A 115343-nucleotide genomic window follows, 5' to 3' on the forward strand; every position below is an offset into this window, starting at 1 on the left:
GCGACCGCCGATCTTGATGTCGCGCAGGAAGCTGTCTTCGAAGCTATATTGGGCATCCAGGTCGACTGCGTTCATCGTCCCGCGATTGAGCTCGTTGTGCGGCATCGCCGCCGCCCATTGATAATTGGCCGGATTGGTGAACTGGCCGGGCGCCAGCGTCGGCAGCGTCACGGTGGGGAAATCGCCCGACAGATCGAAGCCGAACGACGACGGAAATGGCACGTCGCGGAACACCGCGAGACGGTCCGCCTGCGACGTCGACAACACGTTCTGGAACGCGCCGGACAGCTTGAAGGGCCCCTGGTTCGGCTGCCAGCTGAACTCGCCCGAAATGTCGCGCGTCATCGTGTTCGAGCGCGTGCCTTCGGTGCCGCCGCCGCTGCCGATCGCGCTTCCGGTCGGGTCGAACGTATTCGGATCGCGCAGGAACAGCGAGTTCGTCGAGATCAGCCCGCCATTCGAGTCGAACTTGCTGCCCGTGCGATTGACGGTGAAGTTGGTCGAGGTCACCTGCGAGAAATGCGATTGATTCTTGTTCTTGTACCGTGACTGGAAGAAGACGCCGGACAGTTCGAGATCGGGGCTCGGCGCCCATTGCACCGCGGCGTAAATGCCGGTGCGGTCGCGCTTGAACTCCTCGTCGCCGATATCGAAACCGCCGGGGATGAACACGTCGCTCGTCTCGCCGGGCAAGCGCTGGCGGAAATAGGGCTCGGCGCGGAAGAAGTTGGACAGCGACGTCAGCCGGCTCGTCGCCACATCGACCAGCACCCCGATATCGCCGATCGCGGTGTTCCAATGGCCCGCGATCAGCCCGGACAGCGCATAGTCCTTGTCCTTGGCAAGATCGCCATAGCTGATTTCGGCGCTGCCGGCGGCGTGCCAGCCGATGCTATAGTCGAACGGCATCTTGGTCCGCAGGTCGATCTGGCCGCCGGTGCCGCCTTCGATCAGGTCGGCGGTCGAGGATTTGTAGACATCGACTGCCTGCATCAGCTCCGGGGTAACGTCGCCCCAGATCAGTGCGCGGCCGCCATTTGCGCTGAAGATCTCCCGGCCGTTGAGCCGCGACGCGACGCCGCTGAGGCCTCGCACCTGAATGCCCGACCCTTCGACCGAATAGTGATCCGGATCGTTGAGCGCGCCGAAGCGCACGATGCTGACACCGGAAACGCGCTGGAGGACTTCGGTGATCGAATTGTCCGGCAGCTTGCCGGCCTCGTCCGCGACGATCGAGTTGATGATGCTGTCGCTCTTGCGCTTCCGCTCGTCCGCGGCCTGGATGGCGGCGCGGCGACCGGTGACGGTGATTACCGCCTCGTCGTCCGCCTGATCCTGGCCGACTCCGACGCTCGCGTCGGTGCTCGCCGTCTGTCCAAATGCGGGCATCGCCAGCATGGCCGCGACGACTGTCGTCGAGACCCCCAGCCAGCGCGCAACTTTCCTATCGCGTAAAACCATAATCAAAGCCCCCTCTCCTCCCGCGACAACTCGGTTCAGCCGCGCGGCGTCGTCAACGCTGTCATCCACTTCTCGGCGGATGATCTTCATCAATAGAGCCACAGTTATGTACGTGAGTCCACGCACCAACAGCCGGATAACGCGTCGAAAAGCTTCGGTTGATCACCCCATTTAGCCACCTTAAATGTCATCAGACCGCTTGGTTAAGCCATTATCCGGTTCGCAACATATCTCCGTTCTGCGCACCCTCTCATAGTCTTTATGCGCCTCCACCAGCCCAATAGACTGTTCCACGTCGATACCGTCGCAGGCCTCGCTGCGCGCCACGCTCAATATGATCCCGTGCGTCGATCAATATGCCGCGTTTCAAGACGAGTCGCCGGCAACACCTGATGTCCGACAGCGGCTCATTTAGGACTGCGATGAAAAGGAGGGACTTCACGCGGCCGCCAATTTGGCGGATAGATGGCCGGCATGAACGCGGCCACCTTCAGATCGCCTCCCAGGATCGGCTTTCCGGTCACGGGGCTGCTGTCCGGGCTCTCCGCCCATGGGACCAGCATATGGCGCGCCCGCGCGAAATTCGCGCTGCTCATACTGCTCGCCTGGACCGCGGTCAGCATTTTCCAGGCGATCCCCGACATGGTCGACGGCTTCCTGCGGAGCGAATTGATCGCGAAGGTTCTCGACGCCTGGGCATGGGCGCTTCTCACCCCGCTGATCCTGCTGATCGACAGGCGGCTGACCGCGGCCTATCCCAATCTGCTGCGGATCGCCGCCGCACATTTGCTGCTGAGCGTGCCGTTCAGCCTGGCGCATATCTGCGTTATGGGCGCGATGTTCTTCCCGTTCCCCGAAGTGACCTGGAATCCGCTCAGAGTCCCGCAGTTCGCGATCTATTTCTACATGGGCGGCTGGGTGACCTATTGCGCCTTCGTCGGCGCGGTGCAGGCGTTCAATTTCCATCGCCGCTTGCTGACCAGCCAGGTCGAGTTGGAACGCGTCGAGAAGCGGCTGGTCAAATCGCGCCTCAACGCATTGCGGCTTCAGCTCGAGCCGCATTTCCTGTTCAATACCCTCAACGCGATCTCGGGCGAGCTCGGCGCAAATCCGAAACAGGCCCGGGAAATGATCGAGGATCTGGGCGCGTTGCTGCGCCGCTCGCTCGATTGCCAGGGCAGCACCGAGATTACCCTGGCCCAGGAGCTCGCGCTGCTCGATCATTATCTCGCGATCCAGCGCCTCCGCTTCGGCGAGCGGATCAGGATCCGCATCAAGGCCGATCCCGCCGCGCTGTCGGCGATGGTCCCGTCGATGCTGCTCCAGCCGCTCGTGGAAAACGCGATCCGCCATGGTCTTGAGGGCCGGGTCCACGGCGGAGAGGTGGTCATTTCCGCGCACCTCGCTGGCGATCACCTGCAGATCAAGGTCGATGACGACGGTGTCGGGCTGCCGCCGCACTGGCGGATGGAAACCGGCGCCGGGCTCGGGCTTCATGTGACTCATGAGCGCGTCCAGGCGCTGTGCGACGACGAGAAGCAGCGGGCGTTCACCCTCTCGCGGCGCAGGGGCGGTGGCACCAGGGTGGCGATCCGAATCCCGACCAATGCACGCGATGCCGAAGCCGGTGACAGCGCAGCCTGATCCGATCCGCGCGCTGGTGGTCGACGACGAGGCGCCGGCGCGGCGACGCATCACCGATCTGCTGGCCCGCGACGGCGATGTCGCGAAGATCCTCACCGCCGAGAATGGCGCCGACGCGATCGCGAAGATCCGCGAGGAGCGCCCCGATATCGTGTTCCTCGACATGCAGATGCCCGGCGTCAACGGGCTTGGGGTGATCGAGGCGATCGGTGCCGAGGCGATGCCGGTCACCATATTCGTCACTGCCTATGACCGTTTCGCCATCCAGGCGTTCGAGAGCAATGCGATCGATTATCTCCTCAAGCCGTTCAGCGACCAGCGCTTCGACACGACGATCGCGCGCGCGAAGGAACGGCTGAACGACCTGCGGCTTCGCAATGCCGACAGCGCGAACGCGCTTGGGCACGATCTGGTCAAGCTGGTCGCGCAACGCGCCAAGCCTGGCGCGATCTGGCACTGGATCGTGGTCAAGTCGCGAGACACCACGCGCCTGTTGATGACCGATCAGATCGACTGGATCGAAGCGGCGGGCGTGTACGTGAACGTACATTCGCAAGGCGAGGCATTTCTGTGCCGGGCAAGCCTGACCACGGTCGCAAGCCGCCTCGATCCGTTCCGCTTCGTTCGCATCCATCGCTCGAGCATCGTCAACATCCGGTCGATCGCCGCGCTCGAGCGACGATCCCATGGTGAGTTCGAAGTCCAGCTACAAAATGGGGACCGGCTGATGATGAGCCGCACCTATCGCAGCGAAGTCGAAGCGTTGCTCGGCCAGCCGCTTTGATCGGTTGCGCTGGTCTAATGACCGTGCGCGCATGCCAATTCCCGAACCCTGATTGGGCGCCGCCGACCTTGCCGGGCCGGCGGCCGGACGACATCCTAGAACTGGGTCCCCACATTGAAGGTGATCAGCTTGGCATCGTCGCCGTCGACGCTGATGATATCCTTGGCGACGTCGATGCGAAGCGGGCCGAACGGCGAGGTCCAGTTCACGCCGAAGCCGATGGAAATTCGCGGTTTCGCCGAGTCCCCGACAAAGCTCTCCAGAAACGGCGAGGTCTCGGTGTAATAGAGCGTGTTGAGCGACGTACCCACGCACGCCGCGCTCGCGCTCGCGGCGTAGCCGACCTTGCAGGTCGTGGTCTGGCCGGCATAATTCGCGTCGGTCGACGCGACGACATAATAGGGTTTGCCATTCGAATCATAGACATAGGTCTTCTTGGGCAACAGCGTCGGCGACCCGTCGGCGTTATAGAGCAGCTTGCCGGACGAGTCCTTGAGCTGTTCGAACTCGACGGTCTTGGACGGGCGGGTGATGTTGAAGACCGCACCGGCCTGGATGAAGATCGAGGGTCGCAGGCCCATTTCCCGGGCGCCGGCGCCAAGCGGAATTTCCAGCTCGGCCTTGGTCAGATAATAGGCCTTCCCCCCCAGCGCGTCGTCGGTGACCGAGTCCTTGTCGGTGTTCAGCAGCTGCGTGCCCGTAGTCGGATCTCCCGTGTAGCTGATCCGCTTGACGCGCGGCCCCACCCCGCGGATGTCGAAGCCGCGAAACTGCGGCTCGCCCAGGTAGAAGCGGTCGGTGATCCGGATGGGATCGACACCGGCGGTCGTCGACCCCTTCAAGCCGTGGATATAGCCGCCCTCCCCGGTCAGCGAGAAGATGAACCCCTTGCCGACATTCCAGTATTTGGCGCCATCGAAGCGCCCGCGCAGATAGCTGACGTCCCCGCCGAGCCCGGCAAAATCCGCGCTGAACGAAAGCCGATGGCCGCGGCTGGGCCGGATGCGGCTGTTGAGGCTGTCATAGATTAGCGACACCCCGACCAGCGAAGTGATGCGCGAGCCGATCGCCTGGCAATAATAGGTGCCGGCCTTTAGCGGGTCGCATTCGGTGTCCCCGTCGCCGTCGGTGTCCGAGTAGAACGTGCTTTTGTCGAGCGTCACGTCGTCCTTCATCAGCGTGTAGCGCGTGGACAATGTCCAATATTCGGTAAGCGGGAGGCCCGCGACGAGCTGGAAGCCCGTCGAGACCTGCTCATAGGTCGTGCTGCGATCGCTGCCGATATAGTTGAACGCGTTATAATCGCGGCGAAAGATCGTCGCGCCGAGCGCCACGTTGCTGTCGAACAGATAGGGCTCGGTAAAGCCCAGCTCGATCGACTTGGACGTGCTCGAATAATCGGCCGAGGCCGACACCGTCTGCCCCATGCCGCGGAAGTTGCGCTGGCGGATCGACGCCTGGAGGATGAAGCTCTCGAGGCTGGAGAAGCCGGCGGACAGCGTCAGCTCGCCATTGGCGCGTTCCTCGACGTTGGCCGCGAGCACGATGCGGTCGGGAGTCGACCCTTCCTTGCGCTCGATCTCGAACTTGTCCTCGAAATAGCCGAGCGAATTGATGCGGTCCTGCGAGCGCTTGACGAGGAAGGTATTGAACGCATCGCCCTCCGCGACGCGCATCTCGCGGCGGATGACCTTGTCCTGCGTCTGGCGGTTGCCGGTGATGTCGATCCGCTCGATATAGGTGCGGTTGGACTCGCCGATGTGGAAGTTCATCGTCATCGTCAGCGCGTCCTTGTCGCGCTGGAATTCGGGGCGGACGTCCGCGAACGCATAGCCGAAAGCGCCGGCAGTCTCGCTCAGCTGCTCGACGGTGTCCTCGACGGCTTTCGCGTTATACCATTGGCCTTCCTTGATCTGGAGCGCCGTGGCGAGCCGCTTGTCGTCAAAGTCGCGGATCGCGCTGTCGACCGTCACCGGCCCGAATTTATAGCGCGGACCTTCCTCGACGACATAGGTGATGATGAAGTCGCGCTTGTCCGGCGTCAGCTCGGCCATTGCCGAGATCACGCGGAAATCGGCATAGCCTTCGGTCAGGTAGAATTGGCGCAGCTTCTGCTGGTCATAGGCCAGCCGGTCCTGGTCGTACGACGTGTTCGAGCTGAAAAGCGCCGAGATGCGCGACTGCTTTGTCGCCATCGCGCCCTGCAGGACGCGGCTCCCGAACACCTTGTTGCCGATGATGTTGATCTGGCGGACCTTGGACTTGGGGCCCTCGTCGATCTCGAACACCACGTCGACGCGGTTCTGGTCGAGGCTCACCATCTTCGGCGCGACGGTGGCGGCGAAGCGACCCTGGCGGCGATACAGTTCGACGATGCGCGCGACATCGGCGCGGACCGCGGTTCGCGTGAAGAGCTGGCGCGGCCCCAGCTTCACTTCCTTGAGAATCTTGTCGCTCTTCAGGCGCTTATTGCCTTCGAACACGACGCGGTTGATCACCGGATTCTCGCGGATGCGGATCACCAGGTCGCCCGTCTCCAGGCCTTCGATCGCGACGTCGGCGAGCAGATCGGAGCCGAGCAGATCCTTGATCGCCTGGTCGACCGTCTCGGTAGTATAGGGCTCACCGGTGCGCAGCCGGGTATAGGACAGGATCGTCTCCGGCTCCAGGCGCTGGACGCCCTCGACCCGCAGGCTTTTCGTCACGCGCGGGACGGGTGCGGGTGGTGCCGGTGTGGGGTTCGACGCCTGCGGGTTCGGTGCCGCCGGCCCGCTCTGGGCGGATGCCGGCGCAGCCACGATCCCGGACAGCAACGCGCTTGCGCAGAACAACATGGCGCCACGCGGCCGAAGCCCGTGGCCGATGGGTCGTTTGGTCACCTATTACTCCACGCATGATAAGCGGCATCTACAGGTCTACGGCGAGGAGGTCGGGAACCACGGCCGCACGCTCCAGCCGATGGCTTCGGGGTTTCTGCCAAGTTTCCGGACGGGCGCCGGGGCGCGTTGCAGCCGCTTGGCGATAGCGGTGTCGGATCGGGCGTTCCCGCCTCGGGCAAGGCGGGACGCCCGATCCGCGCCGATCCGGGCGGCTTTGGGGTCCGCCCGCTCCGGCCTGCCTGGCCGCGCTCTTCCGGAAGAATACGCGGCCTGCAGCATTCAGGGTGTGCCTGGTTCGGGCACTGAAAGAGGTAACGAGGGACCGGAGCGCTTGAAGCGCCCCGCTGTCCAGGCGAGATCGCTACCGTGGAGGCTGCCGCGTTCCGCGATTGCGCCAGGGCTGTTCATCCAGCCCGCGCCACACAAGAGCAGCGGGCCCGCCGACGCCGAAATATGCACAAGAGATACTCCCGATCCACTTGTCACTCGTTCGGCGGGCCGCATTTCTCCGAGGTTTCTAGCTACTCGAAACGGGCAGTGAAACGCGTGCGACAAGGCCGCCCTCGCTGCGATTGCGGAGCGTGACTTCCCCGCCATGCGCCCGCGCGATCGCGCGCGCGCTGGCCAGTCCCAGGCCGACGCCGCCGCTTGCGCGATTCCGCGACTGCTCGATCCGAAAAAACGGCTCGAAGACCCGCTCGAGCAGCTCTTCGGGGACCCCCGGCCCCAGGTCGCGCACTTCCACCCAGGCGCGGCCGCCGCTCGTGCCGATCGCCACCGTCGCTTGCCCGCCATACAGAACGGCGTTGCGGATCAGATTGCCGAACAGCCGTTTCAGCTCCGCGCGATCCCCGTCGACGATCGCGGCGGCGCCCTCTTCGAGTCGCACGTCGTCGCCATTGTCGCTGAACGAGTCGGTCACGCTCTCCATCAGCGCGCGCAGGTCGAGGCGCTGCCGCTTGGGCGGAACGGTCAGGTCGCGAACGAGCGACAGCGTCGACGAGAGCATCGCCTCCATGTCCTTGATGTCGGTCTCCGTCGCAGCGCGCAAAGGCTCCGGCGCGTTCTCCATACGGAAGGCAATGCGCGCGAGCGGCGTACGGAGATCATGCGCGATCGCCGCCAGCAGCATCGAGCGATCTTCGATATAGCGCGAGACCCGCGCCTGCATCTGGTTGAGCGCGGATGCCGCCTCCTCGATCTCCGGCGGCCCGCGGACGGGCACGGGGGCAGAGCGCGGATCGCGGCCAAGGCGCTCGGCGGCCTCGGCGAACGCCGCGATCGGGCGCGTGATCCGCCGCGCCAGCCACCAGGCGAACGGTGCAATCGCCAGCAACGCGGCGAGCAGCCACGACAGGGCGCGCCAACGCCAGAACGTGGCGAAGCCGCGCGCCGGCCGCGCGGTCCGCCAGCTGCCGTCCGCAAGTTGCAGCGAGACCAAAAAATCGCCGAACAGCAATTCATCGCTCGGCCTCCCGAACCGCTCGCGCGGGAGGCCCCCAAAGGGTGGCGGGCCGCTCGACAAGCGCCCATCGGGGCCCACGCGCCGGGGAAAATGCGGTTCGAGGAACAACTGCAAGCGAAGCCGGGAGGCCGGAACGCCCAGCCGCTGGGTGAACAAGGCCCGCATCCGCGCCGAACTCTCGCTCTGCCGGGTGGCGAGGGTGGCGGGCGGCTCCGCGCTCAGGAGCAGGTTTCGGCTCGAGTCATGCCCCGTCTTCAACGCTGCGCTGACCTGATCGACGCTGAACAGGCGCGGGACAGGCGCGGGCAGGACGAACAGGAGCACGCCACTGATGAGCTGCGCTGCCGCGGCACTGGCCAGCATCACCAGGAATATCCGCAACAGCAGCGAAAACCGCTTTAAATTCGGCATCCGGATCAAGCGCGTTGCACCTGCGGCGAAAACAGATAGCCTTCATGCTTGACGGTGCGGATGACATCGTCGCCCGGCGCGCGCAGCTTGCGGCGAAGGCGGCTCACCTGGATGTCGATCGCACGCCCGAACGCCTCGCTATCGCGGCCCCGCGACAATTCGAGCAACGCATCGCGGCTGAGGACGCGCCGCGGATGCTGGACGAAGGCGCGCAGCACCGCGAACTCGCCATCGGTCAGGTCGATGAGCGTGGCATGGCCGTCCAGCAGTTCGTTCGACGACAGGTCGATCGTCCACTCCCCGAACGAATAGCGCTCCGGGCGCGTCACGGGCCGTTCCTGCCGGCGTAGAACGGCACGGACGTTCGCCAGGACCTCGCGCGGGGTACAGGTTTTGGTGAGGTAATAGTCGGCGCCGAATTCCAGCCCCGCGATACGATCCTGCTCTTCGCCAAGCGCGCTGAACAGCACCACGGGCGGGCCGCCGTCATCCACGAGGCGCCGGCACGCCGACAGCCCGTCCTCGCCCGGCATCATCACGTCCAGGATGATAAGGTCGACGGGCGTGCGGACCAGAGCCTGGTTCATCTCGATCGTATTCGCCGCAGTGCATACGTCATATCCATGGGCGCTCAGGCTGTTCGCCAGAAGCGTACGGATGCTGATGTCATCATCGACGACGAGAACCTTGCTCACGCTCGAGCCTCCATTGCTCCATGCCTCACCGCCCTCTTGCGCCTCCGCGACGATCGACTTCCTTCGCTGCCTCCCTCGTTCAATAACAGGCGAGTCATCGGGAGCTCCTGAGGGAGCAAGGGCGATCGTTACGGAGGCGGCGTCTGCTTCCCGTGTTTCCTGCAGATTTCACTTTCGCTCGGTCGCTGAAACCGCGGATGGCAGCCGTCCGGGCGCGCGGCGCCGACGGCGCCAGGCGGCTTGCTTCCTCCGGACTTCGAAGCGCCCGCTGGAAACCTCAGGGAAATACGGCCCCGCGAACGAGGACGCCCTCGGTCCATAGGGAGTTCAAGTGGCCATCTCCGAATCGGCAGATCCGCTGCCCTTGTCCGGCGTGGTCCGCCCATCCGGATCGGGCACAGGGGCCAGGATTCGGTCCGCCGGCCTCGGGCGGACCTCGCTTCACACAGACGCACCGCGCCGCCCCCTCACCTTGCAAGGATTCGTTACATGAAACTGCGCGTTCTGCTGCGTACGACCTGCTTCGGCTCGCTCGCGATGGCGGCCACCCCGGCATTTGCCCAAACTACCGTCAGCGCCGACAGCAGCACCGCGCTCGCGACGTCCAAAGCGGGTGACGTGACGATCAAGAACGATGTCGAGCTGAGCGTCGCGTCCGGCGCCGCGATCACCGTCGACAGCAACAACAAGGTGACCGTCAGCGAAGACGACGACGACGACAGCGACGACGAAGCCGGCCAGATCACCGCCGGCACGGGCGATGGCGCAACCGGCATCCTGATCAAGCCCGGCGTCGCCACCACCGTCACCAACGACGGCGTGATCACCGTGCTGGAAGATTACGACCCCGTCGATGACGACGCCAATGGCGTTGCCGACGGCGTGCTGGCCTCTGCCAGCAACCGCTACGGTATCTGGGCAGAGCCGGGCGGGACGGTGACGGGGACGATCACCAATACGGGATCGATCACCGTCGAAGGGCTGAATTCGGGCGGCATCGTCCTCGATTCGACGCTGGACGGCTCGCTTGTGCAACAGGGGACGATCTATGTGGCGGGCGACAACAGCGTCGGCATCCGCACCGCCGACGTAACCGGCGACATCATCCTGGAAGGGACGACCGTGGTCACCGGGGCCGGCGCGCGCGCGCTGAGCGTCGAAGGCGATGTCGGGGGGACGATCCGCATCCAGGGCACTGTCGGGCACCAGACGACCTTCACCTATGACGACGACGACAACACCATCGCGCTGTCGCGGTTCGACCTGCGGTCGGGCGCCGCGGCGGTAGCGATCGAGGCCAATGTCGCAGGCGGCATCATCGTCGCCGCGCCGCCGTCGGACGACAGCACCACGGACGACGACGAAGACGATGACGGCGTCGACGACAGCGACGAGGGCACGGGCGCCATAACGGCGTACGGCAACGGCCCGGGAATGCTCATCGCCAGCGACGAGGCGATCACGATCGGCGCGCTGCCGTCGGCGAACGGCAGCTATTCGCTGCTCGTGGAGGGCTCGATCAACGGGATCGCCAGCTATAGCCAGACCGACGCCTATGGGCTCGTCATCGGCGGCGCGGGGGGGACGGTAAGCCTTCCGGGCGGGATCGGCATCAGCGGCGCCGTGACCGCGACGACAAGCGATTCGGCGGCAACCGCGATCCTCATCAATTCCGACGCCGTCGTCAGCTCGCTCTACAACAGTGGAACGGTCAGCGCCCAGATCAATTCGACGGGCGAGGGTGAAGCCTATGGCATTCGCGACCTGTCGGGCACGCTGACGACGATCGAGAATACCGGCTTCATCAGCGCCGTCGGGTCGAACACCGATATCGTTCGCGCGATCGACCTGTCGAGCGCGACGGCGGACGTGACGATCACCCAGCACCTCAATGCGGAAGATGCCGAGACGCACGCCGACGCGGAGGAGGACCTGGACGAAGGCGAGACCGACGACACGGTCTATACTGCGATCACGGGCCATATCGAAACCGGGTCCGGCAACGACACGCTGTCCGTCTCGGCGGGGCAGATCCTCGGCAACACCTATTTCAACGACGGCAACGACACGCTGCTGCTGTCGGAACGCGCTTATTATTCGGGCAAGGTCTATTTCGGCAACGGGATCGGCACCGCGTCCCTGACCGACGATTCCTACTTCACGGGAACGATCGACTTTGGCGGCCAGGCCGGTTCGCTGACGATCTCCGACACCGCGACATTCTATGGAACCATCGGTAACGGCGCCGCCGCTTCCATCGTCGTCGAAGGCGGCGAGTTCGGCGTGTCCGGCGTCAAGAGCTTCGAAGTGGGATCGCTGACGGTGAAGCAGGGCGGCGTGCTGCGCGCCTATATCGACGGCGAAACGAAGACGAGTTCGCTGATTACCGCCGGCACCGCGACCTTCGAGAGCGGCGCGATCATAACCGCGACGGTCAGCTCGCTCGAAGATGCCGAGGGCAGCTACGTCATCCTGAGCGCGGACAGCCTGGTGGGCACCCCCACCTTCGACGATACGACCACCGAGATCCCGTTCATCTTCGATGGCTCGGTGAGCGTGGCGAACAACGAGTTGGTGCTGGACATCCGCCGCAAGCTCGCGTCCGAACTGGGCCTGCGCAGTTCCTCCGCCAGCGCCTATGACGCTATTCTGACGGCGGCGCTGGAAGACGATGTCCTTGAACAGAGCTTCCTCGACATGATGGATGGCGAGACCTTGCAGACCCAGGTCGCGCAGATGCTGCCCGACCATGCGGGGGGCCTGTTCGATTCGGTCACCCGCGCGACCCGGCTGGCGGCGCAGCATGTCATGGATCGGGACGCCATCTTCGACATCACCGAGCCCGGCCAGATGGTCGCCTGGGCAGAACCGGTCGTCTGGCGCAGCAACCGGCGCGCGACCGGAGTAAACGCCTATAAAACGAGCGGATGGGGGTTCTCGGGCGGCGCCGAGTGGCTGACCGACATTGGCTATGTCGGCGGTTCGGTCGCTTGGCTTGGGGGCAAGGTCACCAACAATGGCGGCAGCGGGGTTATCGATACCTCGCAATATGACATCGGCGCATTCTGGCGCAGCGCACGGTCGGGGCCGCTCTTCGGCTATGCCCGGGTGGGTGCCGCGCGCACCAACTTCTCGAGCGAGCGAACGGTCGACCTGACCGCCAGCGACACCGACTATAGCTATACCAGTTCGGCGGACTGGGGCGGGTGGCTCTTCTCCGGAATGGGCGGAGTCTCGTACGACATCACGCCGACCTCGCGGCTGAAGATCCGGCCCAAGCTGGGTGTGGAGTGGTTCCAGCTCCGCGAAAACTCGTACGACGAAAGCGGCGGCGGCGACGCGATCAACCTGTACGTGGCAAAGCGCACGAGCAGCTCGCTCAGCGCCTCCAGCACCGTCGCCTTCTCCTATGCACTCAAGCCCGCCTCGGACTCGGTTCCGCTGTCGATCGAACTGGAGGGCGGTCGCCGCTCGGTGCTTGCCGGAAAGCTCGGGGTGACCAAGGCCAATTTCCTCGACGGCGATACCTTCTCGATCACCCCCGAGGGTATCGACGATAGCTGGACGGCCGAGATCCGCCTTCTCGGAGGGGGCTTCGACCATACGTGGAAGATCGGCGCCGGAGCCGAAAAGACGCGGAACGGAAGCCTCAATTTCTCAACCCGCGCATCGTTCAGCATCGCGTTCTGACAGCCCGGCATGCCCGCGCCGCTCCGTCGGCGCGGGCAAGCCGGAACTTGCGGGGCAGACCCACGAGAACGAAGTCAGCACGACCAGCGACGATTCCGATACGGTGGCGAAGCTCTCGCGGTCGGAAAACCGATAAGCAGTTCGCGCGATCGATAGCGCGGCGGCGCTCAGCGCATCAGGCCGGCGGCACGCAGGGCATCCTCGATGACTTTGCCGACCCCCGCCGCCAACGGGCGTTGCCGCGCAGGACCGCGCTGCTCGGAGCGCACCTCGCCCGGATGCCGCGCGGGTGCCGGGGCGCTTGCCGGCGCCGCGGCAGCGCGCGTGCGACGCGGCTGGGTCAGCCCCCAGAAGCCAGCGATGTGCCGGGTGGAGGAGATCGCAGCCTCCAGCATGTGCGGGCCGCTCGCGCCATAGCCATCGTCGCCCCCGGCTGCCAGCGGCGTGCCGTGTCCCATTCCGGTGATGCGATATTCCTCGATCACCGCGCGTCCGCCCGCATCCCGCCACAGCCGGTGCGGATAGCCGTCGATCTCGTCGCTCTCGTCCGGACCGGCATCCACGCCATGGATCGCCTGCCATTGCTGGAGAACCGCGTCGCCATTGGCCGGGACGACGACATGGTCGGCCCCGCCATGCCACACCGACACGATCGGCCAGGGCCCACGGTGCGGCGACGCATTGCGGACCGCGGCGGCAAGCGCATCGCGCCCCGGCCCGCCCTGCCCGCGCATCCGCTCCAGCGCCTCGGGCACGTTGCGCGCGACACCGTACGGCAGGCCGGCGATGATCGCCCCGCCCGCAAACAGCTCGGGATAGACCGCCAGCAGCACCGATGTCATCGCGCCCCCGGCCGAGAGCCCGTTCACGAAAATGCGCGCGGGGTCGATGCCGTGGCCGCGCACCATCGCATCGATCATCTGGCGGATCGACAGCGGCTCGCCGGCATCGCGGCGGGTGTCGCCGGGCTCGAACCAGTTGAAGCACCGGTTCATGTTGTTGGCGCGCCGCTGCTCGGGAAAGAGCAGGACGAAACCATGGTCGTCGGCAAGCTGCGACCAGCCCGAGCCATGGTCATATCCCGCCGCGTTCTGGGTACAGCCATGCAGCACCACCACGAGCGGCGGATTGGCCACCACTGTCTCCGGCACGTAGAAATAGGCATCCAGCGCACCCGGATTCGATCCGAAATCGTGCAGCGGCGTCAGCCTGGCCGGCGACGCCTCGGACGCGGGATGCACACGGCCCTCGCGGAGCGCGCTCAGTCGTGCGAGCGTATCGGATAGCGGGCCCATGTCATACTCCTTCGGCCTGGGAGAAACCAAAGGCGGCCGCTCCGCCTCAAACGGTCCAGCCCATAGTTGGTTGCTGCAGTGCAGCATTTCAAGCTATAAGGTGCACGGCGTCTTAACCTGCAAGGGAGTCCGGCAACGCGATATGCGTGACCGTCATGCCGCGGCGGTCGGGGCAGCGGCGGGCCAGTCGCCGCCCTCGAGCGGCGCCAATGCCTCGAATGCGCCGCGCGCGATCGAAAGCGTGAGCCGGTCGCACCCAAAGGCGATCGCATCGCGCGGGACCGCGCGCAGGTCCTCGCGCACGCCGGCGACACCGCCGGTCGCCACGACGACATAGCTCACCCTGCCCGAGCCGCACTCGACCAGCGCCTCGACGGCCTTCCCGACTGCGCTGCCGTCCTCACCGACGACCGCCATCCCGGCGACGCCGGTGGCGGTGAACAGCGCCGGCACCGACGCGCGCCGGCTCCGCGCCTTGGCCGCCCGGCCACCGTCCTCATAGGTCGCCTGCCGCCCGAGCCAGCGCCAGATGCCGACCAGATTGACCAAAGTCAGGAAGGCGTTGGTCGCCAGCAAATTGGTCTGTCCCGACGACACGCCGACCACTATCCAGCATAGCGATCCGACCGTGAACACGACGAAGCCCCACCCGGTCACGCGCGCGCCCAGGTTCGCGGCGGTCATCATGGCGGCGATCATGGTCGCGGCCGGCGCGACCCATCCGGCGATTTCGTTCAGTTTCCGCTCCTCTCGAACGTCGTGGCCTACCCCTGCGAGCCGATGGCCGCCGCGTCCCAACGCGCAATCCTCCCGATCGGCGACCGGCCGTCGTAAAATTTCCTCGAAAGGGCAGCGACGCTGGCGGCACCAGTTGGGCAGCCTGGCCAGCGCCCCCTGACATTCGGCTACGGCCTGCAATGCGGCCCCCCGGCGCTGCGCATTTGGTTTTGCGCTTGGAATCAGTATCCGGGGCCCGGACAGTCCTTCCGTCGAGGACGCCATAACCGCATATTGCGGGCGCCGGCGCTATGGGTCGGGCAGGATTGCGCTTGGGGGACGAGGATTGGGCGACAAGAGGCAGGACGAACGCAGCGGACGCTCGCATGCGCGCGCGACGATCGCCGACGTTGCGAAGCTGGCCGGCGTTTCTTCGATGACGGTATCGAACGTGCTCAACCAACGCCCCAAGGCGGGTGCCAATGCGCGCGCGGCGGTGCTCGCGGCGGTCGAGCAGCTTGGCTATGTCCCCAATCGCGAAGCCAAGAGGCTGGCGGGTGCGCAGACGTTGCGCGTCGGCATCTTCTATACCGATGCCGCCACCGCCTTTGTCGGCACCGTGCTGGTGGGCGCACTCAACGCCTCGGTCGAGATGGGTGCCGAAATCGTCGTCGAGCGCGCCGATCCGGCAGACCCCGCCGCGCTGCGCGCGTCGCTGCAACGCCTTCAGCGGACCGGCGTCAACGGAATCCTCCTGCCCCCGCCGATCGCCGAACTCGTCGCCCGATCGGGCTGGTTGCGGGAGATCGATCTGCCCGCCGTCGCGGTCGGCCCCGGCGCCGCGCTCCCCGGCCTGCCCGCGGCGCGCTGCGACGAGCGCCAGGCGGCGTACGACATCACCCGCCTGTTGATCGCGCGCGGCCACCGCCGCATCGGCATCGTCGGCGGTCCGGAGGGGCACAGCGCCGCCGCGATGCGGCTCGAAGGCTATCGAGGCGCCATGGCCGACGCAGCGCTGCCGATCGATCCCGACAGAATCGAGCCCGGCGACTTCACGTTCCAGGGCGGCGCAGACGCTGCGGCGCGATTGCTCGGGCGATCCCCGCGCGTCGACGCGATCTTCGCCACCAACGATGCCTCGGCCTGCGGCGTGCTGGCGACCGCGCATCGGCTTGGCATCGCAGTGCCCGATGCGCTGTCGGTCGTCGGCTATGACGATACCCCCGTGGCGCGGCAGGTCTGGCCGGCGCTGACCACGGTGCGCCAGGACACGACGACGATGGGCAGGATCGCGATGACGCTGCTGGCCGATCTGATCGCCGCGCGCCGCGCCGGGCGCGAGCCGCCGGGCGACCAGCTGGTCCCCTATGCCGTGATCGAGCGGGGGTCGATCCGGTCGGAATGACCGAAGCCGCTTGACATCGAAGTCCGAGACAGCGTTGAAGTCCGAACCGGAGTTGTAGCGCTAAACCAATCGGAACCGAGATGAGTCTTCCCGCCCTTCTACGCATCGCAGCGCGGCCCGCCGCATGAGCGCGCATCCGGTCCCCGCCGATGCATGGCCCGCCCGCCGCACGGCCTGGACGGCGGCGATCATCCTGATGCTGGCCAACACGCTCGCCTTTGTCGACCGGCAGGCGCTCGCCTTGCTGGTCGAGCCGATCAAGCGCGATTTCGGCGTATCGGACACGAGCATGAGCCTGCTCTACGGGCTGAGCTTCACGCTGTTCTACGTGCTGCTGGGGATTCCGATCGCCCGGCTGGCGGACCGCGCGAACCGGCGCAACATCGTCGCGGCCTCGGTGCTCGCATGGAGTGCCGCCACGGCGCTGTGCGGCGCCGCGCGCAGCTTTCCGCTGCTGTTCGCCGCGCGGATCGGGGTGGGCGCGGGCGAGGCCGGGCTCGGCCCCGCAGCCTATTCGATCCTCTCGGATTATTTCGCACCCAAGCGGCTGGCCGCGGCGATCGGCGTCTATCAGATGGGCACCTATCTCGGCGGCGCGCTCGCCCTGGTGCTCGGCGGGCTGATGGCCGCTGCCATTCCGACCGATTCGGTCGTCACCGTGCCGCTGGTCGGCGCGGTGAAGGGCTGGCAGTTGGTGTTTCTCGCTCTGGGGATTCCCGGGCTGCTCCTCGGATTGCTGATGCTCACGATCCGCGAGCCGGTGCGCCGCGGGCTCGGCCAGCACGGCGCGCAGGTGGTGCCGCTCAGCCAGTTCTTCGCGCACGTCCTGGCCCGCCGCCGCGCCTATCTGGGTATCGGCATCGGCTTCGCGCTGATGATCCTGGTCGGCAACGGCACCGGCGCGTGGATCCCGGCCTTCTTCCAGCGCCGCTTCGAGTGGTCGACTGCGGAGATCGGCGTGCGATACGGCACCGTCGTGTTCCTGTTCGGCACGACGGGCGCGTTCGTCGGCGGGCATTTCGCGAGCTGGCTGTCGGCGCGGGGGCATCCGCGCGGCAATCTCGGTGCCGCGCTGCTGGGCTTTTCGGCGCTCATTCCGCTGACGATCGCCTTCCCGCTGGTGCCCAATCCCTGGGTCGCGCTCGCGCTGATCGCCGGGATGAATTTCTTCGCCGGGTTCAATTTCGGTGGCGGCCTCGCGGCGCTCCAGGAAATGACGCCCAACCGGATGCGCGCGCTGGTCGCCTCGGCTTATATGCTGCTGATCAACCTGATCGGCGGAACGCTCGGTCCGATGGCGGTGGCACTCCTTACCGATCGCTGGTTCGCCGATCCGCAACGGCTGCCCGAGGCGATTTCGATCACCTGCGCGATCGCGTCGCCGCTGGCGCTGCTATGCCTGATGATCGGAATGGCCGGGCACCGCGCGACGATGGCGACCGCGCCCGACACCGCGGCATGAGCGCGCCTGCCACCACGATGCCCGATCCGCTCGCGCTCGACGCCGCGGGCCGCGCCTGGGTCGATCGGACGCTCGCCGGCCTTTCGACCGAGGCTGCGATCGCGCAATTGTTCGTCCTGTCGAGCCGCGAGGACACGCTCGAGGAAGGCGCCGCGCTCGCCGCGCTGCGACCGGGCGGAATCCACCGCTTTCCCGCGCGCGACCTGGGCGAGGCAGTGGCCGCAACGCGCCGCATGATCGAGAGCGCCGACATCCCCGTCCTGCTCAGCGGCGACATCGAGGGCGGCACCGCGAGCTATCCCTTCACCACGGCGCTGCCCAACCAGATGGGCATCGCCGCCTGCGACGATCTCGCGCTTTCGGCGGCGGTCGCCGAAGTGATCGCGCGGGAGAGCCGCGCGCTGGGCTATGACTGGTCGTTCACGCCGGTGGTCGATCTCAACGTCGCGTTCCGCAATGCCGTGGTCGGGACGCGGTCCTATGGCTCCGACGTCGATCGCGTGCTGGCACAGGCGCGCACCTATGTCCGCGTGGTGCAGGCGCACGGCCTCGCCGCCACTGCGAAACACTGGCCCGGCGACGGGATCGACGACCGCGACCAGCATCTGACCACCACGGTCAATCCGATGTCGCCCGGTGCCTGGGCGGACAGTTTCGGGCGGATCTTCCGCCAGTTGATCGCCGACGGCGTGATGACGATCATGTCGGCGCACATAGCCCTGCCCGCTTATGCGGCGCAGGCCGGCGTCGAAGGGCGCGAACGCTTCGCGCCCGCCACGGTCTCGCATCTGCTCAACCAGCGGCTGTTGCGCGAGGAGCTTGGCTTTCGCGGCCTGATCGTCTCCGATGCGACGGTGATGGGCGGGCTGACCAGCTGGCTCGATCGTCGCGAGACCGTCCCGGCGGTGATCGCCGGCGGCTGCGACATGTTCCTGTTCAGCCGGGACGCCGCCTCCGACATGGCGCTGATGCTGGACGGCCTGCGCGAGGGGCGGCTGTCGGAAGCGCGGCTGGAGGAAGCGGTCCGGCGCGTGCTGTCGTTCAAGGCGGCGCTCGGGTTGCACCGGCGGACGCCGGACGAGCGGATCGGGTCGCTGGACGACGTCGCGGCGGCGCTGCGGACCGAGCGGCATCGCGAGATCGCCCGGGTCGCCTGCGGCCAAAGCGTGACGCGCGTGAAGGACACGCAGCACCTCCTTCCGCTCGATCCGGACCGCCATCGCCGCGTCGTCGTGATCGCCGATGCCGGCTGGACCTTCTTCGCCGGTGCCGTGGAACGGAGCTTCGATCCGTTCTTCGATGCGATGCGCGCGCACGGGTTCGACCTGCGGCATTTCGATCCGGAGGCGCCGCCGACCGCCGCCGATACCGATCTGCTGATCTATCTCGTCGGTCAGGAAGCGACGCCGAGCATCGGCCATATCCATCTCGATTTCGCCAGGATGCACGGCGGGATGCGGCGCGCGATGATGCAGTTCAACCGCGAGATTCCGACGCTGCTGCTGTCGTTCGGCCAGCCCTATTACCTCCGCGACGCCGCCAATTTCGCCACCCTGGTCAACGCCTATTCGTCGCTCGACACGGTCCAGCGCGAAGCCGTTGCGCGCCTGGTGGATGCAGCGCCGTTCGAGGGGGTCAGCCCGGTCGATGCCTTTTGCGGCGAGGAACAGCTGCGCTGGTAACCGGCGACGTGGCTCTCGGGCCGCACATTTTCAAAAGCGACCGACCGGCAGACGTGGCGCTTGACAGACCCCGCCTGCATGTTGTTTTGCGCTAAACCATAAGACGTATGGAGTGGATTAGTGATGGCCAGCCTAGTGACGAACCGCAGCACCGTGAACGATCGAACGGCGCTGCGCGCGGCCCGGAATTCCGTCGCCATACGGGCGCTGATCGCAGCGACGCTGTCGATCGCCCCCTTCGGCATCGGCGCGGCGCTGGCACAGGACGCGCCGCTGGCGCAGGACGTTCCGGCCGATGAGGTCGTCGATACCGGCGACATCGTCGTGACTGCGAACCGCACCGTATCGCTTGCTTCGAAGACGCCGATCGCGCTCAACGCCGTGAGCGGCGCCGATCTGACCAGCGCGGGCGTGACCAACCCCACGACGCTGTCCGAAATCATCCCCACCGTGACGATCGACCGCACCGATGGGCTGCGCATCACGATCCGCGGCGTATCGAGCAACGACAATACCGAAAAGGGCGATCCTTCGGCGGCGTTCCTGCTCGACGGCATCTACATCGCCCGGCCACAGGCGCAGGAGGTCTCGTTCTTCGACCTCGACCGAGTCGAAGTGCTGCGTGGTCCGCAGGGCACGCTCTATGGCCGCAACACGACCGCAGGCGTGGTCAATGTCATTTCGGCGCTGCCCAAGCATCGTTTCGAGGCGTCGATCGAGGGGAGCTATGGCAATTTCGACACGCGCCAGCTGACCGGCATGATCAACGTGCCGATCGGCGATCACGTCGCGGTGCGCGCCGCGGTCAATTATGATCGTCGCGACAGCTATATCCGCCGCGGCGATTCCCCGTACGATCTCAGCCCGTTCAAGGACAATCTGTCGGGCCGCCTCAGCGTCCTCGCCGATCTCGGCGAGCGCACCACAGTGCTGGTCCGCGGCGATTACAGCGCGATCAAGGGCCGGCCGACCAACGCGGTGTCCGCGTACAATTTCTTCGCGCCCTTCGCCGGGCCGGTCGACGGCCAGCGCGGCACCGACCCCGCCTATCGTCCGGAAGTCTCGTCCGACGACCGCCGCGTGCTCGGCTTTGCCGAGGGCAGCCAGAGCAGCCGCGACAACAGCAGCTGGGGCGTGATGACCGAAGTCAATCACGAACTGGGCGACCGGCTGACGCTGACCTATCTCGGCTCGTATCGCGAGTTCGAGCGCGACGAGCAGGCACCGGGGCTGACCGGGTTCGTGCCCGGCATCAATCTCTCGCTCTCCAACCCGGGATCGCTCGACGCCTCCTATTGGCAGACTTCGCACGAACTGCGCCTCGCTTATTCGGGCGACCGGTTGCAGGTTCAGGTCGGCGGCTATTTCTTCAAGGAGCATTCGGTTTCCGAAGTGCTCATCACCGGACTGCTCAGCCCAACCCCCGGAACGCCGGGCTATGTCTTCGGCTTCCTCCAGGACCCGACCACCGCGCGCTCGATCGCGGGCTTCGGTCAGGCGACCTACAGCCTGACCGATCGGCTGCGCGTGACCGGCGGGCTGCGCTACACCAGCGACGACAAATCGCGGCTCGGCGCGACGATCATCCACAGCACGGTCGGCGAGCCGCTCGTCTTCCCGCCGGACTCGCTCAACGACGCCAGCCGCAGCTTCAACAAGCTGACGTGGAAGAGCGGCGTCGAGTTCGACCTGAACAACCGCACCCTGCTATATGCCAGCATCTCGACCGGTTATAAGGCGGGCGGGTTCAACGACGGCTGTCTTGCCGGCGACGCCAACTGCACCGCGCCGATCCCCGCCGACGCGCTATTCTATAAGCCGGAGACGCTGACCGCCTATGAGGTCGGCTTCAAGACGCGCATGCTCGACAACGCGCTGCGGCTGAACGGCAGCTACTTCCATTACGATTACAACGACCTGCAGCTGAGCCAGGCCAGCAACATCTGCGGCGGCCCGTGCCAGATCACGACCAACGCCGCGACGGCGAAGATCGATGGCGTCGAGTTGGAGGCGGTCGTCGTCCCCAGCCCGCGCAACCGCTTCGGCGCGACCGTGGCATGGCTCAATGCGCGCTTCACCGATTACGAGATGGTGCCCGGCGTCAATTTTGCCGGCGCCAAGCTCGACCGCTCGCCCGAATGGGTCGCCGCGGTGGATTACAGCTACAGCCTGCCGCTCGACAACGGCAGCGACCTCACCGCGCAGGTGCGCAGCCGCATCAGCGATTCCTACGAGTTCCTGTCGAGCACGCTGCGGGCACAGTTCCACCAGCCGTCCTACACCCGCACCGATCTCAACCTGACCTACAACGCGCCCGACCGCCGCTGGTATCTCCAGGGGTTCGTCAAGAATCTGGAAGACACCATCGTGCTGTCCAGCGCGACGACCGTCGCGGCGTTTCCCGGTCTCGCGGGCGGCACCGTGACGTTCCAGGACCCGCGGACCTATGGCATGCGCGCCGGGTTCAAATTCTGATCGGGCACCCGTCGCCGTTCGGCGATTTGGTTAGGGGATACGCCATGACACGACGCAGGATGACACTCGCGGCGGCCGGACTGGCCGCCGTGATGGCCCCGATCGCCGCGGCGCAGGAGCGGGGCGATCCGGTCGTCGCGGTCGCAGGCGGCAGCCTGGCCGGCTCGCGCGCGGAGCAGGTGGAGGCGTTTCTCGGCATCCCCTATGCCGCGCCTCCCACGGGTCGCAATCGGTGGCGCAACCCACAGCGCGTCGCGCGCTGGACCGGCACGCGCGACGCGCGCCGTTTCGCCGCCGATTGCGCGCAACAGCTCTTCCCCGGCGATGCGGCGCCGCTCGGCACGCAGCCTTCGGAGGACTGTCTCTACCTCAATGTGTGGCGCCCGGCGGGCGCTGCGCCGCGCAAGAAGCTGCCGGTGATGGTCTGGCTCCACGGCGGCGGCTTCGTCAATGGCGGCAGCTCGGCGCCGGTCTATTCGGGCACAGCCTTTGCGCGCGACGGCGTGATCCTGGTCAGCCTCAATTATCGCCTCGGCCGCTTCGGCTTCTTCGCGCATCCGGCGCTCAAGGCGGAAGGCGGCGGGGGCAATTTCGCCTTTCGAGACCAGATCGCGGCGCTGCAATGGGTGAAGGCCAATATCGCCGCGTTCGGCGGCGACCCGGCCAATGTCACGCTGTTCGGCGAAAGCGCCGGCGGCATATCGGTCCATGTCCTGATGACCTCGCCGCTCGCGCGCGGGCTGTTCGCCAAGGCGATCGTGCAGTCGGGCGCAGGGCGCGGGCTGACCGATCCGACGCACATTCCGACCTTCGCCCAGGCACTCGACGCGGGGCGGGCGTTCAGCGCGCCGCTCGGGCGCACCGTGCGCGCGGCGCAGTTGCGCGCCCTGCCCGCCGATCGCGTGATCAAGGGGCTCAACATGGCGGCGATGGACGTCGCGGACTATGCCGGGCCGATGATCGACGGCCGCACCGTGGTCGAGGCACCGATCGACGCCTATCGCGCGGGCCGCGGCGCCGCCGTGCCGCTGCTCCTCGGCACCAATTCGATGGACGGCCTGCCGTTCGGGCCCGACAAGGACCGCCTGTTCGCGGCCTTCGGCGCGCAGGCGGCGACTGCGCGGCGCCTGTACGATCCACGGGGCGACCGCCCGTCCCCGGCGGTGGCGACCGACCTCTTCGCCGATCGCTACATGAACGAGCCGACCCGCGCCGTCGCGCGCATCCTCGCGCCGCGCCAGCCGGTCTGGCTGTATCGGTTCGACTATGTCGCCACCGCGATGCGCCACCAATGGGAGGGCGCGCCGCATGCGAGCGAGATACCCTATGTCTTCGACACGGTGCGGGTACGCTATGACCGGGCGACCGCGCCCGAAGATCTGGCAGTCGCCGCGCAGCTGCACCGCAGCTGGGTCGCGTTCGCCCGCGCCGGGCCCACGGCACTGGCGCAGCTCGGGTGGGATCGCCTGACGCCGGGATCGTCCGCGCTGAACCTCATTACGGCCCAGGGCCGGACCGTCGCCCCCGACCCGCTGAAAACCCGCCTGGATTTCATCGAGACGACGCGGAAATAGCCGGCGGTCGCGGTCCCTGTCGCCGCCAGAAGCGGAACAGCCCGCGCCGCCGCGCCGGCGTGTACGCAACCCGCCCGGGCACGCTAAGCAGGATTTCGGTGCCGCCCTCGGGCAACCGGCGCACGCCAAGCGTCCCGCGCAGCTTGCGCGCCCGTTCGCGCATCCCCGCCAGCCCGAAATGCCCCGCCGCGCCGCTCCGCGCGATCTCGGGGTCGATCCCCACCCCATTGTCGCGCAACCGAAGCGAGAAGTCGTCGCGATATCCGATCTCGATCGCCACCTGGGTGGCGCAGGCGTGGCGCCAGATGTTGAAGATCGCCTCCCCCGCGAGATACCGGACCTCGTCGAGAACCGGCGGCGCGATCGGGCGCGGGGTCCCCTCCGCGGTGATGGAGATGCAGACCGACGCGTCAAACCCTTGCCGCTGCACCAGATCGGCGAGGATGGCCGCAATGTCGGGCGCCTCCTGGAGCGAGCGCAGCGCCAGGACGCGGTCGCGCCCCTCGGCAATGGTCTGGTCCGCGCGATCGATCGCCGCTTCCAGCGCAGGGCGGGCGCGCTCGGCGATCGGCAGTTCGTCCACCACCAACTGGAAGCGCAATGTCAGCGCCTGCACCGACTGGAGCAGCGTGTCGTGCAGATCGCGCGCAATGCGCTCGCGCTCCTCGACCCGCGCGGCCAGCCGCGCGCGGATACGGTTGGCGACGGTGCGCAACCGCATCGAATAAGCGAGCCAGAGGAGCCCCAGCACGACCAGCCCGCACAGCAGCTTGAACGGCCAGCCCTGGACAAAGGTCGGCGGGATCTCGAACGCCAGCGTCGCGCCCTTGCTGTTCCAGACCCCGTCGCCGTTGGTCGCCATCACCTCGAACCGGTATTTGCCTGGGCCAAGATTGGTATAGGACGCCAGCCGCCGCGTGCCCGCGGACACCCAATCCTCGTCCACGCCCTCCAGCCGATAGCGGAATTCGACGCGATGCGGCGCGGCATAGCTCAGCGCCGCATAGCCGATCTCGAGCGCGCGGGTCCCCGCCGAAAGCGTCACGGTGCCGGGATCGCGATAGACCGTGCCCCCGCTGGCCAGCGATCGGATCACCAGCGGCGGCGGCGCAGCGTCGCGGGCGCCTTTCCCCGGATCGATATAGCCAAGGCCCTGACGGTCGGGGAGCCAGATCCGCCCCTCCGCGCCCACCGTCACCTGCGGGCCGGTAAAGGTCTGGTCCAGCGCGGGGATCACGCCGTCGCGCAGATCATAATAGGTCCGGGGCAAATGCGCGCTCGGGTCTTCGAACGCGCGATCGAGGTCGGCGGTGGAGACCCTGGATACCCATAATGCCCTGCGCAGCCAGGTGTCGCCGCTCGGCGTCTGGACCAGCCCGCGGAGCCGCGCGACCCAGGGGAAGCGCCGCGCATCGATCCGGTCGACGCGATTTCCGCGCACGCGCAAAAGCCCGTTATTGCCGCTGATGAAGATATCGCGGAGCCCGTTGGAGAGCTTCATGATGTCGCCAAGGTCGAACGGCGCGAGCGCGATCGTCGACGCACCCTCGGGGCGCAGCGTGACGAGGGCGTCCGACGTCACATAGGCGGCATCCCCCGCCGTGGTGAGGACGAGGTCGGGCCAGCGGACATCGGGCAGCGGCTGGCGCAGCCGGTGCCAGCCGCCGGCATCGCGCCACATCGCGCCACCCTGGTACAGGCTCGCCCAGAGGCGCCCCGAGCGATCCTCGACGCACGAGCCGGTCAGCCCTCCGCCCGCGGGGAGCGGAAGCGAGCGCTGCTTGCCGGCGCGGACATGCAGGATCTCAAAGTCCCGCACGGCCCAGAACCCGCCCTCCCGCGCCGGACAAATGCCGCCTACGCCGTGGTCGAGAAGCCGGCGCGGCGCGCCCCGGCCCAGCTGGAACACCCCGGCGGTCGTCACGACGAAGACCTGATCGCCCGCTCCCGCAATGGCGTATCCCTGACCAGCGTCACCCGGAATACTGCGCTCCCGAAGCGCGCGCGCGGGGCGGAAGCGGTTCAGTCCCGCGTCGCTGGCAAACCAGATATTGCCTTCGCGGTCGACGAAGGGCGTGTACACCCCGTCCGAGGTGAGCCCGTCCGCCGCGACAAACTGCTCCAGCCGGTCGGCAACGGTGCGCCGGGGCTTGTCGGCGTCCGGGATGTAGAAGATCCCGGTCGAGTTGGTGCCGCCCCAAAGTCCCCCTGCCGCATCGAACGCCAGATATGCCGCGTCGAGATTAGGCACTGCGGGAAAGACGATCGGCCGCTCGATCAGCCGCCCGTCCGCCCCCACGACCATGCGCGTCCCGCCCTTGTCGGCGATCCACATGCGCCCCTTTGGATCGATCCGGCACGTGACCATGCCATAGGTGCGAATCGGGCTGGGTCGGAGTTGTGCGGCGCCGGGTGGCAAGCTGAAAAACGAACTCCGGTCGTCGGCCCGAAGCGACGTCCATACGCTACCGTCCGCAGTCTCGCACACTTCGCCGGCAAAGCCCTCGGGCGCGCGCAGCCGCGCGTCGAGCGATTCCCATTTTCCGCCGAACCAGCGGTGGAATCGCGTGTCCCGATATCCCTCCCCGATCGCCCAGATCGCGCCGTCGCGCGTTTGCGCGACCACGCTGAGCGACATGGCTCGTCCGGGCGGCCCCACCGGGCGCAGACCACCGCCCCGATACGCCGCAATGCCGCCGCCCTGGGCATAGCTGACCCATAGCTCCCCCGATCGCGTGACGAACAGCGAACGCGGCGATGCGCGCTCCATCGGGGAGCCGACCGGCGGATCGATCCGTTCGAAGGCGACGCCGTCGAAGCGAAACAATCCTTCGGCGGAACTGATCCACAACCAGCCATCGGGCGTCTGGGCGAGCGATCCGACGCCTGTCGCCGGAACGCCGTCGTCCGTCGTCCAGCGGGTGTGCGTGAACTGGCTCAGCCCAAGCCGCGCATATTGGGCCGCGGCAGGCGGGATCGCCAGCGGGATCAGCCAGGCAAGCATCGCCGCGCAGGTGCGTCTGCGGCACGGTGCGCTCGACGTGCGGACACTGGCGCGCATGCAAATCCCCCCGATCGCGCCTCGCCCATTGCTCCTTCCCGAGCCGGTCCGCTCAGACGTGTCGGGGCCGCCGAATCGCGCGATACGCGGCACAGTGTGGCGGCACGCGCCCGCTGCGGCAACCCGCTCGCCCCGCCCCGCGCGCAGCCCTGTCGCCGGCTACCCCTGTCCCCGCGATCACCGCGCGAGCCGGTCGAGCCCGCCATAGACCGGCGTGCCCCGGAACAGCGTGACGAGCACCTTGGTCGCATGGATCTGCCGCGCCGGGATCTTGAACAAATCCTGGTCGACCACGATCAGGTCGGCGCTCTTGCCCGGCGCGATCGAGCCGGTCTCCGTGTCGAGATGGTTCACATAGGCGACGTCGAGCGTGTAGGCGCGCAATGCCTGTTCCAGCGTCACGGCCTCGTCCGGCCCCAGCGGCGCCAAATTCTCGCCCGGCGCGATGCGCGTGAGCGCGACTTCGATGCCCTCGAACGGATTGGCCGAGGCGACCGACCAGTCGGCGCCATAGGCAAGCCGCCCGCCCGACCGCAGGATGCTCCCCGCGGGATAGATAGTGGTCGAGCGCACCGGCCCGATCCGCTCCATCGTCAGCCGCATATAGGCCTCGTCGCACGCCCATAACGGCTGGAACACCGCCGTCACGCCAAGCTGGCCGAAACGCGGCTGGTCGGCGGGGTCGATGACGTTCATGTGCGAAATCATCGGTCGGGTGTCGGTTCGCCCATCGTGGCTGCGCGTGCGTGCGACGGCGTCGAGCGCCTCGCGCACCGCGGCATCGCCAATCGCATGGAAATGCGGCTGGAACCCCCGCGCGTCGAGCGCGGTCACTGCCTCCGCCAGCATGTCGAGCGATATCTGCGCCGCGCCCTTCTCCGTCGTCCCTTCATAGGGTGCCAGCATCGCCGCAGTCTGCTGCGGGATCACGCCGTCGATGAAGAACTTCACGCCCTTCGCGGTCAGCCCGCGCGCGCGTGCGTCATCGGACAGCTTCAGGATATCGGCCATCTGCTCGATCCCGCGCGCGTTGTTCCAGCGCAGGTCCATCACGGTGTGCATGGTCAGCGCGCCGCGGTCCTGCACGGCCTTATAGGCCTGGATCGCGCGGCTCGTCCCGCCCTTGTCCCATTCGACCGCGGCATCGTGCCACGACGTGATCCCATAGCTGTTGAACAGCCGCACGCTATAGGTGATCGCGCCCTGGAGATCGGCGTCGCTGGGCGGCGGCACCAGTGCGTCGACCAGTGCCATCGCCGATTCCTCGAGCCCGCCGACCGGCTCGCCGGTGGCGGGATCGCGGTCGATCGTCCCGTTCTTGGGATCGGGCGTGTCCTTTGTGATCTTCGCGAGTTCGAGCGCCTTCGAATTGACCCACAAAGTATGCCCGTCGGATTCGAAGATCAGCGCGCGGTCGCTGGAAATTTCGTCGAGGATCTCCTTGCGCGGGATGCCCTTGGGCGGGAACAGGCTCTGGTTGAAGCCCGAGCCGAAGACGGTGCCCGTGCCCGGCGTCCGCGCGACGCACTCGGCGATGATCCGGCGATAATCGTCGAGCGTCTTGCCCGCGCTGAGCGAACAGCGGGCATGGCTCATCCCGCCAAAGATCGGATGGGCATGCGCATCGCCGAACGCGGGCAGCAACAGCCGCCCGTGAAGATCGACGACCCTGGTCTTCGCCCCCTTGCGCGCGGCGATCTCGGCGCGGGTGCCCACCGCGAGGATGCGGCCGTCGCGGATCGCCACCGCCTCGGCCCAGGGTGCCCCCGCCTCGACCGTGTAGATGCGCCCATTGGTCAGGATCAGGTCGGCCGCCGGGGCCTCCTGCGGCGGCGCGCTGTTCGCGCTGACCGCGAGCAGCAGCGCGGCGGTCGCGCCGCGAAGCGGCCGGGGGCGGAAGGCGAGGCGGGAGAACATGAGCGGCATCCTGTGCAAGCGAGATACGGGGGGCCGGCGCAAACGCCACCGGCCCCGAGGATAGGTCAGAAGCGGAACCGCGCCGAGCCGAGCAGCGTGCGATCCTTGCCCAGATAGCAATACCCCTCGCTCGCCCCGGTATCGTAGTTGCAGTTGGTATAGACGCGCGTGTTGAACAGGTTGCTGGCGTTGATCGACAGGTTCCAACCCTTGTAATCGAGCGAGACCATCGCATCGACCAGCGTCACCGGATCGATGAAATAGGTTTGCGACGTGTCGATCTTGTCGCCCTGATAACGGACGCCCAGCCCCGCCTTGCCGTTCAGGCCATTGCCCAGCTCGAACTGCTTCGCGCCCCAGATCGCCGCCTGATGCTCGGGCATGTTGGACACGCGGTCGCCGACGACCGTCGCCACCGGATTCTCCAGGAACTTGACGCGGGTATAGCTGTACGAAGCGGTCAGCTCGAAACTGCGCGGCAGCCGCCACGTCGCCTCGACTTCGACGCCCTTCGACCCCACCGTGCTGTTCTGCAGGAAGTTCTGGATGTTGGTCGGGTCGGAGATCAGGTAATTCTCCTCCTTCACGTCAAACCCGGCCACCGTGATCAACGCATTCGCGCTCGGCGCGAGCTTGATCCCCGCCTCATATTGCCGCCCCTTGCGCGGGACGAACGCCACCCCGGCAAAGCTGGTGCCGAACACCGGCAGGAACGATTCGGAATAGTTGACATAGGGCGAAACGCCCTTGGTCACGTCGACGATCAGCCCGCCGCGGAAGGTCCAGGCGGTGTTGTCGGGCTGGTCGACGCCGTCGACCTTCGACGTCACCTTGTCGTGCCGGAGCCCGAACACGAGCGAGACCCGGTCCCATCCGCGGATCTGGTCCTGCGCGTAGAAACCGAGCTGGGTGTTCTTCGTCACCTTGTTCGGCCCCCAGGGCGCGGTGGCGAAGGCCTGACCATAGACCGGGTTATAGATGTCGATCGACGGCGCGACGCCGAAGCCCTCGCTCTTGTCTTCCTTGAAGCTGGTATAGTCGGCGCCGAGCAGGACCTGGTGCTCGAACGGCCCGGTCGCGAACGCGACGTTCAGATTATTGTCGCTGTTGAAATTGTCATATTTTGCGCGGTTGAAATACCAATAGCGCGTCGGCTTGCGCCGCCCGCGGCCATCGGCATAGGCGACGCCTTCGTCCTCATAATAATAATAGCCATAGACCTCCTGATAGTCGATCTTCTGGTGGTAATAGCGGTTGCGGCTGTTGAACGTCACCGCGTCGCCGAACTGCTGGGTGAGCAGCGCAGTCCCCGAGTAAAAGTCGCTGCGGCTATGGTTATAGTCCGGCTCGCCGAGATAGAAGTCGAAGGGGATTTCGACATCGGCATTGGGCGCGTCGACGGTCTTCGACGTCGGCAGATAGGTTTGCGTGCCGAGCCGGTCCTTCTGGTACAGCCCGATCAGCGTGATCTCGGTGTCCGCACCGGGCTTGAAGGTGACGGCGGGCATGATCAGCATGCGGTCGTCGTCCTGCGACGGCTGCTGGAGATGCCCGTCGCGCGCCAGCCCGACGAGCCGCGCCGACACGCCCTCGGTCAGCGCGCCGGTCACGTCGAAACGGAATTCCTTGCGCGCATCGGTGCCCAGCGTCACCCCGGCTTCGGCGGCGAACGTCTCCTGCGGGCGCTTGCTGACAGCGTTCAGGATGCCGCCCGCACCGCCGCCGCCATACAGCGTGGACGACGGCCCGCGCAGCATCTCGGCCCGCTCGACCGTATAGATTTCAAGCCGCGCGCCATAGACGAAGCTCGGCATACGGTTGAGCCCGTCGAGATACTGGTTCACGTCGAAACCGCGCGCCGCAAGGAAATCGCCGCGCGCATCGACGCCGTTCAGCTCCGAGGCGACGCCGGCGCTGTAGCGCACCACGTCCTGGAAATTGATGGCGGCGCGGTCCTTGAACTCCTCCGCGGTGATCACGCTGATCGACTGCGGAATCTCGGTCAGCGGCGTGTCGGTCTTGGTGCCCGACAGCGCCCGCGCGCCGGTGACGACGATCGTCTCGTCCGAATTTGCCGCGCTGTCCTGCGCCATCGCCGCACCCGACCAGCCGATCGCCGCGCACGCCGAAAGCAGCGCCCAGCGCGCGCGCGTCCCGATTTTTCCTGAAGTCCTGCCCGAAATCGAGCCCGAAATTGCGTTTGTCATGGCCACCCACCCTTATTGCTGAATTGGTCCGATCTGGTCGCCTCCCGTGACCATGACCGGCAGTTCCTCCAGCGGCATTGAACAGCCAGCGTCGCGAAACCGTCACGCGATTTTCAGGGTAATTCCGGGCGCAAAATGGGTAAGCCCTGCGCAACGCCCCCAGGGTAGCCCTTTCAGAGCCCCGCCGCCGCGTCGATCAGCCCGCGCTCGTGCGACACGCGCACCGCGTCGCGCCGCTTGCTCACGCCGATTTTGCGGAACACCGCCTTCAGCCGATATTTGACGGTGTCCGGCGACATCCCGATCAGCCGGGCGATTTCCTTGTTCGAATAGCCCTGGGTCAAATGGCGCAGGATCGCGGCCTCGGCATCGTTGAGCGCGTCCGGCGCGGGTGCGGGCGCGCGGACCGTGCCGACTCCGCGCGCAAGGCTCTTGAGGAACTGCGCGCGGAACCGGTCGGGCGACGCCGCCAGCGCCTCGTCGAGCGACGCCTGGACAAAGCCGCGCGCGTTCAGGAACGGGCGGGCAATCCCCTGGAACATCGCCGTCCCCACCGCCTCGTCGAAACTCGCCTGTGCCTTCCCCGCCTCGCCGATCGCGCGATAGCCATGCGCCTTGAGGATGTTGAGGTCGATCAACAGCCGCCCCGCGCCATGCTGCCGCGCCCAGTGCGACATCGCGATCAGCTCGTCCAGCGCGCTGTGGTGCGCGCCCGACAGCAGCGAAATCCGGATGCGGCACAGCGCGGCGGCGATCGCCACCGGGCGATAGGGCGGCGACTCCTCGGCCATCGCATCGGCCATCGCATCCAGCCCGATCGCGCCCGCAAACGCCCGCGCCTCGCCGAGCAGTCCCTCGTCGCGCAGCAGCAGTTCGAGTTCGCACAGGTCCGACAGCAGTTCGAGCTGCCGCAGCCGGCGCCGCTGCGCCACGCCCCGCGCCCGCGCGAGCACCCCCCGCGCCGCTTCGATCGCGCCCTCATCCGCTGCGCTGTGCGCCGCAGTGAAATAGGCGACGGCATAGACATCGACCCACCCGTCCGACTGCTCCATATGCGGCAGCGCCCAGTCGAGCAGCGCGTTCGCCTCCGCCGCGCGATCCTGTTCGTAGAGCAATTGCGCCTCGAACGCCGCGCAATTCGCCGCCAGGTCCGATCGCGCGCCGAAATGCGCCTCGATCTCGGCACGCGTCACCGACAGCACGGCCACCGCGTCCTTCAGCCGCCCCTGCCCCTCGCGGATGCGCGCCTCGTGAAAGCGCGTGAACAGCTCGCTGTAGAGCGAACCCATCGCCTGGTAATGCGCCCGCGCCGTCAGCGTCGGCTCCATCGCGCGCTCCAGCCAGCCGCCCTCATAATATTTGGCGCCCAGCGATTCGCTGACATTGGCGACCACCAGATGATCGTCGGCGGGCAGCGAGCGCAGCAGCGCCTCGCGCGCGAGCAGATCCTCGAGCGTCATCGGCGCGTTTTCATATTCGGCCAAAATGTCGCCGACGACGCGGATCTCGGTCCACAGATCGGGCGAGGTATCCTCCCCCTCCGCCCGCGCGACGAGCCCGTCATAGCCGTGCCGGGCGGCGTCCATCCGCCCGCATTTGATGTCGAGATACAGTTTCGCCAGCACCAGCGCCGGGCTCGCCTCGATCTCCGCCGCGCTCAGCTTCGCCAGCCCGCGCTCGACCAGCCCCAATTGCCCCTGCGGGATCAGCCGCCACCCGCCCGCATCCTCGAGCACTCCGGCGAGCAGCGCGCCGTCCTCGGCCTCGATCGCGTGGCGGATCGCCTCCGCGGTATCGCCGCGCGAATCGAACCACAAGGCAAGCCGCTGATGCAGCGCGCGATACTGGCCGATGTCGCGCCGCGCGAGCCTGTCGCGCAGATATTCGGCGAGAAGCTGGTGATAGCGATAGGCGTCGCGCTCGGGCGAGAGCGGCGTCAGCAGCACGCCCTGCTGCTCCAGCCGTTCGAGCAGCAACCCGCCGTCGCGCCGGTCGCAGATCAGGTTCAGCGCCTCGCCGGTCACGCGGTCGAGCAGCGCGGTGCGCAACACCACTTCCTGCACATCCTCGGGCAGCGACATCAGCACCTGTTCGGACAGATAGCCCGCAAGGTCCGATCCCGATCCCGCCGCCCCGCCGACGAAATTGCGCCGATCGACTCCGCGCCGCAGCGATACGAGCGCAAGCTGGAGCGCGATCGGCCAGCCTTCGGTCCGCTCGATCAGGCTGCGGACATCGTCCGCGCCCAGCGGCACGCCATCGGTGCGGGCCAGCATCTCCTCAGCCTCGGGGCTGGAGAATTTGAGGTCTTCGGCGGAGAGCGCGAGCAACTGGCCCTCGGCGGCGAGCATCGTCTGCCCCAGCCGCGGATAATCGCGCGAGGCGATGATGAAGTGGCAGTTGCTCGGCGCCAGCCGGATCAGCGACTGGAGGAAATCGAGCGCTTCCGGGCTCTCGGCGCAGTGGAGATCGTCGAGGATCAGCACCGCCTTGCGCGGATCGCGCGCCAGCCGGTTGATGATCGCCGACAGCGCGGCGCGCGCGGGCATCGCGCCCGAAACCGGGTCATTCTCCTCCACCGCCTCGCCGCCGATCGCATAGGCGATATACTGGCCCAGCCGCTTGGCGTCGGCATCGTCGCGTTCGAGCGTCAGCCACGCGACGAGCAGGTCGGCATCGGCAAAGCGCCGGCGCCACTGGGCGAGCAGGCTGGTCTTGCCATATCCCGCGGGCGCATGGATGAGCGTGAGCCGCCGCTCGAGCGCGCCGTCCAGCCGTTCGAGCAGCGCGTCGCGCCGAATCTGGTCGCCCATCCACAGCGGCGGCGCGACCTTGGTCGAGATCAGTTCTTCGATCGCACCATCTCCACTCCTGCCGAGTCGCGCGGATACCGGCGCGAAGGCGCACGGTACAAGCGCATCGCCGAAACGCGAGCATCTTACCCGCCCCGGACGCCCGTTTACCCGTCCGCCGGACGCCGCACCCGTTTCCCGCGTTGCACGCCCGCGCTCCAGCCCCTTAGCTCGACGTCGTAGAGAGCGTGCCGGAGGATTGGGGTAGCGTGCGGATTGGAGTCGATGTCGGGGGGACGAATACCGACGCCGTGCTGATGAACGGAGCCACGGTGGTCGCCTGGACCAAACAGCCGACGAGCGCCGATGTCGGCACCGGCGTCGCCGCGGCGATCACGGCGGTATTGGGCGATGCGCGGGTCGCGCCGGGGGCGATTGCCTCGGTGATGATCGGCACCACCCATTTCACCAATGCGCTGGTCGAACGCAGCCGGCTGGACCGGGTCGGCATCCTGCGGCTCGCCAGCCCCTCGGGCGAGGCGCTGCCCCCGATGACCGGCTGGCCCGAAGCGCTCGCCGGCCAGATCGATGCGCGAACCTATCTCCTCCCCGGCGGGTTCGAATTCGACGGACGCGAAATCGCCCCGCTCGATCCCGCGGCGATCCGCGCCGCGGCGCGCGAACTGCGCGATGCCGGGATCGACTCGATCGCGATCAGCAGCGTGTTCGCGCCGGTGAACCCCGCGATGGAGGACCGCGCCGCCGCGCTGGTCGCCGAGGAACATCCCGATGCCCGCATCACCGTGTCGCACACGCTCGGTCGCATCGGCTTTATCGAGCGCGAGAATGCGACGATCCTCAACGCCGCGCTGGGCAGCCTGGCGACGCATGTCGTCGCGTCGTTCGAACGCGCGCTGGCGGAGATCGGGATCGACGCGCCACTCTATCTCTCGCAGAATGACGGGACGCTGATCTCCGCCGCGCGCGCCGCCGCCTATCCGGTGCTGACGATCGGGTCGGGGCCGACCAACAGCATGCGCGGCGCGGCGTTTCTCAGCGGGGTGCGCGACGCGATCGTGCTCGATGTCGGCGGCACCACCACCGATATCGGCGTCCTCGCCAATGGCTTTCCCCGCGAATCCTCGGTCGCGGTCGATATCGGCGGGGTGCGGATCAACTTCCGCATGCCCGATATCCTCGCGCTCGGGCTGGGCGGCGGGACGCGCATCCATCTCGACCCCGCGCTTTATGGCACGGACGCGATCGATGCGGACGATCTGCGCGTCGGCCCGGATTCGGTCGGCTTCCGGATCACCGAACAGGCATGGCTGTTCGGTGGCGCCACGCTGACCACCAGCGACGTCGCGGTCGCAGCGGGCCGCGCGGAATTCGGCGACCCCGCCCTGCTCCCGCCGCTGTCGGACGCGGTGCGCGACGCCGTCTGGGCGCGGATGCAGGCGATGCTCGAGGAAGCGGTCGACCGGATGAAGACCAGCCGCGGCGACGTGCTCCTGCTGGCAGTGGGCGGCGGCAATTTCCTGGTACCCGACACGCTGCGCGGTGCCGCGCGGGTGGTGCGTCCGCGCCACGCCGCCGTCGCCAATGCCGTCGGCGCCGCAATCGCGCAGGTCGGCGCGCAGGTCGAGCAGGTCGTCTCGTATGAGCGCGAGCCGCGCGCCACTGCGCTCGATCGCCTGCGCGCCGAGGCCGTGGCCCAGGCAATCGCGGCGGGCGGCATCCCCGACAGCGTCGAAATCGTGGAGATGGACGAAGTGTATCTGACCTATCTACCCGGCCGCGCCGCGCAGGTCCGCGTCCGCGCCGTCGCGGACCTTGCCGGCACGCCTGCCCTGGTCGCCCATGCGCATTGATCGCCAGGCTTTGCTCGATCTCGCCACCGGCGCCGCCTTTCTCGGCTCGGGCGGCGGCGGCGACCCCTATTATGCGCAGTTGCTCGGCGAGGCGGAGATTGCGCGGCGCGGGCCCTTCCACCTGATCGCGCTCGATGCGCTTGCCGACGATGCGCTGGTGGCGCCCTGTGGCTGGATCGGCGCGCCGACCGTCTCGGCGGAAAAGCTGCCCAATGGCCAGGAAGCGATCCTCGGCCTGCGCGCGCTGGAGAGGATCGCCGGGCGCCGGATCGACGCGGTGATGCCGATCGAGATCGGCGGCGGCAACGGCCTCGCGCCTTTGCTCGCCGCTGCCGAGCTGGGCATCCCCGTGGTCGATGCCGACGGCATGGGCCGCGCCTTTCCCGAATCGCAGATGACGGTGTTCAGCATCGACGGGCTGTCCGCCTGCCCCTCGGTCGTCACCTCCGCGAACGGCGCGCTGCGCGTGATCGAGACCGACGACAATCTCGATCACGAGCGCCAGGCGCGCGCGCTGTCGATCGAATTCGGCGGCAACGCGCATATGGTCGAATATCCGCTGAGCGGCGCCGCCGCGAAACGCCACGCGATCGGCGGCAGCGTGTCGGCGGCGATCGCGATCGGCGCCGCGGTGCGCCGCGCGCGCGCCGCGGGCGAGGACCCGTTCGCCGCGCTCCACGCCGCGCTGCGCGCCAGCGGGCTTTATCCCTTTGCCGGCACGCTGTTCGACGGCAAGGTCGTCGATGTCGAGCGCGAGACCCGCGGGGGCTTTTCGGTCGGCCGCGTCGTGATCGAGGGCTTTGGAGGCGACGGACAGATGGACCTCGAATTCCAGAACGAAAATCTGATCGCCCGCGTCGACGGCCAAGTCCGCGCGATGGTGCCCGACCTCATCACCGTGATGGACCGCGAGACCGCCGACAGCATCACTACCGAGCGGCTGAAATTCGGCCAGCGGGTCAAGGTGATCGGCGCCGCCGCCCCGGCAGTGCTGCGGGCGGAACGGGCGCTGCGCTTCGTCGGCCCCGCCGCGTTCGGCTTCGACGGGCCCTATCGTCCGATCGAAGCGCTTAACGGCTGGAATTGCGGATGAGCGGCACCGAAGACGCCACCTATGCCCATGCCCCGGTCCCCAACGGCGTCACCGTGCCCGGATGGCGCGTCGGGCTGATCGTCGCGAGCTTCTCGATCGGCCTGCCCGATTTCCTCAACGGCGCGCACAACGCGCTGGCACTGGGCTTTTGGGGCGCAGTGCTCGCGGCGCTGCTCGCCGGGCTGATCCTGTGCGCCGGGGGATCGATGACCGCGATCGTCAGCGTCCGCACGCGGTTGTCGACCTATCTCCTCGTCCGCCGCTCGTTCGGCACCGGCGGCGCGGCGCTGATCAACACCGTGATCGCGCTGATCCATTTCTGCTGGTTCGGGGTCAACGCCTCGTTCTTCGGCGAGGCGATGGTCGAGGCGGCGAACGCCAACGGGCTGCCCGGCAATTTCGCGGCGTTCGTGGTGCTTGGCAGCATCCTGATGACGGCATCGACGCTGATCGGCTTCCGCGCGCTCGACCGGCTGGCGCTGGTCGCAGTGCCGCTGCTCGCGGCGATCCTGCTGGCGGTGGTGGTGGTCACGTTGCGCAGCCATGGCTTCGTCACTGCGCCCGATCCCAACCCGCCCGAGCCGATGACGCTCGGCATCGCGGTCTCGGCGCTGATCGGCGCATACATGCTCGCGGTCGCGACGATGCCCGATCTGTCGCGCTACACCCGCACCGCGCGCGGCGCCGTCGCCAGCATGGCGCTGTCCTTTCCGATCGCGACGCCGCTGATGATGACCGCCGCCGCGATCCCCGCGCTGGCGACGCACGAGACCAGCGTGATGAAGCTGGTCACCGCCTATGGCTTCGGCACCCCGGTGCTGTTCCTGCTCGTGCTGCCAACCTGGACCGTCAACGCGCTCAACCTCTATTCGTCGAGCCTCTCGCTCGGCAGCACCTTTCCGCGCGTGCGCCCCTGGATATTCACGCTCGCAGGGGGCACGATCGGCGCGGCCTTCGCGCTGATGGGCATCCTTGAGGCGTTCATCCCGTTCGTGCTGTTCCTCGGGCTGATCATCCCGCCGATCGCCGCAATCTATGTGATCGACGCCTGGACCCGCTATCGCCGCGCCGATTCCGCGCAATCCTTGCTCGGCCTGCCCCGCTTTGACTGGCGCGCGATCGCCACCTGGCTGATCGCAGTCGTGGTCGCGGTGCTCGGCACCTATAAGGGCTGGACGATCACCACCGTCCCCGCGCTCGATGCGACGATCGTCGCGGGGCTGCTCTACGCAATGCTCAGGGCCAGGTGAACGCGTAGGGCGGCCCGCCGCCTATTGCATCGAGCGCAGCAGGATGCTCGTCTCGCTGTTCAGCACCCCCTCGGCGGTCCGCATCTCGCGCAGGATGCGGTCCAGGTCGACGAGCGACTGCGCATGGACTTCGGCGACAAGGTCCCAGGCGCCGTTGGTGGTGTGCAGCGCGGTAATCTCGGGCAGCCCGCGCAGCGCGCGGATCACCGCACTGGTCGACGCCCCCGCGACTTCGATCAGCGTGATCGCGCGCACCCCCTGCCCCGCCCCCGGCGCCTCGGCCCGCACCGTGAACCCCAATATCGCGCGCGACTCGATCAGCCGGTCGAGCCGCGCCTGCACCGTCGCCCGCGACACTTTCAGCGCGGTCGCCAGCCGCGAGACCGGCGCACGCCCGTCCGCACGGAGCAGCGAAATCAGCTGGCGATCGAGCGAATCGAGAAGGATCATGCAAATCGCCTAGCAGCGCCCGGCAATTTGCCAAGACCTTACCCGCCGATCACGCATGTTGCGCATGTTTCCCGACAAGCTGCGCGGCTAGCTCAGCAGCACAATCGAACGGAAGGATAAAGAGCATGACGGTCTATGTCGGCGTCGAGGATCTGTGCAGGCTGGTCGCATCGGTCGGAGTCGAGCCGTTCATCGCCGGCATCGCCGACCGCATCGAAAGCGATTTCCGCCGCTGGCGCGAATTCGACAAGGCGCCGCGCTATGCCAGCCATTCGCCCGACGGCGTGATCGAACTGATGCCCGCCGCCGATCGCCGCCGGTTCAGCTTCAAATATGTCAACGGCCACCCGAAGAACACGCGGCTGGGGCTCCAGACCGTCGCCGCGTTCGGCGTGCTCGCCGATGTCGATACCGGCTATCCGGTGCTGCTCAGCGAGATGACGGTGCTCACCGCGCTGCGCACCGCGGCGACTTCGGCGCTCGCGGCGCGCTACCTCGCCCGCCCCGACAGCCGCACCATGGCGCTGATCGGGCTCGGCGCGCAGTCCGAGTTCCAGGCGCTGGGCTTCCGCGCGCTGCTCGGTATCGAGCGGCTGCAAGTGTGGGACATCGATCCCGCCGCCATCGCCAAGTTTCGCGCCAACATGGCCGGGCTCGGCTTCCACGTCACCGCCGCGCGCTCGGCGCCCGACGCGGTGCTCGGCGCCGACGTGATCACCACCGTCACCGCGGACAAGGCACAGGCGACGATCCTGTCCGACAACATGGTCGGCGCCGGCATACACATCAACGCCGTCGGCGGCGACTGCCCGGGCAAGACCGAACTGGCCCCCGCGATCCTCTCGCGCGGGACGGTGTTCGTCGAATATCCCGAACAGACGCGCATCGAAGGCGAAATCCAGCAGATGCCCGCCGACTTCCCCGTGACCGAGCTGTGGCGCGTCTTCGCGGGCGAGGCGCCGGGCCGCAGCAGCGCCGACGAAATCACGATCTTCGACTCGGTCGGGTTCGGGATCGAGGATTTCTCGGCGCTCTCCTATGTGCACGCACTGATCGAGGGCCGCGACGACCTGCCCCGGCTCGACCTGATCGTCGCCCCCGGCGACCCGCGCAACCTGTTCGGCCTGGTCCGCGAACCCCAGCCGGAGCAGCGGGCGGCGTAGGCCCCTCGCGGCCAGGGGGATCGCATATGCACCGTCGTCCCCCTCACCCTTCCGCGCCTTCGGCGCTCCCTCCCTCTCCCAAGGGGAGAGGGACGCGGAGGCCCAAGCTCCCTCTCCCCTTGGGAGAGGAGTATCGGGTCGGCCATGCCCCCGGCATGGCCTGAACAGCGCGGGGCGCTGTTCACCCGATACTGGGCCCGCCGCCGTAGGCGGTGGGAAGGGTGAGGAGGACGACCTTATATGCGATAGCCCCGTCACTTCCCCCACGCACCTATTGCGCAAAACGCTCCTGCCCGCCGACGATCGTCCGCAGCACCGATGCCGATTTGATCGCGTCCACCGGCGCAGTCAGCAGATTGGCGTCGATCACGGTCAGGTCGGCGGTATAGCCCGGCCTGATCCGCCCCAGCGTGTCGTCCTGGAACCCCGCATAGGCATTGTGCACCGTATAGGCGGTAAGCGCCTGTTCGACCGTGGTCTTCTGGTCGGGCAGCCAGCCGGCGGGGTTCTTGCCGTCGATCGTCTCCCGCGTCACCGCGGCGTAGATCCCCTCCATCGCGTCGAGCGGCCCCACCGGCCAGTCGGACCCGAACGTCACCGTCGCGCCGCTGTCGATCAGCGCGCGAAACGCATAGGTGCCGCGCAGCCGTTCGGCACCGATCCGCTCGACGGCCCAGCGCCCGTCGTCGATCGCGTGGAAGGGCTGGACCGATGCGATCACCTTCTGCGCCGCAAAGCGCGGGATCGCCGCTGCCGACAGATGCTGGGCATGCTCGACGCGAAAGCGCCGATCACGCGCGCCATTCGCCCGCGTCACCGCGGCATACATATCGAGGACGTCGTCATTGGCGAGGTCGCCGATCGCGTGCGTCGTCACGTGCAGCCCGGCCTTGTCCGCTCCGGTCACGAACGCGGTCAGGTCGCTCAGGCTGGTGACGCGCACCCCGCGCTGGTCGGGCGCGTCGCTATACGGCTCGCGGAACACCGCGGTGCGCGACCCCAGCGATCCGTCGGCCAGCGCCTTCACTCCGCCCCAGCGCACCCATTCGTCGCCGCGCCCCTCGGCGGCGACGATCGCCGCCATCTTCTCCCAGTCGCGCAGCGGCACGAAGCAATAGAAGCGCAAGCCCGTCTCGCCTTTGCCCCGCAGGCTGCGCGCAGTCTCATAGGTCGTCCAGTCGAACGGCTCGGGCGTATGGACCTGGGTGAAGCCGCGGCGCAGCCCATGCGCGATCCCGTCGCGCATCGTCGCCTCGCGCTCGGCCATGGTCGGCACGGGAAAGACGCGCTCGACCAGTGTCTTGGCATTGTCCTTCAGGATGCCGGTCGGCTCGCCCCTGACATCGCGCACGATCACGCCGCCGGCGATGTCGGGGGTGTCGCGGGTGATCCCCGCCCGCTTCAGCGCCGCGCTGTTGAGCAGATACATGTGCAGGTCGGTGCGCGGGATCGCGACCGGGGTGTCGCCGGTCGCCGCATCGATCCATCCGCGCGTCGGCAATTGCCCGCCCAGCCGCTGTTCGTCCCAGCTCCCTCCGAAGATCCACTTGCCCGGCCGCGCCGCCGCCGCCTTGCCCAGCCGCGCCGCGAAATCGTCGATCGAGGTGGCGGAGAGCAGGTCGGGCTGCGACAGCGTCGCCGATCCGAGCATGAAATGCGTGTGGTTGTCGATGAACCCCGGCGTCACGAACGCGCCCTTCAGGTCGATCACCCTGGTCGCGCGCCCGGTCGCGGCCTTCACCGCCGCCGCCCCGACTGCGACGATCTGCTTGCCGACCAGCCCGATCGCATCGCTGCGCGGGTTTTGCGGGTCGCCGGTCCACACCACTGCGTTGACATAGGCGATGTCGAGCACCCGCTCGACCGCAAGCGCGCGCCCGACCGAAACCCAGGCGAGCCCGCCCGCCAATAGCATCCGCCGATCGATCATTGCCGTTCCTCCAACCATGCCCCAGTCTGGCAGAACCGCGCCCGCACTGGACCCGCCAGTTTGCGGAACCGCGCGGAGCCAAGCTGCGCGCGATTGGCCCTTCCCGATTCTGCGTGTTGGCGCTTGTGGCACCGGGGGCGGTGCTCGATCTCCTTGCGCCATGACAGCCAAATGCACAAACCGGCGCGGACCCGTGGACGCGGCACGATGAGTTCCGCATTCGACCGCTTCGACGATTCCGACGTCCGCGATCTGATCGCGGAATATCCGCTGGCATGGGTCGTCGCGGTGGGCGGGCAGAGCCTGTTGCCGCTGCTCGGCGAAGTCGATGGCGACGGGCGGCTGACGCACCTGCTCGGGCATATGGGCCGCTCCAATCCGCTGTTCGCGCAATTGTCCGCCGATCCGCGCGCGACGATCCTGTTCACCGGCCCCCAGGGCTATGTCTCGCCCGACCATGCCCAGCGGCGCAACTGGGGCCCGACCTGGAACTATGCCCAGCTCGCGATCACCGCCGAGATCGAATTCCTGCCGGACGAAGGCGACGCCGCGCTCGCCGCGCTGACCCTCGCGATGGAGGGCGATCGCTGGTCCGCCGCCGAACTCGGCCCGCGCTACACCGGCATGGCCGCCGCGATCATCGCGTTCCGCGCGCGCGTCACCGGGCTGACCGGGCGCTTCAAGCTGGGCCAGGACGAACCCGACGAGACCTTCTCCGCGATCCTCCGCACCCATCCCGACGCCGCGCTGGTCGCGTGGATGCGCCGCTTCGGAAAAGCGCGCGGCTGATCCTGCCGAGGGTAATGGCGTCGGAATCAAGCGGTCCCCTCCCTGCAAGGGGGGCGGGGGTATCGCATATGGAGCGGGGGGCGCTTTTCCCACTTCCCGTCATGCTGAACTTGTTTCAGCATCCAGCCCTCCGCCCGCATTTCCGTCGCTTGTTGCGCCTTGGATGCTGAAACAAGTTCAGCATGACGGCGATAATAGAGGGCATACGCCTCCAAATGCGATTGCCTTGGCAAGGGAGGGAAGAACCGAGCAGGGACCTGCAACGTCCATCCGCAATCGCCCAGCCGATCCCCACCGCCCTCTTTGCACGCGCGCCTTGGCCCCCTATGGAAGCCGCTTAACGGCAAGGATAGCGGGCCAATGCTGCGACCCTGGAAGATCACGCTGGGCCGGATCGATCCGGCGCTGAAGACGCCGCTCTATCTCCAGATCGTCCGCGCGATCATCCATGAGATCGAGCGCGGGCGCCTGCCCCCGCACGCCTTCCTGCCGAGCAGCCGCGAACTCGCCGCGATCCTCGGCGTCAACCGCAAGACCGTGGTCGTCGCCTATGAGGATCTGATCGCCCAGGGCTGGCTGACGTCGGAGGGGACGCGCGGCACCGTCGTCGCGGCGTTGCTTGCCGGCACCCGCAAGCCGCCGGTCCCCACCGCGCTGCCCAGCGGCACGACCGAGCCCGAATATCGCTTCCGCACGCCGCCCGCGCGCCCGCTCGCGCTGCCGGGGGGAAAGGGGCTGAAGCTCGACGAGGGCGCACCCGATGGTCGGCTGTTTCCCGCCGACATCTTGTCGCGCGCCTATCGCACCGCGATCCAGCGCGCGAGCCGCGAGAACCGGCTGCAATATCGCGATCCGCGCGGCTCCCCCCGGCTTCGCGAGGCGATTGCGGCGATGCTGCGCGGCGAGCGCGGGCTCGCGGTCACTGCCGAGGATATCTGCATCACCCGCGGCAGCCAGCACGGCATCTATCTCGCCGCGCGCACTTTGCTGTCGCCGGGCGACGCCGTGCTGGTCGAGGCGCTGACCTATGAACCCGCGGTCGCCGCCTTCACCGATCTGGGCGCGAAGGTGATCCCCGTCGGTCTCGACGCGCTCGGCGCCGATGTCGACGCGATCGAGCGCGCCTGCCGCACGCACCGCGTCCGCGCGATCTTCCTCACGCCGCACCATCAATTCCCGACGACGGTGGCGCTGCGGCCCGAACGCCGGCTGCGCGTGCTCGAACTCGCGCGGCAATTCGGCTTTGCGGTGATCGAGGATGATTACGACCATGAATATCATTTCGAATCGCAACCGCTGCTGCCGATGGCAAGCTATGCGCCGGGGCGCGTCCTCTATGTCGGCTCGCTGTCGAAGCTGCTGCTGCCCGCGCTCCGCATCGGCTATATCGCCGCCCCCCGCGCCTTTATCGACGCCGTCGCGCATGGCGTGTCGCTGATCGACGGCATGGGCAATACTCTGACCGAGGACGCCGCCGCGGATCTGATCGAGGAGGGCGAATTGCGCCGCCATGCGCGGCGCTCGACGCAGATCTACGCGGCGCGGCGCCGCGCGTTCGACGCGACGCTGGCGGCGACGTTCGGCGACGCGATCCGCTATCGCGTCCCCGATGGCGGGCTCGCCTTCTGGGTCCAGTTCGCGGATCGCGCGGTGCTCGAGCGGATCGAGCGGTGCGCGCCCGATCACGGCCTGCGCCTCGCCTGCTCGGAATCCTTCGCGACGACCGAGGACGCGCCGCGCGGACTGCGCCTCGGCTTCGCCAGCCTGACCGAGGCGGAAGCGGCGCGCGCGCTCACCTCGCTGGCAGCGGCAGGAGGAATTGCGGCGGGCTTGGTCCCCTCGGCATCCTGATGCTGGATGTTTTGGCGACCCCAATCTGGCCGGACGTTACGGTTCGGAGACGATCCCGACGACCGTAAACGGTCGCGGGCGTCCGGGGGAGGCAGGGATATTCGCGAACGGCGCCCGCGCACCGATTCGCTAAAAGGGGGACGCGGCATGGTTCGACATTTTCTCGGCACGACGGCGCTGGCAGGCGCCACGCTTCTGGCGCTCGGCGCGCCGCCGGCCTGGGCGCAGGACGCTACCACCGCTGCCGAGCCCGTCTCCAGCGGCGCGGACGACATCGTCGTGACTGCCAACAAGCGGCGCGAAAACCTGCGCGACGTCGCGATGCCGATCAGCGCGGTGACCGGCGAACAGCTCGCCAAAGCCAATGCCAACAGCCTGTCCGACTATATCGTCCGGCTGCCGGGCGTGGTGTTCAACGACTATCAGCCCGGCGTCTCCGAAGTCGTGATCCGCGGCATCGCGGCGACGACCTATCACGAACAGGGCCAGACCACGGTCGGCTATTATCTGAACGACATCCCGCTCGTCGAACCCGGCTTCCCGATCGGCATCCCCGATGTCGACACCTTCGACCTCGACCGCGTCGAGGTGTTGCGCGGGCCGCAGGGGACGTTGTTCGGCTCCTCGACGCTGGGCGGGCTGGTCAATTACGTCGTCAAGACCGCCGACCCGACCAGGATCGAAGCCGCGGGCCAGGGGCTGGTCAGCTCGACCGGCAATTCGGGCGGCGACGTCAACTATGCTGCAAAGCTGATGGTCAACGTGCCGATCATCCAGGACAAGCTCGCGGTGCGGCTGATGGCGCTGCAACGCTATGACGCGGGGTTCCTCGACAATGTCGGGACCGGCGACGAGGGCAGCAATGATTTCCGCACGCGCGGCCTGCGCGGCTCGATCGCCTTCACGCCTCTGGAGGGGACCAAGCTCACCTATCTGGCGGTCTATCAGGAGACCAGGCTCTCCGATCAGACCTATCTGACCTCGCCGACCGCGCTCGAACGGGTATCGGCGCGCAAGGAGCCGCAGGAGACCAGCTTCCAGCTCCATTCGCTGCGGCTCGACCAGGAGCTCGGCTTTGCGAACCTGACCGTGTTCGGCTCGGTCAACGAGAAGAAGAACACCACGGTCTTCTCCTATCCCTATGCCTATGTCACCGGCGTCACCACCGGCGCCGCCGCGGCCTATTCGCTCGGCGACGCGAACGCCAATATCAAGCAGGTCGAGGCGCGGCTGGCGTCGTCGGGCACCGGCCCGTTCCGCTGGCTGATCGGCGCGAGCTACATGTCGGCCAAGAAGTTCAGCTACGACCAGATTTTCCAGCAGGGCGCGGCGGCGTTCATCAATGCCAACCCCGCGCTGTTCGGCGGCTATAGCGGCACGCAGCTCACCCCCGGCGACCGGCTCTACGGCTATGTCTCCGATACGCTCAACAAGGATCTCGGCGTGTTCGGCGAGCTGTCGTGGCGCCCCGTCGACCAGTTCGAGATCACCGTCGGCGGCCGCTATTACGACACCCAGGCAAAGGCGACCGTCACCAACCAGGCGGGCGCGCTGGGCGGCTATCCGGGCGGCTACACGCCGATCGGCTCGTCGGGCAGCGTCGATCGCAAGGAAGACGGTTTCACGCCCAAGGCGACGCTCTCGTTCCGCCCCGCCCCCGGATTCCTGGCGTATATGACCTATTCGAAGGGGTTCCGCGTCGGCGGGATCAATCCCAATGCCGGGCTGCTCGCCTCGATCCCCGCCGCCTATGACAGCGATACCGTGGACAATTACGAAGCCGGGGTGAAGTTCGGGCTGTTCGGCAACCGCGTGCTGATCGATGCGACGGTGTTCTCGATCGACTGGAAGGACATCCAGGCGCGGCTGTTCGGCCCCGCCCCGTCTTATTATTCCTATGTCACCAATGCCGGCAGCGCGAATATCGGCGGGGTCGAGTTTGCGGGCACGGTCAAGCTCACTCGCGCGCTGACCTTCAGCTCGAACGTGACCTATCAGGATGCGCAGCTCACCGCGTTCCTGCCCGATACCTTTGCGGCGAATGGCGGCTATGCCTCGGGCACCACGCTGCCCGGTTCGTCGCGATGGTCGGTCGCGAACAACCTCGTGCTCGACTTGCCCGACATGGCACTGGCACCGACCGTCGAGGTTGCGCATCGCTATATCTCGTCGGCCCCCGTCGCGTTCGGCAACCCCAACACCCGCGGCGATTTCAGCCAGTTCGACGCGCGCGCCTCGGTAACGCTGATGGAAAAGGTCCGCCTCCTCGCCTTCGTCAACAACATATTCGACAAACGCGGCATCCTAAACGCCCCCTTCACCGATCAGGCGGCGCCGGCCTATTCGATCATCCGGCCGCGGACCTATGGCGTGCGCCTGGACGTCGGCTTCTAGGCCGCATCGGGCCGGCGGGATATCGGTCCCGCCGGTCGTGCCTCAACAGCAACAGGACCGACACATGGCGCACGCGCATCGCACGCTCGCACTTCTCGCTCTGGCCGCAGCGTTGCTGCCGCCCGCCGCCGCGCAGACCCGCGAGCCCCAGCCCGCGCCCGTCGCCGCGGATGCCGGCGGCCCCGTCACCCCCGCCGACATCATGGCGCTGCGCGACATGCGCGACGTCGAGATTTCGCCCGACGGCAGGACCATCCTGTTCACCGTCCAGGCGCAGATGGCGACCTTCACTCCCGACCAGCGCACGATCTGGAGCGTCCCCGCCGACGGCAGCGCCCCCGCGCGCCGCTTCATCACCAGCGCGGGGGCCGACGACAGCCCGCGCTGGTCGCCCGACGGCCGCGCGATCGCCTTCGTGTCCGACCGCAAGAACCCGCTCGCCGGCACCGCCCCCACCGGGCTGACCTTCACCTCGGACCTCGACCCCGCCGATCGCGCCCCCGTCGCCCCCCGGCAGCTATGGCGTATCGCGCGCGACGGCGGCGAGGCGGTGCCGCTCACCGCGCTACCCGGCGATATCGGCGCCTTCGCCTGGTCGCCCGACGGCACCCGGATCGCCTTTCTCAGCGCCGATCCCGATACCGCCGCCGAGCGCGCCGATGCAGCCGCCAAGCGCGACTGGGTGGAGATGGACCGGACGCGCCACGTCACGCGCCTCTGGCTGCTCGACCTCGCGACCAACAGCGCGCGGCGCATCTCGCCCGCATCGGTCAACGTCACCGATTTCAGCTGGTCCCCCGATGGCAAGCGCATGGCGGTGCGCCTCGTCGATACGACCACGATCAACGACTATCTCTATTTTGGCCGCATCGCGCTGCTCGATCTCGCCACCGGCACGATCGGCAAGACGCTGATCGAGCACGCAACCGAGGCGCCAATCTGGTCCCCCGACGGCACCGCGCTGGTCGGCGAAGTGATCCGCACCCCCGGCTTTATCGGCCTCGGCGTGCGGCTCTATGACGTCGGGGCCGATAGGCTGACCGCGCTCGCCGACGATCATCCCGGCCTGCTCACCCATCTGCGCTGGGCGCCGGACGGGCGGTCGATCCTCGCGCTGTCGTTCGAACAGACCCGCTCGAAACTGGTACGGATCGCGCGCGACGGGCGTGTGACCCGGCTCGCCGATCTCGACGGCGAGGCGTCCGACCTCACCCTCAGCCGCGACGGTCGCGGCATCGCGGTCGCGCTGTCGAGCCCCGATCGCCCCGCCGAAGTCTGGGCGATCGACGGCACCCGCGCCCGCCCGGTCACGACGATCAACCCGCAAGTGGCCGGATGGAAGCTCGGCCAGGTCCGCCAGCTCTCCTGGACCAACAGCAAGGATGGCCGGCCCGTCTATGGCGTGCTCGTCACCCCGCCGGGCCATGTCGCGGGAACCCCGATCAAGACCGTGGTGCAGATCCATGGCGGCCCCGAATGGGCGTGGTGGTCGGGCTGGCTCGGCAGCTGGCACGAATGGGCGCAGATGCTCGCGACGCATGGCTATGCCGTGCTGCTCCCCAATCCGCGCGGCTCGGACGGACAGGGCACCGATTTTGCGCGCGCAATCGGCAACGACTGGGGCGGGATGGATTATCAGGACGTGCTCGACGGCGTCGACATGCTCGTCGCGCAAAAGATCGCGGACCCCGCGCGGCTGGGGATTGGCGGGTGGAGCTATGGCGGCTTCATGGCGGCCTGGGCCGTGACGCAGGGCGATCGGTTCAAGGCGGCAGTGGTCGGCGCCGCGCCGGCCAACATGACCGCGATGGCGCGGATCACCGACACTCCCGAATTTCCCACCGGCTATTTCGGCGAACCGTCCGCGCATCTCGCCGACCTCGACAAGGTGTCGTCGATCCGCGCGCTCGATCGGGTCCACACCCCGGTCCTCGTGCTCCACGGCGAACAGGATACGCGAGTGCCCTTCACGCTGGGCCTCGAATATTATCGCGGGCTCAAACTGCTCGGCAAGCCGGTCGAGATGGTCCGCTATCCGCGCGAGCCGCACTGGTTCCGCGAACCCGAGCACCAGGCCGATATCCAGCGCCGCGTGCTCGCCTGGTTCGACGCACACCTCTGACGCGCGACGCCCGCCCCGGCATCTTCCCACGCGCCCGTCGCGGTGGCATAGGCCCGGCCTCGCCCTTCCGCTCCCGCCTTCCGGAGACCGCATGTTCCGCGCACTTTACGACTGGGTCCTGCGCATGGCGCATCATCGCCACGCCCTGCGCACGCTGGCCGTGGTCTCGTTTGCGGAGAGCAGCTTCTTCCCGATCCCGCCCGACGCGATGGTCATCCCGATGGTCATCGCGCGCCGTGACCAGGCGTTTCTGATCGCCGGCATTTGCACCGTCTTCTCGGTGCTGGGCGGCATGTTCGGCTATGCGATCGGCTATTTCCTGCTCGAAAGCGTCGGTGCCTGGGTGATCGAACTCTATCACATGCAGGACAAGATCGGGCAGTTCCAGACGATGTACGGCGAATATGGCGCCGCGATCATCCTGCTGAAGGGGCTCACCCCCATCCCGTTCAAGCTAGTGACGATCGCCAGCGGGATCGCGCACTTCAATTTCCCGCTGTTCGTCCTGCTCGCGACGATCACCCGCGGTTTCCGCTTCTTCCTCATCGCCGCGCTGCTCAAGCGCTTCGGCGCGCCGGTCCAGGCGTTCATCGAGGAGCGGCTGAACCTCTTCGCCTGGGGCTTCCTGATCCTCGTCGTCGGCGGTTTCGTGGCGGTCGCGTACCTCTGACGCATCCTCTGGGCTGACGAAAGTCAGGATCCATTCTTCCTCCGCACCGGCGCCTGACCCTCCGCCGGAATATGGAATGGATACCCGCGTTCGCTGGCATGACGCGGTCGCGCGCATCCCTCCCGAAACGGCGCGAGAGGCGCCATTCGCGCCACCGCCGCAACACCCGCCTTGCAACGCCGCCCATGTGGCGCTAGATACGATCCCCAATCCGACAGCGTGACTTGGGCAAAGCCGGTTCCTTCCCCGAAGGACCCGGCAGCGGACCCATGCCCCGCCGCCGGTGACGCTTATCATGTGAGGATGCCGCGTGGCGAAGACCAGTCCCGTCGAATTCGTGAAGCAGGTCCAGGCCGAGACCAAGAAGATCGTGTGGCCCTCGCGCCGCGAGACGATCATGACCGGCGTCATGGTGATGATCATGACGACGTTGCTCGGCGTGTTCTTCTTCGGCGTGGACGCGTTTTTCGACGCGCTCGTGCGTTTCCTCCTCAGCCTGGCAACCAAGGGTTAATTCATGTCGCGCTGGTACATCATCCACGCCTATTCGGGTTTCGAAGGCAAGGTCCGCGATCAGATCATGGCCGACGCCACCCGCATGGGGCTCGATCGGCTGGTCGAGGCGGTCGAGGTTCCCACCGAAACCGTGACCGAGGTTCGCCGCGGCAAGAAGATCCAGTCCGAACGCAAATTCTTCCCCGGCTATGTGCTGGCGAAGCTGGAAATGAACGACGACGTCTATCACCTGGTGAAGAACACGCCGAAGGTGACCGGCTTCCTCGGCAGCATGGGCAAGCCCCAGGCGATCAGCGAAGCCGAAGCCGCGCGCATCCTCAACACCAAGGAAGAAGCCGCTGCCGCCCCGAAGCAGAAGGTCAGCGTCGACTACGACATCGGCGACACCGTCAAGGTCACCAGCGGCAATTTCGCGACCTTCTCGGGCGTGGTCGAGGAACTGGATTTCGACAAGAGCCGCGTCAAGGTCTCGATCTCGATCTTCGGCCGCGCAACCCCGCTGGAGCTGGGCTTCGAGGACGTCGAACGGGTGAAGTGACGCGCGGGGTTTTTCCGCGTGGGAATTGCGAAGGGCCGGGGCGAAAGCTCCGGCTTTTTTGCTTTCGAGCGTAATCGGGGCGCTTGGCCCGGGTCGGCAATCAGTCGAGCTGGAGCCGCAATTTCCGCAGCAATCGCGACAGCTCGGCCCGCTCGCCACGGTCGAGCCCGCCCACGGCGCGCTCGGCTTCGCGAAAATGATCGGCGATGGCATCGTCGATCAGCGCCCGCCCCCGATCGGTGAGGGACGCCAACAGCACCCGGCGGTCGCGGTCATCGGGACTGCGGCCGATCAGGCCGCGCTGCTCCAGGCGATTGAGACACGCCGTCATCGCGCCCGAGCTTAGCAGCACCGATTTCCGCAGCGCAGTAGGATTCAAGCAATAGGGCGCCCCCGATCGACGCAGCGTCGCCAGCACGTCCAGTTCGGTATAGCCGATGCCATGCACGCGCAGCCACTCGCCTGCCCGCCCCTGCAACGTTCCTCCCAGGTGCAGCACTCTCCCGACCACGGCCATCGCCGAAGCATCGAGGTCGGGCCGCTCGCGTGCCCAATCCCTCAACAACTGGTCGACGACGTCCTCCTGGACCGGCTCGTCTGGGCTTTGGGAATGGCCGGTCATCGCATATCTTTATATAAAGTATCTTGACGTAGTCATTTGTATAGGGGAGCAACGGCTCCGAAGCAACCACTGGACAGAATCGATGCGCGCGATCTCCTTGCTGGCTTGCATGTCGACGGCGCTGGCCTGCGCGCCAGCCCCCATCGCGGCGCAGCCCGCCCTGCGGCAACCAATCGTGATCGAGTCGGGCAGCCTGACGCTGACCAGCGGTGAGACCGTGCAGTACGAGATCGGCACGTTGTCGGTGCCCGAAAACCGGAACAAGCCCCTGAGCCGCCGGATCGGCATCGGCTTCGCGCGCATCAAGGCGCCCCGCCCGACGGGAGCCCCCCCGATCTTCTGGCTTCCCGGCGGCCCGGGCCTGACGGTGCTGGGCGCCTTCACCGAAAAGGACGGTGCGGCACAGGCCCGTCTTCGCTCCTGGATGTCATTCGGCGCGGCGGGGGACCTCGTCGTGATCGAGCAGCGCGGCTATACTCGACGCGGCGAAATGCTGGTGGAGACGGCGGACGCGTCGCCGCTGGACAAGCCCGCGAGCGCGCAGGACGATGCGCTGGCAATGCAGGCCCTGGCCCGGCGGGCCGTCGCCCACCACGCGGACAAGGACTTGTCAGGCTATACCATCGATGCGTTCGCCGCTGATGTGGACGATCTTCGCAAAGCGCTCGGCTACAGCCGTATCAGCCTGTTCGGCGGCAGTTTCGGGTCGCAATGGGCGTTGGCGGTCATGCGCTTCCATCCTGAGATCGTCGAACGCGCAGTGCTTTCCTCGGTGGAGCCGCTGAACAACGGCTTCGATATGCCGTCGCATGTCTTCGCGGCGCTTCAGCGGATCGCTTATGACGCCGATCGCGATCCGGGGCTTGCCCCCTATCTTCCCAAGGGCGGGATGATGGCCGCGATACGCGCGCTGCACCGGCGCTTCGCTGCCGAGCCGACGCGCGTGACGATACGCGATGCGCAAGGCCGGACCCATATCGTGACGCTCGGCGCGCAGGATCTCCAGCGCGCGCTGCTCGCCCATACCGCAGACGCGGCGGAGTGGCCGGCCTTCATCCTGTCGCTCTACCATCGCCATTACGAGCAATGGGCGCGTGAGACCGTGGCGGACCGGAGCGCAGGGGCGGTTACGCTGATCGGGCCGCTGGTCGACAGCAGCCTAGCGATGAGCGACGATCACGCGCATCTGCTGTGGACCGATCCCGCGGTGGAGTTACTGGGAACATGGAACTTCGAGGCGAACCTGGCCTCGGCACCGGAGTGGCCGACGCCGGACATGGGCGACGCGGTCCGGCTGCCGCGGGTGACGGCGATTCCCGTGGTATTCGTCCACGGCGACTGGGACACGTCGACGCCCGTGGAGAACACGCTCGGGCTGATGCCCTATTTTCCGAACGCCCATGCGATCCGCGTCCATCGCGCGGGCCATGACGGCGCCTTCTACCAGCTTCGTGAAAGCGCAGCGGCGAAGCGGGCGATCTATGATTTTCTCCGGACAGGCGAGACCGCAGGCCTGCCGACCGACGTGGCGCTCCCCGCGCCCCGGTTCGAAGTCCCCGGCTTTCCGCCGGGCACAGTGCGGTAGCGCTACGGCATAGCCAGCTCAAATCCTATACGATACACTCCCCCCAAACTGAGGAGGGGAATCACCATGCGACACACCGCCCATATGTCGGCGTTAATCCGCCCGCTACACGCCGCGCTAGCCGCCACCGCGCTAGCCGCCTGCGCCCTCGCCGCCCCCGCGCTCGCGCAGAACGACAAGATGGCCCCGATCGCCATCCCCGCCCAGCCCACTGCGATCTCGCTGAACACCGGCCCGCTGCCCGGCGCGAAAAATGCCGAGTCCTGGCACAGCCAATATGGCAGCGTCTTCGCGCGCAACGTCACCGTCGCCACGCTCACCCCCTTCCTCCCCGATCCGGCCAGGGCCACCGGCACCGCGGTCATCGTCGCCCCCGGCGGCGGGTTCATGACGCTGTCGATGGAGAATGAAGGCTGGGACGTCGCAAAGGCGCTCGCGGCCAAGGGCGTTGCCGCCTTCGTCCTCAAATACCGGCTCAACCAGACCCCCGCCTCGATCCCCGAATTCGAGGAGTCGATGCGCACCATGTTCGCGCGCGTCGCCGCCGCCCCCGCCCCCGGCGCCGCCCCTGCCGCAGCGCCCGCAGGCCCGCGCCCCGCGATGAACCTCGACCCGATGCTCGCCGACGCCCGCGCCGCCTTTGCCCTGATCCGCAGCCGCGCCGCAGAATGGCATGTCGATCCCGCGCGCGTCGGCATGGTCGGCTTCTCCGCCGGTGCGGGCCTCACGATGGCGACCACTTTGTCGGGTAACGACGCCAAGCCCGCGTTCATCGGCACCATCTATGGCTCGCTCAACCCCGTCACCGTCCCCGCCGACGCCCCGCCGCTGTTCGTCGGGATCGCCGCCGACGATCCGCTGTTCGCCGGGCGCGGCTTCGGGCTGGTCGAAAGCTGGATGGCGGCGAAGAAGCCCGTCGAGTTCCACCTCTATGAACAGGGTGGACACGGCTTCGGCATGTATCAGAAGTCGACCACCAGCACCGGCTGGTTCGACGCATTCGCCCGCTGGATGGCGATGCACGGCTGGCTCAAGCCTGCGCAGTAAAGCCGCCGACGCATGTCCCGCACCCGGCGTCTCTGATCGCGTCCTCGGGCAGCACGACCCGCATTTTTCGGGCCGAAACCGACCCCCGAGGGTCGAAAGCCTCTATCATGACGAACGGCGCCCGCTCGAACGAGCGGCGGCGCGACTGTCATTTCGAGGATTTGGCTCACATGCATTGGTTTGAAACGGTTGCGCCGATTCGCCTCAAGACCAAGACGGCGTTCGGGTCGCTCGTCGGGCTGATGGCGCTGGCGATGCTGGTCTCGCTATTCGGCCCGAACTGGGTGACGATTCCGATCCAGCTCGCGCTGATCGCCGCCGCCGCGGTCCTGTCGCACCGCTTTCGCGAGGCGATCTGCGTGCCCTATGTCAACACCGTGGTGCGGATGGAGGGGCTCGCCGCCGGCGATCTCACGACGCCGATCGCCTATACCGACTATCAGGACTGCGTCGGGCGCATGACCAAGGCGATGTACACCTTCCGCGACAATGCGGTCGAACAGCAGCGCCAGGCCGTCGAGCAGGCCGAGGTCGTCCGCACGCTGGGCGAGCATCTCGGCCACCTCAAACAGGGCGATCTCACCGCCGAAGTGACCGCGAATTTCCCCGGCAGCTATGCGCTGCTCAAGTCCAACTTCAACGATGCGATCGCCGCGCTGCGCACGCTGATCGGCTCGGTGATGCGCTCGACCACCAGCATCCGCGCGGGATCGACCCAAATCGCCAGCGCATCCGACGATCTCGCGCGCCGCACCGAAGCCAATGCCGCCAGCCTCGAACAGACCGTCGCCGCCTTCACCCAGATGAACCAGCGGCTCCGGGCGACCGCGACTGCCGCCAGCGAGACGGTCTTGCGTGCGGACGGCGCGATCGCCACCGTGTCGGGCGGGCGCAGCATCGCCGACGAGGCGATCCAGGCGATGGCGCGCGTCTCCGAAAGCGCCAAGGGCATCGACAGCGTCATCGAGGGGCTCGACAAGATCGCCTTCCAGACGCGCGTCCTCGCGATGAACGCCGCAGTCGAAGCGGGCCGCGCAGGCGAAGCGGGCCGCGGCTTCGCGGTCGTCGCCGACCTCGTCTCCGCGCTCGCCATGCGCGCCGAGGAAGAGGCGGGCCGCGCCCGCGACCAGCTCACCACCACCCAGACCGAAGTCGTCGCCGCCGTCGAAATGGTCGGCAAGGTCGATGCCGCACTCGCCAACATCGCCGGCGATGTCGGCGGCGTGCACGAGCTGCTCGGTCGCATCGCCACCGACAACCAGGCGCAATCGGCCGCGGTGGGCGAGATCAGCACTGCGATCGGCGCGATGGACCAGTCGACTCAGCAAAATGCCGCGATGGTCGAACAGACCTCGGCGGCGGCGCGCAACCTCGACAGCGAAGTCGTCGCGCTCGCCGCCCAGGCCGCCGAGTTCCGCATCGGCGACACGGGCCGCGTCGCCACCGGCACGCGCCGCCACGCCAGCGCCGCCTATATGCACGCCTGATCCCCGCGCCCCTCGGCCAGCATAGGAATAAGCGCTCCCCATCCCTGCAGGGCTATCGCATAGGAGAAAACCCATCGTCATCCTGACGAAAGTCAGGATCCATTCGGTGCTCGGTATGGGCTTATTGGTCAACCGAAGCTGCTGAATGGATCCCAGCCTGCGCTGGGATGACGGCGTGTATGCTTGCCCGCTGCCCTATGCGATTGCCCGCCCGCCCCGCCCCGGCGGCGCTTGTATTTGCGGCGCATCCGGGCTATGCGCCCGCGCTTCCAAGCCGTTCCGACGACTGGAAACCCCCGCGGGAGGGTGCGGCGACGCGCCCGTCTGGACCGCTAAACTTGAAACAGAGTGAGACCGCCGCATGGCAAAGAAGATTACCGGCTATATCAAGCTGCAGGTGCCCGCCGGCGCCGCGAACCCCTCGCCCCCGATCGGCCCTGCGCTGGGTCAGCGCGGCGTGAACATCATGGAGTTCTGCAAGCAGTTCAACGCATCGACCGGCGATCAGGAAAAGGGCACGCCGCTGCCCACCGTGATCACCGTGTTCGCCGATCGTTCGTTCTCGTTCGAGACCAAGACGCCCCCCGCGACCTATCTCCTCAAGAAGGCCGCGAACCTCAAGTCGGGCTCGAAGGAGCCGGGCAAGGTGTCCGCGGGAACGATCAAGCGCTCCGCCGTCCAGGCGGTCGCCGAGGCCAAGATGAAGGACCTCAACGCGAACGACATCGAAGCAGCAACGAAGATCATCGAAGGCTCCGCACGCGCGATGGGCCTCCAGGTTGTGGAGGGCTAACACCATGGCAAAGCTGACCAAGAAGCAGAAGACCTGGACCGTCGACAGCGAGAAGCTGCACGGCATCGACGAAGCCATCGCGATCGTGAAGGCGAACGCGACTGCGAAGTTCGACGAGTCGGTCGAAATCGCGCTCAACCTCGGCGTCGATCCGCGCCACGCCGACCAGATGGTCCGCGGCGTCGTCACTTTGCCCAAGGGCACCGGCAAGACCGTCCGCGTCGGCGTCTTCGCCCGCGGCGCCAAGGCTGAGGAAGCCACTGCGGCGGGTGCCGAAGTCGTCGGCGCCGAAGACCTGATGGAAGCGATCCAGGACGGCAAGATCGACTTCGATCGCTGCATCGCCACGCCCGACATGATGGGCCTGGTCGGTCGCCTCGGCAAGGTGCTGGGCCCCAAGGGCCTGATGCCGAACCCGAAGCTCGGCACGGTCACGATGAACGTCGCCGAAGCGGTCAAGGCTGCCAAGGGCGGCCAGGTCGAATATCGCGTCGAAAAGGCCGGCATCATCCATTCGGGCATCGGCAAGGTGTCGTTCCCGGCCGAAGACCTGCGCGCGAACTTCGACGCGCTGGTCGACGCCGTGGTCAAGGCCAAGCCGACCGGCGCCAAGGGCAAGTACGTCCGCAAGGTCGCGCTTTCGAGCTCGATGGGCCCGGGCGTAAAGGTCGACGTGGCGGAAGTCGCCGCGGTCTGATTATCGCTGCAAGGCTAGGAAAACGGGGTCGGAAGCATATGCTTCCGGCCCCTTTTTCTTTTTGGGTGCGCCGCCCTTAGAACCTGCGGGGCTCGTGCCCGATCATGTCGCAGGTGCCCCGGAAGCCGTAATCCGACAGACCCTGGACGGTGATGCGCCCGCTCCTCCGGTCGATGACGATCTTGGGCTTGTTGAGGCCGTTCAGGCGATAGGTCGCCCGGATCGTGTCGGGATCGACCCTGACATCGGACAGATCCCACCAGCCGTCCTCTCCCCGGGAATGGATCGGCGGGACAAGCGATTTCGGCAATCGGATGCGACCGCCCCCCTCCCAGGTCTGGATCGTCAGCGACGCGTCGAAGGTCTCGGCCCTCGTCTCGTTGTAGCGACCATATTCATACCGATCGCGCTTGGAATTCCACGTCCATGTCGTGCCACTGGCGAGGGCGTCGCGCTTGCCATCTCCGAAGCAGACCAGCCCGAGGTTGACGGAGCGCCCGTCCACGAACGGCCCCTCCCCGCCGGGCAGCGTCGAGGGGCGACCGCCATCTCCCGGACGCGAATAGCCGGGATCGGGCGCATAGCCGGGCGCGGGGCGGCTGGCCGGCGCGCCCTGGTAATTCGGGTTCGGGCGCACCGTCGCGGCCTGCCGGCAATCGGGCGCAGTGGTGGGCGTGATGGCGTCATAGCGACCGTTCATCGTGGAAATCGTCACGCATTGGCGGCGGGCGGCGTTCCACCAATTGGTGTAGCTGCGGTCGTCGCTTTTCGACCCGCCGGTATTCACATAGCCGCGGCGCTGAAGCTCCCCTTCGGCCTGGCCGGCGCGGGCGCCGACCATGTCTTCCAGCCCGGTTGACTGCGCATGGGCCGACAAGGGCACGAGCGTCGATAGTAAAAGCGATGTGTAGAGGACCTTCGAAACGGCTACTGTACGCATCCTATTTCTCCCAGCATGTCTGCCCGGAAAAGGGCAGCGTTTGCGATATCTTGCGGCTAATTGGAGACTTGGTCCACGATCGTCCGGGATATTCCTGCGGTAAGAATGCGCAGCGGGATTTGTCGTTCCCCGTCATGGCGCGGCACGGATCAACTGTTGAAAGCGAAACCTGTTCGGGCGCGCGGCACGACGACGCGCATGCGGGGCCGCGATCCACCCTGATCCGATGGCAAACAGCCGGTTGCAGGCATGCCCGGCATCTTCCATGATGCGCCATGGACTTCATGAAGTGGCTCAATTCGCTGGACGAACTCCTCTATGAGGTGATGAGCTGGCTGCTGTTCTTCCCGCTTACGCTCTGGCGCGCCGCGTTCCGGCCGATCGGGGTCATGGAGGAGATCAACCGCGAGGCTGTGCTTCCCGACGACCAGCGCTATCAGGCGGTCCTGAGCCCGCCGCTCTTCCTCGCGCTCGCCCTGCTGATCGGCCATTCGGTGGCGACGGCGCTGGGGCAGACCGACGCGATCATCGCCAACCGTGACGGTCTCGCCGACCTTGTCGACGACAATGCCAGCGCCCTGGTCCTGCGCGTGATCGTCTTCGCGTCCTTTCCGCTCTTCCTGGCATCCCGCCTCGTCCGCCGCCTCGGGACGAAGCTCAATCGCAACTCGCTTCAACAGCCCTTTTACGAGCAATGCTATCCCGCGGCGGTGTTCGCGCTCGGGATAAGCGTGGGGACAAGCCTCAGTCAGGACCACCACCCGATCGCGCCCATCATCGGGTCCTGTATGGTCACGATCAGCATCGTCAATCTCTGGATCGTGGAGACCCGCTGGTTCGCCAGGGTCCTGAACATCGGCTATTTGCGCGCTGCAGGAAACGTGTTGATCGGACTGTTGGAGGGCGCGGTCTTCGTCCTCGCGGTAGGCTTTCTGTTCACGCGGTAAATGGTCAAGGCCAAGCCGACCGGCGCCAGGGCCAAGTATGTCCGCAAGGGCGCACGCTCCAGCGCGACGGGCCCGGGCGCAAAGCTCGACATGGCCGAAGTCGCCGCGGTCTGATTGGGCTCTACAAGCGTTTGCAACTTGTCGTCAGCGGACGGACCGAGCGCTGTAGGCCCGGCCACGGCAGAATATTGCGGAAATCTTAGTGTTGGGGTTGGCCGCGGCAACTATTTGGGCCGGTCACTCTGCCGTGATAGTTACACGAGCGTTCTGAGGTCGGAGGGGTTATGGCGCTAGCGAAGACTTGGGCAGGTAAAGCGTTTGGCACCAACCCAGGCAACGTGGCGGTGAAGCTCGAGGGCGAGGATGCCGAGCTTACCGGCACCCTACGCATGAATGAAGCTGGCGTCGGGGTGGTCGTCTACAACCTGAAGGGAAGTTTCGTCGCTCCGACGCTGACCCTCAACGGCGAGCCTGAGACGCAGATTGAGGGCTTCGCGTTCGGCAACCTAACCGCGTGCGGGACGATGAACGCAGCGGGCGAGATACATGGTGACTGGGAAACATCGCTTGGTACGGGAGGAAATTTCGTCCTGTTTCCTCATAGCGGGGCGGAACTGACTGAGGCACCGCAACTGCGCCAGCTTCACACCGCGCGGCACACCTTTGGAGCGATCTCAATTGACCGAGACGAATTGATCGAGATCGCAGAGGGAATCGGGCGCGATTTTCCTTCGGTGGTGATCACTGTCGTCGCCGGCACCGAGCAGGCGCGCTATCTCGAAGACTTTAAGGACTGGCAGCCGGCGGTTGATCGCGCAGAGATCGTAAGGATTTACGCGCGAAAACCAGATGCAGCTGGGCCGGATCAGATCGTTTCTGTGGAATTTGGCCCAGAGATCAACACGGCGATGACCCAAGGCGCGGACGAGGCGTGGGTGCTCGGGCGCCTTGACGTTTTCCGCCGAAGCCTGAAACGATTTGAACGAGTGTATGTCACCGGCTTCAAGCGCTTGGGAATCAATTTTAACCAAGTCCTCGTGCTCGGCACGATTGTAATGCTCCCGAGCCTAAGCGGTCTTCGCGATCGCGCGATTCTCATGGGCGCCGTGCTGGCAATCATCGTCGCGGTCTATGCCTTGCATACCCGATACGTGCCGCTTGCATCGATCTATCTTCGAAAGCGGAAGGTGGGCTTGCTGCAGCGCCTATCGGGTACCGTCGCGTCCTGGACGATCGGAATTATCGCGACCGCTTTGGCGGCGGCCCTGGCGGCTTATCTGCAAGGGTATCTGACGACGCCAGCGCCCTACGCTGAAATTTCCGCTCCGGCGACCACGCCGAAATAAACGGTGCTGAGATATGCCTTTCGTCATATCGCGTGCATACGACGGCTTCGTCCCAATGCCGGTCCTTCGGATCAATGAGCCAAGCACCGCCCAAGGGGCCGCGGCGGGGGCATCGGAACGGCCATAACCATGGCCTCCGCGGGTCGTCTGGATTGCCTGCCCAACTCCGCCATGCGCAAACGCCGATTGCCCCCAAAAGCATCATCGCACCGCCCGCCTGGGCATCGATCGCCACCTTCCCCCACCTCGCCTGTCATCCCACTCCACCCGTGCAGACTTCAAACTGTCCCCGTTGCGCCATCACTCTGCAAGCCCCCGCCGCTAGCGCCCCGCTCGAGCCGGCAGAACCTAGCCGGCAGCAAAACCAAAGGGGTAGCAATGAAATTTCTCACGGGAAGCGCCGTCGTGGCGCTCCAGTTCGCGTGCGCGTCGGCATTTGCGCAGACCGCGCCGCAGGACCGCACCACCGCCGAGGCCGACGCGCCCGTCGAGGATGGCAGCATGATCATCGTCACCGGCACGCGCGATCGCTCGCGGACGCAGTTCGACACGCTCAGCCCGATCGACGTGCTCTCCGCCGACGCGGTCCAGTCCAGCGTCTCGGGCGACCTGTCGGACACGCTCGCGCAGCTGCTGCCGTCGTTCAACGTCCAGCGCCTTCCCGCCGCCGACGGCCAGGCGTTCGTCCGCCCCGCCACGCTGCGCGGGCTGTCCGCGGACCAGACGCTCGTGCTCGTCAACGGCAAGCGCTATCACCGCTCGGCGCTGCTCGGCACCCGCGGCGCGCAGGCGCCCGACCTGGCCGGCATCCCGTCGCTCGCGATTGGCCGGATCGAAGTGCTGCGCGACGGTGCCTCGGCGCAATATGGCTCGGACGCGATCGCCGGGGTGATCAACATCCTGCTCGACGACACGCCGGGGATGACGGCGTTCAGCCAGTTCTCGCAATATTACAAAGGCGACGGCAAGGAATATCAGGGCGGCGTCCGCGCCGGCGTTCCGCTCGACGATCGCGGCAGCATCGTCGTCACCGCCGAGATCGACCATAGCGAAGCCACCTCGCGCACCCGCCAGCGCCCCGATGCGATTGCGTTCCAGGCCGCCAATCCCGGCCTTGCCGTCCCCAACCCGGTCCAGCGCTGGGGCCAGCCCGACGAGGAGCGGCTGCGCGGCGGCGTCGACGCGAAGTATGAATTTTCGGACGCGGCCACGCTCTATGCGTTCGGCACCGTCCAGTCGGGCGAAGGCGTCACCGACTTCAACTGGCGCAATCCCTCCGCCACCGCCAGCGTGTACAACGCCAGCACCGCCTTCCCCGGCTTCAGCTTCAAGACGCTCTACCCCACCGGCTTCACCCCGCGTTTCGCGACCAATTACAGCGATTACCAGGGCGATGCCGGGCTGCGCGGCTCGCTCAGCGAGCGGCTGACCTATGATCTCAGCGCGTCGCTGGGCCGCAGCCGCATCGAATATTCGATGACCGAGAGCCTCAATGCGTCGATGGGCCCGGCCAGCCCGACCAGCTTCTATCTCGGGCGCCTCGAACAGCGCGAATTCAACCTCAACGCCGATTTCGTCTATCGCCTGCCGATCGGCGGCGCGGAGCCGCTCAACATCGCGTTCGGCGCCGAACGCCGGGTCGAGACCTATCAGGTCTCCGCCGGCGACCCCGCATCCTACACGATCGGCGCGGGTGCGGCGACGGGCCTCGCGCCCAATTCGAACGGCTTCCCCGGCTTCAGCCCGGCGAGCGCGGGGACCTTCAACCAGACCAGCCATGCCGGCTATGTCGACCTCGAATGGCGCCCGGTGACGATGCTGACCCTTGGCGCGGCGGGCCGCTACGAGGATTTCTCGGCGTTCGGCGACACGTTCAACTACAAGCTGTCGGCCCGGATCGAGCCCGTCCGCGGCATCGCCGCCCGCGCCACCTATTCCACCGGCTTCCGCGCACCCACCCCGGCCCAGCTCAACACGTCGCAGACCACCCAGGGCCTCGATACCAACTCGATGACGATCTACACCCAGGGCCGGCTCGCCCCCAATGATCCGCTCGCGATCGTCTATGGCGCCAAGCCGCTGACCCCCGAAACGTCGAAGAACCTCACTCTCGGCCTCACCGCCAAGTCCGATTTCGGGCTGAGCGCCAGCGTCGATCTCTACCAGATCGACCTGAACGACCGCTTCAGCCAGTCGCGCACCTACGCGGTGCCGGCGGGCGAGGCCAATCCCCAGCATTATGCCTCGATCAGCTTTTTCACCAACGACTTCGACACCCGCACCCGCGGCATCGACGTCGTCCTCGGCCTCACCCGCCCGGTCGGCCCGGGCCGCGCGACCGCGACGATCGCGTACAACTACAACACCACCAAGGTGCAGAGCGGCGTCACCGCGGCAATCCCCAACGAGACCCAGCGCCGGGTGTTCGAGGAGCGCCTGCCCCAGAACAACGCCACCGGCGCGCTCGGCTATGATCTCGGCCCGGTGTCGCTGCTCGCCCGCGCGCGCTATTACGGCGCCTGGACCGACGTTTCGGGCAACGCCACCGGCGAGCAGTTCCAGCGCTTCGGCGCCATCGCGCTGTTCGACCTGTCGGCAAGCTGGCGCGTCGACAACCACCTGACCCTGCGCGCGGGCGCGGAGAATATCTTCAACACCTACCCGGCGGAGGCGACCAACCAGGCGGTGCGCGGGCTGATCTATTCGCGCAACGCCCCCTACGACACCGATGGCGGCCAATATTATGTCCGCATGGGGCTTACCTTCTAAGGCTCCCGCACCTGCGGGGCCGGGAGCGCACGCTTCCGGCCCTGCCCTGCCGCATCGCGCGCCACGCGCCGCTCCGCGCGCCGGATCTCGCGCTCCAGCGCCTTGTTGGTCTCCTCCCGGCTCGCCACCAGCGGGGTGAACCCCGCATGCGGCCGCCCCTCGACGATGTTCGCCCGGCGATAGCCCAGCAGCAGCAGCGCGTTCTGCGCCGACATCCGGTCGAGCGTCTCGGGCAGCGCATCGGCCTCGTCGCGCCACGCGCCCAGTTCGGTGCCGTCGGGCTGGAGCGACTCGATCGCGTTCGCCACCAGCGCCAGTTCGAGCCGCGCATAGCCCTCGGCCAGCGCCGCCTCCATCTCGCGCGCAAAGTCCGCCGATCGATAGCGCCGGGCATAGATCGCGTTCCACCCGATCCCCGTCGCCTCTGCCGACAGCCGCACATTGGCCGTCGCCGCCAGATGCGCGAGGAAGGTCCGCTCGCCCTTCGCGGTCAGCAGCCCCTTGGGCGATCGCCGCACCTGGATCATCCGCCCGCGCGACGCCCGCACGGTATATTCGCCCCCGGTGCTGATGTCGGAATCCCCCTGCGGCACCGCAGTCCCGCCCGCGACAAGCTGCGCCTGCGCAAAGCTCACCGCCGCATCCCATTCCGCCGCAAAATCAGGATTGCGCGCCCGGCGCTGATAGATCGCCTTGCGCGCGATCCCCACTTCCTCGGCAGCCATCGTCGCATTGCCCGTCCGCCGCAACGCCTTCAGAAACCGCGCAGACTGCCGCGCGCGCTGTGCCCTGGTTCCCCGCATGATGTGCCCCCTCGGTGATGTAAGAGGCGGGTACAGGTTGCGCGTGAAATCCTACAAGTCAAGGGGGGGGGGGGGTGCCGCGCAGTTGACAGCCAGCGCAGCCTGCGTTGAGGTGCGCCATGGGCCGCAATCGCCGACCGTCGAAGCAGATGCTGCTCCTCCTCGCCGCTTTGTCCTGCCGCACCCGACAATGGCGGCATGGCTATGACCTGATGAAGGAAACCGGGCTGAAGTCCGGCACCCTCTATCCGATGCTGATGCGCATGACCGATCAGGGGCTGGTCGAGGCCGAATGGCACGCGCCCGAACAGCCCGGCCGCCCCGCCCGTCACGCCTATCGGCTGACCACGGCCGGGATCGCCTTCGCGCAGACCGCCACCGACGACCCGCCCGTCTCGACCGACGTCGCCCTCACATGACCGCCGCCGTCGCGCGCGCGGTCATGGCATTGGCGGCCCGCTGTCTGGGTCCCGGTCGCCAGCAATGGGCGCTGGCGATGCAGGCGGAGTTCGACGCTGCCGTCGAGGACGGAAAGCCACTCGCCTTCGCACTGGGCTGCCTCGTCGCGGCATGTCGCGAAGGCCTGCAACAGGACGAAGGCCAGTTCGTCCTCGCCCAATATCTGCTCGCGCTTGCCTTGCTCCTCCCGATGGCGGCGCTGCAGGTCGATCAGGCGGTCGGCTTCCTCCTCACCCCCGGCGCCGGGCTCCCCTATGGCATGGTCGCAAACCATGCCGCGCAGAACCCCTATCTGATCTGGTCGCAGAACAGCGCGCTGCCGGTGCTGCAATTGCTGTGGCTGTCGCTCGGCGTCGCGCATCTCGGCCTGGCATGGGTGCTCGTCGAGGGCGACTGGACGCGCGTCGTCAAGCTCGGCGCGCTGATCGGCGCGGCGACGATCACTCTGTCGGTGTTCACCGGCGTCCTGCTGCTCGATATGTCCCTGCTGATCGCGCATGGCCCGAAGCGGGCGATCGCCCTCGCCGCGATCCTCGCCACCGCCCGCTGGCACGCCCGCCTCTCCCACCCCACCGAACGCCTCGCCCGCTAGCCCTGCCCGGGCGCCCGCGCCGCTTTTTCTACCCGCCTGCCCGCGGACGCTTGCTGATAGCGGTCGCGAGATTTAAAAGGAACCGGGCACAATGGCGCCCACTGGAGCCTGGCGGAGGCAAACCCTCGTAGGCGATTGTCTCCTGCTCCATCACTTACTACATGGGCATAAAATCGCTGGAGTCGAAGTGACCACCTACTCATCACCGCCGATTATTGAAGCCGTGATCGAAGTACGGTTCGGTGAGCCCGCGAAGGACACTCGCTTGCTCAAAGCGAGCGACTGGCTGAAGCCAAGGTATTCAAACGTATCTATTGAGGAACAGATCGAGGCAAATGTAGATTTCCCGACGAGACATGCTGAGTTCGTTTCCGGGGGTCGCCGTTACCGCCATAGCTCTGACGATTTGGCCGACGCTGTTGTACTATCGCATACCGGCGTGGCTTGGACGCGCCTTGCACCATATGAAGGTTGGGATCAGTTCTTATCTCGGGCCAGTCAAGAGCTGAAAAGCGTACTTAAGGCTTTAGCCTCGCCCCGCTTAACGCGCATAGGCTTAAGGTTTATAAATAGAATTGATGTACCGTCGGATATTGACGGCCTTGCCCACTATGAGGAATATATCAATTACCGCATAGAGGCGGGACCGCTTATGGAACCGTCAATGGGGTATCAGTGGTTGATCCGAAGCCATCATTCTAATCATAATTTGATCGCAATACTACAGTCAGCGACGGTGCCGCCCGAAATTCCTGGAACGTCCGCTTTCACACTTGATATCGACATCGCTTCAGTGGAGAATGTCCCACAGTCAAGTGACACCGTCTCAGAGAAGTTGGGACATATGCGCGAACTAAAAAACGATATTTTTGAAGCTGGAATCACTGAGAAAGCAAGGGAGCTTTACCGCTAATGCTTGCCAATCAAATTTTCGAGATCAGCCCAAGGCTCAATCCTGCAGCATGGGTCACCGAGCCGGAAGAAACCAGCAGCGCGATTAAGTTAGTGCAGCCCGCGACTCAACGCCTCGCTGTTTCGAGCGAACCAAAAGCGTTTTCGCGCAATGTGGGTAGGGCATCTGGAGACAGCGTAGCGGAAATGCTCTTCGAGGCAACTGCAAACGCAAAGGTCTGGACTTCTAAGGTCGCGATGCACCTACGCGGCGACGCTCGCACTAGACTATTTCGGCAACTTGACCGACTTCATGAATTGGATGAGTGGCACGAGAGCGATAAGCCCGTGTCCATCGAATCATATAAGACGCTGGTGCGAGCCATTGTGTATCATGGCATTAATAGTCGCCCCGCCCTTGCACTTATGCCGGATGGAAACATAATTGCTCTTTGGCAAGACGGCCATGATAAACTAACTGTCGAGTTTATGCCCGAAAATCGTACTCGTTGGACTGTCCAAAATTTCACGGATAGCGGGCCAGAGAGAACCTCGAGCAATAGCCCATTGGAACGCTTAAGGGACGTTCTCGCCCCCTACGGCGCAGAGCGATGGTTTGATGGTAGCTAGAACAGCCGTTCCTGACTCACATCACGTGATGCGGTACATCTCAGCCGCCAAACGATGGGTTCACCCAGACACTCTCGAACGAGGCGGCCCTTCATTAGCGGGGTTCAAACTGAGGGAGGAGGATAACGGCGGACTTTCCGTCACCGAAGTTGAGTATTTTGGTGATTTTTCTTATGAAACGCGGGCGGCGGCTGCAGTTGCACACCGACACGCACTCCAAAGCAAAAAGCTTGGATCCCAAGCCATTTTCGCTTGGGCGAAGGTCGACGACGTAATTGCAGCAGGAACTATTTACGGGAAGAAGCTGCGCATCGTGCATGATCCGGTTGCAGGAAACCCAGGTCATGCTGAGGTTAGGCACTTCAAAGACGATGATCTTGATATACTTGATCATTTTGCATCCAACGTATTTGTTGAATTTGCGGTAGTGGCCGAAATGGGCCTACCATGACGCTTTTTCTTCTACCCAATTCACCGATCCACCGCACGGATCAAGCCCGCCGCCTAGCCGAAACAGGCTAACGCACGCCCCCCCCGCTTGACTCTCCCGCCCACCCCGCTATGTGCGCGCCTTCGCATATCCGGTTCGCCGGGCATGCGTGCCGTCCGAGACAGCGAGTGACCGGGTTCTGCCGGTCTTAATCTCTCGCCAAGACGGGGACAGATTTTTTCGGGCGCCGCAGTCGATGCGTGCGTTCCGGTCGTGCCGGGGGAATGCCTCCTGGCCCGGCGATCCTGCCCCTCGGACATAGTGTAACCGAAACGGGGGCCTTTGGCGTCCGTTTCCTAACGAGGAGACCGGCATGGATCGTTCCCAGAAGGCTGATGCCGTTGCCGAGCTGAACCGCACCTTTAACGAGGTTGGCGTGGTGGTTGTCACCCGCAATCTCGGGATGACCGTCAAGCAGTCGACGGACCTCCGCAACAAGATGCGCGACGCCGGTGCGAGCTACAAAGTCTCGAAGAACAAGCTTGCCAAGATTGCTGCCGAGGGCACCGATTATTCGGTGATTGCGGACCTGTTGACGGGTCCGACGGCGCTTGCCACCTCCGTCGATCCCGTGGCTGCGGCCAAGGTGATCTCGGACTTCGCCAAGACGAACGACAAGCTCGAAATCGTCGGCGGGGCCATGGGCAAGCTGCTGCTCGACGCGGAAGGCATCAAGGCGCTTGCCTCGCTGCCGTCGCTGGACGAACTGCGCGCCAAGCTCGTGGGGCTCATCGTGGCACCCGCGACCAAGATCGCGACGATCACCCAGGCGCCGGCCGCCCAGATCGCACGCGTTCTGGCTGCGTACAGCGAGAAGGAAGCCGCGTAAGACCGCGGCGTCCTGAGACCTTTATTTCCCTGAACAACCTGATTTGACTGGAGTTTTAATATGGCTGACCTGAACGCAATCGTCGAAACGCTCTCCGAGCTGACCGTCCTTGAAGCCGCCGAGCTGTCGAAGCTGCTCGAAGAGAAGTGGGGCGTCTCCGCCGCCGCAGCCGTCGCAGCAGCCCCCGCCGCCGGCGGCGGTGCAGCCGCTGCAGCGGTCGAAGAGCAGACCGAATTCGACGTGATCCTGACCGGCGACGGCGGCAAGAAGATCAACGTCATCAAGGAAGTACGAGCAATCACCGCCCTCGGCCTGACCGAAGCCAAGACGCTCGTCGAGAGCGCGCCGAAGGCCGTCAAGGAAGGCGTGTCGAAGGACGAAGCCGCCAAGATCAAGGCGCAGCTCGAAGCCGCTGGCGCGACTGTCGAGATCAAGTAAGCTTCGCCTGCCATCCGGCAGCGAAACAGGAAGGGGGCGGTCCGGCGACGGGCCGCCCCTTTTCCGTGAGGCGAAGGTCAGGCGGCGGGCTTATGGTATCGCGTCGCGGCCAGCGCACCTGCGGGGGCCGGGCGATCCAGCCTGAGCGGGCCCAGCTTGCCGCCCTGCCCCGGCATGCCGAGCATGAAATCGGCCCCGAAGCGCCGGATGCCCAGCCCCGCCCGCCAGCGCAGATCGACCAGCAGCAGCGGCACGAAGATCGGGCGCCCGCCCAGATCGACGACATGAACCTCCTCGCGCGGCAACGCGATCCGCAGCGCCAGCCGCCCGCCCTGTCCCGGCGCCAGCGCAAAGGGTGGCGCGGCGGGGTCGGCGATCGGCGCCGCATGGAACCCGGCGATCCGGCGATCCTGCTCCGCGCTGGCGCTGATCGCCGCCACCGATACGCGGATCGCGTCCGCGGCCTCGGGCTGGAGATTGGCGAGGCGCAGTTCGAATTCGAACAGCATCGCGTGCGGCGCAAACGCCACCCGCGCATCGGCGAGGGCCAGTTCGAAGGGCAGAGAGGGGGTCGGCGGTGCGGCATCCGCATGCGGCTTGGCGGGCAGGAGCGGCGCCGGGCGCGGAGGGACGGGTGGCACGGCGACGACGGGTACATCCGCCACGGCCTCCGCACCGCGACGCCTGCGCCATCGGCCGGCGCCGAGGCCCGCGAGCGTCGCCCCGGCGGCGCCCAGCAGCAACCACAGCCAGCCCAGGCCGGGCGGTGCCGCGGTCGGTGGCGAAGCGGCGGAGGGTGACGGCTCCGCCACCGGCGATGCGGGCCTGGCCGGCGGAACGAGCGGAGCGCCTGGCCCGGGCGAGGCACGTGCCCCGGGATCGCTGCCGGGCTGAACCGCGGGACGCACGGTGCGCCGCATCGCGCTGGGCTGCCCCCTGGGCGCAGGCGCTCGTACGCGAGGCGTCGGGGTCGCCGTAGGGACCACGATCGGGGGCGGTGCGAGGGTTGGCGTCGGCGTGGGCGCGCCGATGCTGAACCGGCTGGGCGCGATGCCGGGGATTGCGGTGATAGCGGGGGTCGCGCTCGGCGCGGGGGTGGGCGCGTCCTGCGCGCGCGCCGCGCCGGCCAGCGCGAGCGCCGCCAGCGATGCTGCCCCGCCTATCTTGCAACCGTTAAAACCCACCCCACCGCACTATGCCGCCAAAGGTGAATTGAAGCTGCACGCCGCGCGATCGCCGCGCAATTCGCCGGGTTGGCGGATCGGTTCACCTCGCTTACAGGCCGCGCGGGGGGGCCGGGCGTGCAACAAATGACACATTCCAGTCAGCTCGGCTACATCGCCGGCGTCGACGGTTTACGCGCGCTGGCGGTGGGCGCGGTGATCCTGTTCCATCTGCGTCCGCACCTCCTGCCCGGAGGCTTTACCGGGGTCGACATCTTCTTCGTGATCTCCGGCTTCGTTGTCACCGGATCGATGCTCGGGCGGGAGTTCGACAGCTTCGGCGCGCTTGTGCGCTGCTTCTACGCGCGGCGGCTGGTGCGGATCATGCCTGCGCTGGTCGCGATGCTGCTCGCGACGCTGCTGGCATCGCAGTTGTTCATCCCGCGCGCGTGGCTCAGCGAAAGCGCGGCACAGGTCGCGCGCTTTGCGTTCGTCGGCCTGAGCAACATCGTGCTCGCCACCGATACCGACAGCTATTTCGGCCCGCAGGCGGCATATAATCCCTTCACCCATAGCTGGTCGCTGGGGGTGGAGGAGCAATTCTACCTCGTCTTCCCCTTCCTGCTGTGGTGGCATCAGCGCCTGCAGGGCGGACAGCACGCGATCCGCGTCGTCGCGGGATTGACGATCGGATCGCTGGTGATCGCAGCGGTGCTGACCTGGCTCGCGCCCAAATTCGCCTTCTACCTGATCGTGTCGCGCTTTTGGGAGCTTGGCGCGGGCATGCTCCTGCTGCTCACCGCCGATAGCTGGGGGCCGTGGCTCGCGGGGGCGCGGCGCGGGGTGCAGCACGCCATTGGCCTGGCCAGCGCTGCGCTGGTCCTCGCGGGGCTGGCGATAGCCGAGGGGGCGGCCTTCCCCTTCCCGCTCGCGCTGCTCCCGGTGCTGGGCACGATGGGGCTGATCGCGGCGCTGTGTGCGACGCGGACGCCGCTCACGCGCCTGTTCGCGAGCCCGCCGATGGTCGCGGTCGGGCTGCTCTCCTACTCGCTCTATCTGTGGCACTGGCCGGTGTTCGTCCTGTTCCGCTGGACGCTCGGCCTCGACACGGGCGCGCTGGCGCTGGCCGCGCTGGCAATCGCCGTCGCGCTGGCATTGCTCTCCTATTTCCTGGTCGAGCGGCCCCTTCGCTGCACCCAATGGATCGCGGTCCGGCGGCGCGGGCCGCTGCTATGGAGCGGCGGCGCGCTGGTCGTGGCGGCTGCGCTCGGCGGGCATCTGATGATCGTGTCGCACGACGCGCTCAGCTTGAGCGTGACACGCGACCGGACGGCATGGTATTCCGAAGCCGGACGCCCCCTCCCCCCGGCGTTCGCGCATTGCACGCTGCGCAGCGAGGAGACCCGGCTCGCCGGCGGCACGCTGCGGGTGGTGACTCCCGAAGGCTGCACCCGCCCCGCTGCCGGCTTCACGCTCTTCGCGCCGGGGGATTCGCACGGGCTGGCCTATGTCGCCGCCTATGAGCAGCTCGCCGCCGAGCTTGGCGTGCCGGTCCGCACCTATTTCCGCGCGGGCTGCCCATATCTCAAGCTGATCGAGACGATGGCGTCGCGGCCCCGCTGCGCGTCCTTCTACGCGGCGGTGCTGGCGGACATAGGCAAGGCGGCCAGGCCCGGCGACATCGTCTTCCTGCCCGGGCTGCGGTTAACCCGGCTGGTCAACCAGTTCGAGGGCGATCGCGACCTGGAGGCGCCGCATGACGACCGCGTCTCCCCCGAAGCGCTGGCCGAGGCGCAGCGCGTGCTCGCCAGCCTCGCCGGCAATGGACGCTCGCTGGTGCTGGAGGCGCCCAAGCCGCTGTTCCGCAGCCCCATTTTTCGCTGTTCGGACTGGTTCAACCGCGACAACCCCATCTGTCGCGGGGGCAGCACCGTGCCGCGGGACGAACTGCTCCTGCTGCGCAGCCCGGTCGTCGCGGCGATGAATACGCTGGCGCTGCGCCAGCCGGGGCTGACACTGTGGGACCCCTTCCCCCTGCTGTGCCCCGGCGACCCGTGTCAGGCGCTGCCCGGCGGGCGCCCGCTATTCTTCGACGGCGATCACCTGAGCGGTCTGGGCAACGATCGCCTCTTTCCCGCGCTGCGCGACACGCTGCTGGCGATCAGGGCAGCTTCACGGTCTGGAACGGAAGCCCTGACAGCTCCGGCAGCGCCTTGAGCTGCGGCTCGACGGTCTTGAGGTCACCGACGACGACCAGCGTCATCCGCGCGAGCGGATAGCCCGAGCGCGCCGCCGCCGCCATCTGCTCGGGCGTCACCGCCAGCACCGCGGGCACATAGGTGTCGGTCCAGTCGGCGGGCAGCCCCAGCACGTCGCGCGTGGCCAGCGTCCCCACCACCGCGCCCGAGGTCGAGTTCATGATCGCGAACAGCCCCGCCATATAGGTGCGGATGCCCTTGGCCTCTTCGGCGGGAACCGGCTCGGTCTGCATCCGGCGGACTTCCTTGAGCACCTCCGCCAGCGCCGGGCCGGTGACGTCGGTGGTCACGTCGGCCTGAAAGCCCCACAGCGCCTCGCCGGGGCTGAACTCGGTGTCCGAATAGGGCGAATAGGTATAGCCCTTGTCCTCGCGGATATTGCGCGTGATCCGCGAGCTGAACGCCCCGCCGAGCAGCGCATTGGTGACCCGCGCGGGAATATCCTCCGCCGATCCCGCCAGCGGTGCGTCGAAGGCGAGCCGCAGCGTCGTCTGCGGCGCGCCGGGGCGGTCGACCAGGATCACCTGCGGCCCCGGCTTGTGCGGCGCGGGCAATACGATCGGGTCGGGCCCCGCTGCCCATCCGCCCAGCGCCTTGGCCACTGCCGCCTTGACCGTCGCCGCGTCGAATTTTCCGGCGATGTAGAGATGCGCGCGCTTCGCCCCGAACTGGCTGGCGTGGAAACCGCGCACATCGGCGATCGTATAGCCGGCGAGCTGCGCCTGGCTCGGCACGGCGCGGCCATAGGGATGGTCGGGGCCATAGACGGTGCGGCCGAGCGCGATGTCCGCCACCGATCCCGCCTGCGACAGCGCCACCGACAGGCGGCGGCCCAGATTGGCCTTGACCCGCGCCAGTTCCGCCTCCGGAAGATCGGGCCGGATCGCGACATCGCCGACCAGCGCCACGGCGTCCGCGGCAAATTCGGAGAGCACGTTCATCGAGATCGCAGTCGTCTGCGTGCCCGCCCCGACGCTCAGGTCGCCGCCCATCGCCGCAGCCGCCGTCGCGATCTGCGCGGACGAGCGGCCCGCGGCCCCCTCTTCCATCATCTCGGCGGTGACGTCGGACAGCCAGGTGCGCGCGCCCTCGGTCGCGTTGCCTGCGCGCACGCGGAGCTGCACGACCACCTTGGGCGCGATGCCATAGGGAATCAGCGTGACCTGCACCCCGTTGGGCAGCGTATAGCTCTCGGTCGCGGGCAGCCGGAACGGCTTGGGCTCGCCCACCGGCGGCGGCGGCGGAAAGCTGTCCTGTGCGAGGGCGGGGGTGGCGAGGCTAGCGGCGGCGATTGCCAACAGGCTTGCGAACAGGTTCGGGAACATGGTGCGCGCCATCACTTCGCTCCCTGCGACGGGGTTGCGCCCGCGGCGCCCGGCTCGATCGCGTAGACCGATCGATTGGTGCTGCGCAGATATTCGCGCGCGGTCTTCTGGATCAGCGCCGGCGTCACGCTGGCGAACCCCTGCTCGATACGGTTGACGGCATCGGCGTCATTGTCGAACAGCGCATAGCTGGCGAGCAGGTCGACCAGCCCGATCCGCCCCCCGCCGTCAATCGTGCCGTACAGCTCCGATCGCATCTTGGTCCGCGCCCGCGCCAGCTCCGCCGCCCCGACGGGCGTCGCCTGCAACTCGGAGATCACGCCGTCGATCGTCTTCGTGATCTGCGCGGGGCTGTGCGCGGGATCATGGGTGAAGTTGAACGCCCACAGCATCGGGCCGTTATAATTGAACATGTTGCCCAGATCGGCATTGATCCCGCCGTCGATCTCCCCGGCGATCCCGGTTTCCTGCACCAGCTTGCGCGACAGTCGGCTGTCGGCGCCCTGGAGCAGGATCTGGTCGATCAGCCCCATCGCATACCATTCGGGGGTCCCGCGCGGGGGCACGTGATAGCCCGCGGCATAGCCCGGCTTGGGCGCGAGCGCGTCGACGCGGCTCTTGAACTTCTCGGCGGTCTGGCGCGGTTCGGAGATATCGGGTCGCGGCACCGGCGCCGATTTCGGGATGCCGCCGAAATATTTCTCGATCATCGCGCGCGTCGCGGCGTAATCGAGGTCGCCGGCGATCACTAGCACGGCGTTGCCGGGCCGGTAATAGGTGTCCGAAAAGGTCTTGGCATCCGCGACCGTCGCCGCTTCGATCTCGGTCAGGTCGCCATAGAAATTATGGCTGTTATACCAGTTGGTGTTCGCCAGCATCGGCAGGTCGATCCACGGCCAGGTGCTGTATGGCTGGTTGAGGACGTTGACCTTCACCTCGTTGCCGACGACGCCCTGCTGGTTCTTGAGCACCACATCGTCGATCACCGGATTGGCCATCCGGTCCGCCTCGAGCCACAGCATCCGCTCGAGCGCGCTCGACGGCACCACTTCGTAATAATTGGTGAAATCGAACCGCGTCGATCCGTTATTGACCCCGCCCGCATTGGTGATCGTCGTGTCGAACACCCCCTTGGGCGCGTGCTTCGATCCCTGGAACATCAGATGTTCGAACAGATGCGCGAAGCCGGTGCGGTCGCGCGGCTCGACGCGAAAGCCGATGCCGTAATAGACCGCGACGGTGACGGTCGGCGCGATGCTGTCCCTGGCCAGCACGACCTTGAGCCCGTTGGGCAGCGTGAAGCTGCGCGACTCGACATGGAGCGTCTGCGCGGCCGGCGGCGCCTGCTGCGCGCGCGCGGCGCCGGGCAGGACAGCACCGGCGATCGCAAGCGCCAGACTCCATTGCTTCATCGATCGAACCCCCGTGGCGGATAGCAGCCGCAAGGGCTAGCACTCGCCTGGGTCAGTGGAAAGACGCTCGCGCAGGGCGCAGCGTCAGTTCCGCCCGCCGAACTTCTCGATGATGCGCCTGGCCTCTTCCTGCTCCTTGTCCTCGCTCTGCATGCGCTCGGCGATCCGCGCCTTGATTGCGTCGAGCGACATCGCCGGGTCGTCGGCATTCGCCGCCGCCTCGGCTTCCGCCTCGGCCTGCGCGAGCGCGGCCCGTGCGCGTGCGGCGCGCTCCGGCTGCTCGGCGGCGATGCGCTCGGACCAACTCAGGCGCGGCGTCGACGGGGCAGTCGCATCGGGCGAGGCCTCGGGCGCTTCCGCGCGCGCGTTGCGACGCCGGAAAGATATCCGGAAAAGATAGTACATCCGCGCCGCATAGAGCACCGAGACCACCGCCGCGCCGGCGCTCGCCAATATATACCATTTGGCTTCGGAATGGGGCCGAAACTGCACCAGCCAGTACATCGCCCCGCCCAGCGTCGCGGTCAGCACGAAATAGCCCAGAAACTCGAGGGCTTCCAGCAAGTACGCGCGGACGACAACGGGGCTCATCGGGCAGTTCCTAACCAGCGCTCGGCCCCGATGGCGGTCAGCGGAACCCTTGCTCTGTCTGGCGGCGACAGGAAGTGCTCACTCGCATATGTTCCTGCGCCGCGGCGTTGAATTACCTGCGCATTATAGGAGAACTTGGCAAAGCGGTGGGGACTGGCGCCGCAAAAATGCGGCCCTGCGCGACGCGCCGCGGCTCTCCCCCGCCAGTGCGGGAGAGAGCCGCGGATCGGCTATTTCGCCTGTGCCGCCGTCTGGTCGACCGGCACCACCGGCAACAGCACCGCGCTCGACTGCGCGCCGCCATAGACGATCGAAACCGTCGCCTTCTGATAGTCCTCGGGCTTGGCGAAGAAGATATTCTCGACGTACTTCTGTGGGTTGCGATCATAGACCGGGAACTGGCTCGACTGGATCTGCACCATGATCCGGTGCCCCGGCAGGAAAGTGTGGTTCACCGTTGGCAGCCGGAACTTATATTCCTGCACCTTGTTCGCCGGGATCGGCGACGGCTTCTCGAACGAATTGCGATAGCGCCCGCGGAAAATGTCCATGGCGATCGGAAGCTGGAAGCCGCCCATTTCCTTCTTGCTGGCCATCTCGTCCGGATAGACGTCGATCACCTTCACGACGAAATCGCCGTCGGTTCCCGTTGTCTTCGCAAAGATATCCGCCAACGGCGCCCCCGAAACGCGCACCGGCTCGGTCAGCACCTCGGTCGAATAGGTCAGCACGTCGGTGCGGCCATCGACGAAGCGCTGATCGGTGACCAGATAGGTGCTCCAGCGCCCGTCGCTGAAATTAATCGGGCGCGGCAGATGCGGGACCGGCTTGGCGGGGTCGGAGACATAGCTGTCCTGTCCTGCCCCCGGCTTGGCGAACCCCGCGGCCTCGCCCACGCCCAGATACAGCGGGGTCAGCTTATCCTCGGGCGCCAGCGGCCAGTGGTTGAGGTAGTCCCAATGGTTCTCGCCGCTGTTGTAGATGCTCGCCTTTGCCGGGGTGAAGGCGGGCGCGCCGTCCTTCAGATAGGCGTTGAAGAACGGCAACAGGATGTCGCGCCGCGCCTGGAGCGCGGTATCGCCTTCGAAGGCAAGGTCGCCCAGCTTCGACCCGTCATAGTTGAACCCCGAATGGCGCCACGGCCCCATCAGCAGGAAGTTCTTGTCGGCCTGCGGCGTCTTCTGCAGCTCCTCGAAACTGTGGATCGCGCCGTACATGTCCTCATGATCCCACAGCCCCTGTTCCCACAGCGTGGGAACGTTGGAGGGGTTCTTCGCCAGCAGCTTGTCGAGCGCCTGCCCCTGCCAGAATGCGTCATAGGCGACGTGCTGGCTCAGCCGCTGCCAGAAGGGCAGCTGGTCATAGCCATATTTCTTCGCCCAATCGCCCGCCGATCCGATCTTGCGGAACGTGTCATAATCGTCCCAGCCACCGTCCGGCGGCGTCGGGCCGCCCGCCTTGTAGCCGGTGATGCCCGAGATCCAGCCGATATTGGGCAGGCGGAACGCGCCGTGGTGGAACCAGTCATCGCCCATCCACCCGTCGATCATCGGGCTTTCGGGCGCCGCAACCTTCAGCGCGGGGTGCGGGTTGAGCAGCGCCATGACGACGGTGAAGCCCTCATAGGACGACCCGAGCATCCCGACCTTGCCGTTGCTCTCGGGCGTGTTCTTCACCAGCCAGTCGATCGTGTCCCACGCATCGGTGGTGTGATCGACCTTGGTCGGGTTGAGCGGCCCGACCGGCGGGCGGGTTACGACATATTCGCCCTCGGACCCGTTCTTGCCGCGCACGTCCTGGAACACGCGGATATAGCCGGCCTTGACGAAGACCTCGTCGCCTTCGGGCAGCATCGACAGCATCTGGGGGCTGTTCATCCGGCGCGTGCGCCCCGCGGCGTTGTACGGCGTGCGGGTGAGCAGGATCGGCGCGCCCTTCGCGCCCTTGGGGATCATCAGCACGGTGAACAACTTGGTCCCGTCGCGCATCGGGATCATCACTTCGCGGCGGATATAGTCGTTGCGCTCGGCGGGGATGACGAATTTTTCGGGGATGTCGTTGAAGCCCGGGGTGCGGGCGGCAGGGGCATCCTGTGCGCTGGCGAAGGTGGCGGTGGCAAGCGCGGCGCAGGCGAGCCCGGCGCGCAGGATATTATTGGTTTTCATATGTCTCCCCGATGGTCGGATACCCATGGGATAGTATCGCTTCGATCGCTTGGGAAGCGGGCACCGCAGCGTTTGCGCGACCGGCACGAAAGGGGCAAACCACCCTGTTAATCCGGCACTCACCCCGGAACTCAGGCACTTCACAACGCTACAACGGTTCCGCCACGGGGTTTGACACTCCGAGCCCCCTTCCCTATATGGCTTCCACACCACAGCACCGGGAAATGATGCGTCGTCGCGCAATGCATCGGTCGAATTGGCGCTATGGTTCTGACAAGACGCTGGAAGCTGCGCGGGGCCGGAGACATAGCTGTCCTGCCCTTCCCCCGGCTTGGCGAACCCGGCGGCCTCGCCGGTGCCCAGATATAGCGGGGTCAGCTTGTCCTCGGGCGCCAGCGGCCAGTGGTTGAGGAAATCCCAGTGGTTCTCGCCGCTATTGTAGATGCTCGCCTTTGCCGGGGTGAAGGCAGGCGCGCCGTCCTTCAGATAGGCGTTGAAGAACGGCAACAGGATGTCGCACCGCGCCTGGAGCGCGGTGTCGCCCTCGAAATTCAGCGCGCCCAGCTTCGATCCGTCATAGTTGAAGCCCGAATGGCGCCACGGCCCCATCAGCAGGAAGTTCTTGTCGGCCTGCGGCGTCTTTTGCAGTTCCTCGAAACTGTGGATCGCGCCGTACATGCCCTCGTGATCCCACAGCCCCTGTTCCCACAGGGTCGGCACGTTCGAGGGGTTTTTCGCGAGCAGCTTGTCGAGCGCCTGGCCCTGCCAGAACGCACATAGGCAACATGCTGGCTCAGCCGCTGCCAGAAGGGCAACTGGTCATAGCCATATTTCTTCGCCCAATCGCCCGCCGAGCCGATCTTGCGGAACGTGTCATAATCGCCCCAGCCAACGTCGGGGGGCGTCGGGCCGCCCGCCTTGTAGCCGGTAATGCCCGAGATCCAGCCGATATTGGGCAGGCGGAATGCGCCGTGATGGAACCAGTCATCGCCCATCCAGCCATCGATCATCGGGCTTTCTGCTCCTGGATGTTGAGGCCCGGAATATAGTTGGAGAGCTCGTCGAGATCGTCGACGCCCAGACGCTTCATCTGCTCCTGGGTGACGGCGGTGATGGTGATCGGCACGTCGCGCAGCTTCTGTTCGAACTTCTGCGCGGTGACGATGATGTCCCCGCCCGCCGCGCCTTCCTGCGCCGTGTCCTGTGCGTACGCGGCAGTAGCCTACACGGTGGCGAGCAGTGCGACGACGAGACCCGATTTCTTCTTCATGGTTTCCCTCCCTGGTTCGGGGAGGCCGTTGGCGGGCGAATGTTAAACTTGGGCTGCAATGCCGCGACAATCGTGTTGCAGTCCACGAAAATCCGGGGCGGCGGACCACCAAGCAGGTCGGGAACGTCAAACCCGCACGATCGCCGCGCGAGGGAAACTCAACCGGGTAGTCGCCGCCGAAATTGCGGAAGCCGGATCTGCCGGCGCAGTTCCTGCGCAGGCTTCTCCACCAGATACCACGAAAGCGCCGCGAACGGAACGACCGCAACGAGCGACATCAGTGCCAGCAAATGGGGCTCGACATGCGGTATGCAAATTCGAAACACCTGCATGACGGGCATGTGGTAGATGTATACGCCGAAGGAATAATCAGGAATTCTCGGTCCGAACGGCAGAGACCGTACGCTCAAAAAGGCGATGCAGAGGATCCAGTAGCAGACGGCGAACGCGCGAACCACATCGGCAAAAAAGTAGGAGCGCGTCAAATATACGAGCACCAGGCCCACCAGCGCTCCCGCCCAGGAAAGCTTGATCCGATCGCGATTGGCATAGGCGGCTGCACCGATTGCGAAGGCAGTCCAAAGGCGAACGATCTGCTCGGGGAAATAGATGTGCGTCCAGGACCGTGCCTCCAGCCAGTGATGCACCGGCGGATAGTTGAACACGAGCGCCGAAACGATCAGCGTCGGCAAAATGACGAGGTTGAAGCGTCGCCGCCTCAGAAACCCTACCGCCGACAAGGTCGCAATGGCCGCATAGCAGCTAATTTCCCAGCGGATGGTCCAGAGCGCGCCGTTGATCGAACACAGCGCCATCCCCGTATCCCCGTTCTCGGGGCAATACACACCCGTCAGGAAGTATTTGGGCACCAGCAACTGGTTAATGAAAATGAACGAAAGCGTCTCACGGCCAAAGAAATACTGGCGCAGCGGCGCGACGGTGAAGAAGGAATAAATGACCGCCGCAACCAGGCACATGACGAACATGCCCGGCCAGATGCGCATGAATCTGGAGAGCGCGAACGCGCTGATCGAGGGATTGCGCTCCAGGCTGCGATACATCAGGAAGCCGGACAGCGAGAAAAACCCATTCACCGCCAGCCAGGCGATCTGACGACCGAAGATCAACGACGTCTCGTCGATGTGCCCCATCGATTCAACCGCATGGGTGTAGATCACCGCGCTCGCTAACATGAGACGAAGCAAGGTAAAATTGTTACGATCCGCCTTCAGCAGATCGTCCGTTACTGACAATGCCACACTCGCCCCCCGGTATGTCGGTCAGCCGCCCCCGCCGACGTGACCGCGGCTATCATTTCGCCTTCGACATTGCAACCGAACGAGGTCAAGCGCAACTAGGCCAGCGAATTCATACTCTTGCGTGCCACTTCGCAGATGGTGAACATCTCGTGCCGATCGGCGACCCTCGCCATTTGACACACCCTCCCCGCGCCCCTATATGCCCGCTCCAGCCCTTCGATCGGGAAATGGTGCGCCGTCGCGCAGCGCACCGCACGCATGGATCGGAACGGCTTGTCAGACGCCCCGAAGCTGCCGAAACCCGATAGGGTGTCGTGCGGCCTTTTCGCGTCCTTTTGCACGTCCCGGCCCCGGACAGGGGCACCGAATTTACGGCTGACGAGGCACGAAAAACCCATGGCTACCAAAGCAATCGACGGAACGGGCACGCTCAAGCGCCGCATCCGCAAGGTGTTCGGCGACATCCACGAAGTGGTGCAGATGCCGAACCTGATCGAGGTTCAGCGCGAATCCTACGAACAGTTCCTGCGCAGCGATCCTTCGATCGGCTATGTCTCCGGGCTGGAAAAGACGCTGCGTTCGGTCTTCCCGATCCGCGACTTCGCCGGCACCGCCGAGCTCGACTTCGTCAATTACGAGCTGGAGCCCCCCAAGTTCGACGTCGAGGAATGCCGTCAGCGCGGCATCACCTATGCGGCGCCGATGCGCGTTACCCTCCGCCTGATCGTGTTCGAGGTCGATCCCGATACGGAAGCCCGGTCGGTGCTCGATATCAAGGAGCAGGACGTCTATATGGGCGACATGCCGCTGATGACGGGGAACGGCACGTTCTTCATCAACGGCACCGAGCGCGTGATCGTCAGCCAGATGCACCGTTCGCCGGGCGTGCTGTTCGACCATGATCGCGGCAAGACCCACGCATCGGGCAAGTATCTGTTCGCGGCGCGCGTGATCCCGTATCGTGGCTCGTGGCTCGATTTCGAGTTCGACGCGAAGGACATCGTCAACGTCCGCATCGATCGCAAGCGCAAGCTGCCGGTCACGACGCTGCTCTATGCCCTCGGCCTGAACAGCGAGGACATCCTCAACTATTTCTACAACCGCGTGACCTATGTCCGCGGCCCGAACGGCTGGCAGATCCCCTTCCAGGCCGAAAACTGGCGCGGCCAGAAGCCGATGTACGACATCGTCGATGCGCTGTCGGGCGAGATCGTGTTCGCGTCGGGGCAGAAGATTTCGCCCCGCGCCGCGAACAAGGCTGCCAAGGACGGGCTGACCACGCTGCTGATCCCGACCGAGGAAATCTTCGGTCGCTACAGCGCGTTCGACCTGATCAACGAGGCGACCGGCGAAATCTATATCGAAGCCGGCGACGAAGTCTCGGCTGAGAACCTCGAAATGCTCGACAAGGCCGGAATCGACCAGCTCGAGCTGCTCGACATCGATCACATCGCCACGGGTCCGTGGATCCGCAACACGCTCAAGGTCGACAAGGCAGAAGAGCGCGAGCAGGCGCTGTCCGACATTTATCGCGTGATGCGCCCCGGCGAGCCGCCGACGCTGGAAACCGCGGAGTCGCTGTTCTCGGGCCTGTTCTTCGATCCCGAGCGCTACGACCTGTCGGCTGTTGGCCGCGTCAAGCTCAACATGCGCCTCGACCTCGACGTCGAGGACACGGTGACGACGCTGCGCACCGAGGATATTCTCGAAGTCGTCAAGACGCTCGTGAACCTCAAGGACGGCAAGGGCGAAGTCGACGACATCGACAACCTCGGCAACCGTCGTGTGCGTTCGGTGGGCGAGCTGCTGGAGAACCAGTATCGCGTCGGCCTGCTCCGCATGGAGCGCGCCGTGAAGGAGCGCATGTCGTCGGTCGATGTGTCGACCGTGATGCCAAACGACCTGATCAACGCGAAGCCCGCGGTCGCTGCGGTGCGCGAATTCTTCGGTTCGTCGCAGCTCTCGCAGTTCATGGATCAGACCAACCCGCTGTCGGAAGTTACCCACAAGCGCCGCGTGTCGGCACTTGGACCGGGTGGTCTGACGCGTGAGCGCGCGGGCTTCGAAGTCCGCGACGTTCATCCGACGCATTATGGCCGCATCTGCCCGATCGAAACGCCGGAAGGCCCGAACATCGGTCTGATCAACTCGCTGGCGTCGTTCAGCCGGGTGAACAAATACGGCTTCATCGAAACGCCGTACCGCAAGATCATCGACGGCAAGGTGACCAACGACGTCGTCTATCTGTCGGCGATGGAAGAGGCCAAGCACACGATCGCGCAGGCCTCTGCCGAGCTCGACGAGGAAGGCCGCTTCACCGAGGAACTGGTGTCCTCGCGTCAGGCGGGCGAATTCCTGATGGCGCTGCCCGACCAGGTCACGCTGATGGACGTCAGCCCCAAGCAGCTCGTCTCGGTCGCCGCATCGCTCATTCCGTTCCTGGAAAACGATGACGCCAACCGCGCGCTGATGGGCTCGAACATGCAGCGTCAGGCCGTGCCGCTGGTGAAGGCGGAAGCGCCCTTCGTCGGGACCGGCATGGAAGAAACCGTCGCGCGTGACTCCGGCGCCGCCATCGCGGCCCGCCGTTCGGGCGTGGTCGATCAGGTCGACGCGACCCGTATCGTCATCCGCGCCTCGGGCGATGTCGAAGCCACGCAGAGCGGCGTCGACATCTACACGCTGATGAAGTTCCAGCGCTCGAACCAGTCGACCTGCATCAACCAGCGTCCGCTGGTGAAGGTGGGCGAGACCGTCAATGCCGGCGACATCATCGCCGACGGCCCGTCGACCGAGTTCGGCGAGCTGGCGCTGGGCCGCAATGCGCTCGTCGCGTTCATGCCCTGGAACGGCTATAACTATGAGGATTCGATCCTCATCAGCGAGCGGATCGTGAAGGACGACGTGTTCACGTCGATCCATATCGACGAGTTCGAAGTGATGGCCCGCGACACCAAGCTGGGGCCGGAGGACATCACCCGCGACATCCCGAACGTCGGCGAGGAGGCACTGCGCAACCTCGACGAGGCCGGCATCGTCTATATCGGCGCCGAAGTGGAGCCGGGCGACATCCTGGTCGGCAAGATCACCCCCAAGGGTGAATCGCCGATGACGCCGGAGGAAAAGCTCCTCCGCGCCATCTTCGGCGAAAAGGCCAGCGACGTGCGCGACACCTCGCTCCGCCTGCCGCCGGGCGTTACCGGGACGATCGTCGACGTGCGCGTCTTCAATCGCCACGGCATCGACAAGGACGAGCGCGCGATGGCGATCGAGCGCGAAGAGATCGAGCGCCTGAAGAAGGACAGCGACGACGAGCGCAACATCCTCAACCGCGCCACCTGGTCGCGCCTGAAGGAAATGCTGCTCGGCCAGGTCGCGACCGGCGCGCCGAAGGGCGTCAAGAAGGGCTCGACGATCGACGCCGACCTGCTCGACTCGGTCGACCGCCACGAATGGTGGAAGTTCGCGGTGCAGGACGACGCAATGCAGTCGAACCTCGAAGCCGTGAAGGTCCAGTATGACGAGGCGGTGAAGCGCATCACCGACAAGTTCCACGATCGTCGCGACAAGCTGGAGCGTGGCGACGAGCTGCCGCCGGGCGTGCTCAAGATGGTCAAGGTCTTCGTCGCGGTGAAGCGCAAGCTGCAGCCGGGCGACAAGATGGCCGGCCGTCACGGCAACAAGGGCGTGATCTCGCGCATCCTGCCGGCGGAGGACATGCCGTTCCTCGCCGACGGTACGCCGGTCGACCTCGTGCTCAACCCGCTGGGCGTGCCTTCGCGCATGAACGTCGGGCAGATCTTCGAGACGCATCTTGGCTGGGCCGCCCGCAATTTGGGCATGCAGGTCTCGGCGATGCTGGAGGATTGGCGCGAAGCCAACCCCGAGGCACAGCCGGGCACGATGCCCGAGCCGGTCAAGGAGCGCCTGAAGGAGATCTACGGCGGTCACTATATCGACGAGATCGAAGCACGCGACGCGGGCCAGATCATCGAGCTGGCGAACAACACCCGCACGGGCATTCCGATGGGCACCCCGGTGTTCGACGGCGCGCGCGAAGCCGATGTGTCGGCGATGCTGGAACTGGCAGGCCTCGAATCCTCGGGCCAGTCGACGCTCTATGACGGTCGCACCGGCGAGGCGTTCGATCGCAAGGTGACGGTGGGCATCATCTACATGCTCAAGCTCCACCACCTTGTGGACGACAAGATCCACGCCCGCTCGATCGGGCCGTACAGCCTCGTCACCCAGCAGCCGCTGGGCGGTAAGGCGCAGTTCGGCGGACAGCGCTTCGGCGAAATGGAAGTGTGGGCGCTCCAGGCGTATGGCGCGGCGTACACGCTCCAGGAAATGCTGACGGTGAAGTCGGACGACGTGGTCGGGCGCACCAAGGTCTATGAAGCGATCGTCAAGGGCGACGACACGTTCGAGGCCGGCATTCCAGAGAGCTTCAACGTGCTCGTCAAGGAAATGCGCTCGCTGGGCCTCAACGTCGAGTTGAAGACCGACGAGCCGGGCTACGACACCGACGGCGTCCAGATCGCGGCGGAGTAAGCGACCCAGTCTCCCTCTCCCCCTCGGGGGAGAGGGTCGGGGAGAGGGGCCTGTAACACGGCAACCACTCTCCCCCTCTCCCCTGCCCTCTCCCCTGAAGGGGAGAGGGAGTTTGAGGAAAAAGAAATGAACGAACTGACCAATTTCGCGAACCCGGTGGCCAAGCCGGAGACCTTCGACCAGATCCAGATCGGCATCGCGTCCCCGGACCGCATCCGTTCGTGGTCGTTCGGCGAGATCAAGAAGCCCGAGACCATCAACTATCGCACGTTCAAGCCCGAGCGTGACGGCCTGTTCTGCGCGCGCATCTTCGGTCCGATCAAGGATTACGAGTGCCTGTGCGGCAAGTACAAGCGCATGAAGTACAAGGGCATCGTCTGCGAAAAGTGCGGCGTGGAAGTGACCGTCTCGAAGGTCCGCCGCGAGCGCATGGGCCATATCGAGCTGGCCGCCCCGGTCGCGCACATCTGGTTCCTCAAGTCGCTGCCGTCGCGCATCGGCCTGCTGCTCGACATGCAGCTCAAGCAGCTTGAGCGCGTCCTGTATTTCGAGAGCTACATCGTCACCGAGCCGGGCCTGACCCCGCTCGAGAAGTTCCAGCTCCTCACCGAGGACGAACTGCTCGACGCGCAGGATGAATATGGCGAAGACGCTTTCTCGGCCGGCATTGGCGCCGAAGCGGTCAAGATCATGCTCATGGACCTCGACCTTGAGGGCGAGCGCAAGGAGCTGCTCGAAGAGCTGGCAGTCACCAAGTCCGAGCTGAAGCCCAAAAAGATCATCAAGCGGCTCAAGGTCGTCGAAAGCTTCATCGATTCGGGCAACCGCCCGGAGTGGATGATCCTGGACGTCGTTCCGGTCATCCCGCCCGAGCTGCGCCCGCTGGTGCCGCTGGACGGTGGCCGCTTCGCGACGTCGGATCTCAACGATCTGTACCGCCGCGTGATCAACCGTAACAACCGCCTCAAGCGGCTGATGGAGCTGCGCGCGCCGGACATCATCGTCCGCAACGAAAAGCGCATGCTCCAGGAAGCCGTCGACGCGCTGTTCGACAATGGCCGCCGCGGCCGCACGATCACCGGCGCGAACAAGCGTCCGCTCAAGTCGCTGTCCGACATGCTGAAGGGCAAGCAGGGCCGCTTCCGTCAGAACCTCCTGGGTAAGCGCGTCGACTATTCGGGCCGTTCGGTCATCGTGACCGGTCCGGAACTGAAGCTGCACCAGTGCGGCCTGCCGAAGAAGATGGCGCTCGAGCTGTTCAAGCCGTTCATCTATGCCCGTCTCGACGCCAAGGGTCTCTCGATGACCCTGAAGCAGGCGAAGAAGTGGGTCGAGAAGGAGCGCAAGGAAGTCTGGGACATCCTCGACGAAGTGATCCGCGAGCATCCCGTGCTGCTGAACCGCGCGCCGACGCTCCACCGTCTCGGCATCCAGGCGTTCGAGCCGGTGCTGATCGAGGGCAAGGCGATCCAGCTGCACCCGCTGGTCTGCTCGGCCTTCAACGCCGACTTCGACGGCGACCAGATGGCGGTCCATGTGCCGCTGTCGCTGGAAGCCCAGCTCGAAGCACGCGTACTGATGATGTCGACCAACAACATCCTCAGCCCCGCGAACGGCAAGCCGATCATCGTGCCGTCGCAGGACATGGTGCTTGGTCTGTACTATCTGTCGATGCTCAAGGAGGGTGAGCCCGGCGAGAACATGATCATCGGTGACATGTCGGAAGTCCACCAGGCGCTCAACGCCGGGGCGGTCACGCTGCACACCAAGATCATCAGCCGCGTTCCGCAGACCGACGAAGCCGGCAAGACCTACCTCAAGCGCTTCGAGACGACCCCGGGTCGCATGCTGCTGGGCGAATGCCTGCCGCACAGCCACAAGGTGCCGTTCGACGTCGTCAATCGCCTTCTGACCAAGAAGGACGTGGGCGACGTGATCGACGAGGTCTATCGCCACACCGGCCAGAAGGAGACCGTGCTGTTCGCCGACGCGATCATGGCACTGGGCTTCCGTCATGCGTTCAAGGCGGGCATTTCGTTCGGCAAGGACGACATGATCATTCCGGACGCCAAGGTCGGCCTGGTCGACGGTACGCGCGCGCTCGTGAAGGATTACGAGCAGCAGTATCAGGACGGCCTGATCACGCAGCAGGAGAAGTACAACAAGGTGATCGACGCCTGGAGCCGTTGCGGCGATCAGGTGGCGGGCGCCATGATGGACGAGATCAAGGCGGTGAAGCGCTACGAGGACGGCCCGATGAAGGGCCGCGAGAAGCCGATCAACTCGATCTACATGATGGCCCACTCGGGTGCCCGCGGTTCGCAGGCGCAGATCAAGCAGCTCGCCGGCATGCGCGGCCTGATGGCCAAGCCTTCGGGCGAGATCATCGAGACGCCGATCATCTCGAACTTCAAGGAAGGCCTGACCGTCCTTGAATATTTCAACTCCACCCACGGCGCCCGCAAGGGTCTGGCGGATACGGCGCTCAAGACGGCGAACTCGGGGTATCTCACCCGCCGTCTGGTCGACGTGTCGCAGGATTGCGTGATCATGGAGCTGGATTGCGGCACCGAACGTGCGCTGGAAATGCGCGCGATCGTGCAGGGCGGCTCGACCATCGCGTCGCTCGGCGAACGTATCCTGGGCCGCACCACGGCAGAGGACGTCGTCGATCCGAAGACCAACGAAGTCGTCATCCCGACGGGCACGCTGCTCGACGAGGCGATGATCACGCGGATCGAGGGCCTGGGTATCCAGGGCATGAAGATCCGTTCGCCGCTGGTCTGCGAAGCCAAGATCGGCGTGTGCGGCAAATGCTATGGCCGCGATCTGGCGCGTGGTACGCCGGTCAACATCGGCGAAGCGGTGGGTGTCATCGCGGCGCAGTCGATCGGTGAGCCGGGCACGCAGCTGACGATGCGTACCTTCCACATCGGCGGCGCGGCACAGCTCAACGAGCAGTCGAACCTCGAAGCGACCTCGGACGGCAAGATCGAGCATCGCGATCTGCGCCTGATCACCGATCAGCGTGGCCGTCGCGTGGTGCTCAGCCGCTCGGGCGAACTGGCGATCGTGGATATGGATGGCCGCGAACTGGCGGTGCATCGCATCCCGTACGGCGCTTATGTGCTGTTCGACGACGGCCATATCGTCAGCCAGGGCGATCGCATGGCGGAATGGGACCCGTTCACCATGCCGCTGATCACCGAAAACCCCGGTACGGTGAAATATGTCGAGGTCATCGACGGCAAGACGATGAGCGAGCAGGTCGACGAAGCGACCGGCATCGCCCAGCGCGTCATCGTGGAAAACCGCGGTGCGGCGGCGAAGAAGGAAGATCTTCGTCCCCGCCTGACCCTGCTCGACGAATCGTCGGGTGAGGCCGGTCGCTACATGCTGGCGCCGGGTGCGGTGCTCTCGGTCGAGGACGGCGCACAGGTCCAGGCCGGTGACGTTCTGGCCCGTGTCAGCCGCGAGTCCGCCAAGACCCGCGACATCACCGGCGGTCTGCCGCGCGTCGCCGAGCTGTTCGAAGCGCGCAAGCCCAAGGAAAACGCGATCATCGCGAAGGTCTCGGGCCGCGTCGTGTTCGGCAAGGACTACAAGGCCAAGCGCAAGATCGGGATCATGCCCGACGATGGCGGCGAGGTCGTGGAGTATCTGGTGCCGAAGTCGAAGGTCATCGACGTCCAGGAAGGCGATTACGTCAAGCGTGGCGACAATCTGATCGGCGGCTCGCCCGATCCGCACGACATTCTGGAAGTGCTCGGCATCGAGCCGCTGGCAGAATATCTCGTGTCGGAAATCCAGGAAGTCTATCGACTCCAGGGCGTGAAGATCAACGACAAGCACATCGAGGTGATCGTTCGCCAGATGCTGCAAAAGGTCGAGATCATCGAGAGCGGCGACACCACGCTTCTGGTCGGCGAACAGCTCGACCGTGAGGAGATGGACGACGTCAACTCGAAGCTGACCCCCGGCCAGTCGCCTGCAGCGGGCAAGCCGATCCTGCTCGGCATCACCAAGGCGTCGCTGCAGACCCGCAGCTTCATCTCGGCGGCGTCGTTCCAGGAGACCACCCGCGTCCTCACCGAGGCGGCGGTCCAGGGCAAGCAGGACACGCTGATCGGCCTGAAGGAAAACGTGATCGTCGGCCGCCTGATCCCAGCGGGCACCGGCGCGGGCATGAACCGTCTGCGCGTGGCAGCCTCGTCGCGCGACGCCGCGCTGCGGGTCGCCCAGCGCAAGATGGACGCCGCGCTGATCGCCCCGAACAGCGCCGCCGAAGAGCGCAAGGCCGAGCACGCACGCAGTGCGCGTGACGCCGCGGGCACCGGCGACGACGCGCTGGCATCGGTCGTGCCCTCGGGCCACGGCACCGATGCCGATGCGGGCGAGTATCTGAACAAGGAATAATCCCCTCGTTCAGCCGCTCTCGCGCTGACAGACAAAATGCCGCCGTCCGGAATGTCCGGGCGGCGGTTTTTTGTGGGGTGATCGACGGCCCGAAACCCGTCGTCATCCGCGCGCGCCCGGTATATGCAGCGCCCATGGCCACCGAACTCCACGCCCTCACCGTCCCGCCGCTGCGCCGGGGCCTCACCCAACTCGCCGCGATCCTCGAAAAGGGCCGCGCCTTTGCCGAGGAACAGGGGTTCCCCCCGGAGACGCTGCTCGAGGCCAGGCTGGCCGAGGACATGGCGACCCTGATCCGCCAGGTGCAGCTCGCCAGCGATTCCGCCAAGTTCGCGGGCGCGCGGCTGGCGGGGATCACGCCGCCGCCGATGGCCGATACCGAGACGAGCTTCGCCGAACTGGCCGATCGTGTCGCCGCGACGATCGCGTTCCTCGACACCATCCCGCCGGAGGCGATGCAGGGCCGCGAGGAGACCGACGTGACGCTCAAGACGTCATCGCGCAGCTTCGAGTTCAAGGCGCTGGCCTATCTCCAGCGTTTCGCGCTGCCCAACTTCTATTTCCACGTCACCACGGCCTATGCGATCCTCCGCCACAAGGGCGTGCCGCTGGCCAAGCCCGACTATCTCGGGGCTTTCTGAGCCATGGCGCGGGTCGCGGTGATCGGCGCCGGGGCGATCGGCGGGACGATCGCCGCATGGCTCGCCCAGTCGCATGACGTGACGCTCTGCGCGCGCTCGCCGCTCGACGACCTTGCGGTGGAGACGCCCGAGGGCCTGATCCGCGCCACCCCGCTTGTCCTCACCGATCCGGCGGCGGCGCAGCCGGTCGACTGGGTGCTGGCGGCGACCAAGACCTATGACGCGGCGGGCGCAGCAGCATGGCTGCCCGGCCTCATGGCGCCGACGACGCGGTTGGCGGTGCTCCAGAACGGCGTCGAGCATCGCGCGCGGTTTCGCGGGCTCGTCCCCGACGCGCATGTCCTCCCCGCCATCGTCGACATCCCCGCCGAACGACACGCGCCGGGCCGCATCCTCCAGCGCCGCAACGGCACCATCCTCGTCCCCGAAGGCGTGGCGGGCGAAGGCTTCGCCGCGCTGTTCGTCGACACTCCGATCGCCGTATCGACCACGGCGGACTTCACCACCGCCGCATGGCGCAAGCTGGCGATCAACTGCGCCGGCATCGTCAACGCGCTGACGCTGCGCACCGCCGAAGTGGCGCGCGACGAAGCCGTGGCCGACGTGATCCGCGCGCTGGTGCTCGAGTGCTGCGCCGTGGGCCGCGCGGAGGGCGCCGACATGCCCGATAGCGTGGCCGATGCGGTGGTGGCGCAGAACCGGGCAGCGGACGGCGCCTCGATGAACTCGCTCCACGCCGACCGCGTCGCAGGGCGCCCGATGGAGCTGGACGCGCGCAACGGCGTGATCGTGCGGCTGGGCGAACACCATGGTATCGCGACCCCGATGAACCGGGCGCTGGCGGCGTTGCTGGCGGCTGCGGCGGGTTGAGACCCACCGTCACCCCGGGCTTGACCCGGGGCCCAGCTTCTTTCTTTCGCACGACGCCCGCCCACCGGCTCGCAGATGCAGCGGGGCCCCGGGTCAAGCCCGGGGTGACGAAGGCAGGATAACCCTCAAATCGCCACCACCCGCGTCCCCAGCCGCTCCGCCTCCTCCCGGTCATGCGTCACCATCAGGATCGGCAACCCCGCGCCGTCGCGCAGCCGCTCGATCAGCGCCATGATCTCCTCCCGCCGCGCGCGGTCCAGCGACGATAGCGGCTCGTCGAGCAACAGGAAGCGCGGCGCCGACAACAGCGCCCGCCCGATCGCCACCCGCCGCGCCTCGCCGCCCGACAAAGTGCGCGGCCAGCGGTCGAGCAGCGCGCCCAGCCCGAGCAGCGCGATCGTCTCGTCCACGTCCGCAGCCCCCTCGCGCGATCCGTACAACAGGTTCGCCCGCACGCGCAGGTGCGGGAACAGCCGCGTCTCCTGAAACACATAGCCCGCACGCCGCGCCTCGGGGGGCAGGTCCACCCCCTGCGCCGCCTCGAACAGCGTCTCGCCGCCCACCCGCACATGCCCCGTATCGGGCACCAGCAGCCCCGCCACCATGTTGAGCACGCTCGTCTTGCCCGCCCCCGATGGCCCGAACAACACCGTCAGCCCGTCGCCTTCGATCCGACACGCGACGTCCGCCTCGCCCACGCGCCGCGCGACATCGATGTCAAAGGACATGCAGCCCCCTCCCCGCCCGCCGCGCGATCAGCTCGGACCCGACCAGCGCCGCCAGCGACAACAGCACCGAAATCCCCGCCAGCCGCAGCACCATCGCCTCGCCCCCCGGCGTCTGGAGCGCGGCATAGATGGCGAGCGGCAGTGTCTGGGTCTCGCCCGGCACGTTGGAGACGAAGGTGATCGTCGCGCCAAACTCGCCCAGCGCGCGCGCGAACCCCAGCACCGCCCCCGCAACGATTCCCGGCAGGCTCAGCGGCAGCGTGATCGTGCGAAAACTGCGCCAGCGCCCCGCCCCCAGCGTCCGCGCCGCCTGCTCCAGCCGCCGGTCGACGGCCTCGATCGACAGCCGCATCGCGCGCACCATCAGCGGCAGCGCCATCACCGCGGCGGCAATCGCCGCGCCGGTCCAGCGGAACAGCACGCTCACGCCGAACCACGCCTCCAGCCACCCCCCGATCGGCCCCGCAGGCGCAAAGGCGAGCAGCAACAGCCAACCCGTCACCACCGGCGGCACCACCAAAGGCAGATGGACCAGCCCATCGAGCAGCACCTTCCCCGGAAACCGCCCCCGCGCGAGCAGCCACGCCAGCCCGAACGCGACCGGCAGGCACGCCAGCACCGCCACCCCGCCGACCTGAAGCGACAGCGCGACGATGCCCCATTCGGCGGGGCTCAGCACGGCGCGGCGGGGGGGTCGCTTGGCATCGCCCCATCCATGCCCGCCCCCGCCCCGCCCCGCAAGCGGCCACCCGCCCAGTCCGAATGACGGAACGCCGCCGAAACGCGCTGGCGAACCCGGACCCGTCCCGTTAGGTCTGCGCGGGATAAAGGGAGTTCCTCTGTGATCATCGGCATCGACCTGGGCACCACCAACAGCGCCGCAGCCCTCTGGCGCGACGGTCAGCCGGTGCTGATCCCCAATGCGCTGGGCGACATGCTGACCCCCTCCGCCGTGTCGCTCACCGCCGACGGCGCGCTGCTCGTCGGCATGGCCGCGCGCGAGCGCCAGGCGACGCATCCGCGCGATACCGTCACTGCGTTCAAGCGCCACATGGGCACGCAACAAATCGCCACGCTGGGGAAGCGCGGCTTCAATGCCGAGGAACTCTCCGCGCTCGTCCTGCGCCAGCTAAAGGCTGATGCCGAGGCGTTCACCGGCGAGCCCGTCACCGGCGCCGTCATCACCGTCCCCGCCTATTTCAACGATCGCCAGCGCAAGGCGACGCGCCGCGCGGGCCAGCTTGCCGATCTCAAGGTAGAGCGGCTCGTCAACGAACCCACTGCCGCCGCGCTGGCGTTCGGCGTGCAGACACGCGAGCAGGAGCCGTTCCTGGTGTTCGATCTCGGCGGCGGCACCTTCGACGTGTCGATCGTCGAAGTGTTCGACGGCGTGATCGAAGTCCGCGCCTCGTCGGGCGACAACCGGCTGGGGGGCGAGGATTTCAACGAACGGCTGATCGACCTGGCCCGCCCCCGGCTCCAGCCGCAATCGGCGCTGGACGCCGCCGACCCGGTGGTCCTTCACGAATTGCTCCGCGCCGCCGCCGAACGCGCCCGCCGCACGCTGAGCGACGCGAACGAGGCCGAATTCGCCATCGTCCTCGACGGAAAGGCGCTGTCGACCACCGTCACCGCCGATGCGTTCGAGGAAGCCGCCGCGCAGCTGCTCCAGCGGCTGCGCGACCCCGTGCTGCGAAGTCTGCGCGATTCCAGCATCCGCGTGGAGGACCTGAGCGAGATCGTGCTGGTCGGCGGATCGACGCGAATGCCCGTGGTGCGCCGTGCGATCACCCGCATGTTCGGGCGCTTCCCCAATGCGACGGTGCATCCCGACCACGCGGTCGCGCTGGGCGCGGCGGTGCAGGCGGGGCTGCTCGCGCGCTCGGCGGCGCTCGAGGAAGTGCGGATGACCGATGTCTGCCCCTTCACGCTGGGGGTGGATACGGCGGAGCCCGACGGGCGCGGCGGGTATCGCACCGGCATCTTCTCGCCGATCATCGATCGCAACACCACGATCCCGGCCAGCCGCGCCAGCTATTACCAGACCGTCTCGGACAATCAGAAGCAGATCCATTTCGGCATCTATCAGGGCGAAGCGCGCGACGTCGCCGCCAATGTGAAGCTGGGCGAGATCAGCGTGCCCGTGCCCCGCAAGCCCGCCGGCCAGATCGGCGTCGAATGCCGCTTCACTTATGACAGCAGCGGCCTGCTCGAAGTCGATATCAGCGTCCCCGGCACCGACGTCACGCGCAACCTCGTGATCGTCGACGACGCCGACGCGATGACCGACGCCGAAATCGCCAAGCGCCGCGACGCACTCGCCGCGCTCAAGGTGCATCCGCGCGAGCAGAGCGAGAACGCCGCCGTGCTGGCCCGCGCCACGCGCTGCTACGAAGCGTTCCTGGGCGACCAGCGCGAGTTTATCGGCCGCTGGATCGGGATGTTCGAAAGCGCGCTGGAAGCACAGGAGCCGCGCGCGATCCACGAGGCGCGGCAAAGGCTGGTCGATGCGCTGGACTCGGTCGAGGGGGAACGCTTCCTGTGAGCCACGGGCCCGCGTGGCGCACATTGGGGATCGCCCCGACCAACGACACCCGCGCGATCCGCCGCGCCTATGCCGCACGGCTCAAGACGATCGACGTGGAGGCCGATCCCGCCGCGTTCATCGCGCTGCGCGAGGCGTTCGAGGACGCGACGCAACAGGCGGCGTGGCTCGACGAGAAGGGCGAAGAGCGGGAGTGGAACTGGGAAGAGGAAGCGGAGTCCGCTCCCGAAGCTGCCACGCCGGAGCCCGAGCCGGAGCCGCCTGCCCCGTCGCTTGCCCCGCAGCCATGGGCACCGCGCACGCCCGACTATTACGAAGGCCATGCCACCGCGCTGGCCGAGTTGCTCCACCGCAACGACCTGGCGCCGCGTCCGCTCCCCAGCACGATCGACCGGCGCGAGATGCTCGATCATTGGCGGGTTATCGTCAGCGATCCACGGATGGACCGCATCGACTTCGCCGCAGATGTTGAAGCCTGGATCGCGCAGCTTGTCGGCTACACCATCCCGTTCTCCGACACGCTGATCCTGCCCGTCACCGAGTATTTCGGTTGGTATCGCGACGACGGCACGATCCGCCAGAGCCCCGGCATGGCCGAGATCACGGCCCGCTATCGCCTGCTGCGCCTGGTCGAAGACTTCGCGACGCCCGGCCATCAACATCATGCGGCGTGGATGGAACTGACGACGCCCGCATATGAGGGATCACGCCGGGGCCGGGTAAAACGCTCCGAGGTGCGCGCGCTGATCGCGCTGGCCCGCAACCACTATCCCGACCTGGAACTGAGCTTCGATCCCGATCGGGTGGCATTATGGGACCCGAAGCACCGGATCGGGACGCAAGCGGCTGAAGGATCGGGGTTCTTTTCCGGCTGGAGCTGGCAATTCGGCTGGGTTCTGCTGGTGATCGTCGTCCTCAACATCGGTCGCTGCGCGTTCCAGGATCGCGACAGCACCCGACCGTCCCCTTTTCAGATCGAGCGGACGCTGGAAAGCGAGGATCGCGACATCCAGGCGCTGCTCGATCGGGTTGGCGACGCGTCGCTCCGCTGGGAGGCGGTGCAGGCCCAGAACAAGCCGCTGGCGATGCTGCTCCATTCGAACTGGCTAATCGGGCGGGACGCGAAGGCGCAGCCGCGCGAATGGTCCGACAAAATGGCCAAGCTGCTTCTCGAACGCTTCGACGACCAGCTTCCCGATGCGCCCTATCGGCTGCGCGTCGCGTTCAATCGGGTGCTGATCCAAAAGGCACAGGCGCTGCTCGCTGCCAATCCCGCGCATTGCGACGCGATGATGAAGGGGCAAAGCTATCCCGTCGAGGAGGTCCCCGAAGCGTTGCGCGACCAGCGCGCGCTGGTCGCGCAGGTCCTTCTGGAAACCCAGGTCGAACCGCGCGCGCAGTTGGATCGACGCGGCTTCTCGGTATCCCCGCCCGTCATGGCCGCGATCACCGAAAAGGCAGGCATCACGCGCGATCAATTGCGGGAGGCACTGCTCTTCAAGGCCGACGCGCGAACCAACTGCGTCGCCCGCATCGCGCTGATGGAAACCGCAGTCGCCCTGCCGCAGGCGGAGGGCGCCGCGCTGCTGCAATAGCGTTCAGCGCTCCCCTTCCGCTCGCGGGAGGGGTCGGGGGGGGCAGACCGGGAAAAGCCGCGACTGCGAAGCTACGGCCCCTCCCCTAACCCCTCCCGCAAGCGGAAGGGGAATTTTGGAGAAAAGGGAATCGCCGCGACACCAGCGCTCCCCTCCCGCTCGCGGGAGGGGTCGGGGGAGGGACGGACCGGGAAGCCGCGACTGCGAAGCTACAGCCCCTCCCCTAGCACCTCCCGCAAGCGGAAGGGGAATTTTGGAGAAAAGGGAATCGCCGCGACACCAGCGCTCCCCTCCCGCTCGCGGGAGGGGTCGGGGGAGGGGCAGACCGGGAAGCCGCGACTGCGAAGCTACAGCCCCTCCCCTAACCCCTCCCGCAAGCGGAAGGGGGATTTTGGAGAAAAGGGAATCGCGACGACACCAGCGCTCCCCTCCCGCTCACGGGAGGGGTCGGGGGAGGGACCGACCGGGAAGCGCGACCCAGAGGCCCCGCACCCCCTCACCCCGGCTGAAACCCAAACCCCGCAAACACCCCCTGCCCCTCGCGCCCCAGCAGGAAGCGACGGAACCCCTCGGCATCGGGGCTGGTCGATGCGCGCAGCCGCGCAAGCGGGTAGCGGATCGGGGGGTGGACGCTGGTGGGGAACATGCGGAATGCGCGCACCCGCGACGATGCCCGTGCGTCGGTGGCATAGACCACGCCCCATTCCGCCGCGCCGCGCTCGACCAGCGCCATCGCCGCGCGGACATTCTCGGCGCGCACCACGCGCGGCGCGATGCCGGGCCATAGCCGCATCGCCTCGAATGCCGCCTTGGCATAGCGCCCCGCCGGCACCGAATCCGGGTCCGCCAGCGCGATCCGCCCCGTGGCGAGCAGTCGCGCCAGCGGCACGTCGCGCGAGGGCATCGGCTTCGTGGCGGACTGGATCACCACCAGCCGGTTGCCCAGGAACGGCGCGCGCGTGCCGGGGACGATCAGCCCGCGCCGCTCCAGATCGTCCATCCACGCCTCGTCCGCGCTCGCGAACAGATCGGCGGGCGCCCCCGCCGCGACTTGCCGCGCCAGCGCCGAGGATGCGGCGAACGACAGCACCGGGCGGGCGTGGCCCTTGCCCGCCCAGCGATCGGCGGCGGCGCTCATCGATTCCTGAAGACTGGCGGCGGCCAGCACCAAAGGTGCCGCGGGCGCGGCAACCGCCGCCTTCCCGAACAGCGCCGCCGCAGCAACGCCGCCCAGCATCTGCCGACGGTTCACGCGGCCGATTCCGTCGATCGGCGAGCGGGAACGACCGTCGCTTCCGGGCCACAGCGATCTGCAAACTCGTGAATAAATCCGTCCTCCCAACGCTGCCCGCGAATCGCATCCCATAATTTTGGGGAATGAATCCTAAACCGAGGATGGTTGGCTGATGTTCTCCCGCAAATTCTACGCAGCATTGATTGCGACTACGGCCCTTTCCGCGCCCGCGCTCGCGCAACAGGCGACCGAGACTCCCAGTGGAGCACAGTCGCAGCCTAGCAAGGCGGAACCCGAGAAGGAAGTCTTCTCCACCGGCGTCGCCAAGGGCCGCGATCGCCTCGACAGCGCGACCTCGACCAGTTCGCTAAAGGGCACCGAGGCACAGAAGCTCGGCCCGGTCGGGCTCGCCGACATCCTGCGCACGATGCCCGGGCTCCGCGTCGAGAACGGGATCAGCGAGGGCAACAACAACTATACCGTGCGCGGGCTGCCGATCGGATCGGGCGGCTCCAAATATGTGCTGCTCGAAGAGGACGGCTTGCCCGTTATCGAGTTCAACGACGTGTTCAACATGGCGGGCGATTCGTTCTTCCGCGCCGATTTCAACATCGCCCAGATCGAGACGATCCGCGGCGGCTCGGCCTCGACCTTCGCGTCGAATTCGCCCGGCGGGCTGATCAACCTGATCTCGAAGACCGGCGAGGTCGAGGGCGGCTCGATCCAGTTCACCACCGGGCTCGACTATGACCTGAAGCGCGCCGATTTCGATTACGGCGCCCGGCTCAGCGACACGCTGCGCTTCCATGTCGGCGGATTCTATCGCGTCGGCGAAGGCCCGCGCAACGCCGGCTTCACCGCGTTCAAGGGCGGCCAGCTCAAGCTGAACGTCACCAAGGAGTTCGCCAACGGCTATATCCGGCTCTACGCCAAGCTGCTCGACGATCGCGCCCCCAGCTATGCTGTCTATCCGGTCGCGATCACGGGGTCGAACGACAAGCCGGTGTTCAAGAATATCGGCGGGTTCGACATCCTGAAGGACACGATGTTCTCGCCCAACATCAGCACGCTGCTCACGCTCGACGGCAACAACCAGGTCAGGCAATTCCCGGTCAAGAACGGCCAGCACCCAAAGAGCAAGTCGATCGGGCTCGAGACGCAGTTCGAAGTCGGCGGTTGGACGATGACCAACCGGATGCGCTACACCAGCACCTCGGGCGAGTTCCTCCGCGCCTTCCCCAGCACGGTCGGCCCGATCGCGACGATCGCCGCCTCGCTCGCCGGAGCCGGCGCGACCGCGACCTATGCCAACGGCCCCAATGCGGGCAAGGCCGTGCCCACCGATGCGAACGGCAACGGCCTGCTGTCGAACTTCTTCGTCAACACCTACAATCTGCGCAACGGCGACCATTTCGCCGACGATTTCCGCGCCACCCGCGTCTGGCGGGTCGGCGGCGGCAACCTGACCGTCACCGGCGGTCTCTATATCGCCGCGCAGACGCTGACGGTCGACGCGCTCCAGATCTCGATGGTCACCGATGTCGTCGGCGACGGGCGTGCCTCGCTCGTCAACCTCACCACCGCCGGCGGAGTCGCGCAGACGCAGGACGGCGTCTATGCCTATAGCCGCAACGGGCCGAAGCTGCGCCGCGCATACGACGTCGATTACAGCACCGCCGCCCCCTATGGCTCGGTCAATTTCCACATCGGCAAGATCGCGATCGGCGGCAGCCTGCGCTACGACACCGGCCATGCTCGCGGGCGTGCGGTAGGCGCCGATCTCGGCGGCGGTCGCGTCGGCACGATCAGCTACGACATGAACGGCGACGGCAAGATCAGCCTCCCCGAGACCCGCGTCTCCACACTCCCGCTCGGCCAGGCGGCGCCGGTCGACTATGACTTCGGCTATCTCAGCTATTCGGCGGGCGTGAACTACCGCATCGCCGAGCCCCTCGCCCTGTTCGCGCGCTACAGCCGCGGCGGGCGCGTCAACGCCGACAAGATCCTGTTCACCAGCGCGATCGACACCACCACCGGCGACCTCACCGACGCGCGCCAGGGCTATGACATCGTCCGCCAGCTCGAAGGCGGGCTGAAGTTCCGTAAATCGGGCATCACCTTCAACGCCACTGCCTTCCTCGCCTATGCCGACGACCACAACCAGCTCAACGGCACCGCGACTCAGACCTCGCGCAAATACCGCACCTATGGCCTCGAGCTCGAAGCGGGCGCGCGCCGCGGCCCCTTCAGCCTCACCGCGGGCGCGACCTATACCAAGGCCAAGATCACCCAAGACTTTTTCGATCCCATTCTGACCGGCAAGGAACCGCGCCACCAGCCCGCCTGGACGCTCCAGGCGACGCCGCAGGTCGACACCAAATATGCCACGGTCGGCGCCAGCATCGTGACGATCACCAGCAGCTATGCGCAGGATCTCAACAAGCTGAAGATGCCGGGCTTCACGACCGTCGGCGCGTTCGTCGTGCTGCATCCGCTCGATCGGGTCGACCTCGCGCTCACCGCCACCAATGTGCTGAATGCAAAGGGTTTCCTCGACATCAGCCAGGGCGAGCTGCCCAGCACCGGGCTCGGCTGGGCGCGTTCGGTCCAGGGCCGCACGCTGGCGGCATCGGTACGCTTCAACTTCTGATCCCCTGTGCCTCCCCTTTCGCCCGGTCGCGCCCCCGCGCGGCCGGGCTTTTTCATGCTCGCGGCGCTCAAACCGGAACCGAAACTTTTCGCTGTCCTACACGAACCGATTTGGTTATGTAACCGACTCATGACGAACCGCAGCCCCAATCCGATCGTGCCGGATTTCACGCCGGTGCCCCGCAAATACCGCTTCGACGGCTGGACCGTCGAGCGACAGCGCGCCTTCATCGCCGCGCTCGCCGCCACCGGATCGGTCACCGCCGCCGCGCGCCGCGTGGGCATGGCGAAGGAGGGCGCGTACCAGATGCGCCTGCAACCGGAGGCCGCGAGCTTCCGCGCTGCATGGGAGGCCGCGCTCGACGCCGGCGTCCGCGCGCTGTCCGACATCGCCGTCGAGCGCGCGATGGAGGGCGTGCCCGTCCCCGTCTTCTACAAGGGCGAGCAATGCGGCGAGCGGCGCTGGTATAATGACCGGCTGCTGATGTTCGTGCTGCGCCATCACGACCCCGAACGCTATGGCCCGCCCGCCGCGCTGCCCCGCGGCACCCGCCATGCCGAGACGATCGCACGCGAGGCGGCGAAGAACTGCCCCGTCTGCCGCCAGCGCCGCGAGGACGAGGCCAAGGCGGAGGCGCTGCGCAACGATCCCGCCGCAGAGCCCTCCGCCGCCGACAAGGCGATCCTCAAGTCGATGATGGACAATTACGCCGCCAAGGTTCGCAACGAACGCCATCTGCGCCTTAGCGGCCAGATCGTCGCCGCCGACTTCACCGTGCGCCAGCTCACCCATATCGAGCTGATCCTCGTCGAAGGCGGGATGAGCGCCGCGCTCATGGACCTGTGGACGACGCGCCCCGGACCCCACGGCCCCGAGCAGCGCTTCGCCTGTTCGATCGGCAAGATACTGGACGACGCGCGCCGCAAGGCCTGGGCCGACGCCGGCGAACCGCCCCGCCCCCCGCTCCCCCAATATGAACGCGCCCCCGGCACGGGCCTATGGGGCGGCGCCGACCACAATGAACGCGACAAGGCCCAACGCGCCGCCGAAACGCGCATGGCCGAGGCGCAGGCGGAATGGGAAGCGGCGGCGCGGCCGGACAGCTGGGCGGAGTGGAAAGCGCGGAAGGGGTGAGGGAGAGGTCTGACAAATCCAACGGAAGTAGCTGGGCCGATAGCGGCACGGACCAGCAGCTTCCGGATGGGTCCGGCGGGCGCGGCCACTAAGGCGGCGGCACGCACCAGAAGACAGGGCCGCAGCCGAGCGCTATGCGCGCAGCATGGCCCGGCTGCTCCTGTTCAACAAACCCTTCGGCGTCCTGTCGCAATTCACCGACCGCGGATCGCCAACGCTTCGGTCGACCCTGTCGGACTTCATTGCGGTGAAGGGCGTCTATCCCGCCGGCAGGCTCGATCGGGACAGCGAGGGCCTGTTGCTGCTCTGCGACGACGGGCGGCTGCAGGCGCGGATTGCCGATCCGCGCTTCAAGATGCCCAAGACCTATCTCGTGCAGGTCGAAGGCGATCCGCAGGAGGCCGACCTGGAGCCCCTGCGGCAGGGCGTCCGGCTCAACGACGGCATGACCCTGCCGGCCGAGGTCGCCCGGATCGACCCGCCTGACCTGTGGCTGCGCGATCCGCCGATCCGTGCACGCAAGTCCATCCCCGACAGCTGGCTGAAGATCACCATCCGCGAAGGGCGCAACCGGCAGGTGCGCCGGATGACGGCAGCGGTCGGGTTGCCCACGCTGCGGCTGGTCCGCTGGTCGATCGGCGACTGGTCCGTCGCCGGGATCGCACCGGGGGCGTTCGCGGAGGTGTCTGGTCTGGGCTAGGTGGTGAGCGCCGCAACGCCCGCTGTTGGCAACGCGCCTGGATGTCCGAGTTGGTGGAAAGCTGCCGTTGCGTGTTAAACACCGCCGTGGGGGTGACCAATGCATATTTCTGAGAACAATGGCACGTTCACTGCGCAGCATGTGACCGGTCCGACAAACAACATGCTTCGTTTGAAAATTGGTCGCGGCGAATCGCAAAGTTTCGACGTTTCAGTTCTCCCGCCAATCGGCGCATGCCGTCATGACGACGGTTTGACGGTGCAAGAGATTGCTTTGGCAATCGAGGCGGGTCTTGCAGATGCGAATGCCGCTCTAAATGCCGACTACATCGTGAAGGCCGCCGCTATTGTCGAGAATGACACTCGGCAACACGGCATCTACGAATATCTGACCCGAAAAATCATCGAAACGGCAGCAGCACGAGCGGAGTAATGTCCGCTTCTGGGCGCGAGCTGTCCTTGCGCGATCCTCACCCGCCAGGGGGGGGTGGCAGGCGCAGCCTGACGGTGGGGGAGGAAGCACAGCGCTGCGTTCGTGCGTCCTCCCCCTTGTATCTGGACGAGCACGGCTCGTTTCTGCTGGAAGCGACTGAGCGCCGGTGTGGGTGGCCACCCACACCGGCGTGGCGGCGATGTCGCCCGTTCCCCCTCAGGTGCTCACCCGCGTCGGAGCCAGGGATCATCGCCGTTGTCACGCACGACCGAACAGTCGGTTGATTCTCAATCGCACAGACAAGGCAGGTTACCGTGATGCGCAACCTTTGTGGAGTGGATGTTTCCAAAGCCTGGCTCGATAGCTGGGCCGCCGGACGATATCAGCGTTTCGCCAACACGGCAGAAGGCGTCGCGCAACTGCTCGCCTTCTGCCGCGAACACAGTGTCGAACTGGTCGTGATGGAGGCGTCGGGAGGTGTTGAGCAAGCGGCCTTCCTGGCGCTGTGGAAGCAGGGTCAGCCCTGCGCCATCGCCAACCCCAGGGCCGTTCGCAGCTTCGCCGACGCCATGGGTAATCTGGAGAAGACAGATCGCATCGATGCCGAGATGATCGCCGGTTATGCCGATGCCAGACAGCTGGTCGCCACGCCTCCGCCGTCTGAGGATCAGCGCCGGCTGACGGCACTTACGGCCAGATTGCGCCAGGTTACCGCCGATCTCTCGGTCCAGAAGCAGCGGCTGCACAGCACCAGTGAGCCCACCGCATTGGCGAGCCTGAAGGAGGCGATTGCCTTTTTCAACCGCCAGACCAAGGCGCTTGCGGCCGAGATCGCGGCGCTGATCACCGCCGATCCGCTCTGGGCCGAACTCGACAAGACCATTCGTTCGATCAAGGGCCTTGCCGACAGAACCGTTGCCGTCCTGCTCGCCGACCTGCCGGAACTCGGCACCCTCTCGAACAAGGCAATCGCCAAGCTCGCGGGCCTTGCTCCCCTCGCCAACGACAGCGGACAGCGCAATGGCCGGCGCCGCGTTCGGGGCGGAAGGCCTTCCGTCCGATCGATCCTCTACCTCGTCGCCGACGTCGCCAGAAAATACGACGACGATCTCGCCAGCTTCCGCGACCGGCTGCTCGCACAGGGCAAGGCGAAGATGGTCGTCCGCATCGCTCTCGCACGAAAATTACTCGTCAGGCTCAACGCAAAAGCCCGCGATGCACGCGAGCAAATGGCCCATGCCCTTTGACAAACCAGATAGTCGCTCCGGCGCCTTCGGCGCCACAGCGACAGGTCGATCATGCCCCGGCATGATCTTGGATTGCCGGGGACAATCCAATCTGTCGCTCCGTGGCGGGGAGGGCTATCGCATATGGAGCGGGGGGCGCTTTTCCCACTTCCCGTCATGCTTGTAACTTGCCAAATGCAGCATTGCATGAAGAATGCGGTGCGGCTTCGGCGGGAAGTTCGAATCATGCAAGGGTCGCAGAGCCCGTAGTTCAGCGTGAACAGCCCGCTGTAAGGTCATTGAACCCGAACAGTCGCTTGGGCCTCTGCAAGGCAAGCCCGATTGCGCAAGCCCGGGAGACGATGACCATGACGTATGTGGGTATCGATGTTTCGAAGGATCGCCTGGACGTCCATGTCTCGCCCGCGGGCGAGGCCTGGACAGTCGGGCGCGATGCCGAGGGTCTGGAGGCGCTGGTCGCGCGACTGGGCGTATCGGCACCTTTGTGCATCGGGTTGGAGGCGACCGGCGGCTATGAAACGGTGGTGGCTGCTGCGCTGGGGGCCGCAGGCTTGCCGGTGGCGGTGATCAATCCCGCGCAGATCCGTCACTTTGCGCGCGCATTGGGCAAGCGCGCCAAGACCGACCCGATCGATGCGGCAGTGATTGCGCGCTTTGTCGAGGCAACGCGCCCGCCGCCGCGCGCGCTGGCGGATACCGAGACGCGCGCGCTGGCCGACCTGGTGGCGCGGCGCCGGCAGATCATCGCGATGATGGTGAGCGAGCGGCAGCGGTTGCGGCGCGCAACGCTTTTGCCGCTGCGCAAAAGCATCGAGCGGCTGCTGGCTGCGCTGCAAAAGGAACTGTCCGACCTTGAACGGACGATCGACGAGGCCGTGCGGGGCTCGCCCTTGTGGCGCGATCAGGAAGCGCTGCTGACCTCGATCCCAGGCGTCGGCCCGACCACCGCCCGCACGCTGCTCGCCGAACTGCCCGAACTCGGCCAGCTCGGACGCCGCCAGATCAGCGCGCTCGCCGGCGTCGCGCCCTGGACCCGCCAGTCCGGCCAATGGCGCGGAAAGGCCATGATCGGCGGCGGACGCCCCACCGTCCGCTCGGCCCTCTTCATGGCCGCACTCGTCGCCAGTCGCTACAATCCCGTGCTCCAGGCGCTCTATCAGCGCCTCATCGCCAGCGGAAAACCCAAAAAGGTCGCCCTGATCGCCCTCGCCCGCCGCCTGCTCACCTTCGCAAACGCCATCCTGAGGAGCAAATCCCCATGGCTCGCCGCTTGACGCCAAAGACAGTCGCTGAACTTGGTTCAGCATCCAACCCTCAGCCCGCTACGCCGTTGCTTGTGGATACATGGATGCTGAACCAAGTTCAGCATGACGGCGGTAATAGGGGTGCATACGCATCCAAATGCGATTGCCCTGCCCTTGCGGGGGAGGATTAGAACGACCGCGTTTGGGCGGACGTTGTCCTTGCGCGATCCTCCCCCGCCAGGGCAGGGCTATTGCACATGAGTGATGAGGCGCAGGAGTTCTTGATCGTTCCATCGGGCCATGAGTCGTTTGTGGTTGAGGGTGATTTTTTGTGGTTCGGCGCGCAGCACATTGAGGGCGAGGCGGCGAAGAATGGCAAGAATGGCAGGGCCGTTTTGCTTTCGGTTTCGGGCCATATCCTCTGCGAGGAGGACGTCGAGTTGCCAATGGAGCTGGTTTTCGATGGACCAATGGCGGCGGACTGTTTTGAGCAGTTCCTCGGCGGGCATTTTGCGCGACAGCGCATAGCAACGGACCTGATGGGTGGTCTTGTCGCCGATGGTGCGCCATCGCTCGACCCGAGCGACCGCGACCAGATCGACGAGCGCGTTCTTGCTCGGCGTCTGGAAGAAGGGGATGACAAAGGCACGACGCACCTCGTGTCTGCCATGGGCTTGGTCTTCGGTTTGATGGAAGCGGGTCGACCTGTGCGCCGCTGCAGCATCAAGGGCGGCGTTGGCCTCGGCCACGAGCTTGGATTGATTGCCCTTGATGGAGATCACATAATCGCCGCCGCCGTCACGGACGGCCTTGGTCATGCGGCGATGACAGTGCAGCGCATCGGCGGTCACGGTACATCCCTTGAGCGAGAGCAGCTCGAGCGCCGCGATCGCGGCATCGGCTTCGTTGCCCTTGTCCGCCATCGTCTGGGCCAGGCTCATAAAGGTATCGCACGCAAAGACGCTGACCATCATCGGCGGAATATGGGCGCAGCCCTTTTCGTAAGCGCGCTTCAAGCTCTTGCCGTCGACCGCCACCTGGCCGCAGGGCTGATCGAGCCGTGCCTGCTCGCCGAACGCCGCCATGAAGCGCATGAAGGCGGCATTGAATGCATGCGGGTCGAGTGTCCGCAGGACCCGGCTGAAGGTGTCGTGGCTGGGGACGCCGCGCTCCAGCGGAATGAACTGCCGCAGCAGATCGACCCGCGCCTTGGCAAACAACACCATTTCCGTACAGTTGCCCGCGCCGCACAGCACCGCAGCGAGCGCGATGAACAAAATCTCGGTCAACGGATACTGCGACGTGAAGTCCCGCGGATCCGGAATCTCCGCAAATACCTCCACAAAATCCATCCTGGCCTCCCGCAAAAGGGGAGACCTTCAGAATCATTTTTGCGCAACCACGCAAGAGCCCCGCTTCACTCATGTGCGATTCCCCTGCCCGCCAGGGGGAGGTGGGCACCTCCATTTACCTCTCGCCAAATTGGCGCAGTGATGATTCACTGTCGGCGGTCAGCGGGAGCGGACGATGCGGCAGGCTGGGCTTTTCGGATTATCGGACCACATGAAGCGCCTTTCAGCGGACGGCGATCCGCTGGAGGTGCTGGCGCGGATCGTGGACTTTGAAGCGTTTCGGCCGACGCTGGTAGCTGCACTGGGCTATTCCGACGGTACCAAGGGTGGTCGTCCGCCCTACGATCCGGTGGTGATGCTGAAGGTGCTGGTGCTGGCGGCGCAGAACAACGTGGCCGACGGGCGAATGGAATGGCTGATCCGGGATCGGCTGAGCTGGCTGCGCTTCCTGGGCTTCGATCTTGGCGCAGCGACGCCGGATGCGAACACGATCCGCATGTTCCGCGAGCGGCTGACTGCGGTCGGCGCGCTCGATACGCTGTTTGCCGATTTCGACCGCCAGTTGAAGGCGCGGGGCTATCTGCCGATGGGGGGTCAGATTGTCGATGCAACGCTGGTCGCCGCGCCCAAACAACGCAACACCGAGGCCGAGAAGGCCGCGGTGAAGGCGGGCCGGAGCGCTGCCGAGATCTGGCCGGACGAACCCGCCAGGGCGCGCCAGAAGGATGTCGATGCCCGCTGGACGCTTAAATTCGCCAAGGCGCGGCCGACCGCCGATGGCAAGCCGCAGCCGGATATCGCAATCCCAAGCTTCGGGTATAAAAGCAGCATCTCGATATGCCGGACCTTCGGCTTCATTCGTAAGGGCCAGGTCACCGATGGCGCGCGCTACGACGGGCGCATGCTGCGCGACGTGGTGACCAGCGACAACACCGCATCGGATGTCTGGGCCGATACCGCCTATCGCAGCCAGAGCAATGAGCGTTGGCTGAAGGCCCAGGGCCGCGTCAGCCGCATCCACCGCAGAAAGCCCAAGGGCAGGCCGATGCCCGCCCATGTCCGCCGCGGCAACGCCACCAAGTCGAAGATCCGGGCCCGCGTCGAGCATGTGTTCGCGCATCAGAAGGCTGTCATGGGCCTGTTCATCCGCACCATCGGCATCGAACGGGCCAAGGCCAAGATCACGCTCGCCAACCTGGCCTTCAACATCCACCGCCTGATCTTCCACGAGCGACGCGCCGCCATGGGATAATTGCGTCCGCGCTCTACGGAAGCCGCTGAAAATCCCGGCAAACCCAGCGCCAAACCCCAGGGCTACCCAAAGCGCCACCTCGAATCCTCAATACGATCGCATCAACGGGTAAATGGAGGCGCCCAGGTGGCAGGCGCAGCCTGACGGTGGGGGAGGAAGCACATCGCGCAGTTCGTGCTTCCGCCCCCTTCCGACGCCTCCGGCGCCACCTCCCCCTGGTGGGTGAGGATTGGAAAGACCGCTTGTGGGGCGTTCCCTCCCGTTCCACATTTATGCGGCCACCGCCTGGGGGACCACCGGCACCCAGCACCGATAACTCCGTTTGGCGGGCGCCCGTGAAACGGCTGGCGGGATTGCGGATCACCGACGACCGTGCTGCCGGTTGCCGCCGACCGCGAAAGCTGGTTTGAGGCTTCGTGCAGAGGGGCTTGGACGCCTTCCGCCCGGCGCATATGAGCGCCGGATGGTTGCCTCCCTCGTCGCGCGATCGGCTTTTTCGCCCGGCAATGCCATAGTGCATTGACCAAAACCCATCACTGCCCCCACGTCGTCGCCCCGGCGAAAGCCGGGGTCCATTGGGGTCTCGCTATGGGCTCTTGCGGAAACCGAGAGGCGAATGGATCCCGGCTTTCGCCGGGATGACGGGAGTGCGGCAGGATGAGTCCCTGTCAGCGCATGTTGGTATAACGCGTACAAAGGCCAATCGGCAGGGTTTTGAGTTTCAATGAATTATCGCCATTCCTTCCATGCCGGCAACAGCGCCGATGTCGTCAAGCACAGCCTGCTGATCGCGCTTGTCCGGGCCTTGCAGCAGAAACCGGGCGCACTGACCCTGATCGATACCCATGCCGGCTGCGGGCTCTACGACCTTGGCGGCGATCAGGCGCAGCGCACCGGCGAAGCTGCGCACGGCGTGGTGCGGGCCTTTGCCGATGCGAACCCCTTGCTGGACGACTATCGCGCCGCCGTACGGGCAGTGAATGTCGGGGCAGAGCCGCATCTCTATCCCGGCTCGCCACAGTTCCTGGCGCAGCTGTTGCGCCCGCAGGACCTGCTGATCCTCAATGAAAAACACCCCGAGGACGCCAGCGAACTGCGCGGCGCGATGCGCGGGTCGCCCGCTGCCCTGCACGAGCGCGATGCGTACGAACTTTGGCTGGCGATGCTGCCGACCCGAACCCCGCGCGGCGTGGTGCTGGTCGATCCGCCCTACGAACAGACCGACGAACGCGCCCGCATCACCGCCACCCTGGCCGCCGCGCACCGCAAATGGGCGCATGGCGTGACGGTCATCTGGTATCCGCTGAAGGACCGCGCGACGCATCAGCAGTGGAAGAACAAGTTGCGCAACCTCGGCATCCCGAAATTCCTGGTCGTGGAGCATTGGTTGTACGATGCCGATATGCCCGGCATCTATAACGGTGCGGGGCTGTTCATCGTCAATCCGCCCTATGCCTTCACCCAGGCGCTGCCGCCGCTGCTGGAGGCCCTGCGCGCCGCGCTGGCGCCAGAGGGGCATCGGGGCGAGATCAGCGCCTATTGGCTGGACGATTGAAACGGAGCCTGGTCCCGAATCTGGTCCAGGCCCATTAGTACCGCTGGTCTGCGTTCAGGGAATTGGCGGGCCCACTGCAAGAGCTGATTTGGCGCCCCCCCCAGCCGCTACAGCGCCCGCTCCTATTCCTCGCCCATCCTTAGCGCCGCGATGAACGCCTCCTGCGGGATCTGCACGCTGCCGTACTCGCGCATCCGCTTCTTGCCTTCCTTCTGCTTGTCCAGCAGCTTGCGCTTGCGGCTGGCGTCGCCGCCATAGCATTTGGCGGTCACGTCCTTGCGCAGCGCGGCGATGGTTTCGCGGGCGATCACCTTGCCGCCGATCGCGGCCTGGATCGGGATCTTGAACAAATGGCGCGGGATCAGGTCCTTGAGCCGTTCGCACATGCCGCGCCCGCGCGTCTCGGCGGTGGAGGCGTGGACGATCATGCTCAGTGCGTCGACCGGCTCGTTGTTGACCAGGATGCTCATCTTGACCAGGTCGCCCTCGCGGTGGCCGATCTGTTCATAGTCGAAGCTGGCATAGCCGCGGCTGATGCTCTTCAGCCGGTCATAGAAATCGAACACGACTTCGTTGAGCGGCAGTTCGTACGTGATCTGCGCGCGCCCGCCGACATAGGTCAGGTCCTTCTGGATGCCGCGCCGGTCCTGGCACAGCTTCAGGATGCTGCCCAGATATTCGTCGGGGACATAGACCACGGCCTTGATCCACGGCTCCTCGATGCTCTCGATCCGGTTGGGATCGGGCATGTCGGCGGGGTTGTGCAGCTCGATCTCGCGCCCCGCGGCCTCGCCCGCCGCCTTGGTCAGCTTGATCTTGTACACCACCGACGGCGCCGTGGTGATCAGGTCGAGGTCATATTCGCGCGTCAGCCGCTCCTGGATGATCTCCAGGTGGAGCAGCCCCAGGAACCCGCAGCGGAAGCCGAAACCGAGCGCGGCGCTGGTCTCCATCTCGAACGAGAAGCTGGCATCGTTGAGCCGCAGGCGGGAGATGCTTTCGCGCAGTTTCTCGAAATCGGCGGCGTCGACCGGGAACAGGCCGCAGAACACCACGGGCTGGACTTCCTTGAAGCCCTCCAGCGCCTGGAGCGCGGGGCGCTTGGCATCGGTCAGCGTGTCGCCGACGCGGGCCTGGGCGACTTCCTTGATCTGCGCGGTGATGAAGCCGATCTCGCCGGGGCCGAGGTCGGGGAGCTGCTCGATCTTGGGCCGGAACGCGCCGACGCGGTCGATCAGGTGCGTGGTGCCGGCGGCCATGAACTTGATCTGCTGGCCCTTTTTGATCATGCCGTCGATCACGCGGACCAGGATGACGACGCCCAGATAGGGGTCGTACCAGCTATCGACCAGCATCGCCTTCAGCGGCGCGTCGGGATCGCCCTTGGGCGCCGGGATGCGCTCGACGATCGCGTCGAGGATCTCGTCGATGCCGATGCCCGATTTGGCGCTGGCGAGGACGGCGTTGGAGGCATCGATGCCGATGATCTCCTCGATCTCGTGGCGGACTTTCTCGGGTTCGGCGCTGGGCAGGTCGATCTTGTTGATGACCGGGATGATCTCATGGTCATGCTCGATCGACTGATAGACATTGGCGAGCGTCTGCGCCTCGACCCCCTGCGCCGCGTCGACGACGAGGAGCGCGCCCTCGCACGCGGCCAGGCTCCGGCTGACTTCATAGGCGAAGTCGACATGCCCCGGCGTGTCCATCAGGTTGAGGACATGCCCCTTCCACTCCAGGCGCACGGTCTGCGCCTTGATGGTGATCCCGCGCTCCTTCTCAATGTCCATGTTATCAAGGACTTGGGCGGACATCTCACGCTCGGTGAGCCCACCGGTGCGCTGGATCAGCCGGTCGGCAAGCGTGGACTTGCCATGGTCGATGTGCGCGATGATCGAGAAGTTGCGGATGCGGGAGAGTTCGGTGGCCATGATCGCGCGGGCCTAGCAGGCGTCGCGCCGCTTGCGAAGAGGCCGCGGCGTCACGCGACCGCCACGAGCCCGGCCGCCTCGATCGCCCGCACCGCCGCCGCGAACCGCGCCTCGCCCTCGCCCCCGATCAGTACCCACGGCACCCCGCGCCGCACCAGCTCGGCGCGCGACAGCTCGAAGAAGCGGCGGCGCTGCGGGCCGGTGCCGAACATCCGCGTGCCATCCTCGACCCAGGGCAAGTCGATGTCGAACAACAGATACAGGTCGGCGGTGCCCTGCCACGCATCGAACCACGGATCGCGCCGCCCGAACAGCATGTCGGCCCACACCGCAGTCATCAGCGGATCGGTGTCGAGGATCAGCGGCTGATCATGCGCGGCCAGCAGCATGCGCGCGCCCGCGTCATGGACCTTCGCGATCTCGACCAGGTCGGCCATCGTGAAATCGGTGCCGCGCGTCTCGGCATATTCGCGGCCATATTCGTCGACGAGTTGCGCGCCGAACCGCGCCGCCAGCCGGGGGGCGAGCGTCGACTTGCCGGTGCTCTCCGGCCCGTGGAGGCAGATGGTGCGCGGGATCATGCCCGCCGCTCCGCACGGCGCCATTCGATGAGCCCCACCACCGACAGCGCCAGAAAGACCAGATAGAGCGCCGCCGTCAGCCACAGCCCCTTGATCGCGAACAGCGGCACCGCAAGCAGGTCGATCGCGATCCACAACGCCCAGCTCTCGATCGCGCGGCGCGATTGCAGCACCTGCGCGACGACGCTCAGCACCGCGATCGTCCCGTCCCACCACGGCCAGGCGGCGTCGGTGGTCGCGTGCATCAGCGCCCCCCACCCCGCCGTGCAGACCGCGCACCCCGCCAGCCACGCCGTCCGCGCGCGCGCCGACAGCCGCACGACGCGCACTTCCCCGCTCTCGGCCCGCGACCGTGCCCAGTTGGACCAGCCATAGAGGTTCACGACGAAGAAGAAGATTTGGAGCAGCGCATCGCTGTACAGTCGCTCGCCAAAGAATATCCAGCCGTACAGCGCGACCATCGCCAGCGCGAAGGGATAGTTCCAGATGCTCCGGCGGACCACCAGCACCACGTTGATCAGTCCGAGGGCGGACGCGGCAATCTCGATCGGGCTCACGGTTAACGCGGTAGCAGGTTTAGGGCCGCCGTCGAGAGGCGGGTTGCCCTCCCCGCCCACCGCGCTAGTCTGACCCGGAAAAGAGAAGGACGCCCCATGCGCCATATCGCCGTCATCGGCTCCGGCCCCGCAGGCTATTATACCGCGGAGGCATGCCAGAAACGGTTCGGCGAAGATGTCCGCGTCGACATCCTCGATCGGCTTCCCGTCCCCTTCGGGCTGATCCGCACCGGAGTCGCGCCCGACCATCAATCGATCAAGGGCGTCTCGCGCCGGTATGCCGCAGTGGCGCTGACCGAAAATGTGCGCTTCGTCGGCAATGTCACAATCGGCCAAGACGTGTCAGTCGAGGAACTCGTGTCGCTGTACGACGCCGTTGTGCTGGCCACAGGCGCGCCGCGGGATCGCGCGCTCGACGTGCCGGGGGCCGATCTGCCCGGGGTGATCGGGTCGGCGGCGTTTGTCGGCTGGTATAATGGCCATCCCGACTATGCCGCGCTCGCCCCGGCGCTCGGCGGGCCGGGGGCAGTGGTGATCGGTAACGGCAATGTCGCGCTCGACGTCGCACGCATTCTCGCCAAGACCGATGCCGAGTTCGCCGGGTCGGACATTGTCGGCTATGCGCTCGATGCGCTCAGGGGCACGCGGATCGACACGATCACGCTGCTGGGCCGCCGCGGCCCGCACCAGATCGCCATGACGCCCAAGGAACTGGGCGAACTGACCGAATTGTCTCGTGCCGCGCCGGTCGTCGCACCCGAGGACCTGCCTCCACCCGAAGCCGACGCAGTGCTCGACCCCGGCCAGCGCAAGGCGGTTTCCCACCTGCGCCGCTTCGCACTGGCCAGCGCCGACAAGCCGATCCGCGTCGTGTTCGATTTCTTCGCGATGCCGGTCGCGATCGAAGGCGATGGCCGGGCCGAGCGAGTCATCGTCGAGCGGACGACGGTGGACCCCGAAGGCCGGGCGACCGGCACCGGCGAAACCTATGCGATCCCCGCCAGCCTGGTCGTGAGTTGCATCGGCTATCGCACCCCGCCGATCGATGGCGTCCCCTATGACGATCGCGCCGGGCGCTTCGCCAATGTCGAGGGGCGGGTGCTGCCCGGGCTCTATGCGGTAGGCTGGGCACGCCGCGGCCCGACCGGCACGATCGGCACCAACCGCCCCGATGGCTTTGCAATCACCGAAAAGATCGCCGCCGACATCGGCGAAGGCGCGGGCAAGCCGGGCCGCCCCGCGCTCGATGCACTGCTCGCGGCGCGCGGCGTCGACGTCGTCACCTTCCGCGACTGGCAGAAGATCGAAGCCGCCGAGATCGCCGCCGCGCGGGACGGCGCCCCGCGCGAGAAATTCACCAGCGTCGACGCCATGCTCGCCGCACGAATTAGCTGACCCGGCGCGCGCCGAGACGCTTGCACGACTCGAATCCCGTGGTTATAGGCGCCGCTCCAGCATCGGTCCGGCCCGTTTCGGCGCCCTGATCGATACTCCGTCGGGGAGTAGCTCAGCCTGGTAGAGCACTGTCTTCGGGAGGCAGGGGCCGGAGGTTCGAATCCTCTCTTCCCGACCATTTATCGCCACATCGTCGAGTGCGCGCCCCACGCGGGGTGGGCATTAGCCACAGCGGCCCGAGCGGCTCGCGCGAAAACCTGAGCGGTGGGGTGCCGATCCGGCGCACCGGCATAGATGCCGCGCATCGCAGCCCCGTCTTAACAATTGAAAACCCGGATACCGCGCATGGTGTTCCAATATCGCACCACGCTGCGGGCGGCCGCGCGCGCAATACGCAAATATTCCTATAATAATACATAGTCTATCGCACCGCATCCGTAGAAGCGCCGGTCGGGAAGCTCCTCATATGGGTTTGTACTTAAGATAAAATCGCACCTCAACGTTCATAGTAAATGATTTCCTACCCCGGCCACCCCAATAGAACCACTCCTATAATTAACGGAGATACTTCTATCTGGGGAAACGAACGTGAAACGCGGATTGGTCGGCTCGACTAGCCTGATAGCTCTTGTGGCGCTCAGCGGATGCGGCGGCGGGGGCGGTGCGAACAGCGCAGGCAGCGTGGCAGCACCGTCGGCACCGAGCCCGGTTGTTGCCTCCGCCACGACCGCCCCGATCGTGACCGCGACACCAGCGCCCGCTACCGTGTCGGCGCCGGAACCCGCTATCGCCGCCCCCGCTCCGACGCCGACGCCTGCGCCCGTCGCGGTGGCAGCGGCCCCGACGCCTGCGCCGACCCCGGCGCCCACGCCGACTCCGGCGCCTACGCCGACCCCGACGCCCGCGCCAACCCGACGCCCGCGCCAACCCCGACGCCCGCGCCAACCCCATCGCCCACGCCAACCCCGACGCCCGCGCCGACCCCGGCGCCTACGCCGACTCCGTCACCCGCGCCGACGCCGACCCCCGCGCCGGCCCCCACACCGACGCCTGCACCGACTCCGACCCCCTCCCCAACGGCGACATCGACGCAGGACGGACTCACGGGTCAGACGACCACCACGCCCATCCTCGGGGTCGCGCCGCCGACCGGCTATGTCATCACGCCGTTCTGGATGCAGCCGACGCGCTCGGCGAACGACAGCAAGGAGTTTCGCAACAACTACACTGCCGCCGAGATGGTCAACGCGCTCTACGCGCTCGAAAGCGGGCACATCGGCAGGGGCGTCACGGTCGGCCTGATCGACGACGGCGTGCTCAACGTCAGCGGTGAACTGGACGGTCGCATCAGCGCGCTGTCGAAGGATTTCGGCTATGTGACCACGGGCTCCAGCACGACCAAGCGCGAGAAAATCGGCGATGCGCAGTCCGATCACGGCACGGTGGTCGCCAACATCCTGTCCGGCGCAGCGAACGGCGCCGGCGGGGTCGGCTATGCCCCCGGCGCCGAAGTCGCGGTGCTGCGCATTTCCGACTGGAACGCCGACACCCAGACCGAGACGCTGACCCATTTCAACGAAGCGCTCGATTATGCCGGCGCGAACGGCATCAAAGTGATCAACAGCTCGCTGACCAATCGCGCCAGCAGCGCCTGGGGAAGCGCCGTCGCGCGATACGCCGCCACCGGCGGGCTGGTCGTCACTGCGGCGGGTAATACCTCGGCTGATGCGCCGACCGATGCCCCAGCGATCACCGATGCGAACCGTCGCGCCGTGCTGTTCGTCGGCGCGATCGATCCGAGCACGACCGACTATAAGCTCGCATCCTATTCGGCACGCGCGGGCACGATGATGGACCGCTATGTCGTCGCGGTCGGCACGCACTATACGCTCGATACCTCGGGCGCGATGACCGTGTTCAAGGGCACGAGTTCGGCCACCCCCGTCGTCACGGCGCTGGTCGCGGACATCCTGTCGAAATGGCCGCAGCTCAGCGGGCAACAGGCCGGCGACATCGTCCTTGCGACTGCGAAGGACATTGGCGATCCCGGCGTCGACCCGGTGTTCGGCCATGGCCTCGTCGATTTCCAGGCGGCACTCGCGCCGGTATCGCCCACGCTGTCCAACGGCACTGCCCAGACTCCGCTCGCCGCGTCGGTGATGGCGGTTGCCGACGCAGTGGGCACCGTGTCGCTGCAGACGGCCTTGTCCAAGGTCACGGTGCTCGACGCTTATGGCCGCGACTATCGCGGATCGATCGCCAATCTGGTGGTCCAGCCGCAGGTGTCCGATCCCCGCCGGATCGAGCGCCGCGTCCGTCAGATCAACGATCGTACCGCCATCGCATTCGGCCCATTGTCGGGCGAGTTCGCCTTTGCGCATTACCGCAATTCGGTCGATCCACGCGCGATCGACGCCACCGTCACTTCGGGCAGCGTCGCCTATGCCGGGCGCGACCTGGCGGTGAAGCTCGCCTGGAACGGAGTCGACTCGCTCCAGGGCGACACGATGGGCCTCGCCGCCTTTGCCGACGGCGTGCTCGCCTACGCTCCCCAGGCCGATGGCAGCATCGAAGTGGGTCGCCGCTTTGCCGGCGGCACGCTGGGCGCAACCTTTGCCTTTGGGCGGATCGGCGACAGCAGCGCACAGGCCGTGACGCTCGGCTGGACCAGCGGCACCACGCAGATCCGCGGTTCGTATATTTCCGAACGCGGCACCTTGATGGGCATGCCCACCGGCGCCGGCGCATTGCGGCTGGGCAGCGGCGCGCGCACCGTGATGGCGGAGGCGCACCATAGCCTGGCGCTGGCGGGCGCGTGGCGGCTCGAAGGCTATGGCTCGCTCGGCGTAACCCAGCTCAAGCTTGCGCACGGGTCGCTCGTCACCGACGCGACCCCGCTCGTCGCCAGCCGCTTCGGCATCCAGGCGAGCCGCCCGGCCTTTGGCGGCAGCATCAGCCTCGGCGTCGGCCAGCCGCTCAAGATCGAAAGCGGTGCCGCCCGTCTGACCTATGCCAGCGGCTATGACCTCGCGTCGGAATCGCTGATCTACGACACTGCGCAGGCCAGCCTCGCCGGCACGCGCCGGCTGCAACTGACCGGCGGTTATACCCGCGTCGGCGACGTCTCGTCGCTGCGTCTGGGCGTGATGCACGACACCCGCGACGGATCGACGAGCGCGCTCGCGGGCTGGTCGGTCCGCTGGTAATTTGGTCGCGCGACGCGTTCAGGGCGCCGCCTCGGCGGGGGTGAGCGCGAAGCTGCCCGTCGCGGGCGCGGGCGCAGCCACGGCGCCTGCCTCGCGCAGCACCGCGGCGATCGCCAGCGCACGGCGCTGAGTCAGCGTCGGGCGCGCGGGCGTTTCTCCGGCGGGGAGCCCTGGGACTGCAATGGCCATGCTGTTCCATCGCTGCGCCGCCCAGGCGGCCGTGCGCACGCTCTCGCGCGCTGCGCCATCGAGCGCGTCGGCGCCGGTCGCGAACGCAATCTGCGGCAGCGGCAGCAACGGGGGTATCAGCGCGATCGTCCAACCCTCGACTGCCGCGCTCGCCCGCTGCTCGAGCGCGCGATAGCTGTCGAGCGCCGCGCCGGGCAGCAGCGCGGCGGTCGCCGTCGCGCGGCGATGCTCGGTATCGATCGTCACGGCTTCGGCGGACACTCCCGCCGCAACG

General features: G+C 66.6%; 80 protein-coding genes, 1 tRNA gene and 1 pseudogene (2 of these 82 running past the window's edge). 51 read left to right on the forward strand and 31 right to left on the reverse strand.

The window, feature by feature from the left end:
- Positions 1–1461 carry the 5' end (the start) of a TonB-dependent receptor gene (locus tag TS85_RS10290; protein WP_162184711.1) on the reverse strand. 1584 nt of this gene lie to the left of the window's left edge, so the window shows 1461 of its 3045 coding nt (coding positions 1–1461); its start codon is at positions 1459–1461; its stop codon lies beyond the left edge, outside the window.
- A gap of 474 nt (positions 1462–1935) precedes the next feature.
- Here TS85_RS10290 and TS85_RS10295 point away from each other — a divergent pair, with 474 nt between their 5' ends.
- Both TS85_RS10295 and TS85_RS10300 read left to right on the forward strand, forming a co-directional pair.
- On the forward strand, positions 1936–3105 hold the full coding sequence (locus tag TS85_RS10295; protein WP_162184712.1) for a sensor histidine kinase: 1170 nt from the start codon (positions 1936–1938) through the stop codon (positions 3103–3105).
- Positions 3089–3889, forward strand: coding sequence for a LytR/AlgR family response regulator transcription factor (locus TS85_RS10300; protein ID WP_227698752.1), 801 nt, complete (start codon positions 3089–3091; stop codon positions 3887–3889). Before TS85_RS10295 ends, TS85_RS10300 begins: the two co-directional genes overlap by 17 nt.
- Positions 3890–3984: 95 nt before the next feature.
- Here the strand turns inward: TS85_RS10300 and bamA are convergent, their stop codons facing one another.
- The 3 genes from bamA to TS85_RS10315 all read right to left on the reverse strand — a co-directional run bounded on the left by bamA (position 3985) and on the right by TS85_RS10315 (position 9339).
- Entirely contained in the window at positions 3985–6723 is a 2739-nt protein-coding gene (gene bamA, locus TS85_RS10305; RefSeq protein ID WP_077228553.1) for an outer membrane protein assembly factor BamA, read from the reverse strand.
- Between the two features lie 562 nt (positions 6724–7285).
- Positions 7286–8644, reverse strand: a complete 1359-nt coding sequence (locus TS85_RS10310; RefSeq protein WP_044332019.1) for an ATP-binding protein — start codon at positions 8642–8644, stop codon at positions 7286–7288.
- Between the two features lie 5 nt (positions 8645–8649).
- The gene (locus TS85_RS10315; protein ID WP_052507840.1) at positions 8650–9339 is read right to left on the reverse strand and encodes a response regulator; all 690 of its coding nucleotides are present in this window, start codon (positions 9337–9339) and stop codon (positions 8650–8652) included.
- A 489-nt stretch (positions 9340–9828) separates the two neighbouring features.
- Between TS85_RS10315 and TS85_RS10320 the strand changes: the two genes are divergently transcribed.
- Positions 9829–13029, forward strand: coding sequence for an autotransporter outer membrane beta-barrel domain-containing protein (locus TS85_RS10320; protein WP_044332021.1), 3201 nt, complete (start codon positions 9829–9831; stop codon positions 13027–13029).
- 167 nt (positions 13030–13196) lie between these two features.
- On the opposite strand, the gene TS85_RS10325 is transcribed toward TS85_RS10320, so the two are convergent.
- Both TS85_RS10325 and TS85_RS10330 read right to left on the reverse strand, forming a co-directional pair.
- Positions 13197–14324: an extracellular catalytic domain type 1 short-chain-length polyhydroxyalkanoate depolymerase gene (locus tag TS85_RS10325; RefSeq protein WP_044332022.1), complete on the reverse strand. Its 1128-nt coding sequence runs from the start codon at positions 14322–14324 to the stop codon at positions 13197–13199.
- Positions 14325–14477: 153 nt separating this feature from the next.
- Positions 14478–15023: a PRC-barrel domain-containing protein gene (locus tag TS85_RS10330; RefSeq protein WP_044336140.1), complete on the reverse strand. Its 546-nt coding sequence runs from the start codon at positions 15021–15023 to the stop codon at positions 14478–14480.
- A 364-nt stretch (positions 15024–15387) separates the two neighbouring features.
- On the opposite strand from TS85_RS10330, the gene TS85_RS10335 reads away from it, so the two are divergent.
- From TS85_RS10335 to TS85_RS10355, 5 genes are all read left to right on the forward strand, one after another.
- On the forward strand, positions 15388–16446 hold the full coding sequence (locus TS85_RS10335) for a LacI family DNA-binding transcriptional regulator (protein WP_044332025.1): 1059 nt from the start codon (positions 15388–15390) through the stop codon (positions 16444–16446).
- Positions 16447–16570: 124 nt separating this feature from the next.
- Complete coding sequence (locus tag TS85_RS10340) at positions 16571–17908, forward strand: spinster family MFS transporter (RefSeq protein WP_044332028.1); 1338 nt, start codon at positions 16571–16573, stop codon at positions 17906–17908.
- Positions 17905–19590, forward strand: a complete 1686-nt coding sequence (locus tag TS85_RS10345) for a glycoside hydrolase family 3 protein (RefSeq protein WP_044336141.1) — start codon at positions 17905–17907, stop codon at positions 19588–19590. The genes TS85_RS10340 and TS85_RS10345 overlap by 4 nt, the downstream gene beginning before the upstream one ends.
- 123 nt (positions 19591–19713) lie before the next feature.
- On the forward strand, positions 19714–22065 hold the full coding sequence (locus tag TS85_RS10350; protein ID WP_052507841.1) for a TonB-dependent receptor: 2352 nt from the start codon (positions 19714–19716) through the stop codon (positions 22063–22065).
- A 44-nt stretch (positions 22066–22109) separates the two neighbouring features.
- The gene (locus TS85_RS10355; protein ID WP_155006364.1) at positions 22110–23639 is read left to right on the forward strand and encodes a carboxylesterase/lipase family protein; all 1530 of its coding nucleotides are present in this window, start codon (positions 22110–22112) and stop codon (positions 23637–23639) included.
- Here TS85_RS10355 and TS85_RS10360 read toward each other — a convergent pair.
- The 4 genes from TS85_RS10360 to TS85_RS10375 form a co-directional block, all read right to left on the reverse strand.
- Positions 23617–26700 (reverse strand): sensor histidine kinase, encoded by a 3084-nt coding sequence (locus TS85_RS10360; RefSeq protein WP_077228554.1) that lies wholly within the window; start codon positions 26698–26700, stop codon positions 23617–23619. The two genes, TS85_RS10355 and TS85_RS10360, sit on opposite strands and share 23 nt — an antisense overlap.
- Before the next feature lie 177 nt (positions 26701–26877).
- Entirely contained in the window at positions 26878–28617 is a 1740-nt protein-coding gene (locus tag TS85_RS10365) for an amidohydrolase (RefSeq protein WP_052508111.1), read from the reverse strand.
- Between the two features lie 65 nt (positions 28618–28682).
- Entirely contained in the window at positions 28683–30824 is a 2142-nt protein-coding gene (locus TS85_RS10370) for a TonB-dependent siderophore receptor (protein WP_044332032.1), read from the reverse strand.
- Between the two features lie 173 nt (positions 30825–30997).
- Complete coding sequence (locus tag TS85_RS10375; RefSeq protein WP_044332034.1) at positions 30998–33637, reverse strand: helix-turn-helix transcriptional regulator; 2640 nt, start codon at positions 33635–33637, stop codon at positions 30998–31000.
- A 248-nt stretch (positions 33638–33885) separates the two neighbouring features.
- On the opposite strand from TS85_RS10375, the gene TS85_RS10380 reads away from it, so the two are divergent.
- From TS85_RS10380 to TS85_RS10390, 3 genes are read left to right on the forward strand one after another with little or no spacing between them, the layout of a single operon-like run.
- Complete coding sequence (locus TS85_RS10380; RefSeq protein WP_044332035.1) at positions 33886–35487, forward strand: hydantoinase/oxoprolinase N-terminal domain-containing protein; 1602 nt, start codon at positions 33886–33888, stop codon at positions 35485–35487.
- Complete coding sequence (locus tag TS85_RS10385) at positions 35477–36580, forward strand: DUF917 domain-containing protein (protein WP_044332037.1); 1104 nt, start codon at positions 35477–35479, stop codon at positions 36578–36580. Before TS85_RS10380 ends, TS85_RS10385 begins: the two co-directional genes overlap by 11 nt.
- A complete protein-coding gene (locus TS85_RS10390; protein WP_044332038.1) occupies positions 36577–37830 on the forward strand; it encodes a cytosine permease in 1254 nt (417 codons plus the stop codon). Before TS85_RS10385 ends, TS85_RS10390 begins: the two co-directional genes overlap by 4 nt.
- A 21-nt stretch (positions 37831–37851) precedes the next feature.
- Here the strand turns inward: TS85_RS10390 and TS85_RS10395 are convergent, their stop codons facing one another.
- Positions 37852–38280 carry an Lrp/AsnC family transcriptional regulator gene (locus tag TS85_RS10395; protein WP_044332039.1) on the reverse strand — a complete coding sequence of 143 codons (429 nt, stop codon included), beginning with the start codon at positions 38278–38280 and terminating at the stop codon, positions 37852–37854.
- A 125-nt stretch (positions 38281–38405) separates the two neighbouring features.
- Between TS85_RS10395 and TS85_RS10400 the strand changes: the two genes are divergently transcribed.
- Positions 38406–39443, forward strand: coding sequence for an ornithine cyclodeaminase (locus TS85_RS10400; RefSeq protein ID WP_044332040.1), 1038 nt, complete (start codon positions 38406–38408; stop codon positions 39441–39443).
- Between the two features lie 271 nt (positions 39444–39714).
- Here the strand turns inward: TS85_RS10400 and TS85_RS10405 are convergent, their stop codons facing one another.
- Entirely contained in the window at positions 39715–41373 is a 1659-nt protein-coding gene (locus tag TS85_RS10405; protein ID WP_044332042.1) for an amidohydrolase, read from the reverse strand.
- A 207-nt stretch (positions 41374–41580) separates the two neighbouring features.
- Between TS85_RS10405 and TS85_RS10410 the strand changes: the two genes are divergently transcribed.
- The 7 genes from TS85_RS10410 to nusG all read left to right on the forward strand — a co-directional run bounded on the left by TS85_RS10410 (position 41581) and on the right by nusG (position 50253).
- Entirely contained in the window at positions 41581–42162 is a 582-nt protein-coding gene (locus TS85_RS10410; protein WP_044332043.1) for an FMN-binding negative transcriptional regulator, read from the forward strand.
- A gap of 360 nt (positions 42163–42522) precedes the next feature.
- Positions 42523–44013: a MocR-like pyridoxine biosynthesis transcription factor PdxR gene (gene pdxR / locus TS85_RS10415; RefSeq protein ID WP_044332044.1), complete on the forward strand. Its 1491-nt coding sequence runs from the start codon at positions 42523–42525 to the stop codon at positions 44011–44013.
- Positions 44014–44160: 147 nt separating this feature from the next.
- On the forward strand, positions 44161–46407 hold the full coding sequence (locus TS85_RS10420) for a TonB-dependent receptor (RefSeq protein WP_052507842.1): 2247 nt from the start codon (positions 44161–44163) through the stop codon (positions 46405–46407).
- A gap of 64 nt (positions 46408–46471) precedes the next feature.
- Positions 46472–48529, forward strand: a complete 2058-nt coding sequence (locus tag TS85_RS10425; RefSeq protein WP_052507843.1) for a S9 family peptidase — start codon at positions 46472–46474, stop codon at positions 48527–48529.
- Between the two features lie 91 nt (positions 48530–48620).
- Positions 48621–49199 (forward strand): YqaA family protein, encoded by a 579-nt coding sequence (locus tag TS85_RS10430; RefSeq protein ID WP_044332046.1) that lies wholly within the window; start codon positions 48621–48623, stop codon positions 49197–49199.
- A gap of 310 nt (positions 49200–49509) precedes the next feature.
- Positions 49510–49713, forward strand: coding sequence for a preprotein translocase subunit SecE (gene secE / locus TS85_RS10435; RefSeq protein WP_044332047.1), 204 nt, complete (start codon positions 49510–49512; stop codon positions 49711–49713).
- 3 nt (positions 49714–49716) lie between these two features.
- Entirely contained in the window at positions 49717–50253 is a 537-nt protein-coding gene (gene nusG, locus TS85_RS10440) for a transcription termination/antitermination protein NusG (protein WP_044332049.1), read from the forward strand.
- 100 nt (positions 50254–50353) lie between these two features.
- Here the strand turns inward: nusG and TS85_RS10445 are convergent, their stop codons facing one another.
- Positions 50354–50875: a MarR family transcriptional regulator gene (locus TS85_RS10445; RefSeq protein WP_044332051.1), complete on the reverse strand. Its 522-nt coding sequence runs from the start codon at positions 50873–50875 to the stop codon at positions 50354–50356.
- 82 nt (positions 50876–50957) lie between these two features.
- Here TS85_RS10445 and TS85_RS10450 point away from each other — a divergent pair, with 82 nt between their 5' ends.
- From TS85_RS10450 to rplA, 5 genes are all read left to right on the forward strand, one after another.
- Entirely contained in the window at positions 50958–52460 is a 1503-nt protein-coding gene (locus TS85_RS10450; protein WP_227698753.1) for an alpha/beta hydrolase, read from the forward strand.
- A 66-nt stretch (positions 52461–52526) separates the two neighbouring features.
- Positions 52527–53507 carry an alpha/beta hydrolase gene (locus TS85_RS10455; protein ID WP_077228556.1) on the forward strand — a complete coding sequence of 327 codons (981 nt, stop codon included), beginning with the start codon at positions 52527–52529 and terminating at the stop codon, positions 53505–53507.
- Between the two features lie 170 nt (positions 53508–53677).
- Positions 53678–54994, forward strand: coding sequence for a methyl-accepting chemotaxis protein (locus TS85_RS10460; protein ID WP_044332055.1), 1317 nt, complete (start codon positions 53678–53680; stop codon positions 54992–54994).
- Between the two features lie 361 nt (positions 54995–55355).
- Positions 55356–55787 (forward strand): 50S ribosomal protein L11, encoded by a 432-nt coding sequence (gene rplK / locus TS85_RS10465; protein ID WP_044332057.1) that lies wholly within the window; start codon positions 55356–55358, stop codon positions 55785–55787.
- Between the two features lie 4 nt (positions 55788–55791).
- The gene (gene rplA, locus TS85_RS10470) at positions 55792–56484 is read left to right on the forward strand and encodes a 50S ribosomal protein L1 (protein WP_044332058.1); all 693 of its coding nucleotides are present in this window, start codon (positions 55792–55794) and stop codon (positions 56482–56484) included.
- Between the two features lie 76 nt (positions 56485–56560).
- On the opposite strand, the gene TS85_RS10475 is transcribed toward rplA, so the two are convergent.
- The gene (locus TS85_RS10475) at positions 56561–57424 is read right to left on the reverse strand and encodes a hypothetical protein (RefSeq protein ID WP_044332059.1); all 864 of its coding nucleotides are present in this window, start codon (positions 57422–57424) and stop codon (positions 56561–56563) included.
- 284 nt (positions 57425–57708) lie between these two features.
- Between TS85_RS10475 and TS85_RS10480 the strand changes: the two genes are divergently transcribed.
- The 3 genes from TS85_RS10480 to TS85_RS10490 all read left to right on the forward strand — a co-directional run bounded on the left by TS85_RS10480 (position 57709) and on the right by TS85_RS10490 (position 62486).
- Positions 57709–58371, forward strand: coding sequence for a hypothetical protein (locus TS85_RS10480; protein ID WP_155006365.1), 663 nt, complete (start codon positions 57709–57711; stop codon positions 58369–58371).
- Between the two features lie 284 nt (positions 58372–58655).
- On the forward strand, positions 58656–59717 hold the full coding sequence (locus TS85_RS10485; protein ID WP_155006366.1) for a hypothetical protein: 1062 nt from the start codon (positions 58656–58658) through the stop codon (positions 59715–59717).
- A 378-nt stretch (positions 59718–60095) separates the two neighbouring features.
- Complete coding sequence (locus tag TS85_RS10490) at positions 60096–62486, forward strand: TonB-dependent receptor plug domain-containing protein (protein WP_044332062.1); 2391 nt, start codon at positions 60096–60098, stop codon at positions 62484–62486.
- Here the strand turns inward: TS85_RS10490 and TS85_RS24075 are convergent.
- Positions 62483–63289: a hypothetical protein gene (locus tag TS85_RS24075; protein ID WP_155006367.1), complete on the reverse strand. Its 807-nt coding sequence runs from the start codon at positions 63287–63289 to the stop codon at positions 62483–62485. The two genes, TS85_RS10490 and TS85_RS24075, sit on opposite strands and share 4 nt — an antisense overlap.
- A 119-nt stretch (positions 63290–63408) precedes the next feature.
- Here TS85_RS24075 and TS85_RS10500 point away from each other — a divergent pair, with 119 nt between their 5' ends.
- The 6 genes from TS85_RS10500 (at position 63409) to rplL (ending at position 67618) form a co-directional block, all read left to right on the forward strand.
- Positions 63409–63708: a PadR family transcriptional regulator gene (locus TS85_RS10500; protein ID WP_044332063.1), complete on the forward strand. Its 300-nt coding sequence runs from the start codon at positions 63409–63411 to the stop codon at positions 63706–63708.
- The gene (locus TS85_RS10505; RefSeq protein WP_044332064.1) at positions 63705–64340 is read left to right on the forward strand and encodes a hypothetical protein; all 636 of its coding nucleotides are present in this window, start codon (positions 63705–63707) and stop codon (positions 64338–64340) included. Before TS85_RS10500 ends, TS85_RS10505 begins: the two co-directional genes overlap by 4 nt.
- Before the next feature lie 187 nt (positions 64341–64527).
- A complete protein-coding gene (locus TS85_RS24625) occupies positions 64528–65253 on the forward strand; it encodes a TIGR04255 family protein (protein WP_162184713.1) in 726 nt (241 codons plus the stop codon).
- A 633-nt stretch (positions 65254–65886) separates the two neighbouring features.
- A complete protein-coding gene (locus TS85_RS25365) occupies positions 65887–66312 on the forward strand; it encodes a hypothetical protein (protein ID WP_155006368.1) in 426 nt (141 codons plus the stop codon).
- 352 nt (positions 66313–66664) lie between these two features.
- Entirely contained in the window at positions 66665–67180 is a 516-nt protein-coding gene (gene rplJ / locus TS85_RS10510; protein WP_044332065.1) for a 50S ribosomal protein L10, read from the forward strand.
- A 60-nt stretch (positions 67181–67240) separates the two neighbouring features.
- The gene (rplL, locus tag TS85_RS10515) at positions 67241–67618 is read left to right on the forward strand and encodes a 50S ribosomal protein L7/L12 (protein WP_044332067.1); all 378 of its coding nucleotides are present in this window, start codon (positions 67241–67243) and stop codon (positions 67616–67618) included.
- A gap of 77 nt (positions 67619–67695) precedes the next feature.
- On the opposite strand, the gene TS85_RS10520 is transcribed toward rplL, so the two are convergent.
- Positions 67696–68430 carry a hypothetical protein gene (locus TS85_RS10520; RefSeq protein ID WP_044332068.1) on the reverse strand — a complete coding sequence of 245 codons (735 nt, stop codon included), beginning with the start codon at positions 68428–68430 and terminating at the stop codon, positions 67696–67698.
- Positions 68431–68928: 498 nt separating this feature from the next.
- Between TS85_RS10520 and TS85_RS10525 the strand changes: the two genes are divergently transcribed.
- Complete coding sequence (locus TS85_RS10525) at positions 68929–70998, forward strand: acyltransferase family protein (protein ID WP_155006369.1); 2070 nt, start codon at positions 68929–68931, stop codon at positions 70996–70998.
- Here the strand turns inward: TS85_RS10525 and TS85_RS10530 are convergent.
- The 7 genes and pseudogenes from TS85_RS10530 to TS85_RS10550 all read right to left on the reverse strand — a co-directional run bounded on the left by TS85_RS10530 (position 70943) and on the right by TS85_RS10550 (position 79061).
- Positions 70943–72376: a M16 family metallopeptidase gene (locus TS85_RS10530; protein ID WP_052507846.1), complete on the reverse strand. Its 1434-nt coding sequence runs from the start codon at positions 72374–72376 to the stop codon at positions 70943–70945. The genes TS85_RS10525 and TS85_RS10530 overlap by 56 nt on opposite strands.
- Positions 72376–73776, reverse strand: a complete 1401-nt coding sequence (locus tag TS85_RS10535; protein ID WP_044332070.1) for a M16 family metallopeptidase — start codon at positions 73774–73776, stop codon at positions 72376–72378. The genes TS85_RS10530 and TS85_RS10535 overlap by 1 nt, the downstream gene beginning before the upstream one ends.
- Positions 73777–73860: 84 nt before the next feature.
- Positions 73861–74367 carry a hypothetical protein gene (locus tag TS85_RS10540; protein WP_044332071.1) on the reverse strand — a complete coding sequence of 169 codons (507 nt, stop codon included), beginning with the start codon at positions 74365–74367 and terminating at the stop codon, positions 73861–73863.
- A 230-nt stretch (positions 74368–74597) separates the two neighbouring features.
- Positions 74598–76532 carry a CocE/NonD family hydrolase gene (locus tag TS85_RS10545; RefSeq protein WP_044336149.1) on the reverse strand — a complete coding sequence of 645 codons (1935 nt, stop codon included), beginning with the start codon at positions 76530–76532 and terminating at the stop codon, positions 74598–74600.
- Between the two features lie 648 nt (positions 76533–77180).
- Positions 77181–77252, reverse strand: a pseudogene (locus TS85_RS26410) (hypothetical protein); the annotation flags it as partial.
- A 286-nt stretch (positions 77253–77538) separates the two neighbouring features.
- Entirely contained in the window at positions 77539–77658 is a 120-nt protein-coding gene (locus TS85_RS26335; protein WP_407082116.1) for a hypothetical protein, read from the reverse strand.
- Between the two features lie 302 nt (positions 77659–77960).
- Positions 77961–79061, reverse strand: a complete 1101-nt coding sequence (locus TS85_RS10550; protein ID WP_155006370.1) for an acyltransferase family protein — start codon at positions 79059–79061, stop codon at positions 77961–77963.
- 396 nt (positions 79062–79457) lie between these two features.
- On the opposite strand from TS85_RS10550, the gene rpoB reads away from it, so the two are divergent.
- From rpoB to TS85_RS10575, 4 genes are all read left to right on the forward strand, one after another.
- Entirely contained in the window at positions 79458–83615 is a 4158-nt protein-coding gene (gene rpoB / locus TS85_RS10560; RefSeq protein WP_044332074.1) for a DNA-directed RNA polymerase subunit beta, read from the forward strand.
- Between the two features lie 126 nt (positions 83616–83741).
- Positions 83742–88031: a DNA-directed RNA polymerase subunit beta' gene (rpoC, locus tag TS85_RS10565; RefSeq protein WP_044332075.1), complete on the forward strand. Its 4290-nt coding sequence runs from the start codon at positions 83742–83744 to the stop codon at positions 88029–88031.
- A 134-nt stretch (positions 88032–88165) separates the two neighbouring features.
- Positions 88166–88672: a DUF1993 domain-containing protein gene (locus tag TS85_RS10570; protein ID WP_044336150.1), complete on the forward strand. Its 507-nt coding sequence runs from the start codon at positions 88166–88168 to the stop codon at positions 88670–88672.
- 3 nt (positions 88673–88675) lie between these two features.
- A complete protein-coding gene (locus TS85_RS10575) occupies positions 88676–89542 on the forward strand; it encodes a 2-dehydropantoate 2-reductase (protein ID WP_044332076.1) in 867 nt (288 codons plus the stop codon).
- A gap of 125 nt (positions 89543–89667) precedes the next feature.
- Here the strand turns inward: TS85_RS10575 and TS85_RS10580 are convergent, their stop codons facing one another.
- Both TS85_RS10580 and modB read right to left on the reverse strand, forming a co-directional pair.
- Positions 89668–90270 (reverse strand): ATP-binding cassette domain-containing protein, encoded by a 603-nt coding sequence (locus TS85_RS10580; RefSeq protein WP_044332077.1) that lies wholly within the window; start codon positions 90268–90270, stop codon positions 89668–89670.
- Positions 90260–90949, reverse strand: a complete 690-nt coding sequence (gene modB, locus TS85_RS10585) for a molybdate ABC transporter permease subunit (protein WP_044332078.1) — start codon at positions 90947–90949, stop codon at positions 90260–90262. Before modB ends, TS85_RS10580 begins: the two co-directional genes overlap by 11 nt.
- 162 nt (positions 90950–91111) lie before the next feature.
- Between modB and TS85_RS10590 the strand changes: the two genes are divergently transcribed.
- Both TS85_RS10590 and TS85_RS10595 read left to right on the forward strand, forming a co-directional pair.
- Complete coding sequence (locus TS85_RS10590; RefSeq protein ID WP_044332079.1) at positions 91112–92815, forward strand: Hsp70 family protein; 1704 nt, start codon at positions 91112–91114, stop codon at positions 92813–92815.
- Complete coding sequence (locus TS85_RS10595; protein ID WP_155006371.1) at positions 92812–94410, forward strand: hypothetical protein; 1599 nt, start codon at positions 92812–92814, stop codon at positions 94408–94410. Before TS85_RS10590 ends, TS85_RS10595 begins: the two co-directional genes overlap by 4 nt.
- Positions 94411–94906: 496 nt before the next feature.
- Here TS85_RS10595 and modA read toward each other — a convergent pair whose 3' ends face one another.
- Complete coding sequence (gene modA / locus TS85_RS10600) at positions 94907–95647, reverse strand: molybdate ABC transporter substrate-binding protein (protein WP_052507847.1); 741 nt, start codon at positions 95645–95647, stop codon at positions 94907–94909.
- A 169-nt stretch (positions 95648–95816) separates the two neighbouring features.
- On the opposite strand from modA, the gene TS85_RS10605 reads away from it, so the two are divergent.
- From TS85_RS10605 to TS85_RS10630, 6 genes are all read left to right on the forward strand, one after another.
- Positions 95817–98294, forward strand: a complete 2478-nt coding sequence (locus TS85_RS10605; protein WP_044332081.1) for a TonB-dependent receptor domain-containing protein — start codon at positions 95817–95819, stop codon at positions 98292–98294.
- Positions 98295–98423: 129 nt separating this feature from the next.
- Positions 98424–99428: a hypothetical protein gene (locus tag TS85_RS24080; protein WP_052507848.1), complete on the forward strand. Its 1005-nt coding sequence runs from the start codon at positions 98424–98426 to the stop codon at positions 99426–99428.
- Positions 99429–99573: 145 nt separating this feature from the next.
- On the forward strand, positions 99574–100128 hold the full coding sequence (locus TS85_RS10615; protein ID WP_044332083.1) for a pseudouridine synthase: 555 nt from the start codon (positions 99574–99576) through the stop codon (positions 100126–100128).
- A 99-nt stretch (positions 100129–100227) separates the two neighbouring features.
- On the forward strand, positions 100228–100560 hold the full coding sequence (locus TS85_RS25375) for a hypothetical protein (RefSeq protein ID WP_155006372.1): 333 nt from the start codon (positions 100228–100230) through the stop codon (positions 100558–100560).
- Between the two features lie 317 nt (positions 100561–100877).
- A complete protein-coding gene (locus TS85_RS10625) occupies positions 100878–101807 on the forward strand; it encodes an IS110 family RNA-guided transposase (protein ID WP_044332085.1) in 930 nt (309 codons plus the stop codon).
- 341 nt (positions 101808–102148) lie between these two features.
- Positions 102149–103081: an IS110 family RNA-guided transposase gene (locus TS85_RS10630; RefSeq protein WP_044329758.1), complete on the forward strand. Its 933-nt coding sequence runs from the start codon at positions 102149–102151 to the stop codon at positions 103079–103081.
- Between the two features lie 218 nt (positions 103082–103299).
- On the opposite strand, the gene TS85_RS10635 is transcribed toward TS85_RS10630, so the two are convergent.
- The gene (locus tag TS85_RS10635) at positions 103300–104403 is read right to left on the reverse strand and encodes an ISAs1 family transposase (protein WP_044332086.1); all 1104 of its coding nucleotides are present in this window, start codon (positions 104401–104403) and stop codon (positions 103300–103302) included.
- Positions 104404–104578: 175 nt separating this feature from the next.
- On the opposite strand from TS85_RS10635, the gene TS85_RS10640 reads away from it, so the two are divergent.
- Entirely contained in the window at positions 104579–105655 is a 1077-nt protein-coding gene (locus tag TS85_RS10640) for an IS5 family transposase (protein WP_044332087.1), read from the forward strand.
- Between the two features lie 724 nt (positions 105656–106379).
- Positions 106380–107210 carry a 23S rRNA (adenine(2030)-N(6))-methyltransferase RlmJ gene (locus tag TS85_RS10645; protein ID WP_044332089.1) on the forward strand — a complete coding sequence of 277 codons (831 nt, stop codon included), beginning with the start codon at positions 106380–106382 and terminating at the stop codon, positions 107208–107210.
- A gap of 122 nt (positions 107211–107332) precedes the next feature.
- Here TS85_RS10645 and lepA read toward each other — a convergent pair whose 3' ends face one another.
- Genes lepA through pnuC form a run of 3 tightly spaced genes read right to left on the reverse strand, consistent with a single transcriptional unit; the run spans position 107333 to position 110279 of the window.
- Complete coding sequence (gene lepA / locus TS85_RS10650; protein WP_044332091.1) at positions 107333–109141, reverse strand: translation elongation factor 4; 1809 nt, start codon at positions 109139–109141, stop codon at positions 107333–107335.
- 50 nt (positions 109142–109191) lie between these two features.
- Positions 109192–109722 (reverse strand): AAA family ATPase, encoded by a 531-nt coding sequence (locus tag TS85_RS10655; protein WP_044336153.1) that lies wholly within the window; start codon positions 109720–109722, stop codon positions 109192–109194.
- A complete protein-coding gene (gene pnuC, locus TS85_RS10660; RefSeq protein ID WP_044332093.1) occupies positions 109719–110279 on the reverse strand; it encodes a nicotinamide riboside transporter PnuC in 561 nt (186 codons plus the stop codon). Before pnuC ends, TS85_RS10655 begins: the two co-directional genes overlap by 4 nt.
- 96 nt (positions 110280–110375) lie before the next feature.
- Between pnuC and TS85_RS10665 the strand changes: the two genes are divergently transcribed.
- The 3 genes from TS85_RS10665 to TS85_RS10675 all read left to right on the forward strand — a co-directional run bounded on the left by TS85_RS10665 (position 110376) and on the right by TS85_RS10675 (position 114880).
- Positions 110376–111674: an FAD-dependent oxidoreductase gene (locus tag TS85_RS10665; RefSeq protein ID WP_044332095.1), complete on the forward strand. Its 1299-nt coding sequence runs from the start codon at positions 110376–110378 to the stop codon at positions 111672–111674.
- Positions 111675–111775: 101 nt separating this feature from the next.
- Positions 111776–111852, forward strand: a tRNA-Pro gene (locus tag TS85_RS10670).
- Positions 111853–112318: 466 nt separating this feature from the next.
- Complete coding sequence (locus TS85_RS10675) at positions 112319–114880, forward strand: S8 family serine peptidase (protein WP_265102111.1); 2562 nt, start codon at positions 112319–112321, stop codon at positions 114878–114880.
- 18 nt (positions 114881–114898) lie between these two features.
- Here the strand turns inward: TS85_RS10675 and TS85_RS10680 are convergent, their stop codons facing one another.
- Positions 114899–115343: the end of a DUF389 domain-containing protein gene (locus TS85_RS10680; RefSeq protein ID WP_227698755.1), read on the reverse strand. The gene runs 1061 nt beyond the window's last position; the window shows 445 of its 1506 coding nt (coding positions 1062–1506); its start codon lies beyond the right edge, outside the window — the gene reads right to left on this strand; it ends in the stop codon at positions 114899–114901.

Origin of the sequence: Sphingomonas hengshuiensis (genome assembly GCF_000935025.1) — a bacterium.
Lineage (GTDB): Bacteria > Pseudomonadota > Alphaproteobacteria > Sphingomonadales > Sphingomonadaceae > Sphingomonas > Sphingomonas hengshuiensis.

Bases quoted from the DNA above. Each gene is read 5' to 3' on its own strand.
- TS85_RS10295 (WP_162184712.1), top strand. From the start codon at position 1,936: ATGAACGCGGCCACCTTCAGATCGCCTCCCAGGATCGGCTTTCCGGTC.
- bamA (WP_077228553.1), bottom strand. From the start codon at position 6,723: ATGTTGTTCTGCGCAAGCGCGTTGCTGTCCGGGATCGTGGCTGCGCCG.
- TS85_RS10310 (WP_044332019.1), bottom strand. From the start codon at position 8,644: ATGCCGAATTTAAAGCGGTTTTCGCTGCTGTTGCGGATATTCCTGGTG.
- TS85_RS10320 (WP_044332021.1), top strand. From the start codon at position 9,829: ATGAAACTGCGCGTTCTGCTGCGTACGACCTGCTTCGGCTCGCTCGCG.
- TS85_RS10325 (WP_044332022.1), bottom strand. From the start codon at position 14,324: ATGGGCCCGCTATCCGATACGCTCGCACGACTGAGCGCGCTCCGCGAG.
- TS85_RS10330 (WP_044336140.1), bottom strand. From the start codon at position 15,023: ATGATCGCCGCCATGATGACCGCCGCGAACCTGGGCGCGCGCGTGACC.
- TS85_RS10340 (WP_044332028.1), top strand. From the start codon at position 16,571: ATGAGCGCGCATCCGGTCCCCGCCGATGCATGGCCCGCCCGCCGCACG.
- TS85_RS10345 (WP_044336141.1), top strand. From the start codon at position 17,905: ATGAGCGCGCCTGCCACCACGATGCCCGATCCGCTCGCGCTCGACGCC.
- TS85_RS10350 (WP_052507841.1), top strand. From the start codon at position 19,714: ATGGCCAGCCTAGTGACGAACCGCAGCACCGTGAACGATCGAACGGCG.
- TS85_RS10355 (WP_155006364.1), top strand. From the start codon at position 22,110: ATGACACGACGCAGGATGACACTCGCGGCGGCCGGACTGGCCGCCGTG.
- TS85_RS10360 (WP_077228554.1), bottom strand. From the start codon at position 26,700: ATGCGCGCCAGTGTCCGCACGTCGAGCGCACCGTGCCGCAGACGCACC.
- TS85_RS10365 (WP_052508111.1), bottom strand. From the start codon at position 28,617: ATGTTCTCCCGCCTCGCCTTCCGCCCCCGGCCGCTTCGCGGCGCGACC.
- TS85_RS10370 (WP_044332032.1), bottom strand. From the start codon at position 30,824: ATGACAAACGCAATTTCGGGCTCGATTTCGGGCAGGACTTCAGGAAAA.
- TS85_RS10375 (WP_044332034.1), bottom strand. From the start codon at position 33,637: ATGGGCGACCAGATTCGGCGCGACGCGCTGCTCGAACGGCTGGACGGC.
- TS85_RS10385 (WP_044332037.1), top strand. From the start codon at position 35,477: ATGCGCATTGATCGCCAGGCTTTGCTCGATCTCGCCACCGGCGCCGCC.
- TS85_RS10390 (WP_044332038.1), top strand. From the start codon at position 36,577: ATGAGCGGCACCGAAGACGCCACCTATGCCCATGCCCCGGTCCCCAAC.
- TS85_RS10395 (WP_044332039.1), bottom strand. From the start codon at position 38,280: ATGATCCTTCTCGATTCGCTCGATCGCCAGCTGATTTCGCTGCTCCGT.
- TS85_RS10400 (WP_044332040.1), top strand. From the start codon at position 38,406: ATGACGGTCTATGTCGGCGTCGAGGATCTGTGCAGGCTGGTCGCATCG.
- TS85_RS10405 (WP_044332042.1), bottom strand. From the start codon at position 41,373: ATGATCGATCGGCGGATGCTATTGGCGGGCGGGCTCGCCTGGGTTTCG.
- TS85_RS10410 (WP_044332043.1), top strand. From the start codon at position 41,581: ATGAGTTCCGCATTCGACCGCTTCGACGATTCCGACGTCCGCGATCTG.
- pdxR (WP_044332044.1), top strand. From the start codon at position 42,523: ATGCTGCGACCCTGGAAGATCACGCTGGGCCGGATCGATCCGGCGCTG.
- TS85_RS10420 (WP_052507842.1), top strand. From the start codon at position 44,161: ATGGTTCGACATTTTCTCGGCACGACGGCGCTGGCAGGCGCCACGCTT.
- TS85_RS10425 (WP_052507843.1), top strand. From the start codon at position 46,472: ATGGCGCACGCGCATCGCACGCTCGCACTTCTCGCTCTGGCCGCAGCG.
- TS85_RS10430 (WP_044332046.1), top strand. From the start codon at position 48,621: ATGTTCCGCGCACTTTACGACTGGGTCCTGCGCATGGCGCATCATCGC.
- nusG (WP_044332049.1), top strand. From the start codon at position 49,717: ATGTCGCGCTGGTACATCATCCACGCCTATTCGGGTTTCGAAGGCAAG.
- TS85_RS10445 (WP_044332051.1), bottom strand. From the start codon at position 50,875: ATGACCGGCCATTCCCAAAGCCCAGACGAGCCGGTCCAGGAGGACGTC.
- TS85_RS10450 (WP_227698753.1), top strand. From the start codon at position 50,958: ATGCGCGCGATCTCCTTGCTGGCTTGCATGTCGACGGCGCTGGCCTGC.
- TS85_RS10455 (WP_077228556.1), top strand. From the start codon at position 52,527: ATGCGACACACCGCCCATATGTCGGCGTTAATCCGCCCGCTACACGCC.
- TS85_RS10460 (WP_044332055.1), top strand. From the start codon at position 53,678: ATGCATTGGTTTGAAACGGTTGCGCCGATTCGCCTCAAGACCAAGACG.
- rplK (WP_044332057.1), top strand. From the start codon at position 55,356: ATGGCAAAGAAGATTACCGGCTATATCAAGCTGCAGGTGCCCGCCGGC.
- rplA (WP_044332058.1), top strand. From the start codon at position 55,792: ATGGCAAAGCTGACCAAGAAGCAGAAGACCTGGACCGTCGACAGCGAG.
- TS85_RS10475 (WP_044332059.1), bottom strand. From the start codon at position 57,424: ATGCGTACAGTAGCCGTTTCGAAGGTCCTCTACACATCGCTTTTACTA.
- TS85_RS10480 (WP_155006365.1), top strand. From the start codon at position 57,709: ATGAAGTGGCTCAATTCGCTGGACGAACTCCTCTATGAGGTGATGAGC.
- TS85_RS10485 (WP_155006366.1), top strand. From the start codon at position 58,656: ATGGCGCTAGCGAAGACTTGGGCAGGTAAAGCGTTTGGCACCAACCCA.
- TS85_RS10490 (WP_044332062.1), top strand. From the start codon at position 60,096: ATGAAATTTCTCACGGGAAGCGCCGTCGTGGCGCTCCAGTTCGCGTGC.
- TS85_RS24075 (WP_155006367.1), bottom strand. From the start codon at position 63,289: ATGCGGGGAACCAGGGCACAGCGCGCGCGGCAGTCTGCGCGGTTTCTG.
- TS85_RS10500 (WP_044332063.1), top strand. From the start codon at position 63,409: ATGGGCCGCAATCGCCGACCGTCGAAGCAGATGCTGCTCCTCCTCGCC.
- TS85_RS10505 (WP_044332064.1), top strand. From the start codon at position 63,705: ATGACCGCCGCCGTCGCGCGCGCGGTCATGGCATTGGCGGCCCGCTGT.
- rplJ (WP_044332065.1), top strand. From the start codon at position 66,665: ATGGATCGTTCCCAGAAGGCTGATGCCGTTGCCGAGCTGAACCGCACC.
- rplL (WP_044332067.1), top strand. From the start codon at position 67,241: ATGGCTGACCTGAACGCAATCGTCGAAACGCTCTCCGAGCTGACCGTC.
- TS85_RS10525 (WP_155006369.1), top strand. From the start codon at position 68,929: ATGACACATTCCAGTCAGCTCGGCTACATCGCCGGCGTCGACGGTTTA.
- TS85_RS10530 (WP_052507846.1), bottom strand. From the start codon at position 72,376: ATGGCGCGCACCATGTTCCCGAACCTGTTCGCAAGCCTGTTGGCAATC.
- TS85_RS10535 (WP_044332070.1), bottom strand. From the start codon at position 73,776: ATGAAGCAATGGAGTCTGGCGCTTGCGATCGCCGGTGCTGTCCTGCCC.
- TS85_RS10540 (WP_044332071.1), bottom strand. From the start codon at position 74,367: ATGAGCCCCGTTGTCGTCCGCGCGTACTTGCTGGAAGCCCTCGAGTTT.
- TS85_RS10545 (WP_044336149.1), bottom strand. From the start codon at position 76,532: ATGAAAACCAATAATATCCTGCGCGCCGGGCTCGCCTGCGCCGCGCTT.
- rpoB (WP_044332074.1), top strand. From the start codon at position 79,458: ATGGCTACCAAAGCAATCGACGGAACGGGCACGCTCAAGCGCCGCATC.
- rpoC (WP_044332075.1), top strand. From the start codon at position 83,742: ATGAACGAACTGACCAATTTCGCGAACCCGGTGGCCAAGCCGGAGACC.
- TS85_RS10570 (WP_044336150.1), top strand. From the start codon at position 88,166: ATGGCCACCGAACTCCACGCCCTCACCGTCCCGCCGCTGCGCCGGGGC.
- TS85_RS10575 (WP_044332076.1), top strand. From the start codon at position 88,676: ATGGCGCGGGTCGCGGTGATCGGCGCCGGGGCGATCGGCGGGACGATC.
- TS85_RS10580 (WP_044332077.1), bottom strand. From the start codon at position 90,270: ATGTCCTTTGACATCGATGTCGCGCGGCGCGTGGGCGAGGCGGACGTC.
- modA (WP_052507847.1), bottom strand. From the start codon at position 95,647: ATGCTGGGCGGCGTTGCTGCGGCGGCGCTGTTCGGGAAGGCGGCGGTT.
- TS85_RS10605 (WP_044332081.1), top strand. From the start codon at position 95,817: ATGTTCTCCCGCAAATTCTACGCAGCATTGATTGCGACTACGGCCCTT.
- TS85_RS24080 (WP_052507848.1), top strand. From the start codon at position 98,424: ATGACGAACCGCAGCCCCAATCCGATCGTGCCGGATTTCACGCCGGTG.
- TS85_RS10615 (WP_044332083.1), top strand. From the start codon at position 99,574: ATGGCCCGGCTGCTCCTGTTCAACAAACCCTTCGGCGTCCTGTCGCAA.
- TS85_RS25375 (WP_155006372.1), top strand. From the start codon at position 100,228: ATGCATATTTCTGAGAACAATGGCACGTTCACTGCGCAGCATGTGACC.
- TS85_RS10625 (WP_044332085.1), top strand. From the start codon at position 100,878: ATGCGCAACCTTTGTGGAGTGGATGTTTCCAAAGCCTGGCTCGATAGC.
- TS85_RS10630 (WP_044329758.1), top strand. From the start codon at position 102,149: ATGACCATGACGTATGTGGGTATCGATGTTTCGAAGGATCGCCTGGAC.
- TS85_RS10635 (WP_044332086.1), bottom strand. From the start codon at position 104,403: ATGGATTTTGTGGAGGTATTTGCGGAGATTCCGGATCCGCGGGACTTC.
- TS85_RS10640 (WP_044332087.1), top strand. From the start codon at position 104,579: ATGCGGCAGGCTGGGCTTTTCGGATTATCGGACCACATGAAGCGCCTT.
- TS85_RS10645 (WP_044332089.1), top strand. From the start codon at position 106,380: ATGAATTATCGCCATTCCTTCCATGCCGGCAACAGCGCCGATGTCGTC.
- lepA (WP_044332091.1), bottom strand. From the start codon at position 109,141: ATGGCCACCGAACTCTCCCGCATCCGCAACTTCTCGATCATCGCGCAC.
- TS85_RS10655 (WP_044336153.1), bottom strand. From the start codon at position 109,722: ATGATCCCGCGCACCATCTGCCTCCACGGGCCGGAGAGCACCGGCAAG.
- TS85_RS10665 (WP_044332095.1), top strand. From the start codon at position 110,376: ATGCGCCATATCGCCGTCATCGGCTCCGGCCCCGCAGGCTATTATACC.
- TS85_RS10675 (WP_265102111.1), top strand. From the start codon at position 112,319: ATGCGGCGGCGGGGGCGGTGCGAACAGCGCAGGCAGCGTGGCAGCACC.